Origin of the sequence: Rhizobium laguerreae (assembly GCF_019778565.1) — a bacterium.
In the GTDB taxonomy this organism is placed as follows: Bacteria; Pseudomonadota; Alphaproteobacteria; order Rhizobiales; family Rhizobiaceae; genus Rhizobium; species Rhizobium laguerreae.
This window is the reverse complement of record NZ_JAAXQT010000008.1, coordinates 112,381-222,468: the sequence shown is the minus strand read 5'-3', so window position 1 is coordinate 222,468 and position 110,088 is coordinate 112,381. Positions and strand designations below refer to the sequence as shown.

The 110,088-nt window shown below is 60.8% G+C and carries 121 protein-coding genes, 2 tRNA genes and 3 pseudogenes (1 of these 126 only partly in view); 79 read left to right on the top strand and 47 right to left on the bottom strand.

From position 1 onward, the window contains the following. Window positions 1–611 precede the first annotated feature (611 nt). Both HFO71_RS24060 and HFO71_RS24055 read right to left on the bottom strand, forming a co-directional pair. Window positions 612–806, bottom strand: coding sequence for a hypothetical protein (locus HFO71_RS24060; protein WP_221988509.1), 195 nt, complete (start codon window positions 804–806; stop codon window positions 612–614). Further along, entirely contained in the window at window positions 803–1,498 is a 696-nt protein-coding gene (locus HFO71_RS24055) for a LexA family transcriptional regulator (RefSeq protein ID WP_221988508.1), read from the bottom strand. The genes HFO71_RS24060 and HFO71_RS24055 overlap by 4 nt, the downstream gene beginning before the upstream one ends. Before the next feature lie 82 nt (window positions 1,499–1,580). Between HFO71_RS24055 and HFO71_RS24050 the strand changes: the two genes are divergently transcribed. The 41 genes from HFO71_RS24050 to HFO71_RS23855 all read left to right on the top strand — a co-directional run bounded on the left by HFO71_RS24050 (window position 1,581) and on the right by HFO71_RS23855 (window position 26,668). Continuing rightward, window positions 1,581–1,820: a hypothetical protein gene (locus tag HFO71_RS24050; RefSeq protein ID WP_221988507.1), complete on the top strand. Its 240-nt coding sequence runs from the start codon at window positions 1,581–1,583 to the stop codon at window positions 1,818–1,820. Beyond that, window positions 1,817–2,092 carry a hypothetical protein gene (locus HFO71_RS24045; RefSeq protein ID WP_221988506.1) on the top strand — a complete coding sequence of 92 codons (276 nt, stop codon included), beginning with the start codon at window positions 1,817–1,819 and terminating at the stop codon, window positions 2,090–2,092. The genes HFO71_RS24050 and HFO71_RS24045 overlap by 4 nt, the downstream gene beginning before the upstream one ends. Next, complete coding sequence (locus tag HFO71_RS24040; protein WP_221988505.1) at window positions 2,089–2,448, top strand: hypothetical protein; 360 nt, start codon at window positions 2,089–2,091, stop codon at window positions 2,446–2,448. The genes HFO71_RS24045 and HFO71_RS24040 overlap by 4 nt, the downstream gene beginning before the upstream one ends. Then, window positions 2,445–2,651 carry a hypothetical protein gene (locus tag HFO71_RS24035; RefSeq protein ID WP_221988504.1) on the top strand — a complete coding sequence of 69 codons (207 nt, stop codon included), beginning with the start codon at window positions 2,445–2,447 and terminating at the stop codon, window positions 2,649–2,651. Before HFO71_RS24040 ends, HFO71_RS24035 begins: the two co-directional genes overlap by 4 nt. Continuing rightward, complete coding sequence (locus HFO71_RS24030) at window positions 2,648–2,833, top strand: hypothetical protein (protein ID WP_221988502.1); 186 nt, start codon at window positions 2,648–2,650, stop codon at window positions 2,831–2,833. Before HFO71_RS24035 ends, HFO71_RS24030 begins: the two co-directional genes overlap by 4 nt. Beyond that, window positions 2,830–3,060: a DUF551 domain-containing protein gene (locus HFO71_RS36475; RefSeq protein ID WP_221988500.1), complete on the top strand. Its 231-nt coding sequence runs from the start codon at window positions 2,830–2,832 to the stop codon at window positions 3,058–3,060. The genes HFO71_RS24030 and HFO71_RS36475 overlap by 4 nt, the downstream gene beginning before the upstream one ends. A gap of 333 nt (window positions 3,061–3,393) precedes the next feature. Continuing rightward, the gene (locus HFO71_RS24020) at window positions 3,394–3,777 is read left to right on the top strand and encodes a hypothetical protein (RefSeq protein ID WP_338150489.1); all 384 of its coding nucleotides are present in this window, start codon (window positions 3,394–3,396) and stop codon (window positions 3,775–3,777) included. A gap of 51 nt (window positions 3,778–3,828) precedes the next feature. After that, entirely contained in the window at window positions 3,829–4,590 is a 762-nt protein-coding gene (locus tag HFO71_RS24015) for a DNA cytosine methyltransferase (RefSeq protein ID WP_221988499.1), read from the top strand. Continuing rightward, window positions 4,587–4,823: an SH3 domain-containing protein gene (locus tag HFO71_RS24010; RefSeq protein WP_221988498.1), complete on the top strand. Its 237-nt coding sequence runs from the start codon at window positions 4,587–4,589 to the stop codon at window positions 4,821–4,823. The genes HFO71_RS24015 and HFO71_RS24010 overlap by 4 nt, the downstream gene beginning before the upstream one ends. Further along, window positions 4,820–5,197 (top strand): DUF1064 domain-containing protein, encoded by a 378-nt coding sequence (locus HFO71_RS24005; protein WP_221988497.1) that lies wholly within the window; start codon window positions 4,820–4,822, stop codon window positions 5,195–5,197. The genes HFO71_RS24010 and HFO71_RS24005 overlap by 4 nt, the downstream gene beginning before the upstream one ends. After that, window positions 5,194–5,877, top strand: coding sequence for an HNH endonuclease (locus tag HFO71_RS36330; RefSeq protein ID WP_221988496.1), 684 nt, complete (start codon window positions 5,194–5,196; stop codon window positions 5,875–5,877). The genes HFO71_RS24005 and HFO71_RS36330 overlap by 4 nt, the downstream gene beginning before the upstream one ends. Then, entirely contained in the window at window positions 5,874–6,203 is a 330-nt protein-coding gene (locus tag HFO71_RS23995) for a hypothetical protein (RefSeq protein WP_221988495.1), read from the top strand. The genes HFO71_RS36330 and HFO71_RS23995 overlap by 4 nt, the downstream gene beginning before the upstream one ends. Then, complete coding sequence (locus HFO71_RS23990) at window positions 6,169–6,570, top strand: hypothetical protein (protein WP_221988494.1); 402 nt, start codon at window positions 6,169–6,171, stop codon at window positions 6,568–6,570. Before HFO71_RS23995 ends, HFO71_RS23990 begins: the two co-directional genes overlap by 35 nt. Further along, entirely contained in the window at window positions 6,567–7,001 is a 435-nt protein-coding gene (locus HFO71_RS23985) for a hypothetical protein (RefSeq protein ID WP_221988493.1), read from the top strand. Before HFO71_RS23990 ends, HFO71_RS23985 begins: the two co-directional genes overlap by 4 nt. Next, complete coding sequence (locus tag HFO71_RS23980; RefSeq protein WP_221988492.1) at window positions 6,998–7,531, top strand: GcrA family cell cycle regulator; 534 nt, start codon at window positions 6,998–7,000, stop codon at window positions 7,529–7,531. The genes HFO71_RS23985 and HFO71_RS23980 overlap by 4 nt, the downstream gene beginning before the upstream one ends. Further along, window positions 7,528–7,731 (top strand): response regulator transcription factor, encoded by a 204-nt coding sequence (locus HFO71_RS23975; protein ID WP_221988491.1) that lies wholly within the window; start codon window positions 7,528–7,530, stop codon window positions 7,729–7,731. Before HFO71_RS23980 ends, HFO71_RS23975 begins: the two co-directional genes overlap by 4 nt. A gap of 10 nt (window positions 7,732–7,741) precedes the next feature. Next, a complete protein-coding gene (locus tag HFO71_RS23970; RefSeq protein ID WP_245006965.1) occupies window positions 7,742–8,392 on the top strand; it encodes a hypothetical protein in 651 nt (216 codons plus the stop codon). A gap of 269 nt (window positions 8,393–8,661) precedes the next feature. After that, window positions 8,662–8,736: transfer RNA gene (locus HFO71_RS23965), tRNA-Phe, on the top strand. A gap of 126 nt (window positions 8,737–8,862) precedes the next feature. After that, window positions 8,863–9,216 carry a hypothetical protein gene (locus HFO71_RS23960; RefSeq protein WP_221988489.1) on the top strand — a complete coding sequence of 118 codons (354 nt, stop codon included), beginning with the start codon at window positions 8,863–8,865 and terminating at the stop codon, window positions 9,214–9,216. After that, the gene (locus HFO71_RS23955) at window positions 9,213–9,410 is read left to right on the top strand and encodes a hypothetical protein (RefSeq protein WP_221988487.1); all 198 of its coding nucleotides are present in this window, start codon (window positions 9,213–9,215) and stop codon (window positions 9,408–9,410) included. The genes HFO71_RS23960 and HFO71_RS23955 overlap by 4 nt, the downstream gene beginning before the upstream one ends. Further along, the gene (locus HFO71_RS23950; RefSeq protein ID WP_221988485.1) at window positions 9,400–9,615 is read left to right on the top strand and encodes a hypothetical protein; all 216 of its coding nucleotides are present in this window, start codon (window positions 9,400–9,402) and stop codon (window positions 9,613–9,615) included. The genes HFO71_RS23955 and HFO71_RS23950 overlap by 11 nt, the downstream gene beginning before the upstream one ends. A 30-nt stretch (window positions 9,616–9,645) precedes the next feature. Beyond that, the gene (locus HFO71_RS23945; protein WP_221988483.1) at window positions 9,646–9,834 is read left to right on the top strand and encodes an Acb2/Tad1 domain-containing protein; all 189 of its coding nucleotides are present in this window, start codon (window positions 9,646–9,648) and stop codon (window positions 9,832–9,834) included. A gap of 31 nt (window positions 9,835–9,865) precedes the next feature. Beyond that, the gene (locus HFO71_RS36225) at window positions 9,866–9,991 is read left to right on the top strand and encodes a hypothetical protein (protein WP_276522909.1); all 126 of its coding nucleotides are present in this window, start codon (window positions 9,866–9,868) and stop codon (window positions 9,989–9,991) included. 126 nt (window positions 9,992–10,117) lie between these two features. Continuing rightward, the gene (locus HFO71_RS23940) at window positions 10,118–10,381 is read left to right on the top strand and encodes a spike base protein, RCAP_Rcc01079 family (RefSeq protein WP_221988481.1); all 264 of its coding nucleotides are present in this window, start codon (window positions 10,118–10,120) and stop codon (window positions 10,379–10,381) included. A gap of 40 nt (window positions 10,382–10,421) precedes the next feature. Next, window positions 10,422–10,712: a hypothetical protein gene (locus HFO71_RS23935; protein WP_245006964.1), complete on the top strand. Its 291-nt coding sequence runs from the start codon at window positions 10,422–10,424 to the stop codon at window positions 10,710–10,712. Beyond that, a complete protein-coding gene (locus HFO71_RS23930) occupies window positions 10,684–11,982 on the top strand; it encodes a PBSX family phage terminase large subunit (protein WP_221988477.1) in 1,299 nt (432 codons plus the stop codon). The genes HFO71_RS23935 and HFO71_RS23930 overlap by 29 nt, the downstream gene beginning before the upstream one ends. Before the next feature lie 3 nt (window positions 11,983–11,985). Beyond that, window positions 11,986–14,040, top strand: coding sequence for a portal protein (locus HFO71_RS23925; RefSeq protein ID WP_221988476.1), 2,055 nt, complete (start codon window positions 11,986–11,988; stop codon window positions 14,038–14,040). Between the two features lie 45 nt (window positions 14,041–14,085). Next, window positions 14,086–14,964 carry a hypothetical protein gene (locus tag HFO71_RS23920; RefSeq protein ID WP_221988474.1) on the top strand — a complete coding sequence of 293 codons (879 nt, stop codon included), beginning with the start codon at window positions 14,086–14,088 and terminating at the stop codon, window positions 14,962–14,964. A 29-nt stretch (window positions 14,965–14,993) separates the two neighbouring features. After that, window positions 14,994–16,241 carry a P22 phage major capsid protein family protein gene (locus tag HFO71_RS23915; RefSeq protein WP_221988472.1) on the top strand — a complete coding sequence of 416 codons (1,248 nt, stop codon included), beginning with the start codon at window positions 14,994–14,996 and terminating at the stop codon, window positions 16,239–16,241. Window positions 16,242–16,257: 16 nt separating this feature from the next. Then, window positions 16,258–16,491, top strand: coding sequence for a hypothetical protein (locus tag HFO71_RS23910; RefSeq protein ID WP_221988470.1), 234 nt, complete (start codon window positions 16,258–16,260; stop codon window positions 16,489–16,491). After that, window positions 16,488–17,168, top strand: a complete 681-nt coding sequence (locus HFO71_RS23905) for a hypothetical protein (protein WP_221988468.1) — start codon at window positions 16,488–16,490, stop codon at window positions 17,166–17,168. Before HFO71_RS23910 ends, HFO71_RS23905 begins: the two co-directional genes overlap by 4 nt. After that, window positions 17,158–17,799 carry a phage adaptor protein gene (locus HFO71_RS23900; protein WP_221988467.1) on the top strand — a complete coding sequence of 214 codons (642 nt, stop codon included), beginning with the start codon at window positions 17,158–17,160 and terminating at the stop codon, window positions 17,797–17,799. Before HFO71_RS23905 ends, HFO71_RS23900 begins: the two co-directional genes overlap by 11 nt. Then, complete coding sequence (locus tag HFO71_RS23895) at window positions 17,796–19,241, top strand: hypothetical protein (RefSeq protein ID WP_221988465.1); 1,446 nt, start codon at window positions 17,796–17,798, stop codon at window positions 19,239–19,241. Before HFO71_RS23900 ends, HFO71_RS23895 begins: the two co-directional genes overlap by 4 nt. After that, entirely contained in the window at window positions 19,242–19,595 is a 354-nt protein-coding gene (locus HFO71_RS23890) for a hypothetical protein (protein WP_221988463.1), read from the top strand. Between the two features lie 59 nt (window positions 19,596–19,654). Next, complete coding sequence (locus HFO71_RS23885) at window positions 19,655–19,996, top strand: hypothetical protein (protein ID WP_221988462.1); 342 nt, start codon at window positions 19,655–19,657, stop codon at window positions 19,994–19,996. Beyond that, on the top strand, window positions 19,993–20,820 hold the full coding sequence (locus tag HFO71_RS23880; RefSeq protein ID WP_221988460.1) for a hypothetical protein: 828 nt from the start codon (window positions 19,993–19,995) through the stop codon (window positions 20,818–20,820). The genes HFO71_RS23885 and HFO71_RS23880 overlap by 4 nt, the downstream gene beginning before the upstream one ends. After that, a complete protein-coding gene (locus tag HFO71_RS23875) occupies window positions 20,821–21,945 on the top strand; it encodes a hypothetical protein (protein WP_221988459.1) in 1,125 nt (374 codons plus the stop codon). Beyond that, window positions 21,945–23,585 carry a hypothetical protein gene (locus HFO71_RS23870; RefSeq protein ID WP_221988458.1) on the top strand — a complete coding sequence of 547 codons (1,641 nt, stop codon included), beginning with the start codon at window positions 21,945–21,947 and terminating at the stop codon, window positions 23,583–23,585. The genes HFO71_RS23875 and HFO71_RS23870 overlap by 1 nt, the downstream gene beginning before the upstream one ends. A 168-nt stretch (window positions 23,586–23,753) precedes the next feature. Next, the gene (locus tag HFO71_RS23865) at window positions 23,754–25,133 is read left to right on the top strand and encodes a glycoside hydrolase family 73 protein (RefSeq protein ID WP_221988457.1); all 1,380 of its coding nucleotides are present in this window, start codon (window positions 23,754–23,756) and stop codon (window positions 25,131–25,133) included. A gap of 9 nt (window positions 25,134–25,142) precedes the next feature. Further along, window positions 25,143–25,871, top strand: coding sequence for a hypothetical protein (locus HFO71_RS23860; protein ID WP_221988456.1), 729 nt, complete (start codon window positions 25,143–25,145; stop codon window positions 25,869–25,871). A 164-nt stretch (window positions 25,872–26,035) separates the two neighbouring features. After that, complete coding sequence (locus HFO71_RS23855) at window positions 26,036–26,668, top strand: hypothetical protein (RefSeq protein WP_221988455.1); 633 nt, start codon at window positions 26,036–26,038, stop codon at window positions 26,666–26,668. Window positions 26,669–26,671: 3 nt separating this feature from the next. Here the strand turns inward: HFO71_RS23855 and HFO71_RS23850 are convergent, their stop codons facing one another. After that, a complete protein-coding gene (locus tag HFO71_RS23850) occupies window positions 26,672–27,187 on the bottom strand; it encodes a hypothetical protein (RefSeq protein ID WP_221988454.1) in 516 nt (171 codons plus the stop codon). A gap of 198 nt (window positions 27,188–27,385) precedes the next feature. On the opposite strand from HFO71_RS23850, the gene HFO71_RS23845 reads away from it, so the two are divergent. From HFO71_RS23845 to HFO71_RS23825, 6 genes are all read left to right on the top strand, one after another. Continuing rightward, on the top strand, window positions 27,386–27,640 hold the full coding sequence (locus tag HFO71_RS23845; protein WP_221988453.1) for a DUF7940 domain-containing protein: 255 nt from the start codon (window positions 27,386–27,388) through the stop codon (window positions 27,638–27,640). Then, the gene (locus tag HFO71_RS23840; RefSeq protein ID WP_221988452.1) at window positions 27,615–28,082 is read left to right on the top strand and encodes a lysozyme; all 468 of its coding nucleotides are present in this window, start codon (window positions 27,615–27,617) and stop codon (window positions 28,080–28,082) included. Before HFO71_RS23845 ends, HFO71_RS23840 begins: the two co-directional genes overlap by 26 nt. Beyond that, complete coding sequence (locus tag HFO71_RS23835) at window positions 28,082–28,444, top strand: hypothetical protein (protein ID WP_221988450.1); 363 nt, start codon at window positions 28,082–28,084, stop codon at window positions 28,442–28,444. Before HFO71_RS23840 ends, HFO71_RS23835 begins: the two co-directional genes overlap by 1 nt. Window positions 28,445–28,448: 4 nt before the next feature. Next, window positions 28,449–28,673 carry a hypothetical protein gene (locus HFO71_RS35905; protein WP_245006968.1) on the top strand — a complete coding sequence of 75 codons (225 nt, stop codon included), beginning with the start codon at window positions 28,449–28,451 and terminating at the stop codon, window positions 28,671–28,673. Beyond that, window positions 28,673–31,204, top strand: a complete 2,532-nt coding sequence (locus HFO71_RS23830) for an FAD-dependent oxidoreductase (protein ID WP_221988447.1) — start codon at window positions 28,673–28,675, stop codon at window positions 31,202–31,204. The genes HFO71_RS35905 and HFO71_RS23830 overlap by 1 nt, the downstream gene beginning before the upstream one ends. A 139-nt stretch (window positions 31,205–31,343) precedes the next feature. Further along, window positions 31,344–31,775, top strand: coding sequence for a DUF1515 domain-containing protein (locus tag HFO71_RS23825; protein ID WP_221988445.1), 432 nt, complete (start codon window positions 31,344–31,346; stop codon window positions 31,773–31,775). Between the two features lie 10 nt (window positions 31,776–31,785). Here the strand turns inward: HFO71_RS23825 and HFO71_RS23820 are convergent, their stop codons facing one another. From HFO71_RS23820 to cpdR1, 4 genes are all read right to left on the bottom strand, one after another. Further along, window positions 31,786–31,995 carry a hypothetical protein gene (locus HFO71_RS23820; protein WP_221988443.1) on the bottom strand — a complete coding sequence of 70 codons (210 nt, stop codon included), beginning with the start codon at window positions 31,993–31,995 and terminating at the stop codon, window positions 31,786–31,788. A gap of 24 nt (window positions 31,996–32,019) precedes the next feature. Then, window positions 32,020–32,220: a hypothetical protein gene (locus HFO71_RS23815; RefSeq protein WP_221988442.1), complete on the bottom strand. Its 201-nt coding sequence runs from the start codon at window positions 32,218–32,220 to the stop codon at window positions 32,020–32,022. Between the two features lie 558 nt (window positions 32,221–32,778). Next, window positions 32,779–32,853 (bottom strand) — tRNA-Val (locus HFO71_RS23810). Between the two features lie 83 nt (window positions 32,854–32,936). Continuing rightward, entirely contained in the window at window positions 32,937–33,299 is a 363-nt protein-coding gene (gene cpdR1, locus HFO71_RS23805) for a response regulator CpdR1 (protein WP_003542883.1), read from the bottom strand. Window positions 33,300–33,486: 187 nt separating this feature from the next. Here cpdR1 and HFO71_RS23800 point away from each other — a divergent pair, with 187 nt between their 5' ends. Beyond that, window positions 33,487–34,368 (top strand): N-formylglutamate amidohydrolase, encoded by an 882-nt coding sequence (locus HFO71_RS23800; RefSeq protein ID WP_017962087.1) that lies wholly within the window; start codon window positions 33,487–33,489, stop codon window positions 34,366–34,368. Window positions 34,369–34,639: 271 nt separating this feature from the next. Further along, window positions 34,640–35,413 (top strand): histidinol-phosphatase, encoded by a 774-nt coding sequence (gene hisN / locus HFO71_RS23795; RefSeq protein WP_221946881.1) that lies wholly within the window; start codon window positions 34,640–34,642, stop codon window positions 35,411–35,413. Between the two features lie 48 nt (window positions 35,414–35,461). Here the strand turns inward: hisN and HFO71_RS23790 are convergent, their stop codons facing one another. Next, window positions 35,462–36,436 carry an alpha/beta fold hydrolase gene (locus HFO71_RS23790; RefSeq protein WP_132612316.1) on the bottom strand — a complete coding sequence of 325 codons (975 nt, stop codon included), beginning with the start codon at window positions 36,434–36,436 and terminating at the stop codon, window positions 35,462–35,464. A gap of 402 nt (window positions 36,437–36,838) precedes the next feature. Between HFO71_RS23790 and HFO71_RS23785 the strand changes: the two genes are divergently transcribed. Next, window positions 36,839–37,309, top strand: a complete 471-nt coding sequence (locus tag HFO71_RS23785) for an Hsp20 family protein (RefSeq protein WP_221968345.1) — start codon at window positions 36,839–36,841, stop codon at window positions 37,307–37,309. A gap of 61 nt (window positions 37,310–37,370) precedes the next feature. Here HFO71_RS23785 and HFO71_RS23780 read toward each other — a convergent pair whose 3' ends face one another. Next, entirely contained in the window at window positions 37,371–38,420 is a 1,050-nt protein-coding gene (locus tag HFO71_RS23780) for a bile acid:sodium symporter family protein (RefSeq protein ID WP_221968347.1), read from the bottom strand. Between the two features lie 45 nt (window positions 38,421–38,465). On the opposite strand from HFO71_RS23780, the gene HFO71_RS23775 reads away from it, so the two are divergent. Beyond that, a complete protein-coding gene (locus tag HFO71_RS23775) occupies window positions 38,466–39,320 on the top strand; it encodes a LysR substrate-binding domain-containing protein (protein WP_077979508.1) in 855 nt (284 codons plus the stop codon). Window positions 39,321–39,370: 50 nt separating this feature from the next. Here the strand turns inward: HFO71_RS23775 and HFO71_RS23770 are convergent, their stop codons facing one another. Beyond that, window positions 39,371–40,423: a threonine aldolase family protein gene (locus HFO71_RS23770; RefSeq protein ID WP_221977692.1), complete on the bottom strand. Its 1,053-nt coding sequence runs from the start codon at window positions 40,421–40,423 to the stop codon at window positions 39,371–39,373. Window positions 40,424–40,961: 538 nt separating this feature from the next. Here HFO71_RS23770 and gltB point away from each other — a divergent pair. Both gltB and HFO71_RS23760 read left to right on the top strand, forming a co-directional pair. After that, complete coding sequence (gene gltB / locus HFO71_RS23765) at window positions 40,962–45,686, top strand: glutamate synthase large subunit (RefSeq protein WP_221968349.1); 4,725 nt, start codon at window positions 40,962–40,964, stop codon at window positions 45,684–45,686. Window positions 45,687–45,906: 220 nt separating this feature from the next. Continuing rightward, window positions 45,907–47,361 (top strand): glutamate synthase subunit beta, encoded by a 1,455-nt coding sequence (locus HFO71_RS23760; protein WP_026158876.1) that lies wholly within the window; start codon window positions 45,907–45,909, stop codon window positions 47,359–47,361. 189 nt (window positions 47,362–47,550) lie between these two features. Here the strand turns inward: HFO71_RS23760 and HFO71_RS23755 are convergent, their stop codons facing one another. Together HFO71_RS23755 and HFO71_RS23750 are read right to left on the bottom strand one after the other, a co-directional pair. Further along, the gene (locus HFO71_RS23755; protein WP_221968351.1) at window positions 47,551–48,792 is read right to left on the bottom strand and encodes an SGNH/GDSL hydrolase family protein; all 1,242 of its coding nucleotides are present in this window, start codon (window positions 48,790–48,792) and stop codon (window positions 47,551–47,553) included. A gap of 94 nt (window positions 48,793–48,886) precedes the next feature. Next, window positions 48,887–50,110 (bottom strand): lytic murein transglycosylase, encoded by a 1,224-nt coding sequence (locus HFO71_RS23750; protein ID WP_077979509.1) that lies wholly within the window; start codon window positions 50,108–50,110, stop codon window positions 48,887–48,889. Between the two features lie 203 nt (window positions 50,111–50,313). On the opposite strand from HFO71_RS23750, the gene galU reads away from it, so the two are divergent. After that, entirely contained in the window at window positions 50,314–51,201 is an 888-nt protein-coding gene (gene galU / locus HFO71_RS23745) for a UTP--glucose-1-phosphate uridylyltransferase GalU (protein ID WP_027667749.1), read from the top strand. A 68-nt stretch (window positions 51,202–51,269) separates the two neighbouring features. Here galU and HFO71_RS23740 read toward each other — a convergent pair whose 3' ends face one another. Then, window positions 51,270–52,811 (bottom strand): outer membrane beta-barrel protein, encoded by a 1,542-nt coding sequence (locus tag HFO71_RS23740; RefSeq protein ID WP_221988440.1) that lies wholly within the window; start codon window positions 52,809–52,811, stop codon window positions 51,270–51,272. Window positions 52,812–52,987: 176 nt separating this feature from the next. On the opposite strand from HFO71_RS23740, the gene HFO71_RS23735 reads away from it, so the two are divergent. After that, on the top strand, window positions 52,988–53,983 hold the full coding sequence (locus HFO71_RS23735; RefSeq protein WP_221968354.1) for a KpsF/GutQ family sugar-phosphate isomerase: 996 nt from the start codon (window positions 52,988–52,990) through the stop codon (window positions 53,981–53,983). Between the two features lie 14 nt (window positions 53,984–53,997). Here the strand turns inward: HFO71_RS23735 and HFO71_RS23730 are convergent, their stop codons facing one another. From HFO71_RS23730 to HFO71_RS23675, 12 genes and pseudogenes are all read right to left on the bottom strand, one after another. Beyond that, window positions 53,998–54,453: an NfeD family protein gene (locus HFO71_RS23730; RefSeq protein ID WP_168335882.1), complete on the bottom strand. Its 456-nt coding sequence runs from the start codon at window positions 54,451–54,453 to the stop codon at window positions 53,998–54,000. Window positions 54,454–54,456: 3 nt separating this feature from the next. Next, window positions 54,457–55,497: an SPFH domain-containing protein gene (locus HFO71_RS23725; RefSeq protein WP_132612300.1), complete on the bottom strand. Its 1,041-nt coding sequence runs from the start codon at window positions 55,495–55,497 to the stop codon at window positions 54,457–54,459. 183 nt (window positions 55,498–55,680) lie between these two features. Beyond that, a complete protein-coding gene (gene hemH / locus HFO71_RS23720; protein WP_132612298.1) occupies window positions 55,681–56,715 on the bottom strand; it encodes a ferrochelatase in 1,035 nt (344 codons plus the stop codon). Between the two features lie 124 nt (window positions 56,716–56,839). Next, window positions 56,840–58,834: a bifunctional metallophosphatase/5'-nucleotidase gene (locus tag HFO71_RS23715; protein ID WP_221968356.1), complete on the bottom strand. Its 1,995-nt coding sequence runs from the start codon at window positions 58,832–58,834 to the stop codon at window positions 56,840–56,842. A 175-nt stretch (window positions 58,835–59,009) separates the two neighbouring features. Further along, window positions 59,010–59,234, bottom strand: a pseudogene (locus tag HFO71_RS23710) (hypothetical protein); the annotation flags it as partial. A gap of 33 nt (window positions 59,235–59,267) precedes the next feature. Beyond that, complete coding sequence (omp10, locus tag HFO71_RS23705; protein ID WP_025395995.1) at window positions 59,268–59,636, bottom strand: outer membrane lipoprotein Omp10; 369 nt, start codon at window positions 59,634–59,636, stop codon at window positions 59,268–59,270. Between the two features lie 171 nt (window positions 59,637–59,807). Beyond that, a complete protein-coding gene (locus HFO71_RS23700; protein WP_094087431.1) occupies window positions 59,808–61,259 on the bottom strand; it encodes a homospermidine synthase in 1,452 nt (483 codons plus the stop codon). A 197-nt stretch (window positions 61,260–61,456) separates the two neighbouring features. Continuing rightward, window positions 61,457–61,821, bottom strand: a pseudogene (locus tag HFO71_RS23695) (nuclear transport factor 2 family protein). Window positions 61,822–61,838: 17 nt separating this feature from the next. Beyond that, window positions 61,839–62,123, bottom strand: a complete 285-nt coding sequence (locus HFO71_RS23690) for a YciI family protein (protein WP_017962066.1) — start codon at window positions 62,121–62,123, stop codon at window positions 61,839–61,841. Window positions 62,124–62,125: 2 nt separating this feature from the next. Continuing rightward, the gene (locus HFO71_RS23685) at window positions 62,126–62,755 is read right to left on the bottom strand and encodes an aminotransferase class IV family protein (protein WP_168335879.1); all 630 of its coding nucleotides are present in this window, start codon (window positions 62,753–62,755) and stop codon (window positions 62,126–62,128) included. Beyond that, window positions 62,752–63,912 (bottom strand): aminodeoxychorismate synthase component I, encoded by a 1,161-nt coding sequence (locus tag HFO71_RS23680; RefSeq protein WP_221968358.1) that lies wholly within the window; start codon window positions 63,910–63,912, stop codon window positions 62,752–62,754. Before HFO71_RS23680 ends, HFO71_RS23685 begins: the two co-directional genes overlap by 4 nt. A 93-nt stretch (window positions 63,913–64,005) precedes the next feature. Continuing rightward, window positions 64,006–65,862: a M3 family oligoendopeptidase gene (locus HFO71_RS23675; RefSeq protein WP_131664391.1), complete on the bottom strand. Its 1,857-nt coding sequence runs from the start codon at window positions 65,860–65,862 to the stop codon at window positions 64,006–64,008. Window positions 65,863–66,173: 311 nt separating this feature from the next. Between HFO71_RS23675 and HFO71_RS23670 the strand changes: the two genes are divergently transcribed. Both HFO71_RS23670 and HFO71_RS23665 read left to right on the top strand, forming a co-directional pair. Beyond that, complete coding sequence (locus tag HFO71_RS23670; RefSeq protein WP_221958070.1) at window positions 66,174–67,721, top strand: sigma-54-dependent transcriptional regulator; 1,548 nt, start codon at window positions 66,174–66,176, stop codon at window positions 67,719–67,721. 178 nt (window positions 67,722–67,899) lie between these two features. Continuing rightward, window positions 67,900–69,744, top strand: a complete 1,845-nt coding sequence (locus HFO71_RS23665; RefSeq protein ID WP_221958072.1) for a peptidoglycan L,D-endopeptidase MepK — start codon at window positions 67,900–67,902, stop codon at window positions 69,742–69,744. Between the two features lie 162 nt (window positions 69,745–69,906). Here the strand turns inward: HFO71_RS23665 and HFO71_RS23660 are convergent, their stop codons facing one another. From HFO71_RS23660 to HFO71_RS23650, 3 genes are all read right to left on the bottom strand, one after another. Beyond that, entirely contained in the window at window positions 69,907–70,170 is a 264-nt protein-coding gene (locus HFO71_RS23660; protein WP_003542853.1) for a DUF2312 domain-containing protein, read from the bottom strand. 91 nt (window positions 70,171–70,261) lie between these two features. Continuing rightward, entirely contained in the window at window positions 70,262–70,567 is a 306-nt protein-coding gene (locus HFO71_RS23655) for a DUF1244 domain-containing protein (RefSeq protein WP_017962058.1), read from the bottom strand. Window positions 70,568–70,599: 32 nt separating this feature from the next. Continuing rightward, window positions 70,600–71,388, bottom strand: a complete 789-nt coding sequence (locus HFO71_RS23650; protein ID WP_221958217.1) for an N-formylglutamate amidohydrolase — start codon at window positions 71,386–71,388, stop codon at window positions 70,600–70,602. Between the two features lie 201 nt (window positions 71,389–71,589). Between HFO71_RS23650 and HFO71_RS23645 the strand changes: the two genes are divergently transcribed. From HFO71_RS23645 to HFO71_RS23635, 3 genes are all read left to right on the top strand, one after another. Then, on the top strand, window positions 71,590–72,075 hold the full coding sequence (locus HFO71_RS23645; RefSeq protein ID WP_017962056.1) for a DUF1036 domain-containing protein: 486 nt from the start codon (window positions 71,590–71,592) through the stop codon (window positions 72,073–72,075). Next, on the top strand, window positions 72,075–73,514 hold the full coding sequence (pyk, locus tag HFO71_RS23640; protein WP_094087435.1) for a pyruvate kinase: 1,440 nt from the start codon (window positions 72,075–72,077) through the stop codon (window positions 73,512–73,514). The genes HFO71_RS23645 and pyk overlap by 1 nt, the downstream gene beginning before the upstream one ends. Window positions 73,515–73,637: 123 nt before the next feature. Further along, window positions 73,638–74,273 carry a LysE family translocator gene (locus HFO71_RS23635; protein WP_094087436.1) on the top strand — a complete coding sequence of 212 codons (636 nt, stop codon included), beginning with the start codon at window positions 73,638–73,640 and terminating at the stop codon, window positions 74,271–74,273. Window positions 74,274–74,275: 2 nt separating this feature from the next. On the opposite strand, the gene HFO71_RS23630 is transcribed toward HFO71_RS23635, so the two are convergent. Beyond that, window positions 74,276–74,830 (bottom strand): DUF4865 family protein, encoded by a 555-nt coding sequence (locus HFO71_RS23630; RefSeq protein ID WP_094087437.1) that lies wholly within the window; start codon window positions 74,828–74,830, stop codon window positions 74,276–74,278. Further along, window positions 74,827–75,246 carry a tautomerase family protein gene (locus HFO71_RS23625; RefSeq protein WP_017962053.1) on the bottom strand — a complete coding sequence of 140 codons (420 nt, stop codon included), beginning with the start codon at window positions 75,244–75,246 and terminating at the stop codon, window positions 74,827–74,829. The genes HFO71_RS23630 and HFO71_RS23625 overlap by 4 nt, the downstream gene beginning before the upstream one ends. Window positions 75,247–75,363: 117 nt before the next feature. On the opposite strand from HFO71_RS23625, the gene HFO71_RS23620 reads away from it, so the two are divergent. Both HFO71_RS23620 and HFO71_RS23615 read left to right on the top strand, forming a co-directional pair. Beyond that, entirely contained in the window at window positions 75,364–76,260 is an 897-nt protein-coding gene (locus tag HFO71_RS23620) for a LysR substrate-binding domain-containing protein (RefSeq protein ID WP_026158871.1), read from the top strand. Window positions 76,261–76,489: 229 nt separating this feature from the next. Further along, window positions 76,490–77,296 (top strand): phytanoyl-CoA dioxygenase family protein, encoded by an 807-nt coding sequence (locus HFO71_RS23615; RefSeq protein WP_221958076.1) that lies wholly within the window; start codon window positions 76,490–76,492, stop codon window positions 77,294–77,296. Between the two features lie 39 nt (window positions 77,297–77,335). Here HFO71_RS23615 and HFO71_RS23610 read toward each other — a convergent pair whose 3' ends face one another. Continuing rightward, the gene (locus HFO71_RS23610; RefSeq protein WP_131709785.1) at window positions 77,336–78,280 is read right to left on the bottom strand and encodes a GlxA family transcriptional regulator; all 945 of its coding nucleotides are present in this window, start codon (window positions 78,278–78,280) and stop codon (window positions 77,336–77,338) included. Between the two features lie 127 nt (window positions 78,281–78,407). On the opposite strand from HFO71_RS23610, the gene HFO71_RS23605 reads away from it, so the two are divergent. Next, window positions 78,408–79,217 (top strand): SDR family NAD(P)-dependent oxidoreductase, encoded by an 810-nt coding sequence (locus HFO71_RS23605; protein WP_221968363.1) that lies wholly within the window; start codon window positions 78,408–78,410, stop codon window positions 79,215–79,217. A gap of 55 nt (window positions 79,218–79,272) precedes the next feature. On the opposite strand, the gene HFO71_RS23600 is transcribed toward HFO71_RS23605, so the two are convergent. The 9 genes and pseudogenes from HFO71_RS23600 to HFO71_RS23565 all read right to left on the bottom strand — a co-directional run bounded on the left by HFO71_RS23600 (window position 79,273) and on the right by HFO71_RS23565 (window position 86,444). Continuing rightward, entirely contained in the window at window positions 79,273–80,247 is a 975-nt protein-coding gene (locus HFO71_RS23600; protein WP_077979529.1) for a threonine ammonia-lyase, read from the bottom strand. Window positions 80,248–80,402: 155 nt separating this feature from the next. Further along, window positions 80,403–82,139 (bottom strand): gamma-glutamyltransferase, encoded by a 1,737-nt coding sequence (ggt, locus tag HFO71_RS23595; RefSeq protein WP_221977690.1) that lies wholly within the window; start codon window positions 82,137–82,139, stop codon window positions 80,403–80,405. A 124-nt stretch (window positions 82,140–82,263) separates the two neighbouring features. Next, a pseudogene (locus HFO71_RS35900) lies at window positions 82,264–82,402 on the bottom strand (helix-turn-helix transcriptional regulator); the annotation flags it as partial. 27 nt (window positions 82,403–82,429) lie between these two features. After that, on the bottom strand, window positions 82,430–83,506 hold the full coding sequence (locus tag HFO71_RS23590) for an alpha/beta fold hydrolase (RefSeq protein WP_168256356.1): 1,077 nt from the start codon (window positions 83,504–83,506) through the stop codon (window positions 82,430–82,432). Between the two features lie 113 nt (window positions 83,507–83,619). Further along, window positions 83,620–84,255 (bottom strand): tetratricopeptide repeat protein, encoded by a 636-nt coding sequence (locus HFO71_RS23585; protein ID WP_132612268.1) that lies wholly within the window; start codon window positions 84,253–84,255, stop codon window positions 83,620–83,622. Window positions 84,256–84,365: 110 nt separating this feature from the next. Next, window positions 84,366–84,491 (bottom strand): type B 50S ribosomal protein L36, encoded by a 126-nt coding sequence (gene ykgO, locus HFO71_RS23580; RefSeq protein WP_003542835.1) that lies wholly within the window; start codon window positions 84,489–84,491, stop codon window positions 84,366–84,368. A gap of 163 nt (window positions 84,492–84,654) precedes the next feature. Then, entirely contained in the window at window positions 84,655–85,731 is a 1,077-nt protein-coding gene (locus HFO71_RS23575) for a 5-(carboxyamino)imidazole ribonucleotide synthase (protein ID WP_221988438.1), read from the bottom strand. Continuing rightward, window positions 85,728–86,222, bottom strand: a complete 495-nt coding sequence (gene purE / locus HFO71_RS23570) for a 5-(carboxyamino)imidazole ribonucleotide mutase (RefSeq protein WP_011653459.1) — start codon at window positions 86,220–86,222, stop codon at window positions 85,728–85,730. Before purE ends, HFO71_RS23575 begins: the two co-directional genes overlap by 4 nt. A gap of 18 nt (window positions 86,223–86,240) precedes the next feature. Then, the gene (locus HFO71_RS23565) at window positions 86,241–86,444 is read right to left on the bottom strand and encodes a YdcH family protein (RefSeq protein WP_003542832.1); all 204 of its coding nucleotides are present in this window, start codon (window positions 86,442–86,444) and stop codon (window positions 86,241–86,243) included. Between the two features lie 229 nt (window positions 86,445–86,673). Between HFO71_RS23565 and HFO71_RS23560 the strand changes: the two genes are divergently transcribed. Next, the gene (locus tag HFO71_RS23560) at window positions 86,674–86,847 is read left to right on the top strand and encodes a YdcH family protein (protein ID WP_003542831.1); all 174 of its coding nucleotides are present in this window, start codon (window positions 86,674–86,676) and stop codon (window positions 86,845–86,847) included. A gap of 206 nt (window positions 86,848–87,053) precedes the next feature. Here HFO71_RS23560 and HFO71_RS23555 read toward each other — a convergent pair whose 3' ends face one another. Both HFO71_RS23555 and HFO71_RS23550 read right to left on the bottom strand, forming a co-directional pair. Continuing rightward, window positions 87,054–87,314: an ArsR/SmtB family transcription factor gene (locus HFO71_RS23555; protein ID WP_003552646.1), complete on the bottom strand. Its 261-nt coding sequence runs from the start codon at window positions 87,312–87,314 to the stop codon at window positions 87,054–87,056. 167 nt (window positions 87,315–87,481) lie between these two features. After that, window positions 87,482–88,246, bottom strand: a complete 765-nt coding sequence (locus HFO71_RS23550; protein WP_221988436.1) for a sulfite exporter TauE/SafE family protein — start codon at window positions 88,244–88,246, stop codon at window positions 87,482–87,484. 107 nt (window positions 88,247–88,353) lie between these two features. On the opposite strand from HFO71_RS23550, the gene HFO71_RS23545 reads away from it, so the two are divergent. Then, window positions 88,354–89,007 carry a thiamine phosphate synthase gene (locus HFO71_RS23545; protein WP_003542828.1) on the top strand — a complete coding sequence of 218 codons (654 nt, stop codon included), beginning with the start codon at window positions 88,354–88,356 and terminating at the stop codon, window positions 89,005–89,007. A 10-nt stretch (window positions 89,008–89,017) separates the two neighbouring features. Then, entirely contained in the window at window positions 89,018–90,100 is a 1,083-nt protein-coding gene (locus HFO71_RS23540) for a tetratricopeptide repeat protein (protein ID WP_077979535.1), read from the top strand. Window positions 90,101–90,234: 134 nt separating this feature from the next. Here the strand turns inward: HFO71_RS23540 and HFO71_RS23535 are convergent, their stop codons facing one another. Further along, complete coding sequence (locus HFO71_RS23535) at window positions 90,235–91,977, bottom strand: chemotaxis protein (protein ID WP_221968366.1); 1,743 nt, start codon at window positions 91,975–91,977, stop codon at window positions 90,235–90,237. A gap of 342 nt (window positions 91,978–92,319) precedes the next feature. Between HFO71_RS23535 and HFO71_RS23530 the strand changes: the two genes are divergently transcribed. The 10 genes from HFO71_RS23530 to HFO71_RS23485 all read left to right on the top strand — a co-directional run bounded on the left by HFO71_RS23530 (window position 92,320) and on the right by HFO71_RS23485 (window position 104,015). Then, window positions 92,320–92,649: an STAS domain-containing protein gene (locus HFO71_RS23530; RefSeq protein WP_077979537.1), complete on the top strand. Its 330-nt coding sequence runs from the start codon at window positions 92,320–92,322 to the stop codon at window positions 92,647–92,649. Continuing rightward, on the top strand, window positions 92,646–93,014 hold the full coding sequence (locus HFO71_RS23525; RefSeq protein ID WP_003552634.1) for a response regulator: 369 nt from the start codon (window positions 92,646–92,648) through the stop codon (window positions 93,012–93,014). The genes HFO71_RS23530 and HFO71_RS23525 overlap by 4 nt, the downstream gene beginning before the upstream one ends. After that, entirely contained in the window at window positions 93,011–95,059 is a 2,049-nt protein-coding gene (locus HFO71_RS23520; RefSeq protein WP_131665534.1) for a chemotaxis protein CheA, read from the top strand. Before HFO71_RS23525 ends, HFO71_RS23520 begins: the two co-directional genes overlap by 4 nt. Beyond that, a complete protein-coding gene (locus tag HFO71_RS23515) occupies window positions 95,056–95,565 on the top strand; it encodes a chemotaxis protein CheW (RefSeq protein WP_017962036.1) in 510 nt (169 codons plus the stop codon). Before HFO71_RS23520 ends, HFO71_RS23515 begins: the two co-directional genes overlap by 4 nt. Before the next feature lie 31 nt (window positions 95,566–95,596). Further along, entirely contained in the window at window positions 95,597–97,306 is a 1,710-nt protein-coding gene (locus HFO71_RS23510; protein WP_077979539.1) for a methyl-accepting chemotaxis protein, read from the top strand. A gap of 270 nt (window positions 97,307–97,576) precedes the next feature. Next, window positions 97,577–99,499: a HAMP domain-containing methyl-accepting chemotaxis protein gene (locus HFO71_RS23505; RefSeq protein WP_131665533.1), complete on the top strand. Its 1,923-nt coding sequence runs from the start codon at window positions 97,577–97,579 to the stop codon at window positions 99,497–99,499. Window positions 99,500–99,671: 172 nt separating this feature from the next. After that, window positions 99,672–101,489 carry a methyl-accepting chemotaxis protein gene (locus HFO71_RS23500; protein ID WP_077979541.1) on the top strand — a complete coding sequence of 606 codons (1,818 nt, stop codon included), beginning with the start codon at window positions 99,672–99,674 and terminating at the stop codon, window positions 101,487–101,489. Beyond that, window positions 101,486–101,968 carry a chemotaxis protein CheW gene (locus HFO71_RS23495; protein ID WP_017962033.1) on the top strand — a complete coding sequence of 161 codons (483 nt, stop codon included), beginning with the start codon at window positions 101,486–101,488 and terminating at the stop codon, window positions 101,966–101,968. Before HFO71_RS23500 ends, HFO71_RS23495 begins: the two co-directional genes overlap by 4 nt. Before the next feature lie 30 nt (window positions 101,969–101,998). Beyond that, a complete protein-coding gene (locus tag HFO71_RS23490) occupies window positions 101,999–102,856 on the top strand; it encodes a CheR family methyltransferase (RefSeq protein ID WP_131665532.1) in 858 nt (285 codons plus the stop codon). Window positions 102,857–102,917: 61 nt separating this feature from the next. Further along, on the top strand, window positions 102,918–104,015 hold the full coding sequence (locus tag HFO71_RS23485) for a protein-glutamate methylesterase/protein-glutamine glutaminase (protein WP_017962031.1): 1,098 nt from the start codon (window positions 102,918–102,920) through the stop codon (window positions 104,013–104,015). A gap of 54 nt (window positions 104,016–104,069) precedes the next feature. Here the strand turns inward: HFO71_RS23485 and HFO71_RS23480 are convergent, their stop codons facing one another. Further along, complete coding sequence (locus HFO71_RS23480; RefSeq protein ID WP_221954104.1) at window positions 104,070–104,810, bottom strand: 3-oxoacyl-ACP reductase family protein; 741 nt, start codon at window positions 104,808–104,810, stop codon at window positions 104,070–104,072. 77 nt (window positions 104,811–104,887) lie between these two features. Beyond that, window positions 104,888–105,466 (bottom strand): TetR/AcrR family transcriptional regulator, encoded by a 579-nt coding sequence (locus tag HFO71_RS23475; protein ID WP_072640612.1) that lies wholly within the window; start codon window positions 105,464–105,466, stop codon window positions 104,888–104,890. A gap of 218 nt (window positions 105,467–105,684) precedes the next feature. Between HFO71_RS23475 and HFO71_RS23470 the strand changes: the two genes are divergently transcribed. The 3 genes from HFO71_RS23470 (at window position 105,685) to HFO71_RS23460 (ending at window position 108,736) form a co-directional block, all read left to right on the top strand. Then, complete coding sequence (locus HFO71_RS23470; protein WP_221968368.1) at window positions 105,685–106,485, top strand: inositol monophosphatase family protein; 801 nt, start codon at window positions 105,685–105,687, stop codon at window positions 106,483–106,485. A 112-nt stretch (window positions 106,486–106,597) separates the two neighbouring features. Further along, window positions 106,598–107,701 carry a MotA/TolQ/ExbB proton channel family protein gene (locus HFO71_RS23465; protein ID WP_077979543.1) on the top strand — a complete coding sequence of 368 codons (1,104 nt, stop codon included), beginning with the start codon at window positions 106,598–106,600 and terminating at the stop codon, window positions 107,699–107,701. A 3-nt stretch (window positions 107,702–107,704) separates the two neighbouring features. Beyond that, the gene (locus HFO71_RS23460; RefSeq protein WP_131665530.1) at window positions 107,705–108,736 is read left to right on the top strand and encodes a peptidoglycan -binding protein; all 1,032 of its coding nucleotides are present in this window, start codon (window positions 107,705–107,707) and stop codon (window positions 108,734–108,736) included. Here the strand turns inward: HFO71_RS23460 and HFO71_RS23455 are convergent, their stop codons facing one another. Both HFO71_RS23455 and HFO71_RS23450 read right to left on the bottom strand, forming a co-directional pair. Further along, window positions 108,737–109,987: an RNA polymerase sigma factor gene (locus HFO71_RS23455; RefSeq protein WP_221954102.1), complete on the bottom strand. Its 1,251-nt coding sequence runs from the start codon at window positions 109,985–109,987 to the stop codon at window positions 108,737–108,739. 7 nt (window positions 109,988–109,994) lie between these two features. Further along, window positions 109,995–110,088: the end of a YciI family protein gene (locus HFO71_RS23450; RefSeq protein ID WP_077979546.1), read on the bottom strand. It continues 245 nt past the right edge of the window; only the last 94 of its 339 coding nucleotides appear in the window; its start codon lies beyond the right edge, outside the window — the gene reads right to left on this strand; its stop codon occupies window positions 109,995–109,997.

Below are 110,088 nucleotides of genomic sequence, written 5' to 3'. Positions count from 1 at the left end.
TTGGAGATGTTCGTCTCGGTTCGTTGCAGAAGATCGGCCGGGGCTTCTTCGTTCTGCGTTGCTTGCCCATTTAACGTACGCTTTGTACGATGATAGGTCAAGTACGAAATGTACGATTTCTGCGGATGGCGCAATTATTCGTCGTACAAAACGTTTGACGCTATGAGAATCAGGGAGTAGAAAATGGAAAGCCCCGCACGCTTGAGTGAGCGCCGGGGCTGTGACTGGTGAGAATGGCTTGCGGACCGAACCAGTGATATCAGTGATATCATACCGGCCTTAAATTGCAACCTTTCAAAACCAGAGCGCGCGGAATGACGCGGACCGGTTCGGCCGTGCGCTGATGTTTGAGCAAGGAACGGGATGCGATTAGGCTCAACGGGTCTCTGGCAGCGAAAGCTGGTGATGTGCCCGGATCGTCAGGTAGCCCCTGAAAAAGACATCAAGACATGCGGGCGGCTATAGCCAGGCATGTAGCGGAATAAGCGGCGGTCGGCTCCGTAGAGCAGGTCATCCCTTCCGATCCAGGTGCATCGGCATTTTTGCCGAGGTTCTTGGTTTGCGGAGATTTCAACGGTCTCACCATAGAGCAGAACCTTAACCAGATGAGATTAAAGGATATCTCTATCATCTAGTATACTGCGTATGAACGCAATTTCGCTGCGAAGATCCTGAATTTCGTTCGACAGGATGACGATCGCGCCAAGCGCCATCACCAGAAGACACGTCTCCCAAGGAAAGCCGAGAACGAAATGGCCGAACGCCATCGCGGCAAATCCGAGCAAACAGGGGAGGAGCGTCTTCATCCGTTACCCGCCAAAGTGATGTAATGAACTGACACAACGGTTCCGCTAGCGAAACGCAGCTCTTTGGCCGGATTGAATTGCTCAAGCACCAGCTCGATGCTGTTTTGCCGGATGAACTTCTTAACGTAGGCGAGCAGGGGGCCGTGTTCATCGTTGCGAATCTGGACGATGACGTAATCACCCTTTTTTACGCGGCGCCGAGGGTCGACATAACAGATTTCACCATCGTCATAGCGCGGCGACATCGAATCGCCGGCGACCTGAACAGCATATGCGTCCGGAATGCTAGCAATAGCCGGAGGTGCCTTGACCTCGTAGAGGACGCTGCCGTTCATGAGAAATTCCCCGTCGACGCCGCCGACCGCCTGGCCATATACCGGGATCGTGCGTCCAAGACCTTCTACCTTATCGCGAATAATCGCGTTTGGTAGTTCAAGATTCTGTAATATACCGGGGGATGTCTCGTTAACGTTAAGAGAATGTGCGCTTCCGTACAAAAGCCACCCTGCGTCAACGTTGAACAGCTTGGCATATTTCTCGGCGGCCTTCCGCGAAAGTTCACGGTTGCCGTTTTCGTGACTTATGAGTGTATTTTTATTGATGTCTCTCGGGAACGCAGACGCGGCTGCAGTGGGGCTATCATACCCCGCTGACGCTCTCGCTTCTTGTAGGCGATCCCTCGGCTTCTTCATTCGTACCTTATGACTTAAAAACATCGTGCAGTGTGTACGATTTTAGCTTGCTATTTCTTCGTACGTTTTGTACGTTAAGTTTATGAGCAACGAACCAGCCTCCATTTCTGCCCTCATCGACAAGTGGGCCACCATCGCCGAATTCGCAGCTGACGTGGGCTGCGGATACGAAGCTGCCAGGCAGATGCGTCTGCGCGAGAGCATCGCTCCCGGACACTGGAGCAAGGTGGTCTCGGCGGCGAAAGCGCGGGAGATCCGCGGCGTCACGTTCGAGTGGCTGGCAGAACGCCACGCCTCAAATTCAAAGGTGGCTGCATCATGACATGGAACCAGAACATGGCCGCCGCTCCAAAGAGCAAGAGCGTCCCGCGCACGATCCAGACCACCAAGGGCGAGCGCACCTACAACGAGCTTCAGCATGAATACGTCATCCTGAACACCAAGTGCGCCAAGGCGCTGCGGTCGTACTGGATTCCCGACGAACAGCGCTGGGCCGGTCTGTCGAAAGGCGAAGAGCCGATCGCATGGCAGCATTGGCCGACGCCGTTGCAGGTCGACCAAGAGCGCGCGCCGAGGACGGGGGACGCAGCATGACCACTCTGCAATCGAGACAGATCAAGGCCGCCCGCAAGGCCCATTGCTGCGAGCAGTGCAATACGATGATCGCCGTTGGCGAGCCTGCGAAATACAACTTCGGCATATGGGAAGGCGAGCCCTTCGGCACCTACACCCATCTCGAATGCAATGCGGCGGCCAACGAATACGCTGAGCTGAACGACCTCTGGTTCGAAGAATACCCGTGGTTCCAGTTCATGGATGACAGTGAGCATGATCACCACGCTTGGCTCCTGGAAAAACATCCGGTTGTAGCGGCGCGGCTCAACGTTAAAGCACCCATTCCCACTCCCAACACCACCCTAGACGAGCAGGAGAGGGGAGACGCAGCGTGAGCGAGACAATCATCAAGTCCTCCATCCCTGGAATTCGAGATCTCCTCATCGCGAGAGCCGCTGACTGCGTTGTCCTCAGCAAGGTCGTGGACGGTAACCCGATGACATCCTCGCTGGTTGCCATCCCTCTCGAAGACATCCCCGCCCTCATCAAGGCGCTGCAGCCATTCGCCAACGAAGTCCATGAAAGGGATTCGCTATGACCTTCCTCGGCCCACTTTTCGTCACCCTTGTCATCGGCTTCTTTTTCTTCTGCACCGTCGTTGCCTTCGCTGCATGTGCAGTCGGCCGTGACCGGGAGCTCGACGAGTTGGACTATGACAATTCCCATCCTGACGGCTTCGTTCGTCACTACGCCCGCGTTTCGACAGAGGTGTCGAAGTGAGCGAGTGGCAGGACATCAGCACGGCGCCGAGGAACTACAAGCCGATTTGGGCATGCAACCCCCAGAAAGGTCACGAAGGCATCGTCGTCCATAACGGCTCAGAATGGGAACTTCTCAGCCACGACGGTTTCCCGATGGGCGTTGGCTTCTACCCGACCCATTGGATGCCCCTACCTGCTCCACCAATCACCAACCCCGACAGCGCTCCTCCTCCCACCCCTGAGTGACTGTCAGGCGCTGCCGGCGTCGGCCTCCCTCGATGTCGGCAGCATTTTCATCCGCGGTAGTGACCACTCCGCAAGCAATCGAATAGCGATCGAGCCAATGGATACGAATGAACTTTCTCCATCTGACTCGATCGCATCACCGGAGACAACGGGCGGCGGTGCGCTCTGGTGAATAAGAAAAACTGGTTCCCGGCGGCGGGTGCCTGAGCGAGACGAAGGGGCCAAGGCCCCGGCAAGGGCGGTCCCTTCGTCTCCAATTATCTGAGTGTCCTGTTTGGTCATCTTCAGCAGCTCCGGTGAACAAGAGCGAAGATAACCGCAGGAGAATCCAAGGTGTCGGAAAACGACCACGTGAAGTTGGAGCGTTACTCCAAGAGGCAACAGGGCATGAGTGACACATTTTCAGCTCAAGGGATGATGAGGGAAGCTTTCCCGCGCGATTACTACGGTGGCTACAAGGCCGCGGTTTACGCAGCGTATCGCTTCATTTCTCCCCGCGTAAAAAAGAAGTTCACCCCCAGGCGCGCGGCGGCGATCTGGAATGGCGAAGCTCGTCGCATCGATATGGAAGAAGCGGCGGCACTAGAAGAAGCACTAATCGAGGAACACCAAAATGAAACCAAACGCCTCCGTGCCCGTCTGGCTGCGTTGGACGCGAAGATTACCGCCTTCGACGCGCGCATGGCTGGCGAGACACTGGCGGAAGGTAGCCGGTAAGCGGATCACCTGGGCCGACTGGATCATCGGGGACAAGAAGGATGGCGACGAGTGACCGCCTACTACAACGAGATCGATCCGTATGCGGCCGCTTGGCTGAGAAACCTGATCGCCGCCGGCCATATAGCGCCTGGCGACGTCGATGAACGGAGCATTGTTGATGTCCAGCCCGACGACCTTAGAGGCTATACGCAGTGCCATTTTTTCGCTGGAATCGGCGGGTGGTCCTACGCACTTCACCTTGCGGGATGGCCCGACAATAGACCTGTTTGGACAGGTTCATGCCCCTGCCAACCGTTCTCTGTCGGCAGCGTTGCCCATGGCGGAGCGAAAGGCCAAGGCGATGAGCGGCATCTCTGGCCGACTTTTAGAGACCTCATCAGCGAGCGATCGCCTGCAACAGTCTTTGGCGAACAGGTTGCAGATGCGATTGGCTGGGGATGGTGGGATGAAGTCGCCCTTGACCTGGAAGAGAAGTCATACGCCTGCGCGGCGGTCGTTCTCCCAGCTAACGCTGTCGGAGCAAGGCACAGACGCAAGCGGCTCTTCTGGATGGCCGACGCCAGCGGCGAGGGACGGAAGGGATATCAGCCGCTCGAACGCCTTCCTGTCGCAGCGGAGACGGCATTCTCCTTCGATGGCAACCCGCTTGCTGGAGCAGGGCGCGCACTGGACGGTGATTACAGCGATCTACTGCCTTGCGATGGGCTATCCGTCGCCGTGGAACGTCTTGCGGCCAAAGGCTACGGCAACGCGATCGTCCCGCAAGCCGCGGCAGAAGTGATAGGCGCCTACATGGAGATCGCAGCATGAGCAACAAACACTGCGAATTCTGGGAAGAGATCGTAACCTCCGAGGAGCAGAAGCGCGATGCGTTGAAGGCGGCCACGAGCAACGGCCTGCAATGGGTCAGCACGTCGCGTGTCGAGGGCCGTGATGGCTTCATCCCCGGCGCCTACCGTATGCGCTTCGCCGAGCGGCCACAACGCCAGCGTGCCCCGATCAAATTTGCCGGCCACGATTACAGAGATAGGGCGCGTCAATGAGACAGATCATCCTATCCAGAGAGGAAGGTGAAGCCGTCCTGGCGCAGAAGCCGAAGCGCGCGAAGTACGGCAACAAGAAGGTCATGATCGACGGGATCACCTTCGATAGCAAGCGCGAGGCCGCCTATTACTCGGAACTCAAGATCCGCGAGAAGGCCGGAGAGGTGACCGGCGTCGAGATGCAGCGCCCATTCGCGCTCCTCGGGCTAAACGGCGCGCTTATGGCGACTTTCCGGGCTGACTTCTGCTTCTGGGATAACACCGCCGGCCGTTTCCGATGCATCGACGTCAAGGGCTTCGATACCCCCGTGGGCAAGCTCAAGCGCAAGATGATGAAGGGCCTGCTCGGCATTGATGTGGAGATCGTGAAGTGAAGTCCTGCAGGAAATGTCATGAGCAAAAGCCGGCAGATGGGTTTTACCTGATCCGTGGCAAGCCTTCGTATCAATGCAAGGAATGCCAAAAGGCATACGTCAAAGGCCGGTATCTCGCAAATCCGGACCCTGTGAAAGACCGCGCCAAGCAATGGGAAATTGATAATCCTGAGAGGCTGAAGGCCCGCAAAGCCGAATACTACGCGAGAACTTCAGACGCGGCTAAATCCAGAGCCAGGAAATGGTCGGAGAGCAACCCTGAGAAGCGAGTGGCCATAAGGGCGTCCTGGGTAGATCGAAACCCAGATCTTGCAAAATTCTCCAAGAAGCTTTCGGGCGGCCGAAGACGCAAAAAGATCAAAGAAAACGGGGTGAACATAACCCACGAGCAGCTTGACGCGATCATGTCCTTGTTTGGCGACACATGCGCGTATTGCTGGAAGCTCGTCGACGAGATGACGATTGATCATTTCGTTCCAGTCGCGGCCGGCGGGAAGACAGAGCCAGGCAATCTCGTTCCATGCTGCAGATCCTGCAACAGCAAGAAGAGTGACATGCCCCCTGAAGATTGGATGAGGAAAATCGGCGCTGAAGATGTTCGCGGCGATGGGTATTTCACCGTCCATCAGTTTTTAGAAATCTCCCGTCAAGTGTTCATCAAATGCGAGGAAGCAGCATGAACGACTTCAACGAATTTTGGTCCCTGTACCCGCGCCGTGTATCGAAGCGCACAGCCCAGAAGGCATGGGACAAGGAAACGAAGCAGACAGCGCCGGAGGTTATCCTCTCCGGCCTTCGCCGTCAGCTTCCATACCTCCAGAGCAGAGACGCTCAATTCATCCCCCACGCGTCTACCTGGCTCAATCAAGCCCGCTGGGAAGATGAGACACAACCGGCCCAACGCAACACAGGCAGGAGAACGATCAGTGACGCAGCGCGCGACTTCCTCACCAGCAACGATTATCGCGGCGATGCTTTCGGGCTTCCCAGCATCGGCAGGCACTGATCCGGATATGGCGATCCGAGCTTACCTCATGGCGTCTGGCGGCATAGAGCCTGAAGCACTTGCGCGCGCCGCCGGCCGGTTCATGCGAGGCGAGGTGGAAGGCCACAATAACGCCTTCGCCCCGAGCTGCGCAGAGTTCGCCGAGGAATGCCGGTTTCAGCAGATGTCGATCGCCGCGGAGCGAAGGCCACGCATCGAGGCCAAGCCAGAGGTCGAACAGCCGAAGGTCTCAGCCGAGAAGCTGAAGCTGCTCAAGGACGCCACCAACGGCAGCCAGAGCGCCAAGAAGAAGCTAGCAGAGATGTTTCCCGACAATCCGATCATCGCCAGTGCGGCAAAAGACGACAACAAGGAGGCGGCAGAGTGAACGTCCAAGCAGAGGCAAACACCTTCACCACGGCGCAGATTGTCGCCCTGAACATGCGTCTTGGGAAAAACGCCAAGGCGGCTCCGACAGAACGCCGAAAGACAATATTCGTCCACGTCCGTCCTGACGCTGATTACCATGTCGACGCATGGAAGGCATGGCAGTGCATCAACAACCCTGCAACGCTCCCGCTACCTTTCATCAAGGCTCACTGCCGGATTGTGGGGATCGAATACGCCACTCTGCTACGCCACCGCGGGCGAGGGACGCAAAAGCTATGGCCGTTCAGGAAATGGCTTATGCATGAAGTGGCGGCGCGCTATCCGCGTCTCAGCACCCCAAAGATCGGGATCCTGTTCGACCGGCACTGGACGACGGTTCTCTATGCCTTCGGGCGCACATCCACTGCAAGACAGAGGATGGCATCATGAACATCCACATTGAAATAGATAAGGTCGCCGCCGCCGAGATGTGGAACGAGGGGCTGTCTATCACCGATATCGCGGCCCGCTACGGCGTCACCCGTAGCAAGATATCAGGGATGATGGCCCGCGATCGAGATCGCTTCCCGAAGCGCAGAGGGGATGCACCGCCGCGCTATGCCAGGACCGGCGGCAGGAAGCCGCAGCCGAAGCTCCCAGGTGAAGCAAGGGCAAAGACGCTCCATAATAACGTCGGCAACAAGCTCTGGGGCATGAACAATACCAGAAGAGCCCGTATGGAGGCCGTCCAGCGCGAGGCATCGGATTTCCTTGCCGGCGTGTCGCCTTTGCTGCGAACGCACGTGGATGACGAAGCTCGGCTTGTTACGGGCAAAGAGCTTATCGATCTCGGAACGCATGAATGCAAATGGGCGCTGACAAACGGCGGCCCTTGGCTTTTCTGCGCTGAAGCGACCGGCGGACCGGTCTACTGCCAGCACCACGCGGACCGCGCCTATCGGCCATGGGTGTCGGCATGACAGACCTCAACATCACCCCGAGAGAAACAGAAATCATCAAGCTCCTCTGCGATGGCAAGACAGGGCCGGAGATGGCCACCATCCTAAGCCTGTCGATTCACACGGTCTACACCTATCAAGTCAGGCTGCGGGAAAAGTTCGGCGTCTACAAAGACACGGCACTCGTAGCGGCGGCATTTCGATCTGGCCTAATTCAATAGCGAGGACACCATGGGCGGCAAATCCACTAAGCTGAAGGTAAAACGGACGAACGGCGCAGGCCGTCCCCGCAAAGAGGGAGAGCGTTACCCGAGCGGCGACATAAAGCGTAGCGAAACGCAGAAGGAAGCAATGAGCGTGGCGATCGAGGCAAGGCGGCGCATCGACGGCTGGAGCGAGAAGGTGACTGACGATACGGTGAAGAGCCCATTCGCAGGCTACACCCTCGGGCGCATGTTCCTCGACGGCAGGATCACCGAAGACCAGCGCAAGGCCGGCGATGAGTACGCCGAGATCATCAGCCGCTATCATCGGCTCACCGGCATTCCGTTCCCGAGCGCCAGGGCGCAATCGCTGTTCTCGGTCAAGGGCCATGATGGCGAACAGTCGGAGAGCGTCACGGATAGAGCGCGCAAGGCGAGCAACGCGATGATGGAGGCGATCGGCATCCTCTTGCGCCTAGAGGACGGCCCCCAGGTCCGCGCGCTCGTTCATAACCTGGCAGTGATGGATTACGAGCATCTCCGAAGCATGGGTCCTCAGCAGATCCTCTGGTTGCGCAGGGGATTAACGGCCTTGGGCAATCGCAAGCAGTTGCCAACGCATACCAAATCAGTTAATTGTGTTGGTAAATCACATACTGAGATTTTCGCCTCCAGATGAGGCCACGATTTGGAATGGATGGCCAGCCACATTCAGCGAAATGTCTGGCACGATAAAGAGAAACGCTGATCTCTGCCATTCTTCCAAAGCCATTCGAGGCAAATGCCTCAACAAGATCGGGGTTGGCAAGTGAGCCATGGCCTTACGATATCGGAACCAGAGTGACGGGCTCATAATCCGCTCTCTCCGATTAGGGTCTGACAGCTGGGGTGCATCCCAGCCCCCGTACCCATCACCACCATCCCATAGCCCTCTCAGAGGACAAACAGGCTCCCGTAGCTCAGCTGGATAGAGCGCTTGGCTAAATCCCTGGAGGTCGCGGTGTTCGAATCCCGCCGGGAGCCTGCCTCTGGGGCAACCTACCATCCCATAGCCCGTCGCTCACAGTGGCGGGCTCTTTGTATTCCAGAATTCCGAAATGGTTCGGATAGGCCGCTGCGGCGGTCGCTTTCAGCATGAGGAAAATGACAATGCTTATCGAATATAGCATTCGCCCCATCACTCGTTACATCGTGACCCGCTACGAAACGTCTGGCCCAGATGAAAACGGCAGAGGCGTTGGTGGCTCCACTCAGATAGGCGGTGAATACAGCACGGCTGAGGGTGCCTACGAGATCGGCTACGCCGTGTGCAGGGTCGAGCACCAGCAGCTTGGCTGGGCGGCTGGCGATGACCGCATTAAATACCCGATTCATCCAGCGGTCGCCGCTCAAGCCGACATGCAAAGGCAAATCGACTCCGGTGCCGTCAGCATATTGCGGACGCCATTGAATTCAAACGCTTGCGAAGTGGGCGAGTATCCTGAACCGCCGATCCCGGCATGAGCAAGGTCGTCAGCCTTTCCGATCGGCGTCCACCGGTCGTCTACACGGTGCGCATCATGCATCATTGGGATGATCGGCTGGAAATCTTCGTCGAGGATGTGGCTGACGACGAACGCAGCCTGAATAGCGTAGCAGATGCGCTGCAGCGCGCGGCCGATGCTTTCAAAGCGGGAGACCGGCAACATGCGAGATGATTTCGCGCTCGTGACCAACAAGAGCCGGCCTGTGGACATGGCCTCTGAACACTTGTTCGGCCATGTCAACTCACCAGCCATAGATCTACCGAGCGCCAGCCTCCTCGAAGAGTTCAAGACAGCAGCGCAGGAGTTCGTTGACGCGGCCGACGCCGGTGCCGAGCTTGACAAGTACGTCAAGCGGTTCAAGGAACTGCTCGCCTAAAGCCCTTCCTGCATATTCTGAGGTAGTGAGATGATCAAAGAGACTGACAGCATTCAGCCGTCCATTGAGCAGGCGGAAGCCATTCAGGACATTCGCAACGCTGCTCAGGCTTACATCGATCTCCTCAAGTCCCATGAGCATTCGCGAGAGATGTCTATCGCTCTCACCAATGCGGGAACGTCGGCAATGTGGGCCGTCAAAGCCGTCACCCGCACATGACCTTCTGGAACCGCTACCGCCGAGGGATCATATGAGAAACCTCATCATCATCGCCATATGGATTGGCCTCGCCATTGCGCTCGCTACGCCGTTCCTGATCCTGGCAGGTTGCGCCAGGCCACAGCCGATGGGTGAGAACGTTTGGAAGGCGCTATAGGCCAAATACAACCTGCGAAGTTGTATCGGCGGCATGAAAATGGTCTCGGATACGGGGCCTATACACTAAATGATTGAAAACGGGCTGTTTTAGGCCGTCTGATCTCGAACTTCAGGAGAAATCCAAATGGCAAGCAGCTTCGACGCCATCAAGCCGGCTGGCTGGGTATGGGCGGTCACGCCTTCGGATACCGTTGACTTGGTTATCCCGACGCGCGCTCTTTTCGTCGGTGGCGCTGGGAATCTCTCGGTCCAGGCTTTCGACCCGGCAACGAAGAAGCTCGCCACGGTCGTCCTGACCGGCGTAACGGCTGGTTCTGTCCTGCCGATCGAGGTCACCCGCGTCAACTCCACCAGCACCACGGCCACGACAATCGTCGCACTGGCGTAACACAATTACATTTGCACCAACCTGAGAGGGAGTGCAGCACGTGACTGAAACTCCTAAAGTAGGGCTCGATAGGTCAAAGACAGGCAGAGCCAAGGGAACGCCGAACAAGACGACCGCGCTTCTCAAGGATGCGATCCTTCAGGCAGCAACCAAAGCAGGCGGTAAGGATGGACTGGTCGGCTATCTCGAAATACAGGCCGCGGCAAACCCAGGACCATTCATGGCTCTCCTTGGCAAGGTTCTGCCGATGCAGATAGCCGGCGATCCTGACCACCCTCTTACCCACATCATCGAACGCCGCATTGTCCGTCCTTCAGATCCCAACAGCTGAGGTTTTCGAACCTCTCCTTGGGCCAGCTCGATACAAAGGCGCAAAAGGCGGCCGCGGCTCAGGGAAATCCCATTTCTTCGGCGGCCTGATGATTGAGGATCATCTCGCGGAACAAGGGATGCTCTCGGTCTGCATCCGTGAAGTGCAGAAGACGCTTGCCGACTCATCCAAGCGCCTGCTCGAAAGCAAGCTCGCAGATTTCGGTCTTGGTGAAGCTGATGGCTTCAAGGTCTTTCGCGACACGATCGAAACGCCTGGCGATGGCGCGATCATCTTCCAGGGCATGCAGGACCACACTGCGGAATCCATCAAGTCGCTCGAAGGCTTCAAGCGGGCATGGTGGGAAGAAGCGCAGACGGCCTCGATGCGGTCGCTCAACCTGCTCCGGCCGACGATCCGCGCTCCAGGCTCAGAGATCTGGTTTAGCTGGAACCCGCGCCGCAAGGTCGATCCTGTCGACGTGATGATGTGTGGCGAGGAGAGACCAACCGGCTCTGTTCTGGTCACTGCCAATTGGCGCGACAACCCTTGGCTTACGCCAGAGCTTGAGCAAGAGCGTCTCGACTGTCTTCGCATGCAGCCTGACCAATACGATCACATCTGGGAAGGTGGCTATTTGACCGTGGCAGCTGGCGCCTATTATGCCAAGCACCTTGCAGAGGCAAAGGCAGAGGGCCGCATAGGCAAGGTTGCCGCCGACCCGCTGATGACCATTCGCCTCATCTGCGACATTGGTGGAACTGGCGCCAAAGCCGACGCCTTCACGATCTGGCCCTGTCAGTTCATCGGCAAGGAGATCCGCTGGCTCGATTATTACGAGGCTGTTGGCCAGCCGCTCGCGTCTCACCTCAACTGGTGCAGATCAAAGGGCTACACGCCCGATCGCGCGCAGTTCTGGTTGCCGCACGATGGCTCGACCAACGACAAGGTTTACGACGTCTCCTACGAAAGCGCCCTGCGTGACGCAGGCTATCGGGTGACGGTTGTTCCCAACCAGGGCAAGGGCGCTGCAGCAGCTCGCATCGAAGCCGCTCGCAGGCTCTTCCCGAACATGTGGTTCAACGCCGACACCACAGAAGGCGGCAGGGCTGCTCTCGGTTGGTATCACGAGAAGAAAGACGAAGCGCGCGGCATTGGCCTTGGTCCAGAGCACGATTGGGCCTCGCACGGTGCTGACGGATTTGGCCTTGGCTGCGTCGTCTACGAAGAGCCGACCGCACAAAAGAAGCATGATCCGCGGAATGCGGGCGCCGGCAGTTGGATGGGATGATTCATGGCTGATATGGAAGACATCCTCACGGAAGCCAAGGAGGCGTTCCGGCGCGTCTCTGACTTCGAGGACGAAAACCGCAGCGAGGCGCTTGAGGACATCCGGTTTTCCCGTCTGGGCGAGCAATGGCCCGAAAAGATCGTCAAGCAGCGGGAGATCGAGTTCCGCCCCTGCCTGACCATCAACAAGATGCCGGCCTTCATTCGCCAGGTCGTCAACGACTCCAGGCAGAACAAGCCGTCGATCAAGATCCATCCGGTCGACAGCGGGGCTGATGTTCAGACCGCTGACGTGATGAACGGGCTTATCCGCAACATCGAATATACCTCGAATGCGGATGTCGCCTATGACACCGCGATCGAGGCCAGCGTCTCGGGTGGCTTCGGCTATTGGCGCATCGGGCTTGACTACGCCTATGACGACAGCTTCGACCTTGATCTCTGCATCAAGCGTGTCGCCAACCAGTTTTCCGTCTACGGCGATCCTGACAGCACGGAAGCCGATTCCAGCGATTGGAACAGCGCCTTCATCGTCGATCGCCTGAGCCGTGAGGAGTTTGCCCGAAAGTACAAGGGTAAGAAGAACGTCGATGACGGAGAGATGGCAGTCGACTTCGAAAGCGATGCCTGGAGCCAGTCAAACGATTGGCTTGACGACAAGACCGTTGTCATCGGCGAATGGTGGAAGAGAGAGCAGGTCGAGAAGAAGATCATCCTGCTTTCCGATGGGCGTGTTCTCGACGAGGAGATGACCAAGCAAGACCCGATGACCATGGTGCTTATCAACGAGGGCGTGCTTCAGATAAAGCAGTCTCGCACCGCCAACTCGCACAAGGTCACGCAATACATCATGACCGGCGCCGACGTCATCAAGACGAACGACTGGCTCGGCTGCTATATCCCGATCGTCCCGGTTTACGGTGATGAGATCATCGTCGAGGGCAAGCGCTATTTCCGCAGTCTGATCCACAGCGCCAAGGATGCGCAGCGGATGTTCAACTACTGGCGCACGACGAGCACGGAGCTTGTTGCGCTGGCGCCGAAATCGCCATGGATCGGCCGCAAGGGCACGTTTGATGGAGACTCCGCCAATTGGGCGACGTCTAACACGAAGAGCCACGCATATCTCGAATACGACACCGAAGCCCCGCAGCGCATTCCGCTCGACAGTGGGCCGGCGGCTGGCGCTCTGCAGGAGGCGTTGAACTCTTCCGACGACATGAAGGCGATCATGGGCATTTACGATGCCTCCCTTGGCGCTCGATCGAATGAGACCAGCGGCAAGGCGATCATGGCCCGCCAGAGGGAAGGCGATGTTGCCACGTTCCACTTCATCGACAATCTGTCGCGGGCCATTCGCCACACCGGCCGCATCCTGATCGATATGATTCCGAAGGTCTACACGCAGGAGCGCATCATTCGCGTGGTTGGCGAGGATGGGTCACAGCGAGCCGTCACGATCAACGCTCAGGAACCAAAGCCACAACTGGACCAGAATGGCCAGCCGGTCACCAATGCCCAGGGCGAGCCCATGCAGGGCGTCTATAGCCTGACCTCTGGCAAATACGACCTGACGGTAACGACCGGCCCGAGCTTCACCACGAAGCGCGAGGAAGCCGCCTACCAGATGACGGAATTCGTCCGTGCCTTCCCGGATGCAGCGCCTGTCATCGGCGACATTCTGGCGAAAAACCTCGATTGGCCTGGCTCAGAAGAGATTGCCGAGCGCCTGAAGGCCATCAACCCGGCGCTGAAACAACAGCAGGGCTTGCCGCCTGAAGTTCAGCAGATGGTCCAAGAGGGACAGCAGGCCATTCAGGAGTTGACGCAGAAGGTCCAGGCGCTGGAAGCCGACAAGAGCGTCGACCAGTTCAACGCGCAGACGCAGCGCATAAAGGTCGAAGGTGATCTGCAGAACGATCACATCAAGATCATGCAGGATAAAGAAACCACGCTGACGACGCACGCTTTGTCCGTCGCTCAGAAGGCCGATCAGGCCCATCAATCGAACATCGCCAAGGCCAAACAGGCCTCACAAGCTCCCGCGCGCCAAGGGTAAGCGGCGCAATTCCCTATCACCAACCGGAAAACGGAGTGAACCTCTATGGATGAGGCTTTGACGGCTGTTGCCGAAGCACAGGCTATGCCTGCAGGCGGAGAACAGCAGACCAACACGGCAGACAACGCAGTATCCGACGTCGAGACGGAAGAGACTGCGACTGAAGCAGAGGGCGCGGAAGGCCAGGAAGGCGACGGCGAAGCAGAGCCGGAGCTTGTCGAGGTCGACTACGACGGGAAGAAGCACAAAATCCCGGCTGAACTGAAGGACGCGCTCCTTCGCCAGCAGGATTACACCCGGAAGACCCAGGAAGTCGCGGAAGAGCGCAAGGCCATCGAGGCCAAGCGAGCCGAGGCCGATCAGATCTTCCAGACGTCGCAGGAGGTGATCGAGGCGAAAGCCCACATTCACCACATCGATTCCCAGTTGAAGCAATATGAAGGCGTCAACTGGCAGCAGCTGGAAAACGAAGACCCCATGGCGGCCATGTCGCACTGGCGGAATTACCAGACGCTGAAAGAAGAGCGCGGTCAGGTCGCAGGCTACCTGACACACACGACAAACGAACTGTCCGAAAAAGCGAAGCTGGACACAGCCAATCGACTTCGGGAAACACGCGCGTTTGCGGAGAAGAGCATCCCCGGCTGGACCGAGGACATGGACAAGAAGATCACCGATTTCGCACTCGGCAAGGGCTTTACGCGCGAAGCGTTGCAGAACGCCTACAGCCCGCAGACGTATGAAATCCTGTTCCTCGCCCATCTCGGCCATCAGGCAATGATGCAGAAGACCGCACAGCCGAAGCCAAACACAACCATCGTTCCAAAGCCACTCGAAACCGTCGCCGCCAAGGCTTCGGCAGCTCGCGTGCCGCCGGAAAAGATGGGGATGGATGACTTCGCGAAATGGATCAACAAGCGCTGATCTAGCGCATTTCCCGAAGGTAAACGTCAATGGCAAATACAACGCTTTCCGCGAGCATCATCGCGAAGGCGGCCGTGGCTATTCTCGACAACGAGCTGGTCATGGCACGCAAGGTCTTCCGCGGCTACGAGGAAGACATCACCAAGAAGGTCAACGGCTACACGGTCGGCGACACGCTCACCATCCGCAAGCCGACCGACTTCACCGTTCGCGACGGCGCCACCGCGTCCGCCCAGAACGTGACGGAAGGCAAGACCACCATTCAGGTCAACAAGCGCAAGGGCATCGACTTCAAGTTCACCTCCCAGGAGCTGACCTTGAACATCAAGGACCTGTCCGACCGCGTCATCCGGCCTGCAATGGTCCAGCTCGCCAACCAGCTCGACGTCGATCTGATGGCGGAATACAAGAACATCCCGAACTGGGTCGGTACTCCCGGCAACCTCATCAACTCGTTTGCGGACTTTGCAAAAGGCCCGGAACGCCTTGATGAAGGCGCAGTTCCCCAGGATGGCCGCACGTCGGTTCTTTGCCCCGCGGACCACTGGGCGCTCGTCGGCTCTCAGACGACGCTTTACAACGACACGATCACCAAGCCGGCCTATCGTCAGGGCAACACCGGCATGGTCGCCAATGTCGATATGTACATGACGCAGAACGTCGCCACGCATACGACTGGCTCGCGATCCGGCTCGATCCTGATCGACCTTTCCATCACGACTTCGACGATCACCTATGACGCCGTGAAGGACACCAACCAGCAGACCATCCACATCGACGCGCTTGGCGGTGCAACGCAGACCGTCAAGGCCGGCGACGTCTTCACGATCGATGGCGTCTATGACGTCAACCCGGTCACCAAGGCGCCGCTCTCGTTCCTGAAGATGTTCACGGTCGTTTCCGATGTGACGGCCGCTGGCTCCGAAACCGATCTGGTCATCACCCCGGCGATGATCTGGACCGGCGCATTCAAGAACGTCGATGTCCAGGGCGTCACCGACCTGAACAACCAGCCCGTCACCTTCGTCGGCTCGGCTTCGACCAACTATCGCCAGAACATGATCTTCACGGAAAAGGCGTTCGCGCTGATCACCGTGCCGCTCATCTCGCCTCCTGGCGCTGTCGACGTTGGCCGCGAGACCTACAAGGGCACCAGCGTCCGCGTGATCCCGGTCTATGACGGCATCTCGGACGAAAGCATGTGGCGTCTCGACGTCCTTTACGGGACGAAGACCATCGACGGTCGCCTGGCAACCCGCATCAGCGGCACGCCGTAAAGAAAGGAACACGAACATGACGGTAAAACAGCTCTCCGATGGCGGCTCTGACGGCGTCAAGCTCGGTCAGTCCGCCACCGACAAGGTCGGCCTCTACGGGGTTACGCCCGTAGCGCAGCGCACCAGCACCGTGCTAGCGACTTCGCTTCTGTCTGCGTCCTCCTACGTCTCGGTGGCATCCAACACCGCGGCGATCCTGCTGGAACTGACGAATGCGCTGGTCGCGCTCGGGGCCTACAAAACCTCGTGACGAAAATCGTCGTTGCGACCCCCAGCCTCGCCGGTCCGACCGAGCCCTATAAACGGGCTTTGGCCGGATCGGCCCCACTGCTGGAGAACGCCCATTTCATTCAGGAAATAGGCAACCCCTATATCTCGGCTGCGCGCGCTACCATGCTCCGCAAGGCGATGGATGGGCAGGCGGATATCGTGGTCTTCATCGACTATGACCTCAGCTGGCGACCTGAAGACCTCCTTACCCTCATCAATACCCCCGGCGAAGTCGTAGCCGGAACGTACCGGTTCAAGAAGGATGAGGAAGAATACATGGGGGGATGGCTCACCGACGCGACCGGCCGGCCCGTATTGCGAGACGACGGCTGCATCAAGGCCCATCGGATTCCTGCCGGCTTCATGAAGATCACCAAAGAAGCCGTAGACAAATTCATGCGTGCTTATCCCGAGCTGATTTACGGCTCCCGCTATGCGGCGGCTGTCGATCTGTTCAATCACGGTGCGATCGACGGCGTTTGGTACGGCGAGGACTACGCCTTTTCCAAGCGTTGGACGGAAAAATGCGGCGATATCTGGCTCATCCCTGACCTCAACATCAACCACCACAGCGCCAGCACGGAATTCGCGGGAAACCTGCATGAATTCCTGATGCGGTGCCCAGGTGGGGCAAAGGCGGATTGCGATGCCGTTTAGCAATTATTCCGAGCTCCAGAGCTCCATTACCGATTGGATGGCGCGCAACGACCTGACGGGCGTGGCCGCGGACTTCATCACCCTTGGCGAGGCTGGGCTCAACCGCGAACTGAAGCAGGTCGGCACGACAGCCGCCCTCACTGGGGTTTCCGGCCAGAATTACATCGACATTTCCGCCTTGTCGATCATCGAGCCGAGGGCTCTGTTCATTGAGGACTCTGACGCCGAATATGAGATGACCAAGATGGAGCTGGGAACCTACACCCAGCATGAATTCTCCGGCCGGCCGAGCATCTGGTCGATCGAGGGCAGCCGTATAGTCTTCGACAGGGAGCTTGACCAGGCTTACCCGTTCCGCTTCGTATACACCGGTCGTTTCGCCCTTTCCGATGCTGCGCCGACCAATGAATTCCTTACGGAAAACCCTGATCTCTACATGGCAGCCTCGATCGTCTGGGGCTCGGTTTACGTCAAATCAGCGCCTGACATTTCGATGTGGTCGCAGATGCTGGCCGCCTTCTTGGCGTCGGTCAAACACACCGAGGCACGCAAGGCCCGCGGTGACATGGTCGTTGACCCGGCTCTGCTTGTGATCGGCCGGCGCTATTACGATCGGGATATTCTTCGTTGATCGTCCCTTTCCCCCCCTTCGAGCCAGACAAGGCGCCATACAACAGCAACGCCACGGCGACCGCTGTGAACGCTCTGCCGATCGCCGATGGCTGGGGCCCTATGCCCTCGCTTGTGCCGCTCGCTGATGCACTCCCGACCGCGCCGCGTGGCTCGATCACGGCGAGACTGTCAACCGGAGTGCAGGTGACTATCAGCGGGACTGCTACCGGCCTCTATCTGGTCAACAACGATGGCTCTTTGACGGATGTTTCCGGCGCCAGCGCTCCCTATGCGGTCCCTGATGGCGATGAGTGGTCTTTCGACGTGTTCGGAGCCCGCATCATCGCCACCAACCTGAACGACGACGTTCAATATTACGATATCGGCACCAGCACGGACTTTGCGGATCTCCCCGGCAACCCGCCGAAGGCGCGCTTCGTCAAGGTGATCGGCGATTTTGTGGGCCTCTTCCAGTTGGCGAACGACGCTGCGGCTATTCACTGGTCTGGGATCAACAATTCCGAGCAATGGGTTCCAGGCGAGGAGCTTTGCGATACCAACAGCTTTCCCGATGGTGAAGAGCTGCAGGCGATCAGCGTCAACGGTTCCGGCGCCACCCTGGCGTTTAGATCGGGCTTCCGCTCGATGATGTTCGATCCTTCGTCTGGCTATGTCTTTACCTTCTCGCCCTTTGCCGAGGGAAGGGGCTGCGCCGCACCTCTGTCGCTTGTCGATATCGGCCGCGGGGATTTCGTCTATTACTCCGATACCGGCTTTTACCGCGGCGTTTCAGCGACCCCAATCGGGGCAGAGCGTGTCGACCGCTGGATTCAGACGGTAACGACGGACGGCACGCGCCCGAAAATCAAGGGCGTCTATGACCCCTTCCGCAAGGTGGTCATGTGGCGCTACGAGGATGCGAGCGGCAACGGCTATATCCTCGGCTACGCCTGGCAGCTGGACCGGTGGTTCCAGTCCGATACGATCGTTACTGGCCTCGGAGTATTCGCCACATCGGCAAAGACGCTTGAAGATCTCGATGCAATATCGTCATCGATCGACCTCCTGCCGTTCTCACTGGACAGCTCGGCTTATGGCGGCGGACCTCCATCTTTCGCAGGGTTCGACGCTTCGTTCAGGCTCGGCTTCTTCACCGGCTTGGCGCAACAGGCAACGATCGAGACAGGACAAACCGAGATGGTTCCGGGCAGCAGGGCTTTCGTCTCAGGCGTTCGCGCCATTAGCGACAGCCCCGGCATCACCATTGCAGTCGGAACTCTGGACTCGCACGACGACACGCCGACATGGACCGCGCAGCAGACCAGAAACAGCAGGTCGTTCATGTTCGATTTCCGAGCCGATGGCAGGCTCCACGCCTTCCGCGCCATTATCCCGGCCGAAGATGGATGGTCGTCGCTCAGCGCCTTGAACGTCAACGGCATGCCGAGTGGTGGCCTATAAATGAGCGTCAACATCCCATTCATCGCCAATGTGAAGACGATCTGCAAGGATCTGACGGTTACGACCGCGGTCAACGTCTACACTGGCACGGCCAATCTTCGTGGCTCCCTGGACAGCATGTCGGTGTGCAACGACAGCGGCGGAAGCGTCAATTTCACGCTCCAGATGACCGATGGAACGAACGTCTACAAGATCTATGACGTCTTCCCGATCGCGTCGAAAGTGACGCTGTTCATCAAGGAACACAATGTTCAACTGCCCGATGGCTGGACGCTGCAGGTCATTGCATCCGGCGCGAATGCCCTCCATGTCGTGGCCGTCATCGCTGAAGTCAGCCCGGTTCGCTCGCAATGAGGGTTGCCATCGCGAATGCCGCCGAGGTCGACCAGATTTGGCCAGTAATCAGCGAAAAAGTGATCAAGGCAACGCTGAAATACGGCAGCAACGTTTCGTCCGGTGATCTTTGGCAGATGTGCCGCGCAGGCGATGCCTTCTTGGTGGCGGTCATGGACGATCATGGCGTCAAGGGCGCGCTGATCATGCAGTTCCAGCGTTGGGCGCTGAAGCAAGTCATGTACTGCCTGGCGATCGTCGGCGAAGACATTCAGGAGTGGTTGCCAGCGGCGCGGGACTTCATCACCGGCATGGCCAAGGCCGGCGGCGCAGACAGCTTTATCGCTGAGGGCCGCGAGGGCTGGCCAGCACTCTTTCCTGACGCGAAGAAGCTACGGATAACTTACGAGGTTCAGATATGAACGGTGGCGGAAGCAAAACCACGACGCAATCGAACAGCGAGCCGTGGAAGGCAGCGCAGCCAGCCCTAAAGCAGGGCATTGGCGCGGCCCAGAACCTTTACAACAAAGGCGTTGGTGCTCAAGTCTATGGCGACTCCACCGTTGTTCCATGGGACGCAAAGACCATCCAGGGCCAGAACGCAATCACCAACTCCGCCAACGCCAATATCGGCGGCAAGGGGCTCTCCGGCCAGCTTCAGGGCGTCATCAACAACGGCGGCTACAATGCAGGCCAGTTGGAGGCGCTGAACAACACGCGCTCGGTAGCGAACGGCTCGTTCAACATCAACGAAGACCCTGGCTTTCAGCAGGTTGTCGACCTAGCGCGCAACAATGTGAACGCTGGCGCCAGCGGGGCAGGGCGTTACGGCTCAGGCATCCACCAGCAGACCATGGGCAACACCATCGGCGACCTCGGCGCGCGGCAGTATCAGGCGTTCCAGCAGCGCAAGGATGCGGCGAACAGCAATCTCTTCAATATGGGCTCCACAGGCTTCGGCCAACTCGGGCAGGCTTATTCCGGCATGAAGGCCCCCGCATCCGATCTTATGCAGGTCGGCGCCATGAACGAGGATCTCGCCACGCGCCAGATGAACGACAAGCTGCGCATCTTCAACGAGCAGCAGAACCGCCCATGGGAGAACTTAAGTAGGCTCCAGGCTATTGCCTCGGGTGCTGGGCAATTAGGCGGCACTCAAACGCAATCACAACCCGGTCAGAACCCATTTTTGACGGCTCTCGGCTACGGCGCGACTGGTGCCGGCCTTCTCGGAGGTATGTTCTAAATGGCTCTTCCCACTTTCCCCACGATGGGCAACTGGTTTGCCGGCAATGACACGCCTTACAACAAGTCGAACACGCTTCTCGGCGTCGGCCTTGGCTTGCTCAGCGGCAAGACCGCTCAGGATCAGGTAGGGCAGGCCGCCTCGAACTTTGCCAATGAACGGCAGATGGGCCGTACTTACAACAAGACGCTGCAGTTTCTCCAGGCGTCGAATCCGCAGTTGGCGCAGGCGGTGGAAGCGGGCGCCCTCTCGCCCGCTGATGCGTACAAGCTCCATATCACCAGCCAAGCCAAAGCCGACCGGCCGCGCACGTTCCATACGCTGCCAGATGGCACATATGGCTTTGCTGATCCAGACACCGTCACCTTTAACCCTCTGGGTAAGGCGCCAAAGCCAAGCGGTTCCGGTCCAGACGGCACCGGCGCCTACTATGGCACAACAATCCCTTACTACGACGCCAATGGCACCCTCCGCTACAAACAGCTGGGCAAGGATGGGAATGGCAAGGATGTTGACTTCGGCGGCGGGGTTGCCGCTCCGCCGACCAAGATCTTCGACACAGGAACGGAAGGCGTTATATTGGCCCCTGGCGGGAGGCAGACCGGCGCAATCCAGAAAAATGTTGCCGGCGAAGCGGCTCAGAAAGAAATCGGGGACGCCCAGGGCAAGGCGATTGCCGCAGCACCTGGAGACCTTCAGGCCGCACAGAACGCGCTCGATACTGTCCAAAGCCTCCGCAACGACCCGAACAAGGGCTGGGGAACCGGACTCTCGTCAATCTTCAACGCCATTCCAGGATCTCCCGGCAAGGACTTCCAGAAGAAGGTTGACCAGTCGGCGTCTGGCGCATTCCTCACGGCAATCCAGCAGATGCGCGGCCTCGGCTCGCTGTCGAACGCTGAAGGCGCCACGGCGACTGCGGCTGTGGCTCGAATGGATACGGCCACCTCCGAAGAGGAATTCAACGCGGCCCTGAACGATTACGAAAAGATCGTCAAGCAGGGCGCGGCGCGCGCTCAGGCACGCATTCAGCAGAGCGGCGGCCAGGTGCAGGCTCCTCCCAGCATGGCACCCGCTGGCGGCAACACAACGTCTACCGGCGTCCCTTGGAGCATGGAACCCTAATGCCCACACTCAACATTCAGGGCAAGCGCGTGAAGGTGGACGATTCCTTCCTTCAGCTTTCCCCCGAAGATCAGGCAAAGACGGTTGACGAGATCGCCGCACAGATCGGCGTGACGCCACAGCAGGCCGCCCCAGAACCGGATATGGCCCCGGAAGGCAAAGCTGCACAATCACTCGCCTCTGACCTCTCCGGCATGACGCAGAACCCGGCACGCGCGCTCTATGACCAGCGCCCCGAATGGCAGAAGCCGATCATTGCCGCGCAAGACATCGGCAATATCATGGGCGATGCTGCGACCTTCGGATTTGGCGACAAGATCGCTGCCGGTCTTCGCGCGCCATTCACCGACAAGACCTACGCACAAGAACTGGAGGGGATGCGTGCAGGCACACAGGCGGCACGTGATCGCTCTGGTTCTGCGTCGATCGGCGCCGATGTCGTCGGTTCGGTGGCTGCACCTATGGCGCTTGCCGGCAAGGGCGTGACGATGGCCGGCCGCCTCGGAACTGGCGCAATGACCGGTGCGAAAGGCGTTGGCGCTCGCGCTGGCCTGATGGGTCTAGAGGGCGCTGGATATGGGGCCCTTGGGGCCGCTGGCCATGATACGGACCTCGGGACTGGCGCGGCGTTCGGCGCGGCTGGTGGCACCGCCGGTTCCGTGATCGGCGATGCTATCGGCGCTGGCCTGACAAAAGCATCATCCCTCATCAAGGGAAAGCCGAAAGTTCCAGACCTGACGGCACTGAAGACTGCGGAGAAGGCTGCCTATGACGCGAGCGAAAAGGCTGGCGTCATCGTGAAGCCGGAAGGCTTGCAGGCGTTGTCGACTGACATCAAGGGGAAGCTTGCCGATTTCGGCTATGATCCCGGTCTTCAGCCGCGTATCGCACCCGTTCTGAGCCGTCTCGATGACCTCAGTAACGGTAATATAACGCTCAAGGGCATTCACACGCTGCGCAAGCTTGCCGGAAATGCAGCGATCAGCCAGGACAAGAGCGAACGAGCTGCGGCCGGTATGGTGATCAGCAGCATTGATGATTTCATGGACAATCTTGGCCCGCAAAACGTCCTTGTCGGCGACAGGATCACCGGGCCAAAGGCATTGAAAGAGGCTATCTCTCTCGGTCGCCGGGTGAGGAAGAATGAACGCTTTCTTGAGGCGATTAACAGTGCCGAACTGCGGGCCGCCTCCACAGGCTCGGGCGGCAATGTCGAGAACGCGACCCGCCAGAACGTGCGCAAGTTCCTCGAAAAAGGGAAGGGCTTCACAGGCGATGAGAAGGCGGCGATGGACGAAATTGTTCGCGGCACGCCTGGACAGAATTTCCTTCGACTGACGGGCAAACTTTCTCCGCAAGGAAATGGGCTCATGGCGGCGCTCGGGGTAGGGGGTGCGATGGTAAACCCTGCATTCGGGGCCGCATCATTGGCGGGCCTAGGAGCGAAATCACTTGCCGATCGCGGTGTCCGCCAAGGCGTTCAGGCTCTCGATGAGCTTATCCGTTCAGGGGGCAACGCAGCGGCGCTTAGAGCGGCCCAAGGCACGCTTGCACAGCTTACCCAGGCGCAGCGCGAAGCCATCGCCCGCATCGTCACCGGAGCCTCTATGGCGGCTGGGCGTCAAGCACCAGCACAATAGAAGCAAGAAGACGGCAATAGCTGAATAGTCCATCCAGTTGAGCGGAATGTTGCCAAGGCGGCTCCATCCGATCGCGACCCCCATCCCGATGATCCCGGCACTCCTGACCAATGGGTTATCGGGCTTCTGCTCTTCGTCCAATCCAATATCCTTTGATGTGAGGGCCACATGGCATCTCGGCAGCGTGAATTCTACGGCCAGGTCTACAATGATGCAAGGTCTGCCGGTTTGTCCGATGCACAGGCTCGTCTGGCTGCGTCTCAGGCATCTCTTGAGACAGGATTCGGCCGGTCGGCTGTCGGGAACAACTATTTTGGCGTCAAGGCCGGGAAGTCATGGAACGGCCCGGTAAACAATGCCGGAACATGGGAAAACATCAATGGCCAGAATGTCAATACCAAGGCCAATTTCCGTGCCTACGACAATCCGTTTTCCTCTCTTCTCGACTGGTCATCGACACTCAACAAGAATTTCCCATCGAGCTATATGGCCGATGATTTCGATACCGCCGTTTCCGGTCTGAACGATGGGCGCTATGGCTCCTATGCGACCGATCCGAACTATGGTTCCAAGTTGCGTTCGATCGATCGGCGGCACTATGGACCGGAACTAGGGATCATGTCGGTGATCGACCCGCCTACGCCAAGCCCACGCCCGAGCGAAGACCCTTTCAGCGCGCTCCTGTCGCCAGCCTCCTATCAGGCTCCATCCTTCCCCTCCACACCCGAACCCGTTCAAAGGGAGGCATTGGCCGACGTGACTCCTGCCAGTTTCGACTCCTCCCGCTTTGGAGCGCCCGCGCGCGCGCCGGCCTTCGATCAGTCGCGGTTCGGCAACCCAGCACCCGCGGCGCCCGCATCATCCTATTTCGACTATTCCAGCCTGCTCTCCGAACCGGAGCAGCCCCAACAGCCAAGCGCGTTCGACACGCAACGCCTCGGCCCGACCACTCCCGTTGCGACGACCCCGCAGCAGCTCCAGCGAGGCCTTCTCGATCAGCAGCTTGATGTCGGCGTTCTCCCTGGCCTCATGGCGCCCGCCACGAACTGGCCCGGGCAGGTAGCGCCCGCCGCTGCACCAACGGCTCTGGCCTATACCGATCCGATGATTTCGACCGAGCCTGCCTCGATCAATACGGCCAGCGTTCAGGCACCAGGACCATCCTGGTCCTCTTCCGGCCTCATGTCGCCAGGAGAATTCGCGCAAGTCCAGCAGCAACAGGGCTTGCTCGGCGGCCCGATGGCCCACTCCACCCCGGCTGAGATGCAGGCGATGGCGGCTCAGGCCAGCAAGGGGATGCAGAACCGTTCTCTCGGGGGTGGATTGCTGGGCGGTCTGCTCGGAGGGCTAACGCTCGGCCCGATCGGCGCGATCGCGGGCGGTCTTCTTGGTCGGAACGTGGCAAAAAACTCGTTCTTCCCGGATGCCCCGAAACCATCGGCAAACAGCAAGAACGACAAGAGCCTGAACGATTACGGGCGCAGCGTCTCCAATCAATCCGGCCAGTTCCGAGACGCCATGTCTCGCGGCGGCAAGGGCCTTTACTGAGGATATAAGATGCCAAAGAATTCATTCCTTGAGTGGGATACGAACGCCAACTTGAACACCGACGTCGGAGGCATCAACATCAACGAGGGGTGCCCACCAAGTAACGTGAATAATGCCGAGCGCGAGATCATGGCGCAATTGAAAGCCGGGGTTGATGGGAAGACGATCTACGCCGCGAAATCCTCGGGCTACACCGCCGTCGCAGCCGACAACAACGCTTTCCACCGCTGCACGGCTGCATTGACTGTCGCGCTGACTGCGGCGGCTACGCTCGGGGCTGGCTGGCATCTGCTCATCTTCGCGGATGGTGGAGACGTGACGATCGATCCGAACGCCTCGGAGACCATCAACGGCGCGGCAACCACCGTTGTACCGAACGGTAACATGGCAATCGTCATCTGCGACGGCACGAATTTCTCTGCGGCCGGCATCCCGTCACTGTGGAGCTTGATATCCAACGACGCAGGCGCAGCGATTGGCCCGCTGCTCTCTCTCTTCCGCAACTCCGCATCTCCAGCGGCGGCAGACGTGATCGGCGGCATCAGCTTCGACGGCAGGGACAGCGCCGGTAACAAACAGACATATGGAACGATCGAGGGGAGCATCACGGACCCGACCACCACCAGCGAAGACGGCGCCCTCCTTCTGCGCGCGGTCGTGGCCGGTGCCCTGACGACCATCATCTCCATGAACGGCGCTGCCGTGACGGTCAACGGCACTCTCACGGTTACGGGCTGAACATGACACTTCAAGCTTCGGGCTCTATGACTGGAGCCCAGATCCGCAGCGAGCTTCGCCAGACAGGCGGGAGCCTTGTCTTCCCTAGCTCAACAACACGATATCTGTCGGATCGGCCGTCAGGCTCTATCATCCTCCCTACGCATTTTTACGGCAAGACCGCCGTGAAGCGGACACATCTCGAAGTGGTTAGTAGTGGAGGTACGACTTATACTTTTGGTGTTAATCTTGGGATAGATTTTCCAGGTCGACGTATTGTTATATGTGTTGCCGCAACATCCCCTGATGTGTCTGGAATTCTTAATCGAACGGCTGGGACACTAGCCGGCGCTTCTTTGGGCGTGGGTCCGGGGGGTGCTTGGTTTAACCCCGGAGTAAACGTCAATATGGGTATCTTGATTGATGCTCCGGGAGGGGTCGGCGGCACATCAGCAACATTTAGTATGTCGTATGATCGATCTATTAATCATCTTTCATGTGTAGTTTATTCAGTTGCCAATATCCCTAACTCATTTCACTCAAATTCAAACGGTGGTCAACCTTTAACCTCCACGAGTACTACAATCAATGTGGATACAAATGGTGTAGTTATTGCTCATGCGATAAAGGCCGACTCTACCGATGTTAATTTATCTGGTGTAAACGAAGATATAGACTTCGATCTTGGTTCTAGTGGCGTTCGCGTTGGAGTAGGTTTTCAAAATCGAATGTCTGCTCAAACTGGAAGGTCTATTGGTATGACTGGCTCAGGCGCCTCTAACGCTTGTGAACTTGCTGTTGTGTCGTTTGGGAGCTGACAATCAATCGCAAGTCGGAATGAAATCGGTCGCTTTGACGGAATAGAAGCGAGAGCCGGTGAATTGCCCTTCATAGCCCTGCACCTCCGTCGAAGGGTTCGGTATCACTCCATTTCTGGTAGCTTTGGCGAGGACGGCGTTTAGTTTTGGACTGAAATGTCCGAGCCAGTTTTTTGCCCAAAGCTGCTTACTTTCCTGGATCGTCTGCGGGTTCATTTCCCTTGACCATCTCCTGCCGCCGTCTTGGGAGATCTCGAAATATGGCATGTGGAACTTGAGACGGGTTCCGGCAACCGCGCACACGTCGAGACCGTATTTGGTCATCAGATACATGTTGCAGGCCGAAGCACAGGAGCCGACTAAACGGATCTTGACGCCATCCTTTGCCCACTTGCGAGCCTGTGCATCAAAGTCTTCCCGGATGCCGCCAGGGTTGTTTTTGACGGTGACAGTTTCTGAAGCTTGCGCGTGAGAAGCGAAAACGGCGGCGAGTAGCAAAACAACACCTATGGCTTTCATGGCGAACTGACGACTCCAGTGAGGTTTCAATTCGCAAGTATATGGCGAATATCTACGACACACGCAACAGAATTTGCAACCGCCGTGGAGTCATGTCCTTCACGTTCTATTACATCCTTAACAGCAACCACTCCGGGAATACTGTTTCCCGCCGTAAGTGATTCATTCTGAATCGTTTTCCACAATCTGGAGCCTCCCATGCTCGTCAGCAACTGGCGCGCGGTGGTCAAGCACGCATGGAGCGTCCGCTTCATGGTGCTGGCGCTGCTCTTCATCATCCTTGAGCCGATTTACACCTTCGTAGCCGCCACCTGGGTAGCGAAGAACATCTACATCCAATTGGGCATGTCGATTGTGACCGGCCTTCTCGCCGTCGCTGCGATCATTGCCCGCATCTTCGTTCAACAGAAAGTTTCAGGAGATCTGAATGGCAAGCCGCCTCAAGAAGGGTAGCGCTATTGCTGCCGCTGCAATCGCCTGTGTCAGCACCTTCGAAGGGCTGCGCACTGTCGCCTATCGAGACCCGATCGGGATTCCAACTGTCTGCTTCGGCGAGACGCGCGGCGTCAAGATGGGTGATAGCTACACCGTCGCTCAATGCAAGGACATGCTGGGCGACAGCCTGAAGGAATTCGAGACCGGCATGCGCGCCTGCATGAAGCAGCCGGATCAAGTGCCGGCGGGCGCCTATGTGGCCTCGTTGTCGATAACGTATAACATAGGCATTGGCGCCTTCTGCAAGTCCACTCTCGTCCGTAAGATGAACTCTGGCGATATCGTCGGCGCCTGCAATGAGTTCCCCAAGTGGAATAAAGCGGCCGGTATCCGTCTTCCTGGCCTGACGAAGCGGCGCACTGCAGAACGCGCGCTGTGCCTCAACGGTATCCCGACCTGATGTTCGGTATCATCGACGGCCTCAAGCTCGGCGCCGGCGTGCTTGCCGGCCTTGCGATCTATCACCTCTACGCCCTGTCGATCGGCTACCCCTCCGCAGCCCGCGAAGCCCGCGCCGGCTATGTGCTCGTTGCTGAAAAGACCGCAGCAGAAGCCAAGGCCGCCGAGATGACGCGCCAGCGCAACGCCGCTACCCAGGCGACCGAAGAGCACCGCAAGCGCCTCGAAGCGGCACAGGCCGCAGAGCAGGCCGCCAAAGACACCCTCGAAACCGAGATCCGTGGATATGAACTCATCTTGTCCGAGAAGAACCGCGCTTGCGCTATTACTGCCGCTGATCGTGACTGGCTGCTCCGCCACTGAGCGGCTGAACCGTGCGGCTTCCGCCAAAGGGCAGACGCAAGCCGGTGTTGTGCTTCCGCCGCTTCCCGATGACCTCCGGCGTCAAGAGCCTCACGCGCCGGTCGTGGAAGGCCAGCCAGTGATTTCCATCCTCGCCCGAGAGCGGCAGGCCCTCGACCGTGCCAACGCGCGTCAGGGGCGGACTGTGCAGTTCTACGATGACGTTGCCTCGAAGTATGGAACACGCTGATGATGCTTGGCCTTGGACTCTCGATCACGCAGCCGAGGAGTGGCGGGGGCGGGGGCTCTTCATTCCCGGCGTTTGCTTTCCAGACGGAAACGGACACGCTCGCCGCGGCGTTCTCTGTCGCCCCGACCGCGGCGCGTAAGCGCACCATGGACCGCGCTGTCCGTCGCCTCAAGACTGCGGGCATTTGGACCAAGGCCAGATGGATGCGGTTCCAGGGGGCAAACGCGGACGCATCGCTCACCAACTGGAAGACGCCATCCGAAAAGGCCACTGCGGTCGGCGCCCCCGCGTTTACCGCTGACCAACACTATGCCGGCGCCTCCGGACTGAACTACATCAACATTGGCATGAACGCCAACGTCCTGTCGCAGAACAACCTAGGCATGTTCGTCTGGTATCAGACCGGGCACATGAACCCTACCGCTACACAGGCGGGCTCGACGATGGGCGTCATCAACGCTTCATCTAATGGTTTGTCGCTGGTTCCGAACAACGCCTCTGACATGACCATCCGCTGCGCCGGGGCGAGCTTCACTCCAGGCTTCGTGACATCGAACGGCTTCGGCCTGATCGGTGCAAGCCGCTTCAACTCGACTGAGGTTGAGGCGTATTACAACGGCGTCAAGCGGGCGACGGTCGCCAACACGAGTGCGACTCTGCCGGCGCTGCCGGTATACCTGTGCGGCCTCAACAACAACGGCTCGATCACCAACGGAAACGTCGTCACGCAATCGTTTCTCTATCTGGGAGAAGCGCTTACCGAAACCGAGGTCCGCGATCTCACGGCGATCGTCGGGGAATATCTCGAAACCATCCGCTACGGCGAATATTATTGCGAAGAGCCAGGCATCGGCACGGGAACGATCAGCAAGCAGCTCATCGCCTATGGGCTGACCGGGCAGAGCGTGAACTTCGCCGTCCAGGCCGCGCGCCAGGGCAAAACGGTCGCCATCATCGGCGGGTGGAGGGATCGTTTTTCGTTCGGCATGGCTGGCGGTGGCCTCGGCTACACCGACTATGACGCCTCGGCCGGCCTTGGCGGATTGCCGCGCTGGATGATCACCGACTGCAACGCTCAAGAAGGTACTACCGACGTTGCCAGCGGCACAAACCCGGATGCCTTCAAGTTCAACCCGAAGCGGTTCAACCGCACGTGCAAGGCTCTGCTCGCGCAGTACAATATCCCGGTTTACCTTGCCAACGGTGTAGCTTCGGTGACAAAGACCGGGGCGGCGATCACCAGCATCGTGACGACGGACGGCCGGACTGTCAGCGCAAGCCAATGGCATGACGGCACCTACGAGCAAGACCTTATCAGGCTCACTGCGGGAATCAGCCACTATAAGGGCCGCGAAGCCGCCGGCGCGGGCATCGAGGCCAACAATGGTGTGCGTGCGGTTACAACTGCTGCGGAGCCGTTGGACCATTCTGGTGCAGTGGTTATCGTCGATCCATGGGTTACTCCCGGCGTGCCAGCAAGCGGCCTTCTTCCTGGAATTCAGGCCATCAGTTCGACATTCACCCCCGGCATAGACAATTACCCGACGCCAGGAAGCGCAGACGCGCGCCTGCCAGCCTATAACTTCCGTCTGACATTCACGAATGCAGCCTCTATCCGGGTTCCTCTGCCCAGCACGCCGCCCGCTGGTTTTGATGCCGCGAACTACGAAGTCTATCTGCGCTGGCTTGATGCCTGTGTCGTAGCGGGCAGCCCGGTCACAATGGCCGATATCGTCAAGCTGGACAATCTGCGCAGCACCAGCCGCTATGATCTGAACAAGCAAGGCATTCTCTCCACCAATCTTGTCGGCGTGAACCACGACTACCCGACGATGACCTATGCCGAGCGCGAGGTTTTCTGGAAACTCCAATGGAACCACATCATGGGGCTTTTTTATCTGCTGCAGTACCATGCGGACGCCAGGGTTACCGGCACGCTGCGGACTGAAGCCCTGACCTGGGGCATGTGCTCCGACCACTACTATTCGAACCATGACAATGATCAGCCGTTCTACAATCCGCAAATGTACGTTCGCGAGGCGATCCGGCTCGTCGGTTCCGTGGTGATGACCGGTGGCAACATGGCGCAGTCCGATGGCAACGTGCCCACGTTGGGCGACCATACCGTCAGCGTGGCAAGCTATGCGATGGACAGCCATTCAACGCAGGTCGTGGCCCATGAAAAGACTGCCGGCGTCTGGCAGCTGCGCCACGAGGGCGGGATGTTCGTCGCGGCCGGGGGCGTCAACCTCATGGCTCCTTTGCCGTATGAGATATTCGTTCCGAAGGTGGCAGAGTGCACAAATGTCTCATGCTCGTTCGGCGCCTCTCTGACGCACGTCGGCTACGGTTCAAGTCGCATGGAGTTCACTGCCATGCAGACGGCTCAATCAATGGGCCTGGCTGCGGCTCTCGCTGTTGATGGCGACAACATCATTCAGAACGTCGATTATCCGACTTTGAGGACTGCGCTCTTGGCAAGCCCCGCACTCAGCGGCGAGGTTGCCCCGGTCATACCGCAGACGACGTAAGCATAGCGACCGAGACACCTGCTCGTAACAGGTGCCTCGATCTAACCACTCACGATTCAACGGATCGCGACGGCTGGCAACATAATAGGCAGTCGACCGTTCCAAAGTCTTAACAGGCATGCGGCGGGCATAAGAATTGATGGCGACTAGCAACGATGACATTCTCCGCGCCCTTGGCCGGGTAGAAGGCAGACTTTCCGGAATTGAAGAAAGCGTCTCCCTCTTGCGGGAGGATGTGAGCGATGAAAAGGACAATGCCCACGAAAGCAGATCGGTCATTCATCGGCGCCTAGACGAGCAGATGCGGCAGATCAACCTCCTCGATAAGGTCGTCGAGATCAGCAGCGGCGTCGATGTCACTCTTCGCGAGGAGATCAAGGCCCTGAAAGAGACCGTCATCATCAACCATGCCGCAGTTCAGCCGACGATTGAGGAATGGAAAAAATTAAAAACCCTCGGAAGCGGTATCAGCGGCGCTATCGCCTTATCCGGCCTCACCGTTGGAACCATAATCGCGGTATACGGCAAGGCTGCGTTTATCTCGTTTCTGTCTTGGTTCAAGGTCAATTAGCTGTTGAACATCAGTCCTGTTCCTTGAGGGCAGCATCGATCATCGTCTTATATTTCTCCTCGGCGATCCGCCCAACTCGAATGTGCTTTTCTCCAGCCTCCACCATCGCCTCTGTAGGCTCGCGCATCGCCTCGATCACGGCGCGCGCTGCGTCGACATAATAGCCGTCCTTGGCCAGTTCTTGGCTCAATGCCTTCGCCACGCGCTCGATCATTGTCATTTCTCTCTCCATCCTCAGTGCTCCTTATTCTCGAATGTCGTCATAGCTCTTGACGCGCGGCTCCTGATCGCTCGGGCCGAAGGCGAACACCACAAGATCGCCATCAGCAATTTCACGCTGAGCACGCAGATCCCATCCCCGATGAATGTAATGCGGTGGCCCGAACGTCTTGACGGCGGAGTGATACTCCTCACCGCGAAAGCTCACAAAGTGGACTACCCTCATGACCTTGGCCTTCTATTATTGGCTTGCTCTTTCCTGGTAGCCCACCGGCAATTCCCAGGCTCATACCCTTTATCATTGTCAATACGCTCTATGGTTAAGCCTTCCGCGTAATCAGCGGCCCACGTTTTGAATGTGGAGAAATTATCCCACTCCTTACAGACCGAAATTCCCCTACCACCGTAGGCGGGGTAATTCTTATGGTTGGGATTAGTGCAGCGCTGTCGAATAGCTTTCCAAACACCATGCAGTTTTGTTTTGCAGGAATTGTGAGGATTCTTGTGGTTGGCGGCGGTAACTTCGCGACGAAAGCAGCCGCAAGATTTGGTCGTGCCGTCTCTTAAATCGGGAAGCCTCACGTCTTTGGTGTTTCCGCAAGAGCATTGCGTATGAACCCATCGGGTGGATCTTTTATCCAACCAGGAGGAACCAATGATAGTTAGTCTTCCGTATTGCCCTGCCGGCTCATGAGAATGGACGATCCTCGTCATCTATCCGCCCCCTCCAAGTTCGATGAACCTGAGGGGAAATATGTAAACGCGACGTAAGTACTTGAAAGGATGGTGGGCGTGACAGGGATTGAACCTGTGACCCCTACGATGTCAACGTAGTGCTCTCCCGCTGAGCTACACGCCCATCCGATGGCGGCGCATAGATCACAAAACCTTCGGAGCCGTCAATAGGCTTTTTCAGTTTTGTGACGCGCCGTCCTGCAAGCCTTACGCGGCAAGCATCTTGTTGACCTCGTCGACCAGATCGCGCAGGTGGAAAGGCTTGGAAAGGACCTTCGCATCCTTCGGCGCCTTCGAATCAGGGTTCAGCGCCACGGCGGCAAAACCGGTGATGAACATCACCTTCAGGTCGGGGTCGAGCTCGGTGGCGCGGCGCGCCAGCTCGATGCCGTCCATCTCGGGCATGACGATATCGGTCAGCAGCAGGGAAAACGGCTCCTCGCGCAGCCGGTCATAGGCGCTGGCGCCATTGTCATAAGAAAGGACCTTGTAGCCGGCCTTTTCGAGCGCTTTCACCAGGAAGCGGCGCATGTCATTGTCGTCTTCGGCGAGAAGTATCTTCTGAGTCATCAATCCAGACCGCGATCCATAGGTTTTTGGTGGGCTGCCAGCCGTTTACACTAATCTCGCTCCGGTAAACAACCGGTGAATTGCCTGTGCGTGACCGCCATCCCTTCTACATAGTATGGACTTGCGGCCGGGCAACTGGCAACATACGCGAAGCAGTCAGTTCATGACATGGTAAAGAGGGCCGAAAGTGCCGGAAATACGCGAATACGAGCTTTTTGAGGTCCATGAGCCCGTGTCGCAGACCATTCCCTTCGTCTACAACTCCCCCCATAGCGGCCGTATTTATCCACCGGAATTTATCGCTCAGTCCAGGCTGGAGGGCATCGCCATCCGCCGTTCCGAGGATCACTATGTCGACGAGCTCTTCGGCTCGGCGGTCGCACTCGGTGCGCCGCTTTTGGCGGCCAACTTCCCGCGCGCCTATCTCGACGTCAATCGCGAACCCTACGAACTCGATCCGCGGATGTTCGACGGGTTGCTGCCGCCCTATGCCAACGTCAATTCGCTCAGGGTCGCCGGCGGGCTCGGCACCATTCCGCGCATCGTCGCCGAGAACATGGAGATCTATGCGCGGCGCCTGCCGGTGCAGGAGGGGCTCGACCGGGTTGAAGCGGTCTACAAGCCCTATCATGCGGCGCTCCGCCGGCTGATCGCGCGAACGCATGTGCAGTTCGGCTTCGGCGTGCTGATTGACTGCCACTCGATGCCCGGCAATGTGCGCGTCGCCGGCAGCACTGCGCGGCCCGATTTCATCATCGGCGATCGCTACGGCACCAGCGCTTCGGCCGAACTTTCGCGCGCGGCCATCGCCATCCTCGAGGAGATGGGTTTTGCGGCGATCCGCAACAAGCCCTATGCCGGCGGCTTCATCACCGAACATTATGGCCGGCCCTCGCGCGGCCTGCACGCGCTGCAGATCGAGGTGAACCGGGCGATCTATGTCGATGAGCTGACGCTGGAGAAACGCGACGATTTCGCCGCGGTGGCCGATGCCGTCGCGGACTTCATGCAGCAGATGGCGGACTATGTCGAGAAATTCGCCGGCGACCGGGCGCTGGCCGCCGAATAGATCCGTTTTTCGATTTTGCTGACGTGTGGCCTTCCCCGGCCAAAAAAAACCGCGCTTGTGAGCGCGGCTAAGTCTAGGGAGGAAACACCCAAGGAGGGTATTTACAGTCAGAAGACTGTATGAAGACGCTACTATTGCATTGCACAAATGTCAAGCAATTTATTGCGCTGCGATATCTTTGTGCAACTAAACTCAATTTGCCTGCTGCGTTTGCATTTCCGTTGCTTTTCGCTATGAAAAGCGCCACTCCCGCCAGCCAAACGGATCCAACATGTTTCCTGACCGTTCGTTCTTCAATCGCCTGGCGGAGGCTGCCCGCGCCGAAACGCTGCCGCGTTTCCGCTCCGGCCTCGATGTCACGAACAAGCTTTCTTCCGGTTTCGATCCGGTGACGGAGGGCGACCGGGCGGCCGAACTCGCCATCCGGGCGCTGATCGAAGAGAATTTCCCCGACCACGGCATTCTCGGCGAGGAACATGGCGATATCGGGCTCGACCGCGAATATGTCTGGGTGATTGATCCGATCGACGGCACCCGCGCCTTCATCTCCGGCGTGCCGGTGTGGGGAACGCTGATCGGCCTGCAGAAAGCGGGCCGGGCGATCATGGGCATGATCGAGCAACCCTTTACCGGCGAGCGCTATTTCGCCGACCAGAACGGCTCGATCTATATCGGGCCGGAGGGCGAGCGACGGCTGGCGACGCGCCAGTGCGACACGCTTTCGAATGCTATCCTGTTCACCACCTCGCCGCATCTCTTTGCCGGCGAGGAGATGGAGAAATACCGCGAGATCGAAGGCCAGGTGCGGCTGTTCCGCTATGGCTGCGACTGCTATGCCTATGCGCTGCTTGCCGCCGGCCATATCGATCTGGTCGTCGAAAACAGCCTGAAGCCTTATGACGTCGGCGGCATCATTCCCGTCATCGAGGGGGCGGGCGGCATCATCACCACCTGGGACGGCGGACGGCCGGAAAACGGCGGCTCGATCATCGCTGCCGGCAGCCGGGCAGTCTACGAACAGGCAATCGCCATCCTGCAGCGCTGATCCCAGGGTCAGCAGCGCTGATCCCCCGGTCGGCAAAGCCGATCCGTCTCACGTACCGAGGGCGGCGACGTCCTGGTTTTCTTCGGCATCGCTGCCGGGAATAAAGGCGTGGAAGGCGGCAAGGGCGGCAGCGCGATAGATATCGCGCTCCTGGAAGATCTCGTGACGAGCACCGTTGATCGGCACCAGCTGGCCGGCGCGGAAGTAACGCGAGAGCCGCTCCTGCGCCGTGTAGGGCACGACACCGTCACGCGTCGGGGCGATGACGATGGTCGGGATGGTGATCGAGAAGAGATGGTAGGGTGAGGTGACCCGGTCCATCGTGCGGAAAGCCTCGATCAGCCAGCGGGCCGTCGGCGGCCCGAGCGTCAATTCCGGATAGGCCTTCATCATTGCAACATTGCGCTCGAAGCGGTGTTCGTCCGAGGTTAGCGGATTGTCGCTGAAGTTCGGCTCCTTCAGTTTCGAGGTGAGCGGCAGGAAGCCGAGGCCGACGGCGGTCAGCGTGCCGGCGAGAGCGCGGATGACGCGGGGCGACGCCGACTGGCCGGTCAGGCCGATGAAGGGCGCCGACAGCACCATACGATCGATACGGGTGGTGAGATAGGGCGCGGCCGAGAGTGCGATCAGGCCGCCTGTGGAATGGGCGAGCAGATAGAAGGGCAGACGGGTATCCGGCAGCACCACCTTTTCCAGGAAGGTATCGAGATCACGCTCGTAATCGGCAAAGCGGCGGATGTGGCCGTGGTTGCGGCGCTTCATGAGCCTTGATGAACCGCCCTGGCCGCGCAGGTCGAAGGTCGCGACCCAGAGACCCTTGGCCGTCAGGTCGCGGATCGTTTCGAAATATTTCTCGATATATTCGTTGCGGCCGTGCAGGATGACGACGGTGCCCTTGGCAATCTGGCCGCTCGAGCGGAAGACGGCGTAACGCAGCTGCTGGCCGTCATGGGTTTCGAAGAACCCCTCCGTGCGGTTTTCCGGGGCGGGATTATCGGGCGTCGAATAGAGAACCTGATCCATGACTTTGCCAATGCGCCGCTGCTGACTGCTTCGCATCAGGGATAGCGCATGGCATCCGGCTTGGAAAGCGGTGGGGAAAAGGGCCGGCAGGAGCATGAGGGTGCTCGCGGCCGGCCGAAGTTGAGACTGAAGAAGAAGGGACGATGCACTTCAGCCATCGGGACCAGATTCACCCGACGCCTAAGTCCTAGGCGAATGCGCCTGAACGTGCTCCGAACCGGTCGTTCATGCGGGGTTCACGGGCCGATCAAGGCGATTGCAAAAGGTCTTGAACTCCTCGAATCCCATCACCATTTCCTTTCTGCGGGTGCCGAACAGGGCCTGCGCAACCGTCCCAAGGCCGCCAATGATGGGGTCTCAGGGGCATTTCATCGCAACACGTCGCTTCCACAGGAGGACATCATGCGTCACGTAGACTTCTCTCCCCTTTATCGTTCGACCGTCGGTTTCGACCGGCTTTTCACCATGCTCGACAGCCTTGCCCAGCCGGAGCAGGCGCAAACCTATCCGCCCTATAATATCGAGCGCACCGGTGATAACACCTATCGCATCACCATGGCCGTTGCCGGTTTCGACGAGACCGAACTTTCGATCGAAGCCCATGCCCATGTGCTGTCCGTGAAGGGTGAAAAGAACGAGGAACCTGCCGAAAGCGGCGAATTCCTCTACCGAGGCATTGCCAAGCGCGCCTTCGAGCGCCGCTTCCAACTTGCCGATCATGTCGAGGTGACCGCCGCTTCGCTGAAGAACGGCCTGCTGCACATCGATCTTCTGCGCAATATTCCCGAGGCCATGAAGCCCCGCAAGATCGCGATTGCCGCAGAACCGGTCGAGGCTCCGAAGGCCATCGAAGCGCAGATCATCAACGGCTGATTGATCCCCCTTACGGGTAAAACGGACGGCGCTCCTATGGGGCGCCGTTTTTTATTTGGGCTCAGGCCGGGCTGGTTGCCTCGTCGATTTCCTTGTCCGTTGCGCGGCGGGCCGCGGCGGCGGCGTATTTCTGTGCGATGACGGCGCAGACCATCAGCTGGATCTGATGGAACAGCATCAGCGGCAGCACGATCGCGCCGATCGACTGGCCGGCGAAGATGACGTTCGCCATCGGCACGCCGCTTGCGAGGCTCTTCTTCGAGCCGCAGAAGGTGATGGTGATCTGATCGGCCTTGTTGAAGCCCAGCCACCGGCTGCCGAACATCGTCAGCACCAGAACAATTGCCAGCAGAACCATGTCGGCGACGATGACGACGGCGATATCGGCGATCGAGAAGGTGTGCCATAGGCCCTCGACGACAGCCGTGCTGAAGGCGAGATAGACGACCATCAGGATCGAGCCGCGGTCGACAGGCATCAGGATCTTCTTCTTGGCGCGAATCCAGTCGCCGATCCAGGGCTGCAGGATCTGGCCGATGATGAAGGGGGCAAGCAGCTGCAGCAGGATCTGCTCTAATGCGTCGAAGGAGAAGCCGCCATGGCCGCCGACGGAAAACAGCAGGCCGACGAGCAGCGGCGTCAGGAACATGCCGAAGATGTTGGATGCCGAGGCCGAGCAGATAGCGGCGGGCACGTTGCCGCCCGCCATCGAGGTAAAGGCGATCGACGACTGCACCGTCGACGGCAGCACGCAGAGGAAGAGGATGCCGAGATAAAGCGGCTGCGGCAGGATCGTGTCGGGGATCAGCCCGAGCGTCATGCCGAGCAGCGGGAAGATGCCGAAGGTCGTCAGCAGGATGACGATATGCAGGCGCCAATGCAGCAGGCCTGATAAGACCACGTCGCGCGACAGGCGGGCGCCATGCAGGAAAAACAGCAGAGCGATGGCAAGGTCGGTGGCGATGCCGAAATAATCCGCGAAGGTACCGCTTGCCGGCAGCAACGAGGCGAGGATGACGGTGCAGACGAGCAGGATGGTGAATGTATCGGGCAGAAAGCGGCGCATGGCGGTCTCGCGGCTTGATAAAACATTCATTGTTCTGTCGTCCATTATGATCCAGGATGCAAGGAATAACAGTTATCGAGAAGCTGGATCATGTTGGACCTTTCGCAATTGCGCAGTTTCGTCGCCGTCGAACAGATGGGCAGTTTCACGCTCGCCGCAGAAAGGCTGGGCCTCGGGCAGTCGACAGTCAGCCAGCACATTCAGCGACTGGAGGCAGCACTCGGGCGCAGGCTGCTGGCACGCGACACGCATAAGGTGATGCTGACCGGCGATGGCGAGGCGCTGCTGTCGCATGCGCGCGCCATGCTTTCGATCGAGGGGCAGGTACAGTCGCTGTTTAAGAACAACAGCCTGCGCGGCAGTCTGCGGCTCGGCGTGTCGGAGGATTTCGTCACCAGCCAGCTGCCGGCGGTGCTCGAGGATTTCGTTCGTTCGCACCCTTCGGTAGACCTCGAACTGACAGTGGCGCTGTCCGGCGTTCTTTACGAGATGCAGGACAATGGTGAGATCGATCTGGTGCTCGCCAAGCGCCGGCTAGGAGATGCGCGCGGAAAACTCGTCTATCGCGAGCCGCTCGTCTGGCTGGCGCGCGATCCTGAGCGTGTGCTTGCCTCCGGCCCTTTGCCGCTGATCGCCTTTCCGCCGCCGAGCGTCACACGGGTGATCGCGCTGGAAGCACTCGGGCGAAACGGCGTACCCTGGCGGATCGTCTGCACCTGCGGCAGCCTGAGCGGTCTGACGGCGGCGGCGCGGGCCGGGATGGGCGTGCTGGTGCAGCCGCGCAGCATGGCGCCCTCAGGTCTGAAGGAAATCGCTGCGGGAAGACTTCCGGTGCTGGAGGATGTGGAATTCGTGCTGGTGCCGCGTAAGGGTGCGGACCAGACACTGGTTTCAGCACTGTCGGAGGATATTCTGCAAAAGGTGAGGGGACTGAGGTCGGCGTGAGGCTTTGCCATCACCGAAAGGCCGCCGGAGAGGCAGGCCTTTCGGGAGGGTCAGGCCGCCAAGCACTTCAGGAAACCATCGACATCCGCTTCCGTGGTCGCGAAGCTGGTGACGAGGCGGATCAGGGTTTCGCTTTCGGAAACGAGTTCGGGCATTGCCGCCGGGATCGGCCATGCGTAAAATTTCGCGCCCTTTTCCTCCGCGATTTTTGCGGCACTTTTGCTGACGACGGCAAAGACTTCGTTGGACGCGGTCGGCCAGGCGAGGCGGGCGGAGTTGCTGGTGGCGATGCCGGCGCGCAGCCTGTCGGCCATGCCGTTCGAATGGCGGGCAAGATCGAGCCAGAGACCGTTTTCGAAATAGGCATCGAACTGGGCGGCGATGAAACGCGACTTGGAGAATAGCTGGGCGGCGCGCTTGCGGATGAACGGCATTTCCCGGGCCTGATCCGGATTGAAGAAGATCATCGCTTCGGCACACCAGCAGCCGTTCTTGGTGCCGCCGAAGGACAGCATGTCGACGCCGCGCTTCCAGGTCATTTCGGCCGGGGTGGCGCCGAGTGCGACCAAGGCGTTGGCGAAGCGGGCGCCGTCCATGTGGAGCGGCAGATTGCGCCTCCTTGATATGGCGGCGATCTCGCCGATCTCCGGCAGGGAATAGACGGTGCCGATCTCGGTCGCCTGGGTGATGGTCACCGCGCTGGCGCGGCCATGATGGACGGCGTCCTCGGGAAAGCTTGCGATTTTCGCCGAAAGCTTTGCCGGATCGATCTTGCCGGCTTCGCCGTCAACGGCAACGAGGCGGGCCGAGCCGGAGAAAAATTCCGGCGCGCCGCATTCGTCCTCGATCACATGGGCCTCCGAGTGGCAGAAGGTGATGCCGCCGGGACGCTGGACGCTCGCCAGCGACAACGAGTTGGCGGCCGTGCCGGTGGCAACGAAGAAGATCGAAACCTCACGCTCGAAGATCTCGGAAAAACGCGCCTCGACCTTCCTGTCGAGATCGCCGGCGCCATAGGCCGCGGCAAAACCGGTCGATTCCGTCAGCAGACGTTCGGCAATGGATTTGTGGGCACCGGCCCAGTTATCGGAAGCAAAGAACATGGGGAAACCGTGGGAAAGTAAGGGGTTGGCAAAGTCCGCAGCGGACATTACGCCAAAGCTTCACAGGATCAAGGTTGTCGCCCGCGACACATCACAGAAATTGAACTACGCAATCAATAAACAAAATAGTACTGCTTGACGTAATTTTATTTCGTCATCACCGCTACGCAGGCAATCTTCCGTCACAAATTGACGTTTTTTGCCGGGCCGCTCTTGCAGAGCCGAATGCTTTCTGGCATAGAACTGATGAATTAGGACAGTGTTACTGTCCTATTTTGGCCTTTATGACCGAAGAGGCGCCGAAAGCCCTGGAACAGACCGGCTTTCACGCTATAGTTCTTTCGAGCGTCAAGCCTCAAGGGGCGGCGCGCGGAGGCGAATGGCAGGCGCGGAACGCGACGGTTTGCTTTCCTTTAAAGCAGGTGTCTGCGGCCGATCTTCACAATGCAACAGCGCTGTCATGCGCCGAACCTATCTTCGGGTTGCGGCGCGGGACGAAAAGCCGCCCGCGGCCCCGCGGGCTTCGACAGGAGGAAAGATGATGACGAAGACGCCATCCATGGAAGTTGACCGGTTTGCTGCCGCAGAGCTGCGCGCGACGGCCAATATGTCCAAATCCGCCTCCGGCCTGCCGAAGAAGCAGGGCCTCTACGATCCGCGCAACGAACATGATGCCTGCGGCGTCGGCTTCGTCGCGCATATGAAGGGTGAGAAGTCGCACCAGATCGTCAAGGATGGCCTGTTCATCCTCGAGAACCTGACGCATCGCGGCGCCGTCGGCGCCGATCCGCTGATGGGTGACGGCGCCGGCATCCTGGTGCAGATTCCCGACCGGTTCTTCCGCGAGGAGATGGCCGAGCAGGGCATCACCCTGCCGCCGGTCGGCGAGTATGGCGTCGGCCATATATTCATGCCGCGCGATGAAAAGCAGATCGAGCATTTCAAGAAGGTGATCAAGGACGTCATCACCGAGGAAGGTCAGGTCTTCATCGGCTTTCGCGACGTGCCCGTCGACAATTCCTCGCTCTCCAAGGCGCCGGCCATTGCCGCAACCGAGCCGCATCATGTGCAGGTCTTCATCGGGGCCGGCGAGGATGCCGAAAACAACGACGAGTTCGAGCGCCGGCTGTTCACGCTGCGCAAGGTGATCTCCAACCGCATCTATGACGAGTTCGACGGCGAGGAGAGCAATTTCTATCCGGTATCGCTGTCGTCGGCGACGGTGGTCTACAAGGGCATGTTCCTGGCCTATCAGGTCGGCGTCTACTACAAGGACCTGTCGGATCCGCGCTTCGAAAGCGCGGTCGCCCTGGTGCACCAGCGCTTCTCGACCAACACCTTCCCGTCATGGAAGCTCGCGCATCCCTACCGCATGGTCGCCCATAACGGCGAGATCAACACGCTGCGCGGCAACGTCAACTGGATGGCGGCCCGCCAGGCGTCGGTCTCCTCGCCGCTGTTCGGTGAGGACATCTCCAAGCTCTGGCCGATCTCCTACGAGGGGCAGTCGGACACGGCCTGCTTCGACAACGCGCTCGAATTCCTGGTGCGCGGCGGTTATTCGATGGCGCATGCGGTAATGATGCTGATCCCGGAAGCCTGGGCCGGCAACCAGTCGATGGCCGCCGAACGCAAGGCCTTCTACGAGTATCATGCGGCGCTGATGGAGCCCTGGGACGGGCCGGCTGCCGTTGCCTTCACCGACGGCAAGCAGATCGGCGCGACGCTCGACCGCAACGGACTGCGGCCGGCGCGCTACCTCGTCACCGATGACGACCGCGTCATCATGGCGTCCGAAGCCGGCGTGCTGCCGGTTCCGGAGGAGAAGATCATCCAGAAGTGGCGCCTGCAGCCGGGCAAGATGCTGCTGATCGACATGGAAGAAGGCCGCATCATCTCCGACGACGAGGTGAAGTCGCAACTGGCGACGGCGCATCCCTATCGCAGCTGGCTCAACCGCACCCAGCTCATCCTCGAAGACCTGAAGCCGGTCGAACCGCGGGCGCTGCGCCGCGACGTTTCGCTGCTCGACCGCCAGCAGGCCTTCGGCTACACGCTCGAGGATACCCGCATCCTGATGTCGCCGATGGCGACGACCGGCCAGGAGGCGATCGGCTCGATGGGCACGGATACGCCGATCTCGGCGATGTCGGAAAAGCCGAAGCTGCTCTACACCTATTTCAAGCAGAACTTCGCGCAGGTGACCAACCCGCCGATCGACCCGATCCGCGAGGAACTGGTCATGAGCCTGGTTTCCTTCATCGGGCCGCGGCCGAACATTCTCGACCATGAGGGGGCGGCCAACGCCAAGCGGCTCGAGGTTCGTCAGCCGATCCTGACCAATGGCGATCTCGAGAAGATCCGCTCGATCGGTCATACGGAAGACCGCTTCGACACCAAGACGCTCGATTTCACCTATGATATCGAGCGTGGTGCCGAAGGCATGCCCGAAATGCTCGACCGGCTCTGCGAGCGCGCGGAAGCGGCCGTCAAGGGCGGCTACAACATCATCGTGCTCTCCGACCGCCAGATCGGGCCGGACCGGATCGCGATTCCTGCTTTGCTCGCCACAGCTGCCGTGCATCACCATCTGATCCGCAAGGGGCTGCGCACCTCGGTCGGTCTCGTCGTCGAGACCGGAGAGCCGCGCGAAGTCCATCATTTCTGCCTGCTTGCCGGCTACGGCGCCGAGGCGATCAACCCCTATCTCGCCTTCGACACGCTGCTCGACATGCATGCCAAGGGCGAATTCCCGAAGGAAGTGGATGCCACCGAAATCGTCTACCGCTACATCAAGGCAGTCGGCAAAGGCATCCTCAAGGTCATGTCAAAGATGGGCATCTCGACCTATCAGTCCTATTGCGGCGCGCAGATCTTCGACGCGATCGGCCTGCAGTCTGAACTGATCGACAAGTATTTCTTCGGCACCGCGACGATGATCGAAGGCGTCGGCCTCGAGGCGATCGCCGCAGAAACCGTCGCCCGCCATAACGCGGCCTTCGGTACCGATCCGCTTCTTGCCACGACGCTCGACATCGGCGGCGAATATGCCTACCGCATGCGCGGCGAAAGCCATGCCTGGACGCCGGATGCGGTTGCGGCCCTTCAGCATGCCGTGCGCGGCAATGCCGAGGACCGCTACCGCGAATTCGCCGACATGGTGAACAATTCGGCGCTGCGCATGAACACCATCCGCGGTCTTTTCAAGATGAAAAGCGCCGAGGCGCTCGGCCGTACGCCGGTATCGATCGACGAGGTCGAGCCGGCGAACGATATCGTCAAGCGTTTCTCGACGGGGGCGATGTCCTTCGGCTCGATTTCCAGGGAGGCGCATACGACGCTGGCGATCGCCATGAACCGGATCGGCGGCAAGTCGAACACCGGCGAGGGCGGCGAAGAATCCGACCGCTATATACCGCTGGCCAATGGTTCGATGAACCCGGAACGTTCGGCGATCAAGCAGATCGCCTCGGGCCGCTTCGGTGTCACCACCGAATATCTCGTCAATGCCGACGTGCTGCAGATCAAGGTGGCGCAAGGCGCCAAGCCTGGCGAAGGCGGCCAGCTGCCGGGTCACAAGGTTGACGCGACGGTTGCCAAGACCCGCCACTCGACACCGGGTGTCGGCTTGATCTCGCCGCCGCCGCACCACGACATCTATTCGATCGAAGATCTGGCGCAGCTGATCTACGATCTGAAGAACGTCAACCCGACTGCCGATGTTTCGGTCAAGCTGGTCTCGGAAGTCGGCGTCGGTACGGTCGCTGCCGGCGTCGCCAAGGCGCGCGCCGACCATATCACGGTCGCCGGCTTCGACGGCGGCACGGGTGCGTCGCCGCTGACCTCGCTCAAACATGCCGGCAGCCCCTGGGAAATCGGCCTTGCCGAAACCCAGCAGACGCTGGTGCTGAACGGGCTGCGTTCGCGCGTCGCCCTGCAGGTGGACGGCGGCCTTAAGACCGGCCGCGACGTCATTATCGGGGCGCTGCTCGGAGCCGACGAGTTCGGCTTTGCTACCGCGCCGCTGATTGCCGCCGGCTGCATCATGATGCGCAAGTGCCATCTCAACACCTGTCCGGTGGGTGTGGCGACCCAGGATCCGGTGCTGCGCAAGCGCTTCAAGGGCGCGCCGGAGCACGTCATCAACTATTTCTTCTTCGTTGCCAACGAAGTGCGCGAAATTCTCGCCTCGCTGGGCTTCACCCGGCTCGACCAGATCATCGGCGCCTCGGAGCTGCTGGAGAAGGACGAGATGCTGAACCACTGGAAGGCGAAGGGCCTCGACTTCAGCCGCATCTTCCACAAGGTCGACGCTCCCAAGGAAGAGACCTTCTGGACGAGCCGGCAGAAGCACCCGATCGACGACATTCTCGACCGCGTGCTGATCGAACAGGCTCAACCGGCACTGACGGCCAAGACACCCGTCGCCTTCGAGGTCGGCATCAAGAACGTCGACCGGTCGGTGGGCGCGATGCTTTCCGGCGAGGTCGCCAAGCGTTATCGCCATCGCGGTCTGAAGGAAGACACGATCAACGTGACGCTTCGCGGCACGGCGGGGCAGAGCTTCGGCGCCTTCCTGGCGCGCGGCGTCACCTTCAACCTGATCGGTGACGGCAACGACTATGTCGGCAAGGGCCTTTCGGGCGGCAAGATCATCATCCGGCCGCCGGAGAATTCGAGGATCGTCGCCGAGGACTCGATCATCGTCGGCAACACCGTGCTTTATGGTGCGACCGAGGGCGAATGCTACTTCCGCGGTGTGGCGGGCGAACGTTTCGCCGTGCGCAATTCGGGCGCGATCGCCATCGTCGAGGGTGTCGGCGACCATGGCTGCGAATACATGACCGGCGGCGTCGTCGTTGTGCTCGGCGCCACGGGCCGCAACTTCGCAGCCGGCATGTCCGGCGGTGTCGCCTACGTGCTCGATCAAACCGGTGATTTCGCCAGCCGCTGCAACATGGCAATGGTCGAGCTCGAGCCGGTGCCCGAGGAGGACGACATGCTGGAGAAGCTGCATCATCACGGCGGTGATCTCATGCACAAGGGACGCGTCGACGTCTCTGGCGACATGACGCGCCATGACGAGGAGCGCCTTTACCAGCTGATCTCCAACCATCTGCATTATACGGGCTCGGCCCGCGCCACTGAGATCCTCGACAACTGGGCCGATTACCGCCCGAAATTCCGCAAGGTCATGCCGGTCGAATACCGGCGTGCGCTCGAGGAAATGGAGCGCAGCCGGATGGGCATCGCCGCGGAATGAATTGCACCGGACATCCGTCACCTGACGACTGCAGGTGACGGGTGACGAAAATATCTCGATGACCCGTGACGACCGACGGCGAAAGCTGTTCAGATCGCCGGATGTCTTTCAGGGGATATGGTCCAATGACGGTCAAGACAAGCAACTTGCCCCGGGTACCGGGACTGACGATAGACAGATTGGCTGCGGTGAGGCGGTCATGAGGGTAAGGGACGAAAATATGGGTAAGGTAACAGGGTTTCTGGAAATCGACCGGCAGGTGGCAAAGTACCAGCCGGCGTCGGATCGTATCCGTCATTTCCGCGAGTTCACGATCCCGATGTCGGACCCGGAAGTGCAGAAACAGGCCGCGCGCTGCATGGACTGTGGCATCCCTTATTGCCACGGCCCGACCGGCTGCCCGGTTCACAACCAGATTCCCGATTGGAACGACCTCGTCTACAACAACAACTGGGAAGCGGCGATCCAGAACCTGCATTCGACCAACAACTTCCCTGAGTTCACCGGTCGCGTCTGCCCGGCGCCTTGCGAGGAAGCTTGCACGTTGAACCTCGAGGATGCGCCGGTCGCCATCAAGACGGTCGAGCAGGCGATCGCCGACAAGGCTTATGAACTCGGCTTCATCCGGCCGCAGCCGGCAACGGTCCATACCGGCAAGAAGGTCGCCGTCATCGGCTCCGGCCCCGCCGGCATGGCGGCCGCCCAGCAGCTCGGCCGCGCCGGCCACGAGGTGCATCTCTATGAGCGCGAGACCAAGCCGGGCGGCCTGCTGCGCTACGGCATTCCCGATTTCAAGATGGAGAAAAACTTCATCGACCGCCGCGTCGAGCAGATGAAGGGCGAGGGCGTCACCTTCCATTGCGGCGTCAATGTCGGCGTCGACGTCAAGGTCGAGCAATTGCTCATCGATCACGACGCCGTGCTTTACTGCGGCGGCTCCGAGACGCCGCGCGAGGCGGGTATCCCAGGCACCGACCTTGCGGGCGTGCATGATGCGATGCCCTATCTGGTGCAGCAGAACCGCCGCGTCGGTCGCGAGAACATCGACAGCGTCGGCTGGCCTTCGGACCCGATCCTTGCCGGCGCCAAACATATCGTCGTCGTCGGCGGTGGTGATACGGCTTCGGACTGTGTTGGCACGGCGTTCCGCCAAGGCGCTGTCAGGGTCACCCAGCTCGACATCCGGCCGCAGCCGCCGGAGAAGGAAGACAAGCTTGCCGTCTGGCCGTTCTGGGCGACGAAGATGCGCACCTCTTCCTCGCAGGCCGAGGGCGCCGTGCGTGAATTCCAGGTGGCCACTCTTGAATTCGTCGGCGAAGACGGTGTGCTCACCGGCGTCAAGTGCTGCGAGGTCGACGAGCGCCGGCGGCCGGTTCCAGGCACGGAATTCGTCATCCGGGCCGATCTCGCCTTCATCGCCATCGGTTTCCGCGGCCCGTTTACCGGCAGCGTGCTGAAGGAGCTCGACGGCAAGCTGACGCTCAACACCGATAAGCGCGGCTCGACCAACGTGGTCGCCAACGACCGCGACTACAAGACTTCGGTCGACAAGTTCTGGACGGCGGGCGACGTGCGCCGCGGTCAATCGCTGGTGGTCTGGGCGATTCGTGAAGGCCGCCAGGCGGCGCGTGCGATCGACGAGGAATTGATGGGCTCGACCGTCCTGCCGAACTGAGCGTCAGCCGCACAGACCTCCCGAAGACACGAACTCCGCCGCTCCGGCGGAGTTTTTTCATGGTGCGCTGCGCTGTAGTGCGACCGCTTGACGCGGAGGCTCTGTGCCGCAAGCCCCAGGCAATGCCGGGAAACGAGATTTTCCGCCGGACGCGGGCTCAGAAGGAGCCGGCCACCCCGCGCGGCCTTTTCACTTGACCGAGACTTCAGCCGGCGCCTTAACCGCCGGCAGGCGGTAATCATCGACGCGGCCGGAAGGTGCTGGCGTCATCTCGCCCTGCTCGACCAGGAGATCGCGCGGCGACCGCGTCAAAGCCACAGGCGGCGGCCTGGCGCCGAGCAATTCGGTGCCGCCGTCGAGATTGGGATCGGAGAGACTGATCGGCACGGTATGTTCGACCGGATTGGCGGGAAGGCCGAGGCCGGGCAGATTGCTGGAGTCGAGGCGGACCAGATCGGGGCTTGCCTGCGTGCCGAGAAGACGCCGGGCCGGTTTTTCCACATAGAAGGCGAGCTTGCGCCGGCCGGCCTGGGTCAGGTTGATGCCATCGGAGGTGCGCAGGCGCACCTGCTGGCCGTTCACATCCGAACCGGTGACGATGAAGTTGCCGTTTTCATCGACGAAACCATCCCAGATGTCGACGAATTCGCCGCCGATGCTTTCGACCTGGTTGCGGTAGAGCTGGTTCATCTGGACGGCATCGGCCGTCATCGAATCGGATTCGAAGGCGGGAAGACCGACCCAGAGCAGCGGGATCTTGCGGTCGGTGACCTCCTTGCCGAAGGAAAGCACGCGGCGGCGGTATTCGGTGAACCAGGCATCGGTGCGGAATTTTTCCTTGGCGGTGTCGGTGACCATCTGCTGGCGGTCGTTGGCGCCGATCATGACGACGACCATTGCCGGCTTCAGCTCGTCGATCATCTTCGGCAGTTGTTCCGGCCAGTCGTAATAATCGTCGCGGACAAGGCCTGAGGAGACGTTGCCGCGGGCTTCGACGACGACACCCGGTGAGGTCTCGAAGGCGGCGGTGAGGCCGTCGCCGAGGCCGCTGGCCAGGAAATCGCCGACGATCAGGATCTTTCGGGCGTCGCCGAGCTTCTGTACGACCGGCTCCTCCTCCTGTACGGGAGCGCGGACCGGCGGTGCAGTGCGGGTATTGACGATGGCTTTCTGCGCTGGCGGGCGTTTGCGCTGCTGGCGTCTCGGCTGCTGGACGTCAGGAGCTTGCGGGCCGTCGTCGAGATAGCGTCGGCCAAGGAAGAAATCGAAGATCGACCGGCGCTGATAGCGCTGCTCCTGGGCTTCGGCGACATGCACCGGCGCAGACACGCCAAGGCATAGCGAAGCCGCCGCCAAGGCGAGCACGAGCCAGCGGATTTTACGGGTCCGATCAAATTTCTTCGTCATGGGCAGTTCCGCATCTGCCGGCATCTTGCACGCGGGGCAGGCCAGCGTCCACTCCAGCTTTTTATGTAGGTCACGGTTCCGCCGCTTCCAATCAGCGCTTACTTTTCGGTGTCGTGTTCTAGCGACGAAGTGCGTTCAGAAGCGGCAGCGAGGGCTCGCCGTCCGGCTGCATGCCGATGCGAGACTGCACGGCCGATATCGCCGCCTTCGAACCCGAGCCGAAATTGCCGTCGACCTCGCCATTGTAATAGCCGAGCGTCTTCAGACGGGTCTGCAGCTCGAATTTCTCGGTGATGTCGAGTGCGCCGTTCGGGCGCGGCCAACGCTGCTGCATGCCGCCGTAGCCGGCGATCTGGTCGGCCAGCAGGCCGACGGCAAGCGCGTAGCTGTCCGAGGCATTGTAGTTCTTGATGGTGAAGAAGTTGGCAGTCATCAGGAAGCCCGGGCCACTGGGCCCGGCCGGCATCTTCAATACGGCTTTGGTGCCGCTCTCGCGGAAGGCCTTGCCATTCGGGCGTGTCAGGCCGAGTGCCGCCCATTGGGCCAGCGTGTGGGTCTTGCCGGCCTGCTTGGCGGCGGCTGCGGGAACGACGACCTCGTAGCCCCAGGTCTTGCCGGTGTCCCAGCCGTTCTTCATCAAGAGATTGGCCGAGGTCGCCAGCGCGTCGGGGATCGAGTTCCAGATATCGCGATGGCCGTTGCCGTCGGCATCGATTGCATAAAGCAGGTAGCTTGTCGGAATGAACTGGGTGTGGCCCATGGCGCCGGCCCAGGAGCCGGTCATCTCGCGTGCCGGCACGTCGCCGTTCTGCAGGATCTTCAGCGCGGCGACCAGCTGTTTCTTGGCGAATTTGGCACGGCTCGGATCGGCATAGGCAAGCGTTGCCAGGGCGCGCGGCACATAGTGCAGCCGGTCGTCCTTGTCGAGGACCGCGCCGTAATTCGATTCCATCGACCAGATAGCCAGCAGTATGGTCTTGTCGACGCCGAAGCGCTGCTCGATTGCAGCGAGCGTTCTTGCGTGCTTGGCGGCCATCTCGCGGCCGATCTTGACGGTATAGGGATTGACGCGGGAATCGACGTAGTCCCAGATCTTCGAGGTGAATTCCGGCTGGTAGGCCGCTTTTTCGAGCACGGTCGGATCGGGCTCGCTCACCCCGGAAAAGGCCTTTTGATAGGTTGCCTTACTGATGCCACTCTGAGCGGCAGTTTGGTAAAAATCCGCGATCCATTTCTGGAACCGGGAATCAGCTTTCGCGTTGTCGGGGACCAGTCCTACCTGGGCTGCGACAATGAGCGCGAGCGCAAGACCACGAAGGGAGTTTTTGTGATTCTGGGTCATCGACAGTCGTATCCCACATCTTCAGTTTCAGGCGTAGCAGGGCGTCATGTCCGCCCAGACCCGAGACTACAGGAACGGAGTCAACAAAATCTTTACCATGACCGTCCGCTGAGGTCACCAGTTGCAAAACAGTTGCAATTCTATACTAGTCAGACGTGAACGGCTTTATTTAAAAGGCGATATAGTCAAAGCAGGAGGCCTGTGTGGCGCATCACAATAAAGTTCGTAAGGCAGTTTTCCCGGTAGCAGGGTTGGGGACGCGGTTCCTTCCGGCAACAAAGGCTGTTCCGAAGGAAATGTTGACCGTGGTCGACAAGCCGATCATTCAATATGTCGTCGATGAGGCGATCGAAGCCGGGATCGAGCATCTGGTTTTCGTCACCGGACGCAACAAGCACGTCATCGAAGATTATTTCGACATTCATTTCGAACTCGAGCAGACGCTCAAGGAGCGCGCCAAGAAGGCGGAAATCACGCTCCTGCAGCAGCAGCTTCCAAAGGCAGGTACGGTGAGCTTTACCCGCCAGCAGGAACCGCTCGGCCTCGGCCACGCCGTATGGTGCGCCCGCGAGATCGTCGGCGACGAGCCCTTCGCTCTGCTGCTGCCCGATATGATCATGAAGGGCGACAAGGGCTGCATGAAGGGCATGATCGACCTCTATGCCCAGAGCGGCGGCAATATCATCGCCGTCGAGGAATGCGCGCCAGATCAGGCGCATAAATACGGCATCGTCGGCGTCGGCGAGGCGATCGGCGACGGCTTCCGCATCACCGGCATGGTGGAAAAGCCCGCCAAGGGAACGGCACCGTCCAACTTCTTCATCAACGGCCGCTATATCCTGCAGCCTGAGATCTTCAAGATCCTTGAAACCCAGGAGCGCGGCGCCGGCAACGAGATCCAGCTCACCGACGGCATGCTGAAGCTGCTGAAGGAACAGGATTTTGCAGGTTACCACTTCCGCGGCGCGACTTACGACTGCGGCGCCAAGGACGGCTTCATCCTGGCGAACGTCGCCTTCGCCCTCGAACGCGCCGATATCCGCCCCTCCGTCGAAGGCGGCTTCAGGGAACTGCTGGCCGGCCTGAAATAAGTCGCAGATTCAACGCGATAGGCGCCGCGTGTCCTAACGGATGCGCGGCGCTCTATTTTCCGTCATTCTTAGCGTTTCAGCTTGAGACCGACGCCGGCTCGCCATTGCTGCGAATCGGTGCCTTCCTTGCGCGTCGTCAGCTCGTAGCCGAGCGTGCTGGTCAGATCGAGATAGCGGTTGATGTTCCAGGTCAGGCCGGTCGCGGCGGTATAGACGAGCTCGTCGTTGATGGTGCTGTCCGTGGGATAATCGCGCCATATGATCCCGCCGATCATCGTCCCGACCAGATTGTCGCGCAGCTGGTGGGTGACCGTCGTCGTCAGCGCGTGCGAGACGTAGCCGCTTTCGCCTGCCGTGGTCGAGGGTTGGATGCTTGTCTGCAGGTCGAGATTGACATCGGTGCCGCGGATCGGCGACCAGAGCAGGCTCGCATCAAGCGTGGCGGTATCGATCGAGGACAGGCGGTTGTCTTCGAAATCCGCCATCTCGTAGCCGACACCGACTTCACCCTTCAGCTTTTCGCCGAGATCGACCTCGACGCCTGCCTTGGCGCCATAGCTATGGCCGGAACGCTCGTAACCGGCGGAATCTTGCGTTTCGTCATACACCGTGCGGCCGATGTTGGCCTCGATGAAGGGGATGAGCGCGGGGGACAGTTCGTAGCCGACACGGCCACGCAACGTGCCCGTCGTCTGATTGCGGTCGCTGAGGGAGACGGTCGTGCCGTTCGAAAGTTTAGCGTCCGAATAAATCGAGCGTGTCAGCGCAAGTGCCGTCGTGCCACGCAGGATGCCAAAATCGCGCTGGACGGAGGCGCCGGCCGAAAATTCCTGGACGTCCGACTGCTGCGCGGCGTTGGTAATCGCGTCGGGATCATCGGTGTCCTCGCGGTAGAAATTATAGCCGGCGATGAGGTGCGCCGTGGTGTCGTCGGGAAGATCGAGCCTGAGATCGCTGTTGATCTTGAAGGAGGGCTGTTCCTCACCCTCGCCGCTGACATTCTTCTGCCAGGCGCCTTCCGAGGTCACGGTCAACTGATGCCGGCCCCAGTCGGAAGTCAGTGTCGCTGCCGCATCCGTTTCGAGAAAGGCGCGCCGCTGCCTGGTATTGCCGTCCTTGGTGGTCTCGGTATTGATGCTCTGGGTGACGCTCGGGCGGAGCACGAAAGTGCCGATCGGGATTCCCGGCGTTTCCGCTGTCGAGGCACTTTCGGCAGTCCTGCGGCGCGGCAGCGCCTCGTCGACCGGCGCTTCACGGGTGTTCAGCCGGCGTATCTCTTCGTCGAGGATGGAACCGGTAATGTCGTCGCCGGCTTGCGCGTCCGGTATGGCAGGCCGCTGCTGGGCATCGTCCGCGTTCGCGGTCGCGCCGTTTGCTGCAGGAATGGCGGTATCGCCGGTCTCGTCCTCGAAATCGGGGGCGGATGCGGCATTGTTGGTGGCGCGGTTATCCTGAGAGGCGGCGGAGCGGCTGTTTGCCGGCTGTGTCGAGGCGGACTGCGCGAAGGCTGCCGGCTGGCTGAGAAACAGGCCACCGAGCACAGCAAAAGAGACGGCACAGCTCATGGCGCGGAGCGGCGTCACACTGCTCGTCTGTTTTGGCTGGCCCATGCAATTCGCGCCTGACATGCTTTCGGTTCTTACCCAAAGGTAAAGCCTTGTGGTTAACCATTCGTTGCCGGCGGCGGGCGCTGTTCACAATTCGGAAAGAGCGGGGGATCGGAAAGAGTGCGGGTCGGAAATCGTGCGGGGTGGACTTGGAAAGTGAAAAGGTCTAACGCAATTTCATGAACAGAAGAGCGATCAACCTCGTTGAAAACAGCGTGCTCGAATCGGCAAAACGCACGATAGAGACCGAAAGACGCGGTCTTGAAGCGCTCGAACGTGCTTTTGACAACGGATTAGCCGGTCCTTTCACACGGGCCGTCGAAGTCATCGGCGACATCTCCGGCCGCGTGATCGTCACCGGCGTCGGCAAGAGCGGGCATATCGGCGCCAAGCTCGCGGCGACATTCGCGTCAACCGGGACGCCCGCCTTTTTCGTACATGCGGCGGAGGCCAATCACGGCGATCTCGGGATGATCGCGCGCGACGACGTCGTGCTGGCGATTTCCAAAGGCGGCGAGAGCGCCGAGCTCAAGAGCATCATTTCCTTCACGCGGCGCTTCTCCATTCCGCTGATCGCGATCACCTGCAGCGAAGGTTCCTCGCTTGCGGCCGCCGCCGATATCGTCCTTCTGATGCCGAACGAACAGGAGGCCTGCCCCAATGGGCTGGCGCCGACGACCTCGACGCTGATGCAGCTTGCAATCGGCGACGCGCTGGCGGTGGCGCTTTTGGAGGCGCGCGGCTTTACCGCCACGGATTTCCACGTCTTCCACCCCGGCGGCAAGTTGGGTGCGAGCCTGATGCATGTCGGCGATATCATGCATACCGGCGAGCGGCTGCCGCTCGTTGCCACGGGTACACCGATGCCGGAGGCGATCACGGTGCTGTCGCGCAAGCATTTCGGCTGCGTCGGCGTGCTTGATGAGGATGGGCGGCTCTGCGGTATCGTCACCGAAGGCGACATGGCACGCAACCTGACGCGCAATCTTGCCGAGCTTACCGTCGACGACATCATGACGCGGACGCCGAAGACGGTGAAGCCGACGGTGCTGGCGACCGCGGCCCTGGCGCTGCTCAACCAGCATCACATCGGTGCGTTGATCGTCATCGACGACGACCGCCGGCCGGTCGGGCTGGTGCATTTCCACGACCTGCTGCGGATCGGCGTCGCCTGATCAGGCTCGTTTGATCAGACGGGTTCCACCATCAGGTCGCGGCCGTTGCTCGAAACCACCTTCACCTGTGTTCCGACGGGCAGGTCAGGTCCCATCACCTGCCATAGCGTATCGTCGAGTCGGATTCGGCCGCGGCCCTCACGGATCGGTTCGTGCAGCGTCGCTGTGCGACCGACGAGGCTGGCGCCGCGCTGATTGAGGAAGGGCTCGTCGGTTGTGGCGTTGCGCAGCGTCAGCCGGCGGCCGGCGAAGGTCGTGGCAACGGCGAGAAGCGCAAAAAGGATCGCCTGTAACTCCCAGACCCAGAAGGCGCTGTCCCAGAAGAGCAGCGACAGCGCGCCGACGATCAAGGCGGCAAGGCCGATCCAGACCAGGAAGAAGCCGGGAACGATCATTTCCGCGGCGAGCAGCACGAGGCCCGCGACCCACCAGCTCCACGGACCGAGTTCGGCGACGATCTTCGCCAGCATGGCTTAGCGCTCCTGCTCGGGATTGAAAGGATTGGGGGTCGACGGATTGATCGGCGGCGTCGAGCGCGCCGGTGTGGTGCGCGGACGCGGCGGTACCGGTAGCGGCGTCGACGGGCTGTTGCCGGCATCGCCGAAGACCTCGCGGGCAATGGCGCCGATACCAGCGAGCGAGCTCAGGATGGAAGAGGCTTCCATCGGCATCATCACGATCTTGGAATTGGGCGCCGAACCGATCGAGGTGAGCGCCTCGGTGTATTTCTGGGCGACGAAATAGTTGATCGCCTGAATGTCGCCGGCGGCAATCGCTTCAGAGACCATCTTCGTCGCCTTGGCTTCGGCCTCGGCCAGGCGTTCGCGGGCTTCAGCATTGCGGAAGGCGGCTTCGCGCTGGCCTTCGGCTTGGAGAATGGCGGATTGCTTGGCGCCTTCGGCTCTGAGGATTTGCGCATTGCGCGAGCCTTCGGCTTCCAGCACCTGGGCGCGTTTCTCGCGCTCGGCCTTCATCTGACGGGCCATCGCATCGACCAGGTCGCGCGGCGGTTGGATATCCTTGATTTCGACGCGGGTGACCTTGATGCCCCAGGGATGCACGGCCTCGTCGACGACGCGCAGCAACCGGTCGTTGATCGCATCGCGGTTGGAGAGCAGTTCATCCAGATCCATCGAACCCATGACCGATCGGATGTTGGTCATGGTGAGATTGAGGATGGCGTTTTCGAGGTTGGAGACCTGATAGGCAGCCTGGGCGGCGTTCAGCACCTGATAGAAGGAAACGGCATCGGCCGAAACCGAGGCATTATCCTTGGTGATTACTTCCTGGGTCGGCACGTTCAGCACCTGTTCCATCACGTTCAACTTGGCGCCGACGCGCTCGATGAAGGGGGTGATGAGGTTGAGGCCCGGCTCCAGCGTGCGGGTATAACGCCCGAAGCGCTCGATCGTATAGCGGTAGCCCTGCGGCACGGTCTTGATCCCGGCAAAGAGCACCAGGATGACGAAGATGACCAGCACGATCACGACGATGTCGAAGCCGCCGAACAGCATGAAGAATTCCTCCTATCGGCGCGTGCGCGCCTGCCCAACTGATGTGGTGGGGTAGCATGTTCTTTGCGAGGAAGAAATGCCACACGGATGCCACACATCCGCATGAGAGGGAGGTTTCATCTCGGTTGAGTTATTCAGGCCTTCGCCAGCTATCCGCGCGGCACCGTTTGCTGAAAAAGTTTCTCAGATCCAGCCCTGCAATTCGCGGCGGACGACCTTTTCCAGCACCTTCATGCCGTCCTCGCCGTCGTTGAGGCAGGGAATATGCGCGAACTTCTCGCCGCCGTTCTCGTGGAAAGAATGGGCGGCCTGTTCGGCGATCTCCTCCAGCGTCTCCAGACAGTCGGAGACGAAGCCGGGATTGATGACGGCGATGCGCTTGACGCCGTCCTTGGCGAGCTTTTCCACGGTCTTGTCGGTATAGGGCTGCAGCCATTCCTCCGGCCCGAAGCGAGACTGGAAGGTGACCATGAAGTTTTCTTTGGTGAGCCCGAGCCGCTCGCGCAGCAGCCGGCCGGTCTTCTGGCATTGACAGTAGTAGGGATCACCCTGCTTGAAATAGGACATCGGTATGCCGTGGAAGGAGGCCAGCAGCATCTCGGGCTTCCAGTCGAGCGTCGAAAGATGCCTTTCGACGGACGTGGCGAGCGCCTCGATATAGGTCTCGTCGTCATGATAGGCGGGAACGGTGCGCAGCGCCGGCTGCCAGCGCATCGAGAGCAGCTTCTGGAAGGCCTTGTCGTTGACGGTGGCGGTCGTCGCCGCCGCATATTGCGGATAGAGCGGGAAGAGCACGATCCGGTCGCAGCCTTCTTCTTTCAACGCGTCGATGCGCGAGGCGATCGACGGTGTGCCGTAGCGCATCGCCCAGTCGACCTTGACGTTATCAAGATCCTTCAGGCGCTCGGCCATCAACGCCGACTGGTTGCGGGTATAGGTGCGCAGATAACTTTCGTTCCGCTCCTTGTTCCAGATCAGCTCATACGCCTTACCGACCTTCTGCGGGCGGGTGTTGAGCACGATGCCGAACAGGATCGGATACCACTTCCAGGGCGACCATTCGATGACGCGGCGATCGGTCAGGAATTCCCTGAGATAGCGGCGCATCGAGGTATAGTCGGTGCCATCAGGCGTGCCGAGATTGACCAGCAGCACACCGACCTTACCAAATTTGACGGCCGGATGGTCCGTCGGGCGGAGTGAAATATCTGCTGTCATCTTGGTCCCAATGTTCATTTGTCCCATCGGCTCATACGCAGCCTGGAGATCGCGGTTCACCCTATAGAAAGAAAAGCCGGCCCGGGAAACCCCGGACCGGCCAGTGGCGTCGAGACAAATCGTCTTACTTGGCGGGGACCTCGATCTCCTTGCCGACCGTCAGGTGACGCGGGTTTGGACTGCCATTGGCATCCGAAAGTTTCCGCCACAGCGTGCCGTCGCCATAGAAGGTCACGGCGAGATCCCAGAAGGTATCGCCCGCGGCGATGACGTGGGTGGAAGGCGTCGTCGCGGCAGGTGTGGAGGCTGCCGGTGCGGGTGCCGGTTCCGCGGCGGGTGCGGGTGCTGCTGGCGCCGGTGCCGCGGGTGCAGGAGTCGGTTCTGCAGGTGCCGCCGGCGCGGGAGCCGGTGCTGCTGGGGCCGGGGCAGCGGGTGCGGGAGCCGGCTCGGTGGATGGGGCGGGAGCAGCCGGTGCAGGGCTGGGTTCGGCAGAGGGAGCCGGAGCAGGCGCTGCCTGCGCCAGTTCCGTGACGCGGCCATCCGTGTAGGGCTTGTAAGGCGAATGCGCGGCGACAAATTCGGCGGTCACGTCGGCAAGATCCGGACCATAATCATAGGCGTTCTGGCCCTCTTTAAAGATCGTATAGCCGTCGCCACCGGCCCGCATGAAGTTGTTGGTGGCGACTTTGTAGGTCTTGGCCGGATCGATCGGAACGAAGCTGTCACCTTCCTTCACCTGGACATCGCTGACGCGGCTGCCGACAGGCTTCGACTGGTCGAAGGAGAACTTCAGGCCGGCGACCTGCGGGAAGCGCCCGGCGCCCTGGTCAATCTGGCTGACACCGTTTTCGAGCGCCTTGACGATGTCTGCGCCGGTCGTCTCAAACGTAGCGAGCGTGTTTTGGAACGGCAGGACGGTGATGACCTCACCCTGGGTGACCTCGCCACCGTCGATCGAAGCGCGTAGGCCACCGCCGTTCTGGACGGCGATGGTGACGCCCTGGTTCTTGGTGCGATCGAGCATGGCGTCGGCCACCAGATTGCCCATCGAGCATTCCTTGACGCGGCAGACCTTGCGGTCGCCTTCGATCGGGCTTTCGGAGGAGCCGATCACCTTTTTGCGCAGTTCCTCGATCGGCTTTGCCAGTTCGGCAATGCGGGCAATGACGGCGGGATCGGGCGTGAAGCTGGAATCGATCAGGATCGGATCGCCCTTGGCATCCTTGACCACGCCGCTGTCGTCGAAATTGACGACGAGATCACCGAGATACTTGCTGTAGGAGGCGGCCTGGACGACCGGCACCTTGTAGCCGCCGGGATTGTCGACCATCGTCGGATAGGGGCCTTCCGCCTTGGGGTCGGTATTCGAGAGCAGGCTGTGCGAATGGCCGCCGACGACGACATCGACATCCGGGATTTTGGCGATCAGGGCGAGATCGCGGGGGTAACCGACATGGGTCAGCGCGATGATCTTGTTGACGCCCTGGCCCTTCAGATCCTGAATGGCTGCCGTGATGGTCTGGACATCATCTTCAATCGCAACGTTCGGGCCGGGGGAGGAAAGTTCTGCCGTATCATTGGTGACGGCGCCGACGATGCCGATCTTCTGGCCGCCGACATCGAGCACCAGCGACGGTTTGATGCGGTCGCCGAGCTTGGAGGCGGCGGTCGCCTTGACGTTCGCCGTCACGACAGGGAACTGCACCTTGTCGAGGAAGGTCGCGAGCCCGTCCTCGCTGTCGTCGAATTCATGGTTGCCGACGGTCATGGCGTCGAACTTCATCAGGTTCAGGAATTCGGCTTCGGCCGCTCCCTTGTAGGTCGTGTAGAAGAGCGAGCCCTGGAAATTGTCGCCGGCATTGAGGAGGACGACGTTCTTGCCGGATAGCGCCTGACGACGCTGGTCAATCGCGGTCTTCAGGCGGGCCGCACCACCAAAGCATTCCTTCTTGCCTTCCTCCTCGGCCGAGCAGGTGGAGTCGAACTTGTTGATCGATTCGATGCGCGAATGGAAATCGTTGATATGAAGAATATTGAGTTCGTAATCCGCAAAGGCGGCGCCCGCGCTCAGCGCCAGCATGGACGCGGTCAAAAGACCGAAGCTGAAAGACTTCGTCATCCCTGTTCTCCTGATTGAGGCGAAAGATCCCCCTGATCCTCGCCGATCCCTTTCATTATGCGCCGGGGCGGTTTCCCGGCCTGCGGATGTTCCATCAGACGATGCACGACCGCAAGAGAAAGCTGGGCCAGGCGGGGCGGTTTCCAAGGGGGCAGGGTAAAAAAGCCGGGTTGCTTTATTCCCGGCATTCGCCGTCGGGGGTGTTTCGATAGAGTTCGTGCACGGCCTCCGCAATATTCGGAACCGTGGCGAGCGCGATGATCAAGCAGAGAATGGAAACGAGGCGATGAAAGCGCCGGCCGGCCCGATAGGCAATGAGCGCGCCTGCACCATAGATCAGAACCGCCGGTACGACGAAGATCGGCACCAGCGGCCCGGCGCAATCGGGAGCGGCGATGCCCGCATGGTGTGCTCTAGCCTATCGCCCCATCTCTCAGCCGCGGCGGGAAAGCGTGAACTGCGCGCCGGAATCGGAGGTGCAATTGAGCTGGCTCGGGTTGACGAGGGCGCAATTGACCTTGGACTGGGTCTTGCGCACCAGCGAGGTCATGTTGATCTCCACCAGGGTCGGTGAGGTATTGATATAGGTGCCCGAGGCAAGAAGCTGGTTGCTGTCGGTCGTGCGGGTGGTGAAAGTACCGCCTTGGAAGGTGGAAACGATGCCGTTCGGATCGCTCCAGTTGCCTTCGACACCGGTGGCGGCGGGCGAGGTTGCAACCGGCAAACGACGCGGCTCCGATGAAACGCAGGCGGCAAGAGCGGCCGCTGCACCGACAAGAACAAGACCAGTTCTGATTTTCATAAGGCTTCTCCCGGCGAATCGGCGCGGCGGACAGCCGCCAAGTTCGGGCAAAACATGGCGCGCGCCCGGCACGAAGGCAAGCCTTGGAGGGGTGGCGGGCGCCAATTATACAGCCGGCGTTACAAAAATGCCCGCCTTGCGGCGGGCATTGTCAAAGCCGTGCAGGCGATCTCAGCGAACCAGAATGTTCCTGAACTGCCACGGATCCTTGGTGTCGATATCCTCCGGGAAGAGGCCCGGACGGCCGTCGAGCGGGGTCCAGTCGGTGTAGTGGCCTTCGACCGGGCCGAGATAAGGCATCTGCACTTCGAGGCAGCGCTTGTAATCGATCTCGTCGGCTTCGACGATGCCGGCATTCGGGTTTTCCAGCGCCCAGACCATGCCGGCGAGGACGGCGGATGTGACCTGCAGGCCGGTGGCGTTCTGGTAGGGCGCGATGCGGCGGGTTTCTTCCAGCGACAGGCGTGAGCCATACCAATAGGCATTCTTCTCATGGCCGTAGAGCAGGACGCCGAGTTCGTCGATGCCGTCCTCCAGCTCGTCCTCGTCGAGAACGTGATGGACCGGCTGCGGCGTGCCGCCATTGCCGAACATCTCATGCAGCGAGAGAACGGCGTCGTTGGCCGGGTGGTAGGCATAGTGGCAGGTCGGGCGGAAGGTCACTTCGCCGTCCTTGTCGCGGACCGTGAAAAAGTCGGCGATCGAGATCGACTCGTTGTGGGTGACGAGGAAGCCATATTGCGGACCAGGCGTCGGGCACCAGGTGCGCACGCGGGTGTTGGCGCCCGGCTGTTCCAGGTAGATTGCCGCCTTGTTGCCCTTCTTGTGCTTCTTGGCGTTCTTCGGCATCCATTCTTCATGTGTGCCCCAGCCGAGTTCGGCCGGCTGCAGGCCTTCAGAGATGAAGCCTTCGACGGACCAGGTGTTCCAGAAGACGTTGAGCGGCTTCGGATGCTTGGTGCGCTGGGTGTCGCGCTCGGCGATGTGGACGCCCTTTACCCCGAGCTTCTTCATCAGCTTTGCCCAGCCTTCGCGATCGTGCTGGTCCGGTTCCTCGAACTTGAGGCCGATGTCGTTGGCGAGGTTGACGAGCGCCTGCTTGACGAACCAGGAGACCATGCCGGGATTGGCGCCGCATGTGGAGACGGCGGTGGCGCCGCCCGGATTCTTCGCCTTTTCCTTGCGCATGGTTTCGCGCAGCGCATAGTTGGTGCGGTCGGCATTGCTCATGCTCTTGTCGAAATAGAAGCCGAGCCAAGGCTCGACGACGGTGTCGATATAGGGAACGTCGAGCTTGCGGCAGAGCTTGATGATGTCGAGCGAGGAGGTGTCGACCGAAAGGTTGACGCAGAAACCCTGGCCCTCGCCTTCCGTCAGCAGCGGCTTCAGCAGTTCCTTGTAATTGTCCTTGGTGACATATTCCTTGATGTGGCGAACGCCGTGCTTCTTCAGGATCTCCATGTCGGAGGGTTCTTCACGAGGGTCGATGACGACCATCCGGCTCTTGTCGAATTTGAAATGGCGCTCGATCAGAGGCAGGGTGCCGCGACCAATGGAGCCAAAGCCGATCATCACGATCGGACCGGTAATTTCGGCATATACCGGATAGTTCTGTTCCGTCATTCTTTTCTCCTGTGGAAGAGGACGAAGGCGTTCAGCCTGAAGAATTGTTTTGAAATTGCCGCAGAGAGTGCGAGGTGACCGGCTCTAACCATAAAACGGCGTCACAATAAAGAGCGTTGACGGGGAAAGGCCAAATATCGAGCGGCGATAGAGGCCGGCGAGGCCGTCCTGGGGATCGGCAGCCCGTCTGGATTGGCTTAACCGATGACGGTGCCCTGGTGGAAGAGCATACGCCAGTGCCCGTCCTCTTCCAGCCGCCAGATGGAACTGCGCAGCGTTCGCCTTTCGCTTCCGTCGGTGTCTGTGTAAATGGCGCGGTAGGTGACGAGCGCGATGTGCTCGGCAAGTCTTTGGGTTTCGAAATGCTCGCCGTGGGACGTTCCCGTCCGTTGTTCGGCCAAAAGACTGGGCACAATGACGTCGAAGGTATAGAGCCGTCCGGAACTGCCGATTTCACGGAATCGCGCGAGAGCAGCGTAGTCAGCATCTCCCGCGAGGCGCGAACGGACGGGTCGAAGAGTTTTTCTTCGAGCTCTTTCAGATGGGCTGCGAGATCATCCATGATCGGCTCCTGCTAATTCAGCGCTTCAGGATTTCCAGTCCTTCGACCGCAGTCGTTACGGCAAGCTCGGTGATATCGTATTCGGCAACGCCATGGATGATGAAGGGATCGGCGGCGACATAGGTCTCGATTGCGGTGCGATCGCCGATTGCGAGGATGACGCCGCCGGTGCGCGGTACCTTGCGGCCTGAGGCGAGGAACCAGCCCTTGGCATAACCCTCCTTCACCCAGGCCATGTGCGGCTCCATGTGCCTGTCGGCTTCATCGTTGGGTTTCACATAGGTGAGCGAGAGAATGAACATGGTCAGCTCCTGACGAGGTTTGCGAGGATAAGACCGCGCAGCGAATTGCCGATATAAAGCGTGCCGGCATCGAGATCGGCAAGCGTGATACGGCCGACGCGGGCCTGTCGCCGGCAGATGAGTTCGGTGCGCAGCACGCCGGCGAGCAGGCCGCAGGAGATCGGCGGGGTGCGCAGGATGCCGGTTCCATCGTCCAGGAAGATCGAGGTGATGGTGCCCTCGCAGACTTCGCCGCACTCGTTCAAAAGCATGACTTCATCGGCTTCATCAGGCCTGTATTCGGCGCGCGCGGCCTCGTAGACGGCGCGGCGCGTGGTCTTGAGGCGCAGCAGTCTGTCGGCGGAATTTAGGCGGGTCTCGGCGAGGCGGACGGTCCAGATGGTTTCGGGCGCCAGGGGCACGAAAGCGGCGCGCGTCACCTCGATCCGGCCTTGCGCGTCGAAGGTCAGGCGGATGCGCAGTGGACCGGTAGCACCCGCAACGGCTTCGTCGAGCTTGGCCGCCGCCTCGATCGGTTGTGGGAAGCCAAGGCGACGGGCGGAGCGGGAAAGCCGGGCGAGATGCAGCCGCAGCCGGATGAAGCCCTCGCCGGGCTGCCAGCGCAGCGTCTCGATCAACGAAAAATCGATCATCGCGCAATCCATTGGTCGCCGACAGCGAAGCGGGCCTTGAGCAGGCATTCCTCATATTCGGCCTCGGCGGTCGAATCGAAGACGATGCCGCCGCCGACATTGAAGACGGCCCTGCCGCCGTTAAAAAGCGTGATCGTGCGGATGGCGACGGAAAAACGCATGGCGCCGGTGGGTGAGATCATGCCGATCGCGCCGCAATAGGCGTCGCGGGGGATATCCTCGAGCCCGTGGAGGATTTCCATTGCCCGCATCTTCGGGGCGCCGGTGATCGAACCGCAGGGGAAGAGCGCGGAGAAGATGTCGCGGATCGAATGATCGGGGCGGAGCCTTGCCTGGACATGGCTCACCATCTGGTGGACGGTCGGATAGGTCTCGATGTCGAAGAGCTTCGGAACGTCGAGCGTGCCGACCTCCGTAATGCGGGAGATATCGTTGCGCAGGAGATCGACAATCATGCGGTTTTCCGCCTGCGTCTTGATATCGCGGCGCATGGCCTTGATGATTTCGGCATCCTCGGCGGTGGTAGCGCCGCGTTTCGCCGTGCCCTTCATCGGATGGGTCTCGATCCAGCCCTCTTCATCGGTGCGGAAGAAAAGTTCGGGCGACCGCGAAAGGATGATCGGGCCGCCGAGATCGACCAGCGCGCCGTATTTGACCGGCTGGCGTTCGATCAGCGACCAGAAGGCGGCACGAGGATCGCCATTCCAGCGAGCCTCGACCGGCATGGTGAGGTTCGCCTGATAGGCGTCGCCGAGCCGCAGGTGCTGGTGGAGACGGTCGAAGCGCTCTTTATATATAGGGAAATCCCAGGCGGCTTTCGGAGCGGTGAGGAATTCCTCGTTTTCGAGGCGCTGTTTTGGCTGGGCAAGCGGATGCGTATCGGCCTGCGGAGCGTCAAACACGCCGAAACAGATGAGTGGGGTCTCGCGATGTTCCCCGGCGAAGGGAGCAAGTTTTTCCTCGAAGAGGTATCCGGCCTCATAGGCCATGTAGCCGGCAAGCCATTTGCCTGCTGCCTTGGCCTGCTCCATCCGGGCAAGGCCTGCAAAGAACTCGGCGCGCGTCCTGGCAACGATGATCTCGGCCGGTTCGGCAAAGAGCATCACCTGTCCGGTCACGTCGTCGCGGAAGAGAATAGTGGGTTGGGTTTCGGCCATCGGCGGCGTCTTTTCTTGGAGCGCGATCCCTCGTCCGCCTGCTGGCGCCTCTTCCCGCTTGCGGGAAGAGGTTTAGCGTGGGGACAGGGCTGATCAGGCCGCTCTATCCAACGCTTCCAGTTCGTCGATCAGCCCTTCGATCATCGCCAGGCCCTGGCTCCAGAACGACGGATCGGTGGCGTCGAGGCCGAAAGGCTTCAGCAGTTCCGAGTGATGCTTGGTGCCGCCGGCCCTCAGCAGTTCGAAATACTTCTCCTGGAAGCCCTTCTCGGCCTTCTGGTAGACGGCATAGAGCGAATTCACCAGGCAATCGCCGAAGGCATAGGCGTAGACATAGAAGGGCGAGTGGATGAAGTGGGGGATGTAGGCCCAGTAGGTCTCGTATCCCTCGGAAATGCTGATCGCCGGCCCAAGGCTCTCCGACTGGACGGAGAGCCAGAGCTCGCCGATGTCGTCAGCTGTGAGTTCGCCGGCCTTGCGGGCGGTGTGCAGCTTCCGCTCGAATTCGTAGAAGGCGATCTGGCGCACGACCGTGTTGATCATGTCCTCGACCTTCTGGGCGAGCATCGCCTTGCGTTCGCGCGTATCGGTGGTCTTTTGCAGAAGGGCGCGGAAGGTCAGCATCTCGCCGAAGACGGAAGCGGTTTCGGCAAGCGTCAGCGGCGTCTGGCACATCAGCGCCCCTTGTGCGCCGGCGAGAACCTGATGCACGCCGTGCCCGAGTTCATGGGCAAGGGTCATCACATCGCGCGGCTTGCCCATATAATTGACGAGCACATAGGGATGGGCGGAGGGAACCGTCGGATGGGCGAAGGCGCCGGGCGCCTTGCCGGCACGAACCGGAGCATCGATCCACTGTTCGTCGAAGAACCGCCTGGCGATATTAGCCATTTCGGGGGCAAAATTGCCATAGGCCGAAAGCACCGTGTCCTTCGCCTCCGGCCAGGAGATGATGGCGGTGGAGGTTTCCGGAAGCGGCGCGTTGCGGTCCCAGAAATTCATCTGCTCCATGCCGAGCCATTTCGCCTTCATCTTGTAATAGCGATGCGAAAGGCGGGGATAGGCTTCGCGGACGGCTGCGGCCAGCGCATCGACGACCTCGCGCTCGACGCGGTTTGCCAGGTGGCGGCTGTCGGCGATGTCTTCGAAGCCGCGCCAGCGGTCGGCGATCTCCTTATCCTTGGCAAGCGTGTTGGTGATCAGCGTGAAGGTGCGGATATTCGCCTTGAAGGTTTCGGCGAGCGCCATGGCTGCCTTGCGGCGCACTTCCGGATCCTTTTCCTGCAGCTTGTTCAGCGCGACTTCGAGCGGCACTTTCTCGCCATCGATGTCGTAGCGAAGTTCCGCCATGGTTTCGTCGAAGAGGCGGTTGAAGGCGGCGGCCGATGTCATCGACTTCTCGAGGAATAGCTGTTCCAGCTTGTCGTCGAGCTGATAGGGCTTGTCCTTCCGGAGGTCGAGCAGCCAAGGGCGATAATGTCCGGCGGCGGGATCATTCGCCATGCAGGCGTCGAGCACCGCGTCGTCGATGCGGTTCAGTTCCAGCGCAAAGAACAGGAGATGGCCGGAAAATTCGGTGATCTTGGTCTGTACGTCGCCGTAGAGCTTGCCGTTTGTCGGATTGGTGGTGTCGGAGAAATAAGTGAGGCCGGCGAAGGAGCCGAGACGGCCGATGATGTCGTCTAGCGCCTCATATTCCTTCAGCGCCGCGCCGATGCCCTCAGCGCCGGTCTTCGCCGCCGCCTCAGTGAGTGTGCCCTTCCACTTTTCTTCAAAGGCGATCGCTGCCTTGCCGGCCTTTTCCATGTCGGCGACGAAGGCGGTGGAGGTGGCGGAGGGATAAAGATCCTGCAGCTTCCAGACCGGCAGCTCGCCGAGCGCCGGGTCGGCGGCTCCGGCTGGCGCTGCTGCCGATAAAAGAAGGCCGGCATGCGGGAGCTTGATTTTCATGGGCGCAATTCCTCTCCACTTTCATAACAGGTCTGATTGTCTACCGCATCGGCCCGAAAATCGGAATCGATTTTCGGAAAGCACGATGCGTAGGTTCAAAGTGTTACAGCGTCCTTTGCGCGTCTGAAAAGACGGCGGCGCTGTAAGCGCGGGAAGGCCCGGCATCAAGGGGCTTTCGGCGCATGAAAGGCTCTCGCTTCGGCACGAAAACGACGCGTGGCAATCGTTAAAATGCAATTGTTTCTCAAAACTGGATGTTCAAGCCTTGCTGTCAGAGTGCGCTTTATGGTTTCGCATGAAGTGAGGCGACAATGACGGGTTACAATGAGCTCAAGGGAGCAGGGCAGATCCTCGTGGTCGAAGACGACCCCGTGCAGCGCCGCCTGCTCAAGAACGCAATCGAGCGTCACGGCCATGTCGTGCACCAGGCGGAAAACGGCCGCATCGGCCTGGAAATGGTCAAACGCGACAGCGGCCTTTTCAACGTCATCGTGCTCGACTTGATGATGCCGGAGATGACCGGCCTCGAATTCCTCGATGCGCTTCACGAATTCGGCACGCAGATCCCCGTCATCGTGCAGACGGGGCAGGGCGGCATCGAAACGGTGGTGCAGGCGATGCGCGCCGGCGCCTTCGATTTCGTCGTCAAGCCGGTCTCGCCCGAACGCATCGCCACTTCCATCTCGAACGCGATGAAGCTCGACCAGCGCGAGGTGAAGGCGCGGGCCGGACGCCGGTCGCGCTCAGGCTCGGTCGGTTTCGACGACATCGTCTCGGCAAGCCCGGCGATGCTCCGTGTCATCGATCTCGCCCAGCGGGCGGCTCAGTCCAACATTCCCGTCGTGCTCGAAGGCGAATCCGGCGTCGGCAAGGAGCTGGTGGCGCGCGCCATCCAGTCCGGCGGCGACCGCTCGAACAAGCCCTTCGTCACGGTCAATTGCGGGGCGATCCCGCATAATCTGGTCGAAAGCATTCTCTTCGGTCACGAGAAGGGCGCGTTTACCGGCGCGACGGAGCGCCATATCGGCAAATTCATGGAAGCCGATGGCGGCACCATCTTTCTCGACGAGATCGGTGACCTGCCGCTTGAGGTGCAGGTGAAGCTTCTGCGTGCCGTGCAGCAGGGCGAGATCGAGACCGTCGGTGCGCGCACCGCGCACAAGGTCAATGTCCGACTGATCTCGGCGACCAACAAGGATCTGATCGAGGAGGTCAAGAACGGCCATTTCCGCGAGGATCTCTATTATCGCCTCAACGTCTTCCCGATCACCATTCCTGCGCTGCGCAAACGTAAGGAAGACATTCCGCATCTGGTGCGCGTCTTTGCTGACCGCTTCTCCAGCGAGCAGAAGAACGGCCGCCGCATGACGGTGAATGCCGGCACGCTGGCTTTGCTGACGGCCTATGACTGGCCGGGCAACATCCGCCAGCTCGAAAACGCGATCTTCCGCGCGGTCGTCTTGGCCGAAGGGCCGGAGTTGACCGAAGCGGATTTCCCGCAGATCGCCGCCCAGCTTCCGGAATATGACGTGGTGGATCACCTGGCGCTCGTTGCCGACAATACCGGCCTCGATCCCGACAGCGGCTATGGCGAGGACTTCAGGGCGTCGATCTCAGGCGAGGTGCACCATCACCGGCTGTCCGAGGCCTCGGAAAACGCCATCGCCAGCGTCAATCCTGCCGGAGACGTGCGTAGGCTTGCCGATGTCGAGGAGGAGCTCATCCGATTCGCGCTCAAATTCTACCGCGGGCAGATGAGTCAAGTGGCGCGCAAGCTCGGCATCGGCCGATCCACACTTTATCGCAAGCTCAAGGACTACGGCATAGATCCTGACAATCCCCAGAAAGATGCGGCTTAAGCGCTTTTCATTAAGATTAAGGCAACCACGTTTTGTTACTAGTCATAAACCACTTGTTAGTGGCGCGTTCACTATGTAAAGAAAAGGTTGATCATGTGTGGCATTTTTGCCATCGTGTGACCGCATTTGACAGTCATCTGAGACAGTACGGGACATTGTCTGTCTGACGGGGATCGAGTTGCCGAATCTGAATGGAAATTCCAAGCCTTCGCGCTTGAGCTGGCGTTCTTTGTGCGCCGACATTTGCGGAAAGGCAATAAGGACGGTAGCGGCCGCCCTTCTTGCGCTCGCGGTTTCCTCACCGGTATTCGTTGGTACGCCTTCGCAGGCAGCGGGCGACACCCGCAGCCTCAAGCTTTATTTCATTCATACCGGCGAAAAAGCTGTCATCACCTACAAGCGGAACGGCAAGTTCGACCCCAAGGGTCTGGAGCAGCTGAACCGCTTCCTGCGCGACTGGCGCAAGAACCAGCCGACGAAGATGGACCCGCGCCTGTTCGACCTGATCTGGGAAGTCTATCGCCAGAGCGGTTCGAGGGATTACATCAACGTCGTCTGCGGTTTCCGTTCGCCGGGGACCAACGAGATGCTGCGTGGCCGCTCGCGCAAATCCGGCGTCGCCGAAAAGAGCCAGCATATGCTCGGCAAGGCGATGGATTTCTTCATTCCCGACGTCAAACTGGCGACGCTGCGCGCCATCGGCATGAAGATGCAGGTCGGCGGCGTCGGCTTCTATCCGAAATCGGGCTCGCCCTTCGTGCATATGGATGTCGGCGGCGTTCGCGCCTGGCCGCGGATGAGCCGCGACGAACTCGTCAGGCTTTTCCCCAACGGCAACACCATCCATATTCCGGCCGATGGCAAGCCATTGCCGGGCTACCAGCAAGCGATGGCCGACTATAAGCGCCGCGGCAGCGGCCCGCAGATCCAGATCGCCAGCGCTTCCGAATCGGCGCCGAAGCACAAGACGCTGTTTGCCGCGCTCTTTGGCGGCGGAGCGGACGAGCAGGAAGACGAGTCGGACGATTCCACGCCTGTCGCCGTCGCCAAGGCGACGCCGCCGAAGGCCGAGCCCGCTCCTGCCGAGCCGCAGCAGACCGAAGTCGCCGATCTGAACGCGCCGGTGCCGCAGGTTCGCCCGGCATTCAGCAATCAGCCGACGAGCAGCGAAGTGGCGAACGCGCTCGTAGCCCCGCCTTCGGGTAATGCCGCACAGCAGGCCCTTGCTGCGGCCCTTCCGGCCGACCAGGCCCAGCCGCAGCAGTTCGCCGATCTCAGCGCATACAGTATTCCGGTTCCCTCGCTTCTCGGTCAGCGCCGCGCCCCTGGCGACGCCGAGGTTGCATTGGCCGATCCCATGTTGACGGGCGCGAATGCACTGCCGGTTCCGACGCCGATCGAACGCCCCGCGGTTGCCGAGAACCTTCTTGCCGCGGCCGATGCCGATCCGGAAGCAGAGGCCGACGAAGCCGATCAGGACGCGCTGTCTCCTGCCCTTGCCGATGCGCTCGACCAGCAGCGAAACGAAGGGGAAAGCCAGATCGCGTCGAATGCGCCGCCGCAGACGGTCGAGCAGGCGATCAAAGCCGCGATGACGCAAAAGGCGCCTGCCGCAAAGCCGCCGCTCGAACTCGCCGCATTGGCGCCGATGACCAAATCGGCAAGCTTTGGCGACGGCTTCGACGAACCGGCTGTCGAAAGCGCCGTGGCGCAGGGGCTTCCTGCCAAGGGTGGTCGCCCGACGCATAAGGAAGCCGCGGCAGCGGGTGCCAGCCGTACGACGGTGCGCACCGAACCGAAGCTGACGGAAAAGATGATCTCGCAGTGGGCGCTCACCAATGCCCGCCTCGAAATGGCCTCCAAGCAGGTCAAGGCGCCGCGGTTCGTCAGCCAGACGATGCGTGCCCAGCCGATCGCCGTCTATGCCGAGGGCTTCAACGTCAAGACCGCTTCGGTCGACCCGGCCCGCTTCAGCGGCACGGCTGTGAACTTCATGGAAGTGCGCAAGTTCAACACGAACTGAGCCTGCCAATCGAGGAAAAGTCGAAAACCGCCGGAGCGATCCGGCGGTTTTTCTTTTTTATTTCGATCCGGCAAGCTGGCTGTTTAGGCAGTTGTTTCCACCGCAAAAGAAAAGCCGCCGGGAGGCCGGCGGCTTGTCGACATCGGTAATATGCCGGAAGGATCAGCCTTCTGGCGGCGACTCGATCATGCCGAGCGCGAGCAGGTAGGTGTCGAGGATTGCTTCCTCTTCCATGCGTTCCTGCTCGTCCTTCTTGCGCAGCGCCACGACCTTCTTCAGGATCTTGGTATCGAAGCCCATTCCCTTGGCCTCGCCATAGACGTCCTTGATGTCGTCGGCGATGGTCTTCTTTTCTTCTTCCAGCCGTTCAATGCGCTCGATGAAAGCGCGAAGCTGATCGCGGGCGACGCCATGAGCATCAGACATCGTGTTCTCCTGATTTTTCGGTGATCAATTTTGGATGCCAGTGACTGCCGCGAAGCGGCGCCACGGTCAAGCCTGTTCGCGGCCGGGCAGGTTATTTGTGTGGATTGTTCAGGTCAAAAGCAGCCTTTTGCACAGGCGAGGCCTCGTTCTGGTGAAGATTCTTCCAGTCCTCATAGGGCATGCCATAGACCATCTCGCGCGATTCGTCTCTGGTCACCGGGACACCTTCTGCCTCGGCGGCTTCCCGATACCAGTTCGACAGGCAGTTGCGGCAGAAGCCGGCCAGATTCATTAGATCGATGTTCTGAACGTCGCTGCGTTCGCGAAGATGTGCGACGAGGCGGCGGAAGGCGGCAGCTTCGAATTCGGTTTGTTGTTCCTTGCTGAGCGCGGTCATCTCGCTTTCCTCTCGTTAAGTGTAGCCTTCGTTCAATAGGGGCCGGTGCGCGACAGGCGGACATCGTATTCGTGCAAGGCGGGATCGGCATTCATCGCCGCAAAGATCGGCGCCAGGCGTTCGGCCCATGCTGATATGCCGGTCTCGTCTCCGATCAGGTCCTGCCGCACCTCGAGCAGCGCATGCGGAATGCCGGTGATCATGCAATGGCGGTACATGGTATCGCCCTTCAGCGCGCCGTCATAGGGTTCGTTGTCGCCAACGGCGAGATCGTGATCGGCGCGCAGCATGTCGAGCAGCGGGCCGACGGCGCGATGGTCGCTATCCCAGAGCACGGCAGCGTGCCAGGGACGGGGGATGCCTTTCCAGGCTGGCGTGAAGGAGTGCAGCGACAGCACCAGCGGTGCCTTGCCGGTGGCATTCGCCACGCTGTCGATCGTTGCGGCGACAGCGTCGTGATAGGGGCGATGGAAGGTTTCGATCCGGTAGTTCCATTCCTGCGGCGTGATCGGATGATTGCCTGATATGACGGCGCCGTCGGAGATCTTCATGATCAGTGTCGGATCGTCTTCACCGCGATTGGGATCGATCAGCAGACGCGAAAAGCCACCGAGCACGGCGGGAACGCCGAGTTTTTCCGAAAGCTGCCGCGTCAGGCCCTCGATGCCGATGTCATAGGCGATGTGGCGGGCGAAGGCCGCGTCGGGCAGTCCGAGCCGGCCATATCGCGCGGGAAGGCGGTTCATCGCGTGATCTGCGAGGATCACCATGCCTTTGTCATGTTTGCCGGATAGGATTTCGAAGGATTGGAAGTCGTCCATCAGGGAATTGCCGTTCGTCATTGCGCCGTCGGGCGCAGTGATCGCATGCACCTGCGGCAGGTTCAAGCGCGGCAGGGTGGGGAGAGGTTAAGTCGGACCCTCGACGGTGGTTATGAAAGGAAATATAATCGATTAGCATTGCGTTGACTTTCGCTTGACGGCGGCGCAAGAAGACACGGATACGAATAACCGTGGAGCTATTTGGGAGCCGTGTTGATCCAAGCCGCGCCAAGTTTCCTCACGCGGTCCAGACCTCTGGTCCGTCTCGCTCTGTTCGCTCTTGCAGCCGCCATGCCGTTTTTCATCGCAGATGCCGCACGCGCCGATTTTCGCGTCTGCAACGGAACACAGAATCTCGTCGGCGTTGCGATCGGATACCGGGCCAAGGATGGCTGGGTGACGGAGGGCTGGTGGCAGGTGCCGGCAACGACCTGCGCCACGCTGATCGAGGGAGAATTGCAGTCGCGTTATTATTACCTCTACGCAGAGGACGCCGCCCGGGGAGGACGATGGACGGGTGACGTGCAGATGTGCGTGGCGGAAAATGAATTCAAGATCTCGGGTGTGCAGGATTGTTATGCCCGCGGTTACCAGAAGATGGGATTCAAGGAATATGATACGGGCCGCCAGGGTAGCTGGATGGTTCAACTCTCCGACACCCCAGGGACGCAAGAAAGCCAGAATTGATGAAGCGTAATCGCAAAGTTAAAATCCTCGCCACCCTCGGGCCAGCCTCCTCCGAGGAATCGATGATCGAGAAGCTGCACCAGGCTGGGGCCGATGTCTTCCGCATCAATATGAGCCATGCGAGCCACGACATGATGCGTATGCTCATCCAGCGCATCCGCTCGGTCGAGGCGCGCTCCGGCCGGCCGATCGGCATTCTCGCCGACCTGCAGGGACCGAAACTGCGTGTCGGCAAGTTCGTCGACGGCAAGGTGGATCTGAGGCCCGGCCAGACCTTCACGCTCGACAACAACGAAGCCCTCGGCGACCAGAACCGCGTCTATCTGCCGCACCCCGAGATCCTGGAGTCGGTACAGCCCGGCCACCGTCTGCTGATCGATGACGGCAAGCTCGCCCTGCGCGCAGAAAAATGCGACGGCAAGAGCATCGTCACGACTGTTATTTCGGGCACGCGCATCTCCGACCGCAAGGGCGTCAGCCTTCCCGACACGCTGCTCGGCGTCGGCGCACTGACGGACAAGGATCGCGCCGATCTCGACGCAGTGCTTGCCACCGACGATGTCGACTGGGTGGCGCTTTCCTTCGTCCAGCGCCCCGACGACCTTGCCGAAGTGCGCAAGATCGCCCGCGGCCGCGTCGGCCTGATGTCGAAGATCGAAAAGCCGCAGGCTCTCGAGCGCATCGAGGAAATCATTGAACTGTCAGACGCATTGATGGTCGCCCGCGGCGATCTCGGCGTCGAAATGCCGCTCGAATCGGTTCCCGGCATCCAGAAGCAGCTGATCCGCGCCTGCCGCCGTTCGGGCAAGCCGGTGGTCGTTGCCACGCAGATGCTGGAATCGATGATCTCCGCGCCGGTGCCGACACGCGCCGAAGTTTCCGACGTCGCGACCGCCGTGTTCGAAGGTGCGGATGCCGTCATGCTCTCGGCGGAATCGGCCTCGGGCGACTATCCCGTTGAAGCCGTGACGACGATGGCGTCGATTGCCACCGCCATCGAGCGCGAGCCGCATTATCCCGGCATCATCTATGCCCAGCGTGCCCAGCCGGAAGCGACCGGTGCCGATGCGATCTCGCTGGCCGCCCGTCAGATCGCCGAAACGCTGAAGCTGTCGGCGATCGTCTGTTACACCTCGTCGGGCACGACAGGCCTTCGTGCCTCGCGCGAGCGTCCGCAGGTGCCGATCCTGGCGCTGTCGCCGATCATCAAGACGGCGCGCCGTCTTGCCGTCGTCTGGGGCCTGCATTGCGTCGTCACCCATGACGCGACCGATCTCGACGACATGGTCAACCGCGCCTGCCGCATCGTCGCGGACGAAGGCTTCGGCAAGCCGGGCGATCGCATCATCATCTCGGCCGGTGTGCCGCTCGGCACTCCCGGCGCCACCAACATGATCCGCATCGCCTATATCGGCTCCGACGGCCAGAGCGGCGTCTGATCCGATCGCATCTCTTCGAACGCCCGCTGCCTGAAGAGGCGGCGGGCTTTTTCGTTGATGGGGCGGTATTGCCAAGGGCTGCGGTGCGTGCAAGTTTCGATTCCCTGGGTTCGGAGGAGCATCATGGATATCGTCACGCTTCTGGCTTTTGCGGCCGTTTCCTTCGTTGGTATCGCGACGCCGGGGCCGACAGTGCTGCTGGCGTTGACCAACGGCTCTCGGCATGGTCTGCGCCGGGCAATTGCCGGCATGATCGGCGCGGTGCTGTCCGATTTCGTGCTGATCGGCGCTGTCGCGATCGGGCTTGGTGCGCTGCTCGCTGCATCGGAATTCTGGTTTTCGATGCTGAAATGGGCGGGTGCCGCCTATCTCGCCTTTCTCGGTATCATGCTGCTGCGCTCCAAGGGCACGATCGATGCGGCGTTGAAGTCCGGAGCGCCTGCGGGCGCGACATCATCCTTCTCGATCGGGCTGAAGAGCTTCATGGTCGCGGCGACCAATCCGAAGGGCTACCTGTTCTTCTCGGCCTTCCTGCCGCAGTTCATCGATCCGACCCTGTCGCAGGTAACGCAATACACGTTGCTCGCGCTGGTCTTTGCCGCGCTCGATTTCCTCATCATGTTCGGCTACGCCTTCTTCGGTTCGCAGGCCGTGCGTTTCCTCAAAACCTCCGGCGCCATGTGGCTGGAGCGGGCCTGCGGTGGCGCGCTGCTGGCGCTTGCCGGCTCGCTGGCCTTCTATCGCCGGGCAACCGTCTGAGTTCAGGGTCTAGGCAGGGACAGGTGGCCAACGTGATAAGCCTGCGTATGCTCGCCGATTTCCGGAACCTCGCGCCATAGCTTGAAGCGTATTCGCGTCCATGTCGTCGGTTCGAAGCCGGAGACGGAGGCGAGCGCGCCTGTTGCCATATCGGCATCGGCCTCTGCGCTGTTGGCCCCGCGGAGATCGATGAGCGGCGCATAGGGTTCCGTCTGCTGGATATCGCAGGTGGCGAACTTGGCTGCGGCGATATCAGGCGAGATTTCCGCCTGCCAGACGATCCAGGTTTTGACCTGCGGCCAGCCGAAGGCGCCTGTTAACGCCTCAAACCCAGGACCGCAAAGGAAGTCGCTTACCCCTTCCGGCGTCTGCCAGAGGTAGAAGGGCGCGTAGAGGTTTTCGCGACTGCCGAATTCACCTTTGCGCGCTCTGAGATAGGCCTTGAAACCGAGATTGGGAAAGCCGTCGAGCAACGGTCCCTTGTCGCGGATGCGGCGGTCGATGATCGACATGTCGTAATCGGCTGGCAGGGTGAAGCTGTACTGCATGGCAATCATTGCCGATCTCCGATCGCACGAAGCCGCCAGTCGGGGTCGGTCATCTGGGCAATGCCGTCGCCGAAGGACCAGTCTTCCGGTGCGCTGGTGCTGATGACGATCATTACATCCTCGGGCCGGAGGCCGGTCGATTGCGCCAGGAGATCGGCGAGCCGCCGATAGAGCGCCGCCTTGATCTCGACGGTGCGAGGCCTGCCGATCGTGATCGAGATATAGACGAAGTCGTCCGAGCGCGGGCCGGCGAGATAGCTGCGGTCGAAGATCAATTCGTTGCCGTCATGCTGGTGGATGGCCTGGAAGCGGTCGTTTTCGGGCACGTCGAAGGTCTCGACCAGGGCGCGCTGGATGTTGTCGGCCAGTGCCATGAGGTAGTCCGGCGACTTGCCTTTGCGAAGGGAAATGCGAACGAAGGGCATCGGGATCTCCATGGTTCAGGCCGTCGGTCGGCCTTGACAGCAGAACCATCGCACGGCACGATGATGCTGAAAATCAGAATTTTATGGATGAATGATCCTGAAAAATGGGATTATGCAATGCGACGGACGATCTTTGATCTCGACGTGCTTCGAACCTTTTCGACCGGCATGGAACTCGGCAATTTCGCCAAGGCGGCCGAGCGGCTCGGGCGTTCGACCTCGGCAGTGAGTGCGCAGCTGAAGAAGCTGGAGGAACAGGCGGGCACGCCGATCTTCCGCAAGGCGGGGCGCGGACTGGCGCTGACCGATGCCGGCGAGACGATGCTTGGCTATGCCAGGCGGCTGCTGGAGCTCAACGACGAGGCGGCTGCGGCCGTCAACAGCGTCGAGCTGGAAGGCTGGGTGCGGCTCGGCCTGCAGGAGGACTTCGGCGAGACACTGCTGCCTGATGTGCTCGGCCGCTTCGCGCGAGCACATCCGAAGGTCCGCATCGAAGCGCGGGTGGTGCGCAATGCCGAACTGCTCGAGCGCGTCACATCGGGCAAGCTCGATCTCGCGCTTGCCTGGAGTGACGGCACGCTGACGGCGCATTGTGAGCGGATCGGCGAAGTGCCGATGCGCTGGATCGGACCTTCCGAGGAGCAGCCGGCCTGGCAAGCCGCAAGCGGTGAGCCGATGCCGCTCGCTTCGCTGGAGGCGCCGTGTCTGTTGCGCAGCGCCGCGACCAAGGCGCTGGATGAGGCGGGCATCTCCTGGCGGCTCGCCTTCGTCAGTCCCAGTCTCGGCGGTCTCTGGGCCGCGACCGCGGCAGGCCTCGGTCTCACCATCCGCACGCCGATCGGCCTGCCGGCGAAGGTCCGGCCGTTGGCGCCGGAGACGATCGGCCTGCCGGATTTGCCGAAGCTCGGTCTGGTCCTGCATCGGGCGGAAGCCGAACCGCAGCCGGCTGCCGCCCGGCTTGCCGAGCTCGTGCTTCAGTCGGTGCATGGCGCGCTGCGCGAGGTGTCGGCTTGACATCTCCGGATTGACCCCTCGGGCGCAAGCCTGTAGCCTCGAACTGCTATGAAGATTTTCACCCTCAATATCGCTTCGGTCTTCTTCTTGAGCCTCTAAGGGCTCTGCCTTCGGGCATCAGAAGATGCGGCCGCTGACAGCCTTCGTGGCTGTGCGTTGCCGTGAACTGTAACCACCCTGCATCTGGCCAAGGAAAGAGCCGGCAGGTTTGGCGATAGAGAGATGTTTCATGACAGCAGATGTTTACCCGCCGGCACTGAGTGCCGCGCAGATCGAGCGATTCATCGAGGACGGTTTCGTCAGGATCGACGACGCTTTTCCCCGCGAATTGGCCATGGAAGCTCGTGCCATCATGTGGCGCGATATTCCTTTCGATGCGGATGATCCAAGGACGTGGACGCAGCCAGTCGTGCGGCTTGCCGGTTATGGCGGCGGACCATTCGAGAAAGCCGTCAATACGCCGGTGTTGCATTCGGCCTTCGACCAGCTCGTCGGAAAGGGTCGCTGGGAGCCGCGCAGTGGGCTTGGCAGTTTCCCGGTCCGCTTTCCCCATCGCGATGATCCAGGCGATGCCGGTTGGCATGTCGACCTCAGCTTTCCCGGCGAGGATTCCAATCCGGATGAGCAGCGGGACTTTTCCGCCTGGCGGGTGAACATCACCTCGCGCGGCCGGGCGCTGTTGATGCTCTTCCTGTTCTCAGATGTCGGGGAGGAGGACGCGCCGACCCGCATTCGCGTCGGTTCGCACAAGGATATCGCCCGCCTTCTGGAACCGGCGGGCGATGCAGGGATGGCCCACCTCTGGCTGGAGCATGTCGGGGAGGAGCGGCCGCTGGCGTTGGCGACAGGACGGGCTGGCACGGTCTATCTGTGCCATCCGTTCCTCATCCATGCAGCGCAGATGCACCGCGGCAAGCAGCCCCGTTTCATGGCGCAGCCGGGCCTTGCACCTTCCGAACCACTTCGGCTCGAACGGGAGGACGGCGCCTATTCGCCGGTCGAGACGGCGATCCGCCGGGCGCTTCAAGAGCGGTAACGAGAACAGGATGCGTCCTGCCGTCGCAGGCTGGATGTATCACATCTGCAGCTCCTGCAGGGCGGCGCGCCGAATTGCCTGCGGCGGCTGGCCGAAAGCGCGAAGAAAGGCGCGGCGCATGCGCTCGCGATCGGCAAAGCCGGTTTCGCGGGCAACGACATCGATCGGGTGGCGGCCCTGCTCCATCATCAGCCGGGCCGCTTCCAACCGCAGGTTCTCGACGGCCTTGGCCGGCGATTGGCCGGTTTCAGCGCGGAAGGCGCGGCTGAACTGGCGGGGGCTAAGATGGGCCGCTTCCGCCAACTCCTCGACTGAAAGCGCCGATTTCAGATTGCTGCGGGCGTGGGCGAGCGCCTTCTGGATGCGGTCCGATTTGGGCTCCAGTTCCAGAAGGGCGGAAAATTGTGACTGGCCACCGGCGCGGCGGTGATAGACGACAAGCATGCGGGCAACGGCGCGCGCCACTTCAATACCGTGATCCTTCTCGACCATCGCCAAAGCCAGATCGAGACCGGCCGTCATGCCGGCGGACGTCCAGACGGAACCGTCGATGATGAAGATCCGGTCTTCCTCCATCTTTATTTTGGGATAGCGGCTTTGCAGTTCGCGCGAGACATACCAGTGCGTCGTTGCGCGGCGTCCGTCAAGGATGCCGGCTTCGGCAAGAAAGAAGGCGCCGGTGCAGATCGACGCCAGGCGACGTGTGGCGGGCAAGGCGGCGCGGACGAAGTCGGTTTCCGCCGCATTCGGCAGCCTGATGCCGGGCGCTCCCGCCACGATCAGCGTGTCGAGGGCTAGGTCCCCAAAGGCCTCCGTCTCCATCGCCATGCCAAGCGAGTTGGCAATTGGCCCGCCATGTTCGGAGAGATAGTGGACCTCGTAAACCTTTTCCTCGAGTTCGATATTGGCGAACTCGAAGGCCGAGACGGCAGCCAGGCTCATGATCTGGAAGCCGGGATAGAGAAGAAAGCCGACGTGCTGCATGACCATCGCGTCCTGAAATGATTATGTCCTGAAAGGTGGTATATATGACATTTGAGACATTCGCAATCGGACGTAAAACTCTCCTCAAGCGCAGGGCATCGGGCCGGCGTATTCATGGAGACGGATCATGACACAGGAACATAAGGGCACGGCTCTGGTAACCGGCGCATCCACGGGCATCGGCGCGATCTATGCCCACAGGCTGGCGAAGCAGGGTTACGATCTCATCATCGTCGCCCGCAACGGCGAGCGGCTGCAGGCGCTGGCAAGTCGGTTGAGTGATGAGACCGGACGGACCGTCGAGACTGTCGTCGCCGATCTCGGCAACAGGGCCGGGCTAGCTCGCGTCGAACGCGTGCTGAAGGAAGATCGGAGCATCACGCTTCTCGTCAACAATGCCGGTTTCGGCGGGACGGCGCCGCTGCTTGCCGCCGATGTCGACAAGATGCAGGAAATGATCGAACTCAACGTCACGGCGCTGATGCGGCTGACCTATGCCGCTGTTCCTGGCTTCGTTGCGCGTGGCGGCGGTACGATCATTAACATTGCGTCTATTGTCGCGATCGCACCGGAACTCTTGAACGGCGTTTATGGCGGTACGAAAGCCTTCGTGCTCGCCTTCAGCCAATCGCTGAAGCATGAGCTGGCGGAGAAGAACATTCGCATCCAGGCAGTTCTGCCCGGTGCCACGGCAACGGAATTCTGGGGCATTGCCGGCACGCCAGTCGAACACCTGCCCAATGAGATCGTGATGTCGGCGGAGGATATGGTCGATGCGTCGCTCGCAGGCCTCGGGCAGGGCGAATTCGCGACCATTCCGTCGCTCGAGGATGCCGGTCTGCTTGCCGCCTATGAGCAGGCGCGCGAGGCGCTGATGCCGAACCTGTCTCGCAGCGTGCCGGCGAAACGCTACAAGATCGCCTGCCTTAAAAGATAGAAACCATCCGCTGCTACTGCTGCGGATGGTCAACGGCGTTCATTTGCAACGATATTTAGCCGAACCGTTCCAGAGCCATGGCGAAGATATCGGCATCGACATTGCCGCCCGAGGTGACGGCGACGATCGTGTCGCTTTCCAGGGCGTCGCCATGGAAGAGGGCGGCGGCAAGCGCCACGGCGCCGCCGGGCTCGACGACGATCTTCAGCCGTGTGAAGGCGAGCGCCATGGCGTGCAGTGCCTCCTCGTCGGTGACGACGATGCCGGCGCCGGCGAGACGCTTGAGGATCGGGAAAGTGATATTGCCGGGTTGCGGCGTGACGATTGCATCGCAGATCGAGCCTGATACCGACGTGTTGCGTTCGATCTTGCCGGAGGCGAGCGAGCGGGTGGTGTCGTCGAAATCCTTGGGCTCGCAGGGGCGGACGCGAAAGCCGGGGGCGCTCGCTTCGAGGGCGAGCGCAATGCCTGAGGTCAATCCGCCGCCGCCGCAGGGAACGAGAACTTCGGCTGATGTCACGCCTTCCTCTTCCGCCTGTTCGGAGATTTCGAGACCGGTCGTGCCCTGACCGGCGATGACCAGCGGTTCGTCGAAGGGCTTGATCAGCGTCAGGCCGCGCTCGGCCGAAAGCCTGGCGCCGATCTCGTCGCGATCCTCATTGACGCGGTCGTAGAGCACCACTTCGGCGCCGAAGGCGCGGGTGTTGGCAATCTTCAGCTTCGGCGCATCGCTCGGCATGATGATGACGGAGGGGATATTGTGCAGCTTGGCCGCAAGCGCAACGCCCTGGGCGTGGTTGCCGGAGGAGAAGGCGATGACGCCCTTCGAACGCACCGCAGCATCGAGGCCGGAGACGGCCGACCAGCCGCCGCGAAACTTGAACGAGCCGGAATGCTGCAGACATTCCGCTTTCACGAACAGACGCCGGCCGGCAATCTCATTCAAAAAAGGAGAGGAGAGAAGCGGCGTGCGCCTTGCATGACCGCGCAGACGGGCGCGGGCTGCGACAATCATTTCAATGCTGGCCATTCGGGAATCTTTCTGCTTGCGGGTTCGCCCATGCATAGGGCGCGGCAGGCCAATTGTGAACGGCGACTTTGTCACGGTAACATGAATGGTGCCACCGCTGCTTCTCGAGCCGCGTTGCGCTTCCGCCGACCGTTTGATCAGGCGATCCCGAAGGGTCAGTAGCCGCTTGCAGACCCTTCCGTTGCGCGGCTGTCCATGGCGCCGTTATACCGGGCGCCGCCGCCCTTAGCGATGGCGGCAAGGCTCTTGCCGCCGACGAGGATGCCGGCGGCCTGGCCCCATTGCGGCGTGTCATTGCCGCCATCGAAACTGTAGCCCATGGCGGCGAGTGTCTTTTCCGTATCCGGCGAAAGTGCATAAGGTTCGAGAAAGACCTTGTCGGGCTGCCATTGGTGGTGGAGACGCGGGGCGTTGACCGCCTGACTGATATCCATGCCGAAATCGACGACATTGAGGATTGCTTCCAGCGTTATCGTAATAATGCGCGAGCCGCCGGGGCTGCCGATGACCATGAAAGGCTTGCCGTCCCGGGTAACGATCGTCGGGCTCATCGAGGAGAGCGGCGTCTTCTTCGGGGCGATGGCATTGGCCTCGCCCTGCACCAGTCCGTAGAGGTTCGGCACGCCGGGCTTGGAGGTGAAATCGTCCATCTCGTTGTTGAGCAGCACACCGGTGCCGGGCGCTACGACCGCGGCACCGAAGGAGCCATTCAGTGTATAGGTGACGGCGACCGCATTGCCCTCGTCGTCGATGATCGAATAATGCGTGGTCTCGGTGCTTTCCTTGCCGCCGAGCGGCTTCAGGTTCGCCGAGGTGCCGGCCTTGTAAGGGTCGATCTTGGCGGCGATCTCCAAAGCATACTTCTTGTCGAGCAGCTTTGTGATCGGGTTCTCAACGAAATCGGGATCGCCGAGTGCAGCATTGCGGTCGACATAGGCATAGCGCATCGCCTCGACCATGATGTGCACGGTTTCGGCCGAGTTATAGCCGAGATAGGAAAGCGGATATCCTTCCAGAACGTTGAGGATCTCGCAGATGATGACGCCGCCGGAAGACGGCGGCGGCGAGGAGATGATGTCGTAGCCGCGGTAATTGCACTCGATCGGCTTCAGCTCGCGCACGGCATATTGCTCAAAATCCTCCTTGGCGAGGATGCCGCCCTTGGCCTGGCTCGCCTTGACGATCGCCTCGGCGGGTGCCGACTTGTAGAAGGCGTCGGGACCTTTTTCGGAAATGCCTGCAAGGACTGTGGCAAGATCCGGCTGCTGGAGTTTTTCGCCTGATGCATAAGGTTTGCCGTCCGCTTTCAGGAAGATCTTTGCCGCGGCTTCATCTTTGGCGAGGCGCTTGGCGTAGGCGGCGAAACTTGCGGCGTCGCCCTGTTCCAGCGTGAAGCCTTCCCTGGCGAAGCGGAGCGCCGGCGCGATCAGTTCTTCGCGCGACTTGCTGCCGTATTTCTCGCGCGCGGTCTCGAAGCCCATGACGGAGCCGGGTACGCCGACGGCAAGATAACCGTCGAGGCTGGCACGCGGCACGATATCGCCCTTGGCGTCGAGATACATGGTCTTGGTGGCGGCAAGCGGCGCGCGTTCGCGGAAATCGAGGAAGGTCTTAGTGCCATCCTTCAGGCGGATGGTCATGAAGCCGCCGCCGCCGAGATTGCCGGCCGAGGGATAGACGACCGCCAGCGCGTAACCGACGGCGACCGCTGCATCGACAGCGTTGCCGCCACCTTTCAGCACCTCGACGCCGACATCGGTCGCCAGATGTTGGGCGGTGACGACCATGCCGTGTTCGGCTTCGACGGGCGCAGGCGAGGCGGCAAAAGCCGAGGTCAGGCTCAGCGACAATGCTAATATGACGGAGATCATCCCGATATGCAGACGGCCCATGATTTCCCCTCCTATGGACATGATGGAAAAACATATGGGACTGCCTGGGCCCGAGGCAATGCAAGGGGTTGGCTTTAAAGCATGTCATGCAAACTTATGCAGCGGTTTGCGACAACGACATGCGTCAAAACAAAACCCAAAGCGTCAGCAGTTCGGCGAGTTTCCGGTTGGTGTCGGCGTTATCGAGCGGCGTATCGACGATGAGCTTTATCTTCGCCGGCTGGGTTGGCGTCAGGCCGCCGGTCGAAGGACATGCGGCCCTGGGCCGCATAGTTATACAATTCAACGTGCTACAGGATCCTTTGTGCGTCGGAAAAGACACGCGGCGCTGCAGGCGCCAGCGACGGCGCGGTTGCGACCGTCCGATCGCGTGAGGTGGCGGCAAGCCTCTCTTCGGCCTTGCGGGCGATCGCCTGCAGGTCGCGCGGCTTACCTGATATCTTCTCCATGGCGGCGACGGCGACATCGGTTGCGAGGTAATCCGGCTTGTGGCCGACGCCGCTGACGGTAATGAGCTCGGAGCCTGATATATCGCGGGCAAGGCCGCGCGAATGCAGGTGTTCCCAAACGATCTCGTCGCGGTCGCCCGTTATGATGACGGTCGGCGCGGTGATCTGCGAATAAAGCAGCGACTGCTCCTTCACATAGTCGAGCAGTCTTTTGAAATCGGCGGCATTGTTGTGGAAGGCGCTGGGACGCAGCACCAGCGACGGACCTGTTTTTTCGATGTAGTCGGCCGGGCGAGGATTGGGACGGAAGACATTCAGCGTGCCGCGCTCCAGCCGGCTGAGCCCAAGCGGCACGACGATCGCATGGTTGAAGAGCCAACCGACGATCGGCACGGTCGCCACATGATAGTACCAGTCGATGCCGCCCGGCCAGGGATGGGTGGCGGGCGCGAGGAAGAGCAGGCCGGCAGTCTTGTCAGGATGGCGCAGGCCAAAGGCGGCGGTGATCGCGCCGCCGAAGGAATGGCCGATGATGATCGCCTTCTCGATGCCGCGCTTCTCCATCAGTCTGGCGATCGCATCGGCCTGGCCGGAGGGGACGGCGTTCTCAGGGCCGCCGCGTTCGGAATAGCCATGACCGGGGCGATCGACGAAGAGCATTTCCGCCCGGCCTTCGAGTGCGGCGCGGAAGGCAACGACCTGATCGAGCAGATTGCCGCTGGCGCCGTGAATGAAGACCAGCGCCGGCAGATCCGCATTTTCGGGACGCGCGACGTGGACGGCATTCATGCAGTAACCGCCGACATCCGTCAGTTCGCCAATATTCGGATAGGCGTGTTCGAATTGCCGCGCCTTATAAGTGGAATAACCGATGGCTGCGGCGAGCGGGGCGAGAAGAGCGGAAACTTCTGCAAGCATGATCTCAACGAGCGATAATTGCGGGACGTCCTGCGGCGGACAACCGCCACATCGTTCCCTCTCTATTCTAAAATTGTGCAGCGTGATCCGACGTCAAGATCGCTGACCGGGAATCAGATGCGGTTGCCGGCAAGTTTTTCCGCAAGCGTGTTGGCCTGTTCCTGGGCGGTGCGTTCGGCGGGATAGATATCGAGAAAACGCTCCCACGCCTTCAAGGTCAGCTGGTCGTTGCCGGAATTGCTGAGGATCGCCGCCATGCCGGAGAGAGCGCCGAAATGGCGCGGCTCGAGATCGAGCACACGTTCGATATCGGACATCGACTTGCGATAATTTCCCATGACGAAATTCAGCGTGGCGCGGCGGTTCCAGCTTTCGGCATAATCGGGCTTCAGCGCGATCGCCTCATCGAGGAAATCGAGGGCCGCGGGATTGCGCTTTTCCTCGATCGCCTTGTCGGCCCACTGCATCAGCAGATTGACGGTGGCGCTACCGGAATCGTTCCATTCCATGCGGATTTCATTGGCGATGCCGCTGGCCTTTTCGGGATCGCGTTCACGCTTCAATTGGCTGAAGAGCTGGTCGAGGTGCTGCTTCGGCGAATTGTTGGCATCCGTCTGCTCGACGATGACGTCCTTTTTCGCCGTGGCGGCCGGCTGCTCCGCGGCGGTAGCCGGAAAGGTGGAGGCGTACAGGATGAGAGCGAGCGGCAGCGCCGCTGATGTCAAAGCAAAAAAGCGCATGGCGGACATATTAGCCCGCCAGCGCCGAAGATCAAACAAATTTGACGTGATCACCGCAGCGACCCACCGGATATATATGCCCGCGCAAACTCATACGCAGGGCGATCCGACGCGCGAAATCAGCCCTGACGAGCCTTGAAGCGCGGGTTCAGCTTGTTGATGATGTACATGCGGCCCTTGCGGCGAACCAGACGGTTGTCACGGTGACGAGCCTTGAGCGACTTGAGCGAATTCTTGATCTTCATTTTTCTGATCCGCGATCTCTATGGGGGAATTCACATTCGCCCGTATCTTTAACAATCAAAAGCGCGCCATCGGGCGCGCTGTTTAGGTGGGGAGCAGATACCCCGTCACCTTTTCCGTGTCAACCACATGAAGGTGTTTTTCCCAAGGCGCAGGGGTGTTTTCTCAGGCCAAAACCGGCGATTTCGGCGTCAGGGTGGTGACATGGCCCATCTTGCGGCCGGGGCGCCACTCGGTCTTGCCATAGAGATGAACCAGCGTATCGGGGCGCCGCAGCCAGTCGGGAACGGCAAGGATATCATCGCCGATCAGGTTCTGCATGACGCAGTCGGAATGGCGCTCGGCATTGCCGAGCGGCAGGCCGGCAACGGCGCGGATATGCTGCTCGAACTGGCTGACGACGCAGGCGGCTTCCGTCCAGTGACCGGAGTTGTGGACACGCGGCGCCATCTCGTTGGCGATCAGTCCGCCATCGGCAAGTACGAAGAATTCGATGCCGATGACGCCGACATAGTTCAATGCAGCAAGGATTTTCTCGGCCGATTGCCGCGCGGCGTCCGCTGCCGGCGCCGAGATCGCAGCGGGAACCGTCGAGGTGTGGAGAATGCCGTTGCGGTGGACATTCTCGGCGGGATCGAAGCAGACGACCGTACCGTCGGGGGCGCGGGCGGCGATGATCGAGACCTCACGCTCGAAGGCCACGAAGCTTTCGAGGATGAGCGGCACGCCGCCAAGTGCTGCATAGGCGCCATCCGGACTGTCTGCGGCCGAGCGGAAAACCTTCTGGCCCTTGCCGTCATAACCGAGACGGCGGGTCTTCAGCACGCCCTGGTCGCCGAAATCCTTCAGTGCCGTCTCGAGATCGGCCTGGCTGTCGATCGCATGGAAGCGGGCAGTGGTTATGCCGCACCCATTGAGAAAGCGTTTTTCGACGAGACGGTCCTGGGCGGCTTCCAGCGCCTTCGGCGGCGGATAGACGGACACGCTCGCCGAGAGCGTTTCGGCGGCTGCGACGGGCACGTTCTCGAATTCGTAGGTGACGACGTCGCAGATATCGGCGAGTTCGGCCAGTGCCAAGGGATCGTCATAGGCGGCGGTAATCTGCCGGTTGGCGAGCTGGGCGGCCGGACAGTCCGCCTGCGGCTCGAGGATGACCGTGCGAAAATTCAACCTGGCGGCGGCAATGGCCAGCATGCGGCCGAGCTGGCCGCCGCCGATAATGCCGATCGTTCTCGCCGTCATAGATCGTCCATCGGGTATTCGGCGACGGCAGCACTCTGGCGCTCGCGCCATTCGTCGAGCCGGTCGGCGATTTCTTCGTCGGAAAGGGCAAGCACGGCGGCGGCGAGAAGGGCGGCGTTGACTGCGCCGGCCTTGCCGATGGCGAGCGTGCCGACGGGAATACCGGCCGGCATCTGCACGATGGAAAGGAGGCTGTCCTGGCCGGACAGAGCTTTTGATTGAACCGGCACGCCGAAGACCGGCAGCGGCGTCATTGCGGCGGTCATGCCCGGCAGGTGGGCGGCGCCGCCGGCGCCGGCGATGATGACCTTGAAGCCCTCCGCACGTGCGCCCTTGGCGAAATTGACCAGCCGGTCGACTGTGCGGTGCGCCGAAATGATGCGCGCGTCATAGGGAATTTCCAGCGCCTCCAGCGTGTCGGCGGCGTTTTTCATGGTCTCCCAGTCGGACTGGCTGCCCATGATGATGGCGACGGGTGGTCTGTCTGTCATCGTTGCTGCTATTCCCTCTCAGGCGATGATGTCAGGGATGATCTGATCTTCCAGCTTGGAGAGCCTGTCCTTGATAACGAGCTTCTTCTTTTTCATGCGCTGGATCCGCAGAGCATCGCATCCGGTCTGAATCATGGCGTTGATCGCGGCGTCGAAATCCTCGTGCTCCTGGCGCAGGCGCGCCACTATGAGCCTGATTTCCGCCTGTTCCTGATCGGCCATATACATTCCCCGTTTATCGTCCTTGGACCTTGTCCGATCTGGCGATGATTTCCGCAAGCTCCTATCACCAAATACAGGTAACGGCTAGTTAGTCTCGATCATGAAATTGCCATGCAGTCTTCATCTTTTGGCCTTCGACAAGCCGTCAAAAATATGTCACAGTCCCGCCCGTTGACACCTTGATCCCCGACGATGTTGGCCGGGGAGGGTAAGAGGAAGGAAGGGTCATATGACTGTTCAAGCTCATCTTGAGTCACTCCAGAAAAAGCATGTCGCTCTCGAGGAGGAGTTGCACGCGCTCAGAACATCTCCCTCTATTTCCGATACGGAACTTGCCGAATGCAAGCGCCGCAAGCTGCGCATCAAGGACGAGATTCAGCGTCTTAAGTCATCCGTCCACTAATCTTCCCAAGGGTCGCCGGGCGATCATCTTGCGCAACAAGGTAAATCCATCCATTCCACCAAAAATTTGCAAGAACCGGTGATTTGACACCATATTTGCGCCAGTCCGATGCATCCGGCATCGTGGCTGGCGCTTTTGCGTCTGTCACGTCTCACATCGCATCCTTATGATTCGCATCGTATCCCCAGATCTTACGGGAACATGCATCAGGCCCAGAACTGATCCAGCCACAAATTGAGCTTGTCGAAGCCACGGTTATTGACTGCATAGATGCGTTTGGTGCCTTCCGAGGTCACGGAAACGAGATTGCTGTCGAGAAGCGCCTTCAGGTGCTGCGAAACAGCAGGACGGCTGATCGGCAGGCCTTCGGCGAGCTCGTTGACCGTCCGTGGCGCGCGACGCAATTCCTCCAGCAGAAACCGCCGGTTCGGATCGGCAATCGCAGAGAAAGGGTCCGTGTTCGACATGGCGGGAACGCTACGTCAAACCGGCGGCACCAGCAAGGAAATTGTGCATTGCAGCGTGTTGCCGCAAAATTCCTTAAATCGAGATCGATCTAAGGAATTATGCAGCAATTCAAAGTGCTGCAGCGTCCTTTGCGCGCCTGAAGAGACGCGCGGCGCTGTAGGGCCTCTTACCAGCCAAGGCCCTCGCGCACGATCAGGAAGGCGGCGATCAGCGCCATTGCATACATGAAGGGATAGAAGATCTGTGGCTTCATGCGGCGCACGCACCAGGCGCCGGCGGTGGTGGCGAGCGGGGCGAAGGGCAGAAGCGTTGCGGAGGTCGCAAGGTTCTGGGTGCCGAGTTGACCGAGCGCGAAATAGGGGATCAGCTTGATGGCGTTGAGGATTGCGAAGAAGCGCACGCTGGTGCCGGTATATTCACGTGGCTGTAATTTGAGCGGCAGGGCATAGATCTGGAAGGGCGCGCCGCCGGCATGGGCGACGAAGCTGCCGTAACCGGAAAATGTGCCCCAGAGGTTGGCGGCCACCGGCCGTTGGCTGCGCGGCGGCACCACCTTGCCGGCGCCCGGGCCGAAATTGCTCCAGAAATAGCGCAGGCAGAAGAGGATGGTCACCGCGCCGATGACGATACGCAGCATGTTGCCCGGAACCAGCGCCGAGGTCGCCCAGCCCAGCGCAATGCCGATGAAGGCGCCTGGCAGCATGATCTTCAGCGTCGCCCAGTCGCCATGCTTGCGCCAGATGACAAGCGAAATCATGTCCATGAAGACCAGGATCGGCAGCAGGATGGCGGCCGCCTCGACCGGCGAGACGACGAGGGCGAGAAAGGGCAAGCCGATCAGCGACAAAGCGTCGCCCATGCCGCCTTTTGCGAGGCCCACCAGCAGAACGGCGGGCACGGCGGCGTAGTAGAATGACAAATCCTGCGGCATGCTTTCGACGTCCTCCTCTTGCAAGCCTCGTCTAACGGAACTACTCACACAAAACGAGTGCGGATCCCACATTTCGAAGGGGAATTCGCAGGAAACGGAAAGACCCCATGACCGAACCGGAAAACCGCTGCCGCCTTGTGCTCATCGTAGCCGATATCGCCGATGCCGATGAACAGGCAAAGATCGTCGCCGACGCGCTGAAGGGCGGCGATGTCGCTTCGGTGATCGTGCCGCAATATGGGCTTGACGACGGCACCTTCCAGAAACATGCCGAAAAGCTGGTGCCGCTGATCCAGGACGCTGGCGCCGCCGCGCTGATTGCGGGTGACAGCCGTGTCGCAGGCCGGGCGAAGGCCGACGGCCTGCACCTTTCCGGCAATGCTGAGGCCCTTTCGGAGGCGATCGACAAACATGCGCCGAAGCTGATCGTCGGCGGCGGCAACGCAGCTGACCGGCACCATGCGCTGGAGATCGGCGAAGTCAGGCCGGACTATATCTTCTTCGGCAAGCTCGACGGGGACATCAAGCCGGAGGCGCATCCGAAGAACCTGGCGCTCGGCGAATGGTGGGCCTCGATGATCGAGATCCCCTGCATCGTCATGGGCGGCACCGATCCAGCCTCGGCGCTCGCCGTCGCCGAGACCGGAGCGGAGTTCGTGGCGATGCGGCTGGCGGTTTTCGCCGAGCCCGCCCGGGCGCCGGCTATCGTTGCCGAGATCAATGCGTTGCTTGACGAAAAAGCGCCACGGTTTGAGGATTGAAATCGCGCTCATGCCGATCCCGCCCGCCCGTCTTTTGAAATATTTCCTCGCCGGTATGGCCGCCTTCCTTGCGGCCGGGCCGAATGTTGCCATGGCGCAGGTGCCGGACAGCGTCATCAGTCAGCCGGGTACGGGACCGGCTTCGACCTTCCGCACCGACCGGCCTTCCAGCCCGGGCGTGCAACCCTCCGATGGTGTCGGCGTATTCGACCGCATGGGCGCGAAGCTGCCGGACCTGCCGCCGGAGAAGGATTACAAGGGGCCGATCGACGAGGCTTACGGCGCCTTCCAGCGCGGTTATTACCTGACGGCAATGGACAAGGCGCTGCCGCGCGCCCAGCTCGGCGATCCGGCGGCGCAGACGCTGATCGGCGAAATCCTCTCGCAGGGCCTCGGCGTCAAGAAGGACGTGAAGAACGCTGCCTTTTGGTACGGCAAGGCGGCCGAAGGCGGCGACGCGGCGGCGATGTTTAAATATGCGCTGATCCTGATGGAAGGCGAGGGCGTGCCGCGTGACAAGGTCAAGGCCGACGACTACATGCACAAGGCGGCCGAGGCGGGCAATCCTTCGGCGGAATTCAACTGGGCACAGCTTCTCATCGCCGACAATCCCGGCGAAAAGGGACTGAAGCTGGCGCTGCCATTCTATGAGAAATCGGCCGAGCAGGGCATTGCCGATTCGCAATACGCCGTGGCGCAGATCTATGCGACGCTGAAGGACCTGCCGGAAGAAAAGAAGAAGCTCGCCCGCGAATGGATGGTACGCGCCGCGCGCGCCGGCTTCGACACGGCCCAGCTCGATCTCGGTATCTGGTTCGTCAACGGCGTCGGCGGGCCAAAGGATTACGTCAAGGGCTTCGAATGGCTGAAACTTGCCGCCAATGGCGGCAATGTCGCCGCGCAGAACAAGCTCGCCCATCTCTATATCAACGCGATCGGCACGGCGCCCAATCCGATCGAGGCGGCGAAGTGGTACGTGCTGTCGCGCCGGGCCGGGCTCGCCGATCCGGCGCTCGAGGATTTCTACCTCGGCATCGAGGACACCCAGCAGAAGGCGGCGATCGACGCCGCCAACAAGTTTCGGCGGCGATAGCGGCCGCTTGGCGACCCGGCCGACGAGGCGGACGGGCTCCTGCATAGTCCCTTAAATCTGATCGATTTAGGCATCATGCGGCTACAGCATCCTTCGCGCGTCTGAAAAGACGTGCGGCACTGTAGCGGTCCAACCTAAAAAAGCGCATCGGCGAAGAGGTCTTCATCGTTTTTGGCTTTGGCGGTTTCGGCGGGAGCGGAGGTGCTGTCCTCGCTCGCCGGAATGATGCCGCGATGAATGCTGCGCTCCTGGACCATCGTATAGTGTTTGAAGATCTTGCGGTCGAGCGGTGCGATCGTCTCTGCGAGATCGGAGATATCGGCGACATCGGTGCCGACGACGCCTTCGAGCATATCGGCGCAGCCGGCAAGGACTTCCCCCAGATTATGCTGGAAATCGAGCTTGCCGATCAGCAGGCTGATCTTGGTGGCGACCTCGCGACCATTCTCGGCGAGCACCTTCAGCTCGTTTTCCATCACGTTGGCTGCAGAGCGGATGTTGCCGACGGCCGACGTCAGGCTTTCTCCGAGGTTGCCGGCTCCGGCATCCGTGGCGGGGGCGACGCGCCCGGCCGCAGCTTCGAGCGCCGGTAGGCCGTTGACGATGGCGTCGGCGGAATCGTCGAGCTTGCCGGCGAAGATGCGCAGCTCGGCGGTGACGACGTTGATCGACCTGCCTTCCTCGCCGAGCCGGCTGCAGCGCAGGTTGGTATTCAACGCCATATAGTGAATGTCGGTCTTGACGGCGCGGATGTTGCCGATCGCTTCGGAGAGCTTGGCTGCCGTACCGATCGTCGACTGGCTCACCTGGTCGGCCTGGCGGCTTGCCGTATCGACCTGCTTGACGATTTCATGGGCGGCCGAAACGCTGGATTCCAGCGCGCGCATGAAGTTGCCGCCGGCCTCGCCACTCTGACCGCTCATCTGATCGCGCAGCTTGAGAATCTCCCGCATGTCGTGGTCGAAACTCGCGATAGTCTTGACGACGTGTTCAGACTCCCGCTGGAAATTTGCGCACATGTCGCTCATCTGCGCCGCTGTCAGATGGTGAATGACGTTCTGGAGGCGCTGGCGCGCGCCGGCGTCGAGTCTGGCGCCATCTTCGCCGGCAAAGAAATCTTCAAGCAGCGAAAAGGTAGCCTGCACATGCTCGATGCGCTGGCGGGTGATATCGCCGATCTGCAGGGCGGACAGCGTCGAGGCGACCTTGCCCTGGACGGCGCGAGCAATTGCGCCGACCTCGCGGGCGATGACGCCGAGATCCTTGCGGTGTCCGGCGATCTTGGCGGCATCATCGCGCAGGGCTCCGGCGACGGCCGGAACAGTATCGGCATAGCTCTTGGAAACACCGGCGCCAAAGGAGGCGGCGAGCTTGACCTCCTTGTCGAGACTGTCGAGGTGCGTGGCGAAACGATTGACCTCATCGGTGCCGGAATAGATGCGCTCCAGGATCTCCTGGGCGAAGCCGGCGAATTCGGCAAGGCCGGCACCGGTGATCTTCACGGTGACCGCGAAGGTTCTCAGGTAACGCATCGTCTCCTGCATATCGGCGACGTGCTTGCGCAGTTCCCTGCCGGTATGCGCCAGCGAGACCAGCGCCTGCTGCCGGTTTTCCTCGGTGACGGGCAGCGCCATCAGGCTCTCCACCGTGGCGCGGAGATCGGCGCTGGTGTCGCTCGCCTCCTTGTTATCGAGCGCCGTGGTGACACTCTCGAGCGAGTTCAACAGACGGTTGAGGACATCCATCACCGACAGCAACACGGTGCCGCCTTCGAGGAAACGTTCCTCGACCTCGCTACGAGCAGATTCCAGGGTCTGGCTGATGTCCCGCCCTGACGTGTAGGCTACAGCGTTCGATGGTGCCAGAGCGTATGCCAATTTTATACCTTTTCTCAAAATACAGGCAATTCGACTCTATTTTTACGAGCAGGATGGAAACGTCCGGTAAACGCGCCGGGACTCGCCAGCGTTGTGATTAACGAAAGATGTCGATGGGGTGCCGGTGAAAGCGTCACTGTCGCGCGGGGCAGTTCAACATGCTGTTTTTACTTTATTTGTTTCTAAATTTTGAGGAAAAAATATAACTTATCCCGGATGAGAATTGGGAGTCGCGGAACGCGCTATACGGCAGTTTCCTACAACCGCTGTTTACTCTGCATTAACGCTGCCGTGAGAGTCCTTTTAGGGTCATCAAGTATTTCCCTGGCCCAGGAGGCTGCATTGGATACTCAAAAACAATATTACGAATCTATAATTTTGCCGGACGTGCTCAATATTCGCAACATTCCCGAACTATATTCAAAGGTTACTGATGAATTTCGCAGCAATGATACAATCATCGTCAGCATTCCCGAAGGCGCGGAAGCGGATCTGAGTTTCGTTCAACTCATCGAATCCTCGCGCCGCCAAGCAAAAGCCAAGGGAAAGACGTTCAAACTTTCTTCGCCAGCCAGCGGCTCTGTCCTGAAGGTACTTGAACGCGCAGGTTTCATCGAATCCTTCGATCACGAAGACGCAAATTTCTGGTTGCATAAAGAGGTGACGTTATGAGTGCAAATATCCTGACTGTCGACGATTCCGCCAGCATCCGTCTGACCACCAAGGTCACGCTGACCAATGCCGGCTATAGCGTCACCGAGGCGGTCAACGGGGCAGAGGGCCTGGCGACGGCTAAGGGAAGCAGCTTCGATCTGATCGTGACCGATCTCAACATGCCTGTCATGGACGGGCTGACGATGATCGAGGAACTGCGCAAGCTGCCGGCGCAGGCCGGTGTTCCGATCATCTTCCTGACGACGGAATCGGACGCCGATCTCAAGGCGCGTGCCAAGGCCGCCGGCGCCACAGGCTGGCTGACCAAGCCGTTCGACCCGGAAAGCCTGGTGAAGATCGTGAAGAAGGTTCTCGGACGATGAGTACGCTCGATCCGGTTGCCGTATTCCGCACCGAAGCCGCCGAATGCCTCGAAGCGATCGAGGCCGGTCTTCTCGACCTGACCCACCAGCTCGACAACAAGGATCTCGTCGACGCCGTGTTCCGCGGCCTCCACACGCTCAAGGGCTCCGGCGCGATGTTCGGTTTCGAGGCGCTTGCCGCCTTCACCCATCATTGCGAAACGGCCTTCGACCGTGTCCGCAAGGGCGAGGTCGCGGCGACCAGCGAACTCGTCGCCGCCGTTCTCGCCGCCCAGGACCACATGCGGGCCCTGGTCGACCAGCCGGACGCCGATCACGGCGATATCGGGCATAAACTTCTGGCGCAGCTGCAAGCTGCCGTCGGCGGCAAGGAAGCAGCGCCGGCCGCTGTTTCCGTACCCGCAGCCGTGCGCGACGCAGCGGCGAAGAAGAAGAAGAACAGCTGGCGCGTCCGCTTCAGCCTGCCCGCCAATTCGATGGCCAACGGCACCAACCCGCTCGGCCTGCTGGACGAGCTGCGCGATCTCGGCGAATGCACCGTGCGCGCCGACACCTCGGCCATTCCGCCCCTCGACGCGCTGGCTCCGACGGAACTCCACATTTCCTGGGACGTGACGCTGACCAGCGAACAGGACCGCTCGGCGATCGACGACGTCTTCATCTTCGTGCTCGATGACATGGAACTCAGCGTCGAGGAGATCGACGCGTCGGCAGCGGCAACCGCCGCTCCGGTCGAGGAAAAGGCTGCACCTGCCCCTGTCGCCGCAGCATCGGCGGCCCCCGTTTCACCGACCACTGTCGCGGAGTTCCGTCCCGTCGAGGCGGTTCCGGTCAAGCGCGAAGTGCCCGCCGCCGTCAGCCAGGCGAAGGCGGCCGAGAATGTCCGCGTTCCGGCCGAACGTCTCGATGAGCTGATGGACCGCGTCGGAGAACTCGTCATCGCGCAATCGCGCCTCAGCCAGCTCGCCAGCGCCAGCACCGATATCGCACTGCGCTCCGTCTCGGAAGAGATCGAACGTCTCTCCGGTGAATTGCGCGACACGATGATGGTGCTGCGCATGGTGCCGGTCGCCACCCTCTTCTCCCGTTTCCGCCGCCTCGTTCACGATCTCGCTCGCGAAACCGGCAAGGTGATCGAGCTGGTGACGGAGGGCGAGAGCACCGAAGTCGATAAAACCGTCATCGAGCGTCTGGCCGATCCGCTGGTGCATCTGGTGCGCAACTCAATCGATCACGGCCTCGAAACGCCGGCTGACCGGCTTGCCTCCGGCAAGAGCGAAGCCGGTACGGTGACGCTTTCGGCCCGTCAAGCCGGCGGCGAGGTGATCATCTCGATCAAGGACGACGGCCGCGGCATCAATCGCGAACGCGTTCGCGCCAAGGCGGAATCCTCCGGCCTCATCCAGCCCGGCCAGCCGCTTTCCGACTCCGAGCTGCTGCAATTGATCTTTGCTCCCGGCTTCTCGACGGCGGCGGCGATCACCAATCTGTCCGGCCGCGGCGTCGGCATGGACGTGGTCAAGAAGACGGTCGAAGCGCTTCGCGGCGCGATCGACATCGTGAGCGTGCCGGGACAGGGTTCGGAAGTGTCGCTGCGCATCCCGCTGACGCTCGCCATCATCGATGGCCTGCTGGTGCGTGTCGGCGCCGGCCGCTACGTGATCCCGCTCTCGGCGGTCGAGGAATGCCTCGAGCTGTCGCTCGAGGAAGATCTGCGCTCGCGCGGCCGCAGCTTTATCTCGCTGCGCGACAGCCTGGTGCCGTTCCTGCGCCTGCGCGATCTCTTCCGCACCGGCACCAAGCCCGACGTGCATCAGAAGGTCGTCGTCATCTCGACCGGCACGGAGCGCGTCGGCCTCGTCGTCGACCAGATCATCGGCGACCACCAGACGGTCATCAAGTCGATGTCGAAGCTGCACAACAACGTCGCGACCTTCTCGGGCGCGACCATTCTCGGCGACGGCAGCGTCGCTCTCATTCTCGACGTCGGGCACCTGGTTGCCGCGGGTCAGCAACAGGAGGCGCAATTGCGTGTAGCAGGATGAGTGCAACAGCAGCAGCCGAACGATTTGACAACCACTGGAACTATGCCGAGGAAGTCGAGGTCCTGACCTTCGATCTCAACGGCGAAACCTTCGCGCTGGAAGCTGTCATCGTCCAGGAAATCCTGGATCTGCTTCCCGAGACCGCGGTGCCGGGCAGCCAGCCCTTCGTCGCCAGCGTCATCAACTTTCGCGGCAAGGTCATTCCGCTCGCCGATCTGCGTCTCGCCTTCGGGATGGAAGCAGCAGAGGCGACGATCGACAGCCGGTTCATCGTCATCGAGATCGATCTGCAGGGCGAGCCGACGCTCGTCGGCCTCAGGACCGATAAGGTGAACGAGGTGACGACGCTTGCAAAATCCGCCAGCGAGGCGCCACCGAGCGTCGGCATGCGCTGGCGCGCCGATTACATCAACTGCCTGGTGAAGAGGGGCGGAGAATTCATCATTCTCCCCAATCTGCAGGCGATCTTTTCATCGAGGCACGACGCGGCGGGAGCCGCCAGCTGATGTCGGCTGAGTTCAAATTGGGGTTAGACCGATGCGATTGACAATCAAGACAAAACTGGTGACGGCGTTCACTTTCATCATCCTCATGCTTATGGGCACCGCTGCCTACGGCATTTTCAGCCTAGGATCGCTGAACGACACGATTGGCAATCTTCTCGCCGGTCCCGCAGCCCGTCTCGACCTCGCCCAGCAAATCAACATTGCTCAGCTCGAGGCCATCCGCCAGCAGAAGAACCTGCTCGCTGCCCGCACTGCCGACGAAACCGCAGGTGCGATCGCCAAGGGCAATCAGGCCCGCAAGGACTTCACAGATGCCTTCGGCCAGGTACTGGCGCTGGCAACCGAAGAAGGCAAGGCGCGCTGGGCTCGTATTGCCGAACTTTCCAAGAGCTTCACGGCAGCCGACGATCAGATTCGTGACTACGTGAAGGCAGGCAACGCAGAAGGCGCAAATACCGTCTCCGTGACGGCGGCGCGGGCCGCTGTCAACGATATCGACTCGACGCTTAGCGAAATCCTGGCACTTGAAAAGCAGCGCATGAAGGCCGCCGACGATGATGCCGACGCGCAGTATGCGGCCACACGCACCATGATGATGGCGGTGGCAGCTGTTGCTCTGCTGGTTGCTGCGATTACCGCATTCTGGATCGCCAGCACGATCAGCAAGGGCCTTAGCCGTGCCAACGCCGTGGTTCGGGAAGTGTCCGAAGGCGATCTGACGAAGATGGCCGATATCACCAGCCGTGACGAAATCGGCGAACTTCTGGGCAACGTCAATACCATGATCGAACGTCTGCGCGGCGTCGTTGCCGACGCACTGTCGGCCGCCGACAATGTCTCTTCCGGCAGCCAGCAGCTTTCGGCGAGTTCGGAACAGGTATCGCAGGGTGCCACCGAGCAGGCGGCTTCCGCCGAAGAGGCTTCCGCCTCGATGGAGCAGATGGCCGCCAACATCAAACAGAACGCCGATAACGCCGCCCAGACCGAAAAGATCGCTCGCCAGTCGGCCAAGGATGCGGAGATGAGCGGGGAAGCGGTGACGCGTGCCGTGGACGCGATGCGCACGATCGCCCAGAAGATCGGCATCGTCCAGGAAATCGCCCGCCAGACCGATCTCTTGGCGCTCAACGCTGCCGTTGAAGCTGCTCGTGCCGGCGAACATGGCAAGGGTTTTGCGGTCGTCGCCTCGGAGGTGCGCAAGCTTGCGGAACGCAGCCAGTCGGCTGCCGCCGAAATCAGCGCGATGTCGACCGATACGGTCAAGGCTGCCGCCGATGCCGGCGACATGCTCGGCCGTCTGGTGCCCGACATCCGCAAGACGGCGGAACTCGTTTCCGAAATCAGTGCCGCCTGCCGCGAGCAGGATATCGGCGCCTCGCAGATCAATGAAGCGATCCAGCAGCTCGACAAGGTGACGCAGCAGAATGCCGGCGCTTCCGAGCAGATGTCGGCAACTTCCGAGGAACTCGCCTCCCAGGCCGAAGAGCTGCAGACGTCGATCGCCTTCTTCAAGGTCGATACGGCAGGCAGCGCACGGCCCGGCGCCTACAAGGCGCAGCCAAAAGCTTCGACCAAGGTGATCAAGGCCCCAGCCGCTGTCCGCAAGCCCGCGCAGCAGGCTATCGGCCAAGGCCGTGGCCAGACGGTTTCGGCTCAGCAGCAGCGTCTCAAGGGCTTTGCTCTCGATATGTCGATGGGCGGTCCAGACGCCGGCGACGACGACTTTAGGGAGAGCGCATAGGCGCTCCCCTGGGGAAAGTGCATAAGCGCTCCCCCTGGCAAAAGCACCCGAACGCTTTCGCCATGTGATCCCTCGGGCTGTTCCGGTGGCCCGAGGTGGGAATATCCCCCAACGCATGTAGGCGTTGGCGCTGCGATCGATAGATGTCCGGCTGCCGGGAAGTGAATGTAGTCGCTTTCCCCCTTTTCAGACACATCACTTTCAAGCTCGACGCCCCACCGATGGGACGTGTCTCTATCCATTCGTTTTGACCGTAAATAGGGGTATCACATGCGTTTCACCATCAAACTCAAGCTGGGTCTTGCCTTCGGCATCATGACGCTGCTGCTGATCGGCATCGCGGTTTATGGAAGCCTGAGCCTCGGCACCTTGAACGAGGCAAGCGGCAATATGATCGCCGGCCCGATGCGCCGCCTTGAACTTGCGCTGAACGCCAATGTTGCCGAAGTCAATGCCATCCGCGCCCAGAAGAACGCTCTGCTTTCCACGGATACCGACGTGGCTGCCGGTTTCTACAAGGAAGCTGATCAGAATCTACAGGCCATGTTCGACGCCGTCGATGGCGGCCTTGCGATCGCCTTGCCGGAAGGCAAGCCCCATTGGGAAAAGCTGCGGACGGTCGGCGAGAAATTCCGTGAAAAATCCGCCGAGCTGCAGCAACTTGATGTTAAGGGCGACAAATCAGGCGCGCTGGCGCTTTCACTCGGTGATCTCCGGGCGATGACCAACGACATGGGCGATGCGATCGCCGCCCTTACCGAGATCCAGCGCAAGGGCATGCAGGCGACCGATCACTCGAATACCGACCTTTATAACTCGACCAAGCTGATCCTCGCCACCGCTTCCGGCATCGCCGTGCTTGTCGCACTCGGCGCCGCCTTGTGGATCACGCTCGGCATCAACAACGGCCTGCGGAAGATTACGACTGTTGCAAACGCAGTCGCGATCGGGGACCTCAACCAGAAGGTCGATGTCAAGAGCAATGACGAGATCAAGGATCTCATCAATACGGTCAATGCCATGACTGCCAATCTGCGCGCCACGGCAGCACTCGCCGATCAGATTGCCATGGGCGACCTCAGCACCGATGCCAAGCCGCTTTCGGACAAGGATACGCTCGGCATCGCGATGCAGAGCATGATCTCCAACCTGCGGACCACCGCCGGCATCGCCGATCAGATCGCGAACGGCGACCTGACGGTGTCTCCAAAGCCGCTCTCCGACAAGGATGCACTCGGTATCGCGCTCGAACAGATGGTCGAACGCCTGCGCGGCGTCGTCGCCGATGCGATCTCGGCCGCCGAGAACGTCTCTTCCGGCAGCCAGGAACTTTCGGCAAGCTCCGAGCAGGTGTCGCAGGGCGCCACCGAACAGGCGGCTTCCGCCGAAGAGGCGTCCGCCTCGATGGAGGAAATGGCGTCGAACATCAAGCAGAACGCCGACAACGCCGCGCAGACGGAAAAGATCGCCCGTCAGTCGGCCAGGGATGCGGAAGCCAGTGGCGAGGCTGTCTCCCGCGCTGTCGACGCCATGCGTACGATTGCCCAGAAGATCGGCATCGTCCAGGAAATCGCCCGCCAGACCGACCTTCTCGCCCTCAACGCCGCCGTTGAAGCCGCTCGTGCCGGTGAGCACGGTAAGGGTTTCGCAGTCGTTGCATCCGAAGTGCGCAAGCTTGCTGAACGCAGTCAGTCGGCCGCCGCCGAGATAAGCTCAATGTCGAGCGATACGGTGACCGCGGCCCAGGAAGCGGGCGAAATGCTCGGCCGCCTGGTGCCCGACATCCGCAAGACGGCGGAACTCGTTTCCGAGATCAGTGCTGCCTGCCGCGAACAGGATATCGGGGCGGCCCAGATCAACGAAGCTATCCAGCAGCTTGACAAGGTGACGCAGCAGAATGCCGGAGCCTCCGAGCAGATGTCGGCAACCTCGGAGGAACTCGCCTCCCAGGCTGAAGAGCTGCAGATGTCGATTGCTTTCTTCAGAGTCGACATGGCAGGCGGGCGCCGCGAGCGCGCACCGGCTACAAAACTCACCGTTCGCAACCGGGCTCCGGCCGCACCGCGCAAACCGGCTGGCAAGGCGCCTGCCAATACGGTCGCCGGCCAGCAGGCCCGCGTGAAGGGCTTTGCCCTCGATATGTCGATGGGCGGTCCCGATACGACCGATGACGAGTTCCGTGAAAGCGCATAGGGCTTTTCCGATGCAGAAGCGGGGGGCCGCGGTGGATAGCGGCCCTCGATTGAACCGGTGCATGGACGCACCTGGTCATGCCGGCTCCGCCGGTGACGCATGAAGCGTTTTTACGACGGCACGATGTGCGATCTGGCGGAATATCCGCCGCGGTACTAACGGGGGTTCTGAAATGCGCTTCACAATCAAATTAAAACTGAGCCTAGTGTTCGGTTTCATCGTTCTCCTGACCTGTGCGATGGCCGGTCTTTCGATCTATAATCTCTCGTCGCTGAACAGCGAGATCTCTATCATGGTTGCCGGTCCGGTCGCCAATCTGCGCGATTCCGGCGATCTCTCCGACGCCGTGATGCGCTCGATCCGCGCCGAAAAGGATGCGATCATCAACACCGATCCGACCAAGATCACCGGTTATGTCGATGAGATCTCGCAGCAGCGCGAGCAGATCAAGACATTGCAGGCTCGCCTCGCTGCTTCGGAAGACCCTGATATCAGGAATGGCATGAGCCAGTTCGGCGACCTCTACGGCAAGTGGACAGCGCTGCAGGATCGCGTCGCCGGTCTCGCCACGCAGAACACGACGGAGTCCAACACTCAGGCCGGCGTCATCTCGATGGGCGAAGGCCAGCAGGTGACGACCCAGCTTCTCGGCATCCTCACCAAGCTGAACGACACGGTGACCGGCAATGTCGCCGAAACCGACGCCGCCACCAACGATCAGTATGCGCACTCGCGCAATCTGCTGGTCATGATGACGATCGGCCTGATCATCGTCTCGTCGGCAGCAGCGATCTGGATCCTGCTCAACATTTCGCGGGGCCTGAAGCGCGCCGTCAACCTTGCCGATGCCGTCAGCATCGGCGACCTCGAACAGAACATCGAGCACAAGAGCAACGACGAAATCCGCGATCTCGTCCATTCGATGAGCCGGATGACGGCGAACCTGCGCACTACCGCAACGATCGCCAATCAGATCTCGAACGGCGACCTGACGGTTTCTCCGAAGCCCCTTTCGGAGAAGGATATGCTCGGCATCGCGCTGGAACAGATGGTCGAGCGCCTGCGCGGCGTCGTCGCCGATGCGATCTCAGCTGCCGAGAACGTCTCCTCCGGCAGCCAGGAGCTTTCGGCAAGCTCGGAACAGGTATCGCAGGGCGCCACCGAACAGGCGGCTTCCGCCGAAGAGGCTTCCGCCTCGATGGAGGAAATGGCGTCGAACATCAAGCAGAACGCCGACAATGCCGCGCAGACAGAAAAGATCGCTCGTCAGTCGGCCAAGGATGCGGAAGCCAGCGGAGAGGCTGTCTCCCGCGCTGTCGATGCCATGCGTACGATTGCCCAGAAGATCGGCATCGTCCAGGAAATCGCCCGCCAGACCGATCTGCTGGCTCTCAACGCCGCCGTTGAAGCCGCTCGTGCCGGTGAGCACGGTAAGGGTTTTGCGGTCGTCGCTTCGGAGGTGCGCAAGCTTGCTGAACGCAGCCAGTCGGCTGCCGCCGAAATCGGCGCGATGTCCGGTGATACTGTCAAAGCCGCCCAGGAAGCGGGCGACATGCTCGGCCGCCTGGTGCCCGACATCCGCAAGACGGCGGAACTCGTGTCCGAGATCAGTGCGGCCTGCCGCGAACAGGATATCGGCGCCTCGCAGATCAACGAAGCGATCCAGCAGCTCGACAAGGTGACGCAGCAGAATGCCGGCGCCTCCGAGCAGATGTCGGCAACCTCGGAAGAGCTCGCCTCCCAGGCCGAGGAATTGCAGACGTCGATCGCCTTCTTCAAGGTCGATATGGCGGGCGGCCGCCGTGACCGCACGCCAGCTGCCAGGATGACGGTGCGCAGTCCGGCTCCGGCCACCGCCCGCAAGCCGGGGGCCAAAAAACCAGCCGCCAACAGCGTCGCCGGTCAGCAGGCGCGGGCGAAAGGCTTCGCTCTCGATCTCTCCATGGGCGGTCCCGATGATGGGGACGCCGAATTCAAGGAAAGCGCATGATCATGGCCACGACCTCCCTGGAAGCGCAATTCGTGACCTTCAGCCTCGGCGAGGAGATCTTCGCCGTGCCGGTTGAGGTGGTGCGGGAAATCCTCGACTATGCGGAGGCCTTCAAGATTCCGAATGGTCCTGACTATTTGCTCGGTCTGCGCGACGTGCGCGGGCAGGGCGTGCCGACGATCGATCTTCGCTTGAAGCTCGGCATGACGAAGACCGTGCCGACGCCGCATACGCGGGTGCTCGTCCTCGACGTGCCGATGGAAAGCCGGCTTCTGACCCTCGGCCTCGTCGCCGACCGGGTCTTCGAGGTCACGCCGTTCCGGCGCGAGCAGATTGAGGCGGCGCCCGATATCGGCGTGCGCTGGCGCTCGGACTATATCGCCGGCGTCGTTCGCCGTGAACACGGCTTCGTCGTCATCATCGATCTTGCACGCTTGCTGTCGCGCGAGGACGCCTCGGTACTGCAATCGGCGGCCTGATCCGCGCATCAATTCGGAGTACTGCATTCTATGAGTATGGCAGCAGCGGTGGAAACCCAATTGCCGGGCGACCGGATCAGCAAGCGCAATTTCGACAAGCTTGCCCGGTTCATCTACGACTATAGCGGCATCAAGATGCCGCCGACCAAGCTGACGATGCTCGAAGGGCGGCTGAGGCGCCGCCTTCGCGCAACCAACCACGCGACCTTCGACGACTATTGCGACTTCCTGTTCTATGAGGATGGCCTCGCCCAGGAAACCGTCTACCTGATCGACGTGGTGACGACCAACAAGACCGACTTCTTCCGCGAAGCCAAGCATTTCGACTATCTGCAGAGCGTGGCGTTGCCTGCGATCACCAACAGCGGCGTGCGGACCATCCGCACCTGGAGTGCGGCTTGCTCGACGGGGGCCGAACCCTACACGATGGCGATGGTGCTGGCGGAGTTCGCCGAAGGCCGCAACGACGTCTCCTACAGCGTAATGGCGACCGACCTTTCCACCGACGTGCTGCAGACGGCGCGCCGCGGCATCTATCCGGAAGACCTCATCGCACCCGTGCCGCGCGACCTGCAGCGCAAATACGTGCTGACGGCCAGGCAGCCGGGTCGGCGGGAGGTGCGCATTACGCCGAAACTGCGTAGCAAGATCGGTTTTGCCCGTATGAACCTGATGGACGAGAAATACCCGATCGGCGAGCCGATGCACGTCATCTTCTGCCGCAACGTGCTAATCTATTTCGACAAGCAGACTCAGGCTGGCGTTCTCAACCGTCTCTGTGATTGCCTGGCGAAGGGCGGCTACATGTTCATCGGCCATTCTGAATCGATCACCGGCTTCGATCTGCCGTTGAAGCAGGTCTCGAATACGGTGTTTCAGCGTATCTAAAGCGCATCGCGTCATCCCAAAACCGCTGCGCACTTCTGGACGGCATGCATTAGGGGTATTCATGGCTAAGAAAATCCGCGTTCTCATCATCGACGATTCCGCCAGCATCCGCCAGACGCTGACCCATGTGCTGGAGCAGGATCCCGATATCGAGATCATGGCGGTCGCATCCGACCCGTTCATGGCGGCGCGGAAGCTGCAGGAAGAGATCCCCGATGTCATCACGCTCGATGTGGAGATGCCGCGCATGGATGGCATCACCTTCCTGCGTAAGCTGATGTCGCAACGGCCGATCCCCGTCGTGATGTGCTCGTCGCTGACGGAGGCGGGATCGGAAACGCTGCTCCAGGCGCTGGAGGCCGGTGCCGTCGACGTCATCCTGAAATCGAAGATCGGCGCCGCCGACAGCCTTTCCGACGATGCGATGCGTATTCGCGAAGTCGTCAAGAGCGCCTCGCATGCACGGCTTTCCAACGTCCGCCGCGCCGCCGGAACCATCCGCTCTGCCTCAGTCGAAGGGCCGGCCAAGAAGCTGACGGCGGATGTGATGCTGCCGCCGCCGACGGGGCGGGCCATGGCGAAGACGACTGAGATGGTCGTCTGCGTCGGTGCCTCCACCGGCGGCACCGAAGCACTGCGCGAGTTCCTGGAGGAACTGCCGGCCAATGCGCCTGGCATGGTGATCGTCCAGCATATGCCGGAGAAATTCACCGCCGCCTTCGCCAAGCGGTTGAACGGGCTCTGCGAGGTCGAGGTCAAGGAGGCCGTCGATGGCGATCCGGTGCTGCGCGGCCATGTGCTGATCGCGCCAGGCGACAAGCACATGCTGCTCGAGCGCCAGGGTGCGCGCTACTATGTGAGCGTCAAGACCGGGCCGCTGGTGTCGCGACACCGGCCTTCCGTCGACGTACTTTTCCGCTCGGCGGCGCGCTCGGCCGGCTCGAACGCCATGGGGATCATCATGACCGGTATGGGCGACGACGGCGCGCGCGGCATGCTGGAAATGCACCAGGCCGGCGCCCACACGGTGGCGCAGGACGAGGCGAGTTCCGTTGTTTTCGGCATGCCGAAGGAGGCGATCGCCAAAGGCGGCGTCGATCGGGTCTTGCCGCTCGATCAGATCGCTCGCGAAGTGCTGATGACGCAGCAGAAGTTCTAGGAGCTGTTTGAAACAACCGGACCGTCTCTTGATATCACCCTACAGGTTTTCTGTTCAGGCAAGATAACCGCCGTCGATCGTCAGGCTGGCGCCGGTGACGAAGGCGGCCTCGGCACTGGCGAGATAGGCGGCGAGGCCGGCGATCTCGCGGTCCTCACCCAGGCGGCCAAGCGCCATCAGCGGCTTGAGGCGCTCATGATCGTCCTCATTGGGGTTCATGTCGGTCGCCGTCGGGCCGGGCTGGATGTTGTTGACGGTGATGCCGCGTGGGCCGAGATCGCGGGCGAGGCCGCGGGTCATCGAGGCGATCGCGCCCTTCGTCATGCTGTAGACTGCGGAGGTCGGAAAGCCGCTGCGATCGGCGGTGACGCTGCCGATGGTGATGATGCGGCCGCCTTCCTTCATATGTCTTGCCGCTGCCTGAATGCCGACGAAGGCAGCGCGGACATTAACGGCGAACATCCGGTCGAAATCTTCGAGCGAATAGTCGTCGAGCGGGTTGAGGATGAGAATCCCGGCATTGCTGACGAGAATGTCGAGACCGCCGAAGGTCTCGGCTGTCAGCACGACGGCATCCTGTACGGCTTTCGCATCGGCACTGTCGGCCCGGATCGCCAGCGCCCTGCCGCCGGCAGCCTCCAGCTCGGCGACGATCGCCTTCGCCTTGTGCTCCGAATTGGAATAGGTGAAGGCGACCGCGGCGCCATCAGCGGCGAGCCTTCGGACGATGGCGGCACCGATGCCGCGCGAGCCGCCGGTAACGAGGGCGATCTTGGTGGAAAGAGGTTGAGGCATGCGGATTTCCTTCTGTTTTTTTTGGATCGATCAGTCTAGAATTACTCATGGAAAAATCCAGCTCGGAGTTGTTCTCGTCAGCGGAGGCTTCTGATTGCCATGCGTGCGATAGCGCGGAGCGTCGCGGGTGGGGCGCCGTTTCGGGCGCTGACTTTCATGCCCGACAAGGCAGCGCCGAGAAACCGAATGGCGTCGGCGATATCGATATCTGTTGCGAGTTCTCCGGTCCTGCGAGCCTCCCCGAGAAGGCTCTCGATCGCCGCGTGAAGCGCGTGGCCGGCGCTGTCGGTAAGAGCTGCGACCTCGGCATCGGTGCGGCCGAATTCGCAGATGGCGCTGACACCGAGGCAGCCGCGCCGCGCCTCGGCAGCGGGACGTGAGGCGAAAGCGACGAGAGCGCCTTCCAGCGCCTCGATCGGCCGGCCTTCGCGGCGAAGATCGGCGATGATCTTGTCGATGCTCTCCACATTGTAGCGCTTCAGCGCTTCCAGATAGAGACCGCGCTTGTCGCCGAAGGTGTCGTACATGCTTTGCCGGCTGATCTTCATCGCCGTCAGCAATTCCTCGGTCGAGGTGCCTTCATAGCCGTGCTCGGAAAATACGCCGATGGCGGCATGAAGGGCGGTGTCGCGATCGAATTCCTTGTGTCGTGCCATGACGAGGCTTCTACTCTTATTGGACTGATCTGTCCAGAATAAAATTAATGGTTTCCGGCACCGCAGGGCAGCCATGCACGCCTCCCCTTGAAATTTCCCTGATTTTGTGGTCTTGAGGCCGCCAATCTTTGCAGCGCTGCCTGTCATGCATGTTCAGGGACACTTCCCGCCCCTGGCAGCGCGCGCGCCCCGTATCAGTCCCAAGGAAAAATGCGCCGATGGCCCGTTCAGCTCTTCTCAATGTCATGGTTCAGGCTGCCCTCAAGGCAGGAAAGTCGCTGGGACGTGATTTCGGCGAAGTGCAGAACCTGCAGGTTTCCGTGAAGGGACCGGGCGACTTCGTTTCCACCGCCGATCGCAAGGCCGAAAAGATCGTCAAGGAAGAGCTGCTCAAGGCGCGTCCGACCTATGGCTTCCTCGGCGAGGAAAGCGAGGAAATCAAGGGCACCGACGGCGCGCATCGCTGGATCGTCGACCCGCTCGACGGCACGACGAACTTTTTGCATGGCATCCCGGCCTTCGCTGTCTCGATCGCGCTCGAACGCAATGGCGAGATCGTTGCAGCCGTCGTCTTCAATCCGGCGACCGACGAACTCTATACCGCCGAGCGCGGCGGCGGCGCCTTCCTTAACGACCGGCGCCTGCGCGTCGCCGCGCGCCGGGCGCTGTCGGATTGCGTCATCGGCTGCGGCGTGCCGGCGCTCGGCAAGCGCAATCACGGCAAGTTCCTGGTCGAGCTTCGCCACGTGATGGGCGAAGTGGCGGGCATCCGGCGCCTGGGCTCGCCGACCCTCGACCTCGCCTATGTCGCGGCCGGACGTTTCGACGGTTTCTGGGAGGCCGAGCTTGCGCCGTGGGACATGGCGGCCGGCGTCCTGCTCATCCGCGAAGCCGGCGGTTTCGCCACCGACTGGGACGGTGGCGCAACGATGCTGGAGAGCGGCACAATCGTCGCCGGCAACGAGATTATCCACAAGGCGCTGATCGAAGTCGTCAAGCGGCCGGTTCCCGCCAAGTGACCGAACGAAAATCTGGCTGTTGTAAAGTCACGGTTTTCTCCCCGGCATACTTCAATTCGGCACAATGTTGTTCTAGTCTCCGCCAGCAGGGAATCCGGAGGCTGCGTAACCTATGGAAAATGTGAATGTGGCGGAGATCGGCTCCACCGAAAAGACGGCGGGCACTTATGCCTACAGGCTTTCGAGCCCCATGCCCTTCCTCTGGACGATGCTGCTTTTCCTCGTCATCGTCGGTTTTATCGCCGCCATCCTCTTCCGGCAGACGCAGACCGCCTTCATGCACAATCCGGGCCTCAACGGCCTGATCCTCGGCGTTCTCGCGGTCGGAATCATTCTTGTTTTCAATCATGTACTGGCGCTTCGACCCGAGGTGCGCTGGTTTAATTCCTTCCGCGCCGCCGGCAGCGCCGACAAGGTCAACCGCAATCCGCGGCTGCTTGCGCCAATGCGGGCGCTGCTCGGCAGCCGCAAGTCCTCACTGGCACTGTCGACGACAGCGCTGCGTTCGATTCTCGATTCGATCGCCACCCGCCTCGACGAATCGCGCGACGTTTCGCGCTACCTGATCGGCCTCTTGGTCTTCCTCGGCCTGCTCGGCACATTCTGGGGCCTCATCGGCACGATCGGTTCGATCAGCATTGTCATCCAGTCCCTCGATGCCGGCTCGAACGGTACTGGAGACGTGCTCTCGGCGCTGAAGGAAGGGCTTTCCACGCCGCTTTCGGGCATGGGCCAGGCCTTCTCCTCCTCGCTGCTCGGCCTTTCCGGTTCGCTCATTCTCGGCTTTCTCGACCTGCAGGCGGGCCGCGCGCAGAACCGCTTCTACATGGAACTGGAAAACTGGCTGTCCTCGGTCACGGATGTCGGCTCCGATCTTGCGCCGGCTCTCGACGCCGTTGCCGGCGCTTCCTCGGACGACATGCGCGCGCTCTCCGATTATCTGCGTAAGGTCTCCGAAGAGGGCGGCGCCGGCAGCCAGCGCTCCGTCGCCGCCATGGCAAGCCTTGCCGAAGGCATTCAGGGCCTCGTCAAGAACATGCGCAACGAGCAGCAGATGCTGCGCGACTGGATCGAGGCGCAGCAGGACGAGGCCAAGGCGATGCGTCGCACGCTCGACCGGCTTGCCGAACGCATCGGCGTGCAGGAGCGCGGCGGCGAGAGGGGCGAGCGCTTGCGCGACCGCGCCAGCCAGGCAGAAAAGAGCGAGGGCAAGTAAGCCATGGCTCTTGCCCGCAACCGGCGCCGCGAACGCACGGTGGATTACTGGCCGGGTTTCGTCGACGCACTGTCGACGCTGCTCATTTCCATCATGTTCCTGCTGACGGTCTTTGTCGTCGGGCAATTCATCCTCAGCCGCGAGATTAGCGGACGCGATGAGGTGCTCAGTCGTCTCAACAGCCAGATCAACGAGCTGACTCAGCTTCTCGCGCTCGAAAAGGGCAGCAACCAGGATCTCCAGGATTCGGTCGCCAATCTGCAGGCCTCGCTTGCCACCGCCGAAGGTGACCGGTCGCGGCTGCAGGCGCTGCTGAATGCCGGTTCGGGTGGTCAAGATGCGGCGCAGAAGCGGATCGGCTCGATGACGCAGGAGCTCGACGAGCAGAAGCAGGTGAGCGAGCGGGCGCTCAGCCAAGTCGAACTGCTGAACCAGCAGATCGCAGCGCTTCGCAGCCAGATTGCCGCCGTCGAAGCAGCCCTTCAGGCCTCGGAGGAGAAAGATCGAGTCTCGCAGACCAAGATCGCCGATCTCGGCAGCCGCCTCAATGTGGCGCTCGCCGCGCGCGTTCAAGAGTTGAACCGCTACCGTTCCGACTTCTTCGGGCGGTTGCGTGAGATCCTTTCGGACCGCGAGAATATCCGCATCGTCGGCGATCGGTTCGTCTTCCAGTCGGAGGTGCTGTTTCCCTCGGGCGGTGCCGATCTCAACCCGGAGGGGCAGACCGAGATGGCGAAGCTTGCTACCGCCCTTCTCGATCTCGCCAAGGAAATTCCGCCCGAGATCAACTGGGTGCTGCGCGTCGATGGCCATACCGACAATGTGCCGCTTGGCGGAACGGGCCGCTATCGCGACAATTGGGAACTCTCCTCGGCGCGCGCGATTTCGGTTGTGAAATTCCTGATCGCACAGGGCGTGCCGGCCGACCGGCTGGTTGCCGCAGGCTTCGGCGAATTCCAGCCGATCGCGCCTGGCGATACGCCGGATGCGCGCTCTACCAACCGCCGCATCGAGCTGAAGCTGACCGAGAAATGATTAACTTGATATCGCCTGCCGCGCTTCCTTTAGTCGGCCGGTGAGAAAATCGCGCACGGCGGGGCTGTCGCTAAGGCCGATGGCTGTCATATAGGCATCGGCTGCCGCGGTATCATCGCCGGCCTGGGTCAGGAGAAAGGCACGCACCGCCCAGTAGGGCTGGTAGCTTGCGATGTCGCGTGGATCGAGCTTGTCAAGCCGCTCCAGGCCGGCAGCGGCGCTCAGGGCCCTGCCGATCACCGCAGCCTGGCTGACACGCGCACCCAGCGTCGGCTTCATCATCACCAGCGCTGCGTAGAGTGTCGTCAGCGCCTGCCAGTCGGTCGTTCCCGACAGCCGGCGCGCTGCATGCACGGATTGGATCGCCGCCTGGCACTGGAAGGGGCCGAAACGATCGAAGCCGCTGGCCTTGCGCAGCAGTGCATCCGCCTCGGCAATCATGATCGCGTTCCACGCGGCCGCGTCCTGCTCGTCCAGCGGCACATATCGGCCGCTATCGTCGCGCCGAGCGCTGCGGCGGGCTTCGCAGTGGAGCATCAGCGACAGCAGGCCGATCGCTTCCGGTTCATCCGGCAGCACCGCCAGAAGCGCACGGCCGAGCCAGATCGCCTCGCCGGCGAGCGAATGGCGCTCTTCCTCGCCGTCGAGACCGTCCCAGCCAAGACCGTAAGCCGCGTAGATCGCCGAAAGCACCGTGGCGAGCCGCCCGGGCAAGGCGGGGCGAGGTGGAACGGCGAAGGGAATGCCGGCATCGCGGATCTTCACCTTGGCCCGCACCAGCCGCTGGCTCATTGTTTCCGGTGAAACGACGAAGGTCCGTGCGATGGTTCTCGCCTCGATGCCGAGAACGGTCTGCAGCATCAGCGCCGTATGCACGGAGCTGTCGATGGCGGGATGGGTGCAGGCGAAGAGCAGTTTGAGCCGCTCATCGGGAAAGACGGCACTGCCAGCCGCATTCATGCGTTCCTCCGCCTCCTCGAAGGCGACCGATATCGTCGTTTGTGCATTGGCCTCGACAGCGCGGTGGCGAGCAGCCTGCATGAGGTTGCGGCGGGCAGCCACCAGCAGCCAGGCTTCCGGATTGCCAGGAATGCCGCGCTCCGGCCAGACGCGAAGCGCCGAAGCCAGCGCTTCCGACAATGCATCTTCTGCCGCCGGCACGTCGCGCGAGCGGGCGGCGAGAAAGGCGATCAGCTTGCCGTAGGACTGACGCGCCACCTTTTCGGCAGCGCGTCCGGCATCGGGCGGCATGACCACCTCACATCTGCAGGCGCGGGCGCACCTCGACCGAACCCTTGTCGGAGATCGGAACCCGGGTTGCCCATTCGAGCGCGGTGTCCATGTCGGGGACG

Excerpts from the sequence above, each read along its gene's own strand:
- HFO71_RS23605 (WP_221968363.1), top strand. The coding sequence starts at position 78,408 with ATGACACAGGAACATAAGGGCACGGCTCTGGTAACCGGCGCATCCACG.
- HFO71_RS23980 (WP_221988492.1), top strand. The coding sequence starts at position 6,998 with ATGAACATCCACATTGAAATAGATAAGGTCGCCGCCGCCGAGATGTGG.
- HFO71_RS23620 (WP_026158871.1), top strand. The coding sequence starts at position 75,364 with ATGCGACGGACGATCTTTGATCTCGACGTGCTTCGAACCTTTTCGACC.
- HFO71_RS23655 (WP_017962058.1), bottom strand. The coding sequence starts at position 70,567 with ATGACCGCGCTCAGCAAGGAACAACAAACCGAATTCGAAGCTGCCGCC.
- HFO71_RS23890 (WP_221988463.1), top strand. The coding sequence starts at position 19,242 with ATGAGCGTCAACATCCCATTCATCGCCAATGTGAAGACGATCTGCAAG.
- HFO71_RS23680 (WP_221968358.1), bottom strand. The coding sequence starts at position 63,912 with ATGGCCGAAACCCAACCCACTATTCTCTTCCGCGACGACGTGACCGGA.
- HFO71_RS23675 (WP_131664391.1), bottom strand. The coding sequence starts at position 65,862 with ATGAAAATCAAGCTCCCGCATGCCGGCCTTCTTTTATCGGCAGCAGCG.
- HFO71_RS23650 (WP_221958217.1), bottom strand. The coding sequence starts at position 71,388 with ATGGACGACTTCCAATCCTTCGAAATCCTATCCGGCAAACATGACAAA.
- omp10 (WP_025395995.1), bottom strand. The coding sequence starts at position 59,636 with ATGAAAATCAGAACTGGTCTTGTTCTTGTCGGTGCAGCGGCCGCTCTT.
- HFO71_RS23910 (WP_221988470.1), top strand. The coding sequence starts at position 16,258 with ATGACGGTAAAACAGCTCTCCGATGGCGGCTCTGACGGCGTCAAGCTC.
- HFO71_RS24045 (WP_221988506.1), top strand. The coding sequence starts at position 1,817 with ATGACATGGAACCAGAACATGGCCGCCGCTCCAAAGAGCAAGAGCGTC.
- HFO71_RS23590 (WP_168256356.1), bottom strand. The coding sequence starts at position 83,506 with ATGCTTGCAGAAGTTTCCGCTCTTCTCGCCCCGCTCGCCGCAGCCATC.
- HFO71_RS23465 (WP_077979543.1), top strand. The coding sequence starts at position 106,598 with ATGGAAAATGTGAATGTGGCGGAGATCGGCTCCACCGAAAAGACGGCG.
- HFO71_RS23825 (WP_221988445.1), top strand. The coding sequence starts at position 31,344 with ATGGCGACTAGCAACGATGACATTCTCCGCGCCCTTGGCCGGGTAGAA.
- HFO71_RS23670 (WP_221958070.1), top strand. The coding sequence starts at position 66,174 with ATGACGGGTTACAATGAGCTCAAGGGAGCAGGGCAGATCCTCGTGGTC.
- HFO71_RS23740 (WP_221988440.1), bottom strand. The coding sequence starts at position 52,811 with ATGGGCCAGCCAAAACAGACGAGCAGTGTGACGCCGCTCCGCGCCATG.
- HFO71_RS23730 (WP_168335882.1), bottom strand. The coding sequence starts at position 54,453 with ATGCTGGCGAAGATCGTCGCCGAACTCGGTCCGTGGAGCTGGTGGGTC.
- HFO71_RS23845 (WP_221988453.1), top strand. The coding sequence starts at position 27,386 with ATGCTCGTCAGCAACTGGCGCGCGGTGGTCAAGCACGCATGGAGCGTC.
- HFO71_RS23760 (WP_026158876.1), top strand. The coding sequence starts at position 45,907 with ATGGGTAAGGTAACAGGGTTTCTGGAAATCGACCGGCAGGTGGCAAAG.
- HFO71_RS23500 (WP_077979541.1), top strand. The coding sequence starts at position 99,672 with ATGCGCTTCACAATCAAATTAAAACTGAGCCTAGTGTTCGGTTTCATC.
- HFO71_RS23785 (WP_221968345.1), top strand. The coding sequence starts at position 36,839 with ATGCGTCACGTAGACTTCTCTCCCCTTTATCGTTCGACCGTCGGTTTC.
- HFO71_RS23755 (WP_221968351.1), bottom strand. The coding sequence starts at position 48,792 with ATGCCGGCAGATGCGGAACTGCCCATGACGAAGAAATTTGATCGGACC.
- ggt (WP_221977690.1), bottom strand. The coding sequence starts at position 82,139 with ATGGGCCGTCTGCATATCGGGATGATCTCCGTCATATTAGCATTGTCG.
- HFO71_RS23525 (WP_003552634.1), top strand. The coding sequence starts at position 92,646 with ATGAGTGCAAATATCCTGACTGTCGACGATTCCGCCAGCATCCGTCTG.
- HFO71_RS23635 (WP_094087436.1), top strand. The coding sequence starts at position 73,638 with ATGGATATCGTCACGCTTCTGGCTTTTGCGGCCGTTTCCTTCGTTGGT.
- HFO71_RS23945 (WP_221988483.1), top strand. The coding sequence starts at position 9,646 with ATGATCAAAGAGACTGACAGCATTCAGCCGTCCATTGAGCAGGCGGAA.
- HFO71_RS23505 (WP_131665533.1), top strand. The coding sequence starts at position 97,577 with ATGCGTTTCACCATCAAACTCAAGCTGGGTCTTGCCTTCGGCATCATG.
- HFO71_RS23585 (WP_132612268.1), bottom strand. The coding sequence starts at position 84,255 with ATGTCCGCCATGCGCTTTTTTGCTTTGACATCAGCGGCGCTGCCGCTC.
- HFO71_RS23900 (WP_221988467.1), top strand. The coding sequence starts at position 17,158 with ATGCCGTTTAGCAATTATTCCGAGCTCCAGAGCTCCATTACCGATTGG.
- HFO71_RS23630 (WP_094087437.1), bottom strand. The coding sequence starts at position 74,830 with ATGATTGCCATGCAGTACAGCTTCACCCTGCCAGCCGATTACGACATG.
- HFO71_RS23715 (WP_221968356.1), bottom strand. The coding sequence starts at position 58,834 with ATGACGAAGTCTTTCAGCTTCGGTCTTTTGACCGCGTCCATGCTGGCG.
- HFO71_RS23475 (WP_072640612.1), bottom strand. The coding sequence starts at position 105,466 with ATGGCACGACACAAGGAATTCGATCGCGACACCGCCCTTCATGCCGCC.
- pyk (WP_094087435.1), top strand. The coding sequence starts at position 72,075 with ATGAAGCGTAATCGCAAAGTTAAAATCCTCGCCACCCTCGGGCCAGCC.
- HFO71_RS23835 (WP_221988450.1), top strand. The coding sequence starts at position 28,082 with ATGTTCGGTATCATCGACGGCCTCAAGCTCGGCGCCGGCGTGCTTGCC.
- HFO71_RS23660 (WP_003542853.1), bottom strand. The coding sequence starts at position 70,170 with ATGTCTGATGCTCATGGCGTCGCCCGCGATCAGCTTCGCGCTTTCATC.
- HFO71_RS23560 (WP_003542831.1), top strand. The coding sequence starts at position 86,674 with ATGACTGTTCAAGCTCATCTTGAGTCACTCCAGAAAAAGCATGTCGCT.
- HFO71_RS24005 (WP_221988497.1), top strand. The coding sequence starts at position 4,820 with ATGAGACAGATCATCCTATCCAGAGAGGAAGGTGAAGCCGTCCTGGCG.
- HFO71_RS23540 (WP_077979535.1), top strand. The coding sequence starts at position 89,018 with ATGCCGATCCCGCCCGCCCGTCTTTTGAAATATTTCCTCGCCGGTATG.
- HFO71_RS24055 (WP_221988508.1), bottom strand. The coding sequence starts at position 1,498 with ATGAAGAAGCCGAGGGATCGCCTACAAGAAGCGAGAGCGTCAGCGGGG.
- HFO71_RS23615 (WP_221958076.1), top strand. The coding sequence starts at position 76,490 with ATGACAGCAGATGTTTACCCGCCGGCACTGAGTGCCGCGCAGATCGAG.
- HFO71_RS23995 (WP_221988495.1), top strand. The coding sequence starts at position 5,874 with ATGAACGACTTCAACGAATTTTGGTCCCTGTACCCGCGCCGTGTATCG.
- HFO71_RS23735 (WP_221968354.1), top strand. The coding sequence starts at position 52,988 with ATGAACAGAAGAGCGATCAACCTCGTTGAAAACAGCGTGCTCGAATCG.
- HFO71_RS23975 (WP_221988491.1), top strand. The coding sequence starts at position 7,528 with ATGACAGACCTCAACATCACCCCGAGAGAAACAGAAATCATCAAGCTC.
- HFO71_RS24010 (WP_221988498.1), top strand. The coding sequence starts at position 4,587 with ATGAGCAACAAACACTGCGAATTCTGGGAAGAGATCGTAACCTCCGAG.
- HFO71_RS36225 (WP_276522909.1), top strand. The coding sequence starts at position 9,866 with ATGAGAAACCTCATCATCATCGCCATATGGATTGGCCTCGCCATTGCG.
- HFO71_RS23920 (WP_221988474.1), top strand. The coding sequence starts at position 14,086 with ATGGATGAGGCTTTGACGGCTGTTGCCGAAGCACAGGCTATGCCTGCA.
- HFO71_RS23565 (WP_003542832.1), bottom strand. The coding sequence starts at position 86,444 with ATGGCCGATCAGGAACAGGCGGAAATCAGGCTCATAGTGGCGCGCCTG.
- HFO71_RS23460 (WP_131665530.1), top strand. The coding sequence starts at position 107,705 with ATGGCTCTTGCCCGCAACCGGCGCCGCGAACGCACGGTGGATTACTGG.
- purE (WP_011653459.1), bottom strand. The coding sequence starts at position 86,222 with ATGACAGACAGACCACCCGTCGCCATCATCATGGGCAGCCAGTCCGAC.
- HFO71_RS23915 (WP_221988472.1), top strand. The coding sequence starts at position 14,994 with ATGGCAAATACAACGCTTTCCGCGAGCATCATCGCGAAGGCGGCCGTG.
- HFO71_RS23555 (WP_003552646.1), bottom strand. The coding sequence starts at position 87,314 with ATGTCGAACACGGACCCTTTCTCTGCGATTGCCGATCCGAACCGGCGG.
- HFO71_RS23970 (WP_245006965.1), top strand. The coding sequence starts at position 7,742 with ATGGGCGGCAAATCCACTAAGCTGAAGGTAAAACGGACGAACGGCGCA.
- HFO71_RS23685 (WP_168335879.1), bottom strand. The coding sequence starts at position 62,755 with ATGATCGATTTTTCGTTGATCGAGACGCTGCGCTGGCAGCCCGGCGAG.
- HFO71_RS23960 (WP_221988489.1), top strand. The coding sequence starts at position 8,863 with ATGCTTATCGAATATAGCATTCGCCCCATCACTCGTTACATCGTGACC.
- HFO71_RS24060 (WP_221988509.1), bottom strand. The coding sequence starts at position 806 with ATGAAGACGCTCCTCCCCTGTTTGCTCGGATTTGCCGCGATGGCGTTC.
- HFO71_RS23480 (WP_221954104.1), bottom strand. The coding sequence starts at position 104,810 with ATGCCTCAACCTCTTTCCACCAAGATCGCCCTCGTTACCGGCGGCTCG.
- HFO71_RS23850 (WP_221988454.1), bottom strand. The coding sequence starts at position 27,187 with ATGAAAGCCATAGGTGTTGTTTTGCTACTCGCCGCCGTTTTCGCTTCT.
- HFO71_RS23600 (WP_077979529.1), bottom strand. The coding sequence starts at position 80,247 with ATGGCCAGCATTGAAATGATTGTCGCAGCCCGCGCCCGTCTGCGCGGT.
- hemH (WP_132612298.1), bottom strand. The coding sequence starts at position 56,715 with ATGACAGCAGATATTTCACTCCGCCCGACGGACCATCCGGCCGTCAAA.
- HFO71_RS24050 (WP_221988507.1), top strand. The coding sequence starts at position 1,581 with ATGAGCAACGAACCAGCCTCCATTTCTGCCCTCATCGACAAGTGGGCC.
- HFO71_RS23495 (WP_017962033.1), top strand. The coding sequence starts at position 101,486 with ATGATCATGGCCACGACCTCCCTGGAAGCGCAATTCGTGACCTTCAGC.
- HFO71_RS23625 (WP_017962053.1), bottom strand. The coding sequence starts at position 75,246 with ATGCCCTTCGTTCGCATTTCCCTTCGCAAAGGCAAGTCGCCGGACTAC.
- gltB (WP_221968349.1), top strand. The coding sequence starts at position 40,962 with ATGATGACGAAGACGCCATCCATGGAAGTTGACCGGTTTGCTGCCGCA.
- HFO71_RS24030 (WP_221988502.1), top strand. The coding sequence starts at position 2,648 with ATGACCTTCCTCGGCCCACTTTTCGTCACCCTTGTCATCGGCTTCTTT.
- HFO71_RS23725 (WP_132612300.1), bottom strand. The coding sequence starts at position 55,497 with ATGCTGTTCGGCGGCTTCGACATCGTCGTGATCGTGCTGGTCATCTTC.
- HFO71_RS23870 (WP_221988458.1), top strand. The coding sequence starts at position 21,945 with ATGCCCACACTCAACATTCAGGGCAAGCGCGTGAAGGTGGACGATTCC.
- HFO71_RS23860 (WP_221988456.1), top strand. The coding sequence starts at position 25,143 with ATGCCAAAGAATTCATTCCTTGAGTGGGATACGAACGCCAACTTGAAC.
- HFO71_RS23875 (WP_221988459.1), top strand. The coding sequence starts at position 20,821 with ATGGCTCTTCCCACTTTCCCCACGATGGGCAACTGGTTTGCCGGCAAT.
- HFO71_RS23750 (WP_077979509.1), bottom strand. The coding sequence starts at position 50,110 with ATGACCCAGAATCACAAAAACTCCCTTCGTGGTCTTGCGCTCGCGCTC.
- HFO71_RS23790 (WP_132612316.1), bottom strand. The coding sequence starts at position 36,436 with ATGGATCAGGTTCTCTATTCGACGCCCGATAATCCCGCCCCGGAAAAC.
- HFO71_RS23520 (WP_131665534.1), top strand. The coding sequence starts at position 93,011 with ATGAGTACGCTCGATCCGGTTGCCGTATTCCGCACCGAAGCCGCCGAA.
- HFO71_RS23770 (WP_221977692.1), bottom strand. The coding sequence starts at position 40,423 with ATGTTCTTTGCTTCCGATAACTGGGCCGGTGCCCACAAATCCATTGCC.
- HFO71_RS23880 (WP_221988460.1), top strand. The coding sequence starts at position 19,993 with ATGAACGGTGGCGGAAGCAAAACCACGACGCAATCGAACAGCGAGCCG.
- HFO71_RS23775 (WP_077979508.1), top strand. The coding sequence starts at position 38,466 with ATGTTGGACCTTTCGCAATTGCGCAGTTTCGTCGCCGTCGAACAGATG.
- HFO71_RS23925 (WP_221988476.1), top strand. The coding sequence starts at position 11,986 with ATGGCTGATATGGAAGACATCCTCACGGAAGCCAAGGAGGCGTTCCGG.
- HFO71_RS23820 (WP_221988443.1), bottom strand. The coding sequence starts at position 31,995 with ATGACAATGATCGAGCGCGTGGCGAAGGCATTGAGCCAAGAACTGGCC.
- HFO71_RS23545 (WP_003542828.1), top strand. The coding sequence starts at position 88,354 with ATGACCGAACCGGAAAACCGCTGCCGCCTTGTGCTCATCGTAGCCGAT.
- HFO71_RS23815 (WP_221988442.1), bottom strand. The coding sequence starts at position 32,220 with ATGAGGGTAGTCCACTTTGTGAGCTTTCGCGGTGAGGAGTATCACTCC.
- HFO71_RS23990 (WP_221988494.1), top strand. The coding sequence starts at position 6,169 with ATGCTTTCGGGCTTCCCAGCATCGGCAGGCACTGATCCGGATATGGCG.
- HFO71_RS23950 (WP_221988485.1), top strand. The coding sequence starts at position 9,400 with ATGCGAGATGATTTCGCGCTCGTGACCAACAAGAGCCGGCCTGTGGAC.
- HFO71_RS23485 (WP_017962031.1), top strand. The coding sequence starts at position 102,918 with ATGGCTAAGAAAATCCGCGTTCTCATCATCGACGATTCCGCCAGCATC.
- HFO71_RS23865 (WP_221988457.1), top strand. The coding sequence starts at position 23,754 with ATGGCATCTCGGCAGCGTGAATTCTACGGCCAGGTCTACAATGATGCA.
- HFO71_RS23515 (WP_017962036.1), top strand. The coding sequence starts at position 95,056 with ATGAGTGCAACAGCAGCAGCCGAACGATTTGACAACCACTGGAACTAT.
- HFO71_RS23840 (WP_221988452.1), top strand. The coding sequence starts at position 27,615 with ATGGCAAGCCGCCTCAAGAAGGGTAGCGCTATTGCTGCCGCTGCAATC.
- HFO71_RS23575 (WP_221988438.1), bottom strand. The coding sequence starts at position 85,731 with ATGACGGCGAGAACGATCGGCATTATCGGCGGCGGCCAGCTCGGCCGC.
- hisN (WP_221946881.1), top strand. The coding sequence starts at position 34,640 with ATGTTTCCTGACCGTTCGTTCTTCAATCGCCTGGCGGAGGCTGCCCGC.
- HFO71_RS23510 (WP_077979539.1), top strand. The coding sequence starts at position 95,597 with ATGCGATTGACAATCAAGACAAAACTGGTGACGGCGTTCACTTTCATC.
- HFO71_RS23550 (WP_221988436.1), bottom strand. The coding sequence starts at position 88,246 with ATGCCGCAGGATTTGTCATTCTACTACGCCGCCGTGCCCGCCGTTCTG.
- HFO71_RS23780 (WP_221968347.1), bottom strand. The coding sequence starts at position 38,420 with ATGGACGACAGAACAATGAATGTTTTATCAAGCCGCGAGACCGCCATG.
- HFO71_RS23700 (WP_094087431.1), bottom strand. The coding sequence starts at position 61,259 with ATGACGGAACAGAACTATCCGGTATATGCCGAAATTACCGGTCCGATC.
- HFO71_RS23470 (WP_221968368.1), top strand. The coding sequence starts at position 105,685 with ATGGCCCGTTCAGCTCTTCTCAATGTCATGGTTCAGGCTGCCCTCAAG.
- HFO71_RS23610 (WP_131709785.1), bottom strand. The coding sequence starts at position 78,280 with ATGCAGCACGTCGGCTTTCTTCTCTATCCCGGCTTCCAGATCATGAGC.
- HFO71_RS23940 (WP_221988481.1), top strand. The coding sequence starts at position 10,118 with ATGGCAAGCAGCTTCGACGCCATCAAGCCGGCTGGCTGGGTATGGGCG.
- HFO71_RS23690 (WP_017962066.1), bottom strand. The coding sequence starts at position 62,123 with ATGTTCATTCTCTCGCTCACCTATGTGAAACCCAACGATGAAGCCGAC.
- HFO71_RS23455 (WP_221954102.1), bottom strand. The coding sequence starts at position 109,987 with ATGCCGCCCGATGCCGGACGCGCTGCCGAAAAGGTGGCGCGTCAGTCC.
- HFO71_RS23955 (WP_221988487.1), top strand. The coding sequence starts at position 9,213 with ATGAGCAAGGTCGTCAGCCTTTCCGATCGGCGTCCACCGGTCGTCTAC.
- cpdR1 (WP_003542883.1), bottom strand. The coding sequence starts at position 33,299 with ATGACTCAGAAGATACTTCTCGCCGAAGACGACAATGACATGCGCCGC.
- ykgO (WP_003542835.1), bottom strand. The coding sequence starts at position 84,491 with ATGAAGATCAAGAATTCGCTCAAGTCGCTCAAGGCTCGTCACCGTGAC.
- HFO71_RS23490 (WP_131665532.1), top strand. The coding sequence starts at position 101,999 with ATGAGTATGGCAGCAGCGGTGGAAACCCAATTGCCGGGCGACCGGATC.
- HFO71_RS23830 (WP_221988447.1), top strand. The coding sequence starts at position 28,673 with ATGATGCTTGGCCTTGGACTCTCGATCACGCAGCCGAGGAGTGGCGGG.
- HFO71_RS24040 (WP_221988505.1), top strand. The coding sequence starts at position 2,089 with ATGACCACTCTGCAATCGAGACAGATCAAGGCCGCCCGCAAGGCCCAT.